This is a genomic window from Spirochaetota bacterium (assembly GCA_035477215.1).
GTDB lineage: Bacteria > Spirochaetota > UBA4802 > UBA4802 > UBA5368 > MVZN01.
In genome coordinates, this window is sequence record DATIKU010000048.1 from 1 (window position 1) to 115,343 (window position 115,343).

A 115,343-nucleotide genomic window follows, 5' to 3' on the forward strand; every position below is an offset into this window, starting at 1 on the left:
ATACCAGGAATTCATCGACCGGTACGGCGAATCGGAGTTCGCGAACATGGCCTATTACCGCAGGGGCCACATACTGCAGTTTTATCTCAAACAGCACGATGAGGCCGTCGCCTGCTTCGAAACGCTGATCGGACGGTACCCAGACGCCATGACGCGCGCCGAGGCATACCTGGGCCTCGCGCGGACCTATCGCGCGATGGGCAGGGAAGAAAGGGCGCTAACGATCGTCCGCACTCTGGTCGAAAAATTCCCAGATTCGCTTTCCACGGAGGAAGCGAAGATTGAATTCAAGCTCTGAACCGACAACGCCTCACGAGGACCGGAAGAATGAAGAGAACGACAGCGCTGATACTCTCCGCTTTAACACTGTGCGCCGTTGCCGTGTTTACGGGTGACGGGCTTTTAGGCCAGGCCGCGCCGGTCGCCCGCGTCCACAAAATCCAGGGGAATGAAGTCATAATCTCCGGGAAAATCGGCGAGAACCTCACCATGGGAGTGCCGGTATACGTGGAGACCGAACAGGGAATCGTCGTACTCCAGGTATACTACCCGATGCAGACCATGGGCAAGTGCCGTGTAACGAAAGGCGCAATCGGATCGATCAGGCCCGGCATGGCGGTCTATCCTGGCAGAGGGCCTCAGAGGGCCGAGGCGGCGATGGGCCAGGGGGAAGTCCGGGTGATCGGCGGGATGTCGTTCGTATTCGTTCGCGGCGGCGAATTCCTTATGGGTTCGCCCGAGAGCGAGGGTAACGATCACGAACGCCCGCAGCGGCGCGTGAGCGTGGACGGCTTCGCCATCGGTCTGCACGAAGTATCGCAGGAACAGTACAAGGCGATCATGGACGAGAGCCCCAGCTACTTCATCGGCGAAATTCTTCCAGTTGAAAAAGTCACCTGGGACGAGGCGATGGAATTCTGCCGGCGCTTTGGGACCCGTTACGGGGTTAAGGCCCGGCTGCCGTACGAGGTGGAGTGGGAGTACGCCTGCCGCGCCGGCTCCAGGACGAGGTATTACTGGGGGGACGATCTGGATCTCGGCTACTGCTGGTACGAGCAGAACTCGACCGGCGAGACCCAGTCCTGCGCACGCAAGGACCCGAATGCCCTCGGCCTGTACGACATGATCGGCAACGTGTATGAATGGTGTATGGACTGGTACTCCTCGGATTATTACGCCACCGCCCCGGCGAAAAATCCCCGGGGGCCGGCCGAGGGCACGGAGCGCGTGATACGGGGCGGCGCCTGGTCGAGCGGCGCCGACGACCTGCGCTCGGCGATGCGCACCGGCGAGGCCCCGGGCAACCGGTTCAGCAACATCGGTTTCCGCGTGGTCATCGAGCAGCGCAGATAGCCGGCATCCCGGTCGTCATGCACCGCTCCACGCGCGAATTGCTCGCCGAACTCCGCGCCATCCATCGGGCGATTCGTCCCGATATAGAGCGGCAGCTCGCACGCTTCAAGGCCGTGTGGAGGGACGGCAGCGACGAGGACATCTTCTGCGAGCTGGTTTTCTGCCTTTTCACTCCGCAGTCATCCGCCCACCGCTGCTGGAACGCCGTTGAAATACTGAAGGCGAACGACCTGGTATTGCGCGGCCGGTGCGAGGAGATCAGCGAACGCATCAACATGGTGCGCTTCAGAAACAACAAGGCTATATATCTGGTAAAAGCCCGCGAACAATTCAGCAACAACGGAGAAATGAGGATCAAAAGCATCCTCGACTCACGGTCCGACGTCTTCGAGCGCAGGAATTTTCTTGCCTCAAATGTCAAGGGGATGGGCTGGAAGGAAGCGAGTCATTTCCTGCGCAACACGGGTTTCGGGGCAAATCTCGCCATCCTCGACCGTCATGTTTTGAAAAATCTTGTTTTGCTGGGCGTCATTCCCGATATCCCCGCATCGCTCACGCTCCGGCGCTACCTCTATATCGAGGAGCGGATGCGCGCCTTCGCGAAGAAAATCCGCATCCCGCTCGCACACCTCGACTTCGTATTATGGTTCAGAGAGGCGGGGGACGTGTTTAAATGAGCCGGAATGTCCGCTTTATAGAACCACATCACGCCATTCCTTTATTTTTTACACCCGTTCGCAATATTTTTGTTTACACTCGAAGCGGCGAAAGTATAATTTGGTCTGCTTTCAAAGCACGGGGCGTAGCGCAGTCCGGTTAGCGCACATGACTGGGGGTCATGGGGTCGGAGGTTCAAATCCTCTCGCCCCGAAGCTTGGGGTTCAATTTTCGTATCGCAAGGGAGAGCGCCTCTCTGATGGAGAGTGACTGTCGTATACCACAGCCGTCGTTGACCGGAAGAGAGAAATCCCGCCATGCCAGCGCCGTGCCGCGGCCTTCGAGCAGATCGTCCGACATTGTTGCGAACACAACCGCGCCATCATCTCAACGTGTCGCATTTAAGGAAACCCCCGAAGCCGGAATCCGCCCTCATGTCCGGAAATGACGGTCCGGCGGGCCTTGCCCGGCGGAAGCCCGGTCGCCGATTATTTCGGCTTGGAATGAGTATATTTTTCTTTTTGTGATAGACTGAGCTCATCGAGGGAGGCAATCGGACAAATGATTCTGGAAAACTATCTTGATAAAACGCAGGTCTTCTTTCTGAAGAACACCGAAAAGCAGATGGTCATAAAGGAGATGCTTCAGCGCCTTGAAAAGCTGGGGCGCATCGAACATTCGGACCGCTATTACGCGCAGGTGATCCACCGCGAGTCGCTCGAGAACACCGGCATCGGAGCGGGGCTCGCCATCCCGCACGCAAGGACCGATTCGGTGCACAACTTCATCTCCATACTCGGCGTTTCGACCGGGGGGATCGATTACCAGTCGTTCGACAACGCCCCGGTACGGTACGTTCTGCTCAGCATTTTCCCCACCGACATGAGCACCAAGTACCTCTACCTGGTTGGAATGATGTCACGGATATTCTCGAACGATGAAAAACGAAAGGAGCTTGACGAGGCGACGACCCCGGCCAAGGTCTACTCGAAACTCACGAAGAACTCCAGACAGTATTTCGAGAGCATTTCGCAGAAGGAGGAACCGGGCTCCGAAAGCGCCGTGAACCTCTCCAACGTTCCATCTTTCGACCTCGACCTACTCATCCGCCTCGACAGCCTTTACCGCCTCTACGACGAAGATAAAAGCATCGATTCGACCGGCAAAAAAATCGAAGGCCTGCGCAAGCTCATCGACAACCGTTCGCTCACCTATTACGAGCGCATGCGCAAGAAGTGCCAGAACCCCTTCGCCATCATCGACAAGAGCAGCTGCAGCGGTTGTCATCTCGAGATCCCGCCCATTTATCTCAAGCAGATCCGTGAATCCATGGGCATTTCGGTGTGCACGCACTGCGGAAGGTTTCTGATCATACTCTGAAGACGCGCGGCGCCCGGTAGTCCGGGCGCCTTTTATCAAGTCCTACAACAGGTTTCTGAAGCGGTAAAAAAACCACTCGAGCAGGAAGTTCCACACCGATCGCTTTCTCCAGTTTTCGAGCCGCATCTCCACGCTCTTCTTTAGGTCCGCGAAGAACACCCGCTCCATTTCGTCGCCGAACGGCTGGTCGAGGATTATGGCGTTGAGCTCGAGATTGCGCGAAAAACTCCTGCGGTCGATGTTCGACGAGCCCACGGTCGACCAGATACCGTCAATCACCGCCGTCTTGGCGTGCAGCACCGAGCGCGCATATTCGTACACACGGATGCCATGCCGCAAGTACCGCTTGAAAAGGTAGCGGCTGGCATGCTGGACGATTGCCATGTCGCTCTTCCCCGGCAAAAGCAGCCGTACGTCGACGCCGCGTTTAACCGCACGCACCAGCGCCCGGTAGATCCTCGCATCGGGGATGAAGTACGCGTTGGTGATATAAATGGACTGCTTGGCGAAATTTATGGCGGAGATATACGACTCCTGTATCGGCTTCACCTGCCTTCGCGACTTGCTGCAGAGCACCATGAGGAGCTTTTTGCCCGGTTCGTTCATATTGGGAAAATGCCGCGAGATGTCGACGACGGCACCGCCGTAGCGATACCAGTTCTCGAAGAAGAAAAACTGGACATCGCGGACCGCCGGCCCTTCTATTCTCAGATGGGTGTCGCGCCAGTTGCCTCCCTTGTACCTGCGCCCCGCGTATTCGTTGCCGATGTTCATCCCGCCCACGAACGCCGTCCGTCCGTCAACCACCAGGAGCTTGCGATGGTCGCGCATGTCGAGGTTGAAGTATTTCCTCCAGGGAATGATCGGATGAAACTCGATGACCTCGACGCCGCCCGTGCGCATGAAAGCGAACAGGGCCAAAGATGTGCCGATACAACCGACCGCGTCGTAGATTACGTTGACCTCGACGCCCTTTTTCGCCTTCTTTACGAGGAGCTCGGCGATCATCCAGCCGACCGCGTCGCTGTTGAAGATATAGGTCTCGAGATTGACGCTCCACCGTGCGGAGTTGATTGCATTCACGAATTCATCGAAGCAGGCGTCGCCCGAGGTCAGCAGCCTCACGCGGTTTCCGCCCGAAAGCCCGCCTATCCGCAGGCGCCTCATCTCGCTTAAAAAGCCAGGAAGAAAGAACCTGTTTTTAAAACGGGCGAGCGCCTCCTTCGCCTGCCTGCCGGCCTTAAGCGCCCGCGGCAGGGGGCCGTCAAGCCCGCGTTTTTCTTCCCGGGGCCGGTTGTTTCGGTTTTTATTTCGCATGGCATGGGGTTAGACGTGATCGCATGGTGCGCGGTGTGTACGCTTCAGGAGACACCGGCCGGCTCTCTGGCGGGTTTTTCGGGTTTTGACGGGCCGTCCTCAATGGGCTTGAAACTGATCGAACGGGCTTTTACCGACACCCGTATCCTCGTGCTGTCGCCAAGGCTTCCCCTCAAGAGCTCCATGGCCAGCGCGTCCTCAACCTCGCCCTGCACCACCCTGCGCAGGTAGCGGGCGCCGAATTTTTCATTGAAGCCTTTTTCGGCGAGATGGCGTTTTGCCGCGGGCGAAAAGACGAGCTCGAGGCCCCGTTCCCTGAGACGATCGTTAAGCTCGCGGAGCATGAGGTCCACTATTTTACGTATGTGCTTCTGGTCGAGCCGGTGGAAATATACGACTTCGTCGATACGGTTAAGAAACTCCGGACTGAAGAGATGCTTAAGCTCGTCGTACACCTTTTCGCGCCCGTCCTCCGCGGCCGTCCGCTCCCCGGAGAAACCCATTTTACCCATTCTCTGGAATTCGCGGTTGCCCACGTTCGAGGTCATGATTATGACCGCGTCCCTGAAGCTGATTGACGAGCCGAAACTGTCCGTAAGTTCTCCCTCTTCGAGTACTTGGAGCAGGATGTTGAACACGTCCGGGTGGGCCTTTTCGATTTCGTCGAACAGCACCACCGAATACGGTTTGCGCTTGATCTTTTCGGTAAGCTGGCCGCCGTCGTCATAGCCCACGTATCCGGGAGGCGCTCCGATGATGCGCGATACCGAATGCTTTTCCATGTATTCGGACATGTCGAGCCTGATGAGGGCGTTCTCGTCTTCGAAGAGGAACTCGGCGAGCGCCCTGGCGAGTTCCGACTTCCCAACGCCCGTGGGCCCAAGGAATATGAACGAGCCGATAGGCCTCCTTCCGCTTCGAAGCCCCGTGCGCGAGCGCCGTATGGCCTTGCTTATCACCTTTATCGGCGCGTCCTGGCCGATTATCCGCCGGTGAAGCTCCTCCTCCATTCGCAGGAGGCGCCGCGTTTCGGTCTCCTCGAGCCGTTCCACGGGAATGCCCGTCCACTGCATGACGATGTCCGCTATCTGTTCCGAATCGACAACTATCGCGTACTCGTTCGCCTTGCGCTGCCAGTCGCCGGTTTTCGCCGTCAGGACGTTCTTCTTCTCACGAATAACGTCGCGAAGCCCAGCCGCCGCCTCGTACTCCTGGGACTTCACGAGATCGTTCTTCCTGTCGTTGAGAGCGTTGATCTCGTCTTCGAGCTCCTTTATATTGGAGGGCTTGTCGCAGTTCTCGAGTCGAGCCTTGGAGCCCGCCTCGTCGATGAGGTCGATCGCCTTGTCCGGGAGGAAGCGGTCGTGAATGTACCGGCTGGCAAGGTGCACGGCCTTGCGAAGCGACTCGTCGGTAAACCTGACCATATGGTGGGTCTCGTACCGCGCCCGGAGCCCCTTTAGTATCTCGATCGTTTCGTCGACCGTCGGCTCCTTTACGATTACGGTCTGGAACCGGCGCTCGAGGGCGGCGTCTTTTTCGATATGCATTTTATACTCGTTGAGCGTCGTCGCCCCCACGCACTGGAGCTCGCCGCGCGCGAGCGCGGGCTTCAGTATGTTGGCCGCGTCGACCGCTCCCTCGGCCGCGCCGGCGCCGATGATGGTGTGCAGTTCGTCGATGAAGATGATGACGTTTTCGGCAGCGCGGATCTCCTTCATGATGCGCTTGAGGCGCTCCTCGAACTCGCCGCGGTACTTGGTGCCCGCCACCACCGCCGCGATATCGAGCGCCAGCACCCGTTTGTTCTGAAGCGGCTCGGGCACCTGCCGGGTGACGATGCGCTGGGCAAGCCCCTCCACGATGGCGGTCTTGCCGACGCCCGCCTCGCCGATGAGCACCGGGTTGTTCTTCGTCTTGCGTGAGAGTATGCGGATTACCCGGTCGACCTCCTTTGCTCGACCCACAACGGGATCGAGCCTGTCCTCCGAGGCGAGCGCGGTGAGATTCTGGGCGAACTCGTCGAGGGTCGGGGTCTTGGTTTTTTCCGGTATCTTCTCTCCGGAGACCGAAACGGACTGAATGCCGAGAATCTTTAGTATCTCGGCCCGCAGCACGCCGTATTCGATCCCCGATTTAACCAGGTCGTCGATCCCGGCGCAGGTACCGTCCTTGAAGATCGCCATCAGCAGGTGTTCGGTGCCGATGTAATTATTTTTAAGCCTGCGGGCCTCATCGCGCGCCGTTTCGATGATCTTGTTATAGCGGGAGCTTACTGGAACGTTCCCGAGAATGATGGTGGTGCCCGATTTGCGTATCGACTGTTCTATGTTTTTCCTGAGCACGTCGAAATTGACGCCGAGGCTTTTAAGTATCCGGGCGGCCACCGAATCGTCGTCTTTTAGAAGCGCAAGAAAGATGTGCTCCGGCCCCAGGGAATCGGAGTTCAGGCGCCGCCCTTCGGACTGGGCGTACACCTCGAGTACCTTCTTCGACCGTTTGGTAAAATCGTACATTCCCATTTACTCCGCCTATTTGAACCGATCGCGCAGAAAGTCGGCCCGGTAACTGTCGCAATCGAAAGCGCTTCCGAACAGCCTCCGGGCGCTCTTCTGCAGATGCGACCACTGCACGGTAACCATTAAATCATTTATCCTGTGTAAATCAATATTTTTTATGATCGATAATATCACGCCGAGCCTGATGTTTGAAAGGTGCTCCATGGCGTCGGGATAGCTCAGGATACGGGAATGCTGCAGCACGCCGTAAGAACGCCAGATCCTGTCCTCCATCTGGCGGGAATGCTGCATGAGATAGTCGTCCCGCGCCTCGTTCTCCATATCGATAACCATGGCGACAACCTCGTCCAGCTCCTCCAGGATGTCCACCTCCGATTTGCCAAGCGAAACACGGTTGGATATCTGGTACATGCAGGCGACGGTCTTGCCTCCGTCCCCCGCCGAGCCGCGCATTTCGGCCCCGTAATCGCGGACCACCCGCGTGACGTCCGCGATGGAGCGCATAAAGGTGAGCGTGGGAAGGTGCATCATGGCCGATATTCGAAGTCCCGTGCCCAGGTTGGAGGGGCACGCGGTCAGATAGCCGTAATCGTCCGAATACGCGTAGGCGGCGAGTTGATTGAGCGCGTCATCAAGCCTGTCGGCGAGCCTGAAGGTCTCCATCACCTGAAAACCCGGATTGATGACCTGAATACGGAAATGGTCCTCCTCGTTGACCATTATCACGAAATTCCTTTTTTCTCCGAGGACCACCGAACAGTTGGGGGCCGTTTCCATTTCGCCGGTGATGATGTTTCTCTCGCGCAGAAAGCGCTTTTCGTCGGGGTCCAGGCCCTCGAGCCTGAGGAGTCGTGCGCCATCATGGAGGGACATATCGGCCGCGAACCGCTCGATAACGGAGTTGATTAACCGGAGGTCGCCGTCGTCCTGCCGCCGGGGGAAGCTCACCGCGGCGAGGTTTCTCGCAAGGCGCACCCTGGTCGACAATACGACATCGCCGCTGGGCCCCTGTCCCGTCCAGAAGCCCGGTTTCTCAAAAATATCCTCGAACATCGCCGGGCCCCGCTACTGGGCGGTCTCACTGTCGCGTATCTTGTCCCGCAGCACGGCCGCCTCCTCGTACCGCTCCTCCTCGACCGCTTTGTCCAGCTTCTTCATTAAATCCGAGAGGACGTCCGTCTTTTCGGCGACATTTACGCTTTTATCGAACAGGACCCTGACGGGCGTCTTCATCTCGATATAGTTAAGCGGCATCTTTCCGACGTGGCGTTTCTCGCCGTGGTAATTAACGACAACCGGATCGAGAGTGGACCGCAGGTAACGGTAGCACTCCGGACAGCCGAGCTTGCCGGTTTTCTTGTAGTCAAGGAATGTAAAACCGCATCCGCGACAGCGATTGGGATCGACCATGCCTCCCGCCTCTTCGACATCGAGGAAGGAGAGCATATCGGGAACCGTAAGATTGAAATTGGCGAGTTTGGAGTTGAGCCCGATCTCGCGCGCGCACGATTCGCACAGGTGCACCTCGGATTTTACGTTCTTGATGATTTCCGTAAGATGCACCGTGGCTTCGTTATGTTTGCATTTTTCACAGAACATACGACCTCTTCAGCGGAAGGTTCATCCATCCGAATCACTCCGCTCTGATTAAGTGTATAATAGATCGAGTATCTTGTCTACCAAAATTATCACCTTATTTCGGGCCCCTTAACAGCCGGCCTCCCCGGATTCGTTATCAAAACAACCCGATATCCCGATTTTTATACCACCGCCATAATGGTGGTAATCCATACTTGCAGTGAATATTAAGCGGGGGGATAACCGTCGCGCATCTCAATTACGCAACAACTTTATTGACATTTTGCCATACTTTCGGCATGGTTTGCCGATACATGAACCGGTTGCATGACCCGATACGCCGGAGCCGCGCCCGGCGCAGGCCGGGGGAGGCGCCCGATATTTTTGGATTTATACCGGTTCTCGATCTCGAAAGGGGACCGGGAAGGCCGCGAAAAGGAGACGACGACATGGCAAACCTTCTTATGCGATGGTGCGTAATTACCGCGGGAATCTGTGTTGCATCGCACCTGCTCCCCGGATTTACCGTTTCCTCGGTCTCCATGATGATCATCGGGGCAGCGGTCCTCGGGCTTCTCAATGTTACGCTCAGGCCCCTGCTTCTTCTGCTTACCCTGCCGCTCAACCTGCTGACGCTCGGGCTCTTCACCCTGGTGATCAACGGTCTCATTATATACATCACCGGCGGACTGATAAAAGGATGGCATATCGGCTCTTTCTGGACGGCCCTGGGCGCTTCGCTTATTATAAGCGTCATATCGCTCGTCGCCAACGCGGTTCTGCGGTTCGACCGATAGCCCATGTTGTTTAAAAAGCGAAATACCGCCGCGCAGGCGCATTTCGTTTCGATAGGGGCCGGAGAAAACCAGGTCCCCCTTATCGCGGAGGCGGCCAGGCTCGGCTACCGGATCATCGCAGTCGACCGCAACCCCATCGCCCCGGGCGCGTCCCTGTGCAATTTGAAAATAATCGAATCCGTGGAGAACCACATCGAGATATTCCGCCACCTTCAGGAGCCGCTCATCTGCGGGGAAATCGCGGGCGTCCTCACAAAATCCTACGGCAATGCCGTCAAAACGGCATGTTACATCGCCGAACGCATCAACAAACCGCTCATACCCTTTCAGCGGATAGACGACTTCATCAATAAGAAGAAGATGAAGGCGGTGCTGGTTCGGGCCGGCATATCCACTCCGGAATTACTGGCGGTTGAACAGGGAACCTCCCGGAGGAAAATCGCCCGGCTCGGCTTTCCCCTCGTCGTCAAGCCGGTCACGGGGCACGCCAAAAAGGACGTTCGCCTGGTTGCGAACCAGCGCGAGCTCGAAGCGGCGCTGAAGGGGCGGAAATCGAAGGGAAACCGGTTTATCGTGGAACGCTTTTCTGAAGGGAGCGAGATCATCGCCGCCGGGATCGTGTTCCGCGGCACCTACCACCTGGCGTCCCTTTCGGATAAAACGCTCTCGCCCGCGCCCTACTTCGTCGACGTCATGCACTCGTCCCCCTCGCGCTTCGGGCATCTCCGCGACAGGATCACGGCTCTGGGACAGCGCATAACGGAAGAATTCGAGATTGCCGTTTCTCCGCTCATCATGGAAATCATCGTGGGCGCCGACGGCGAGCTCGGCCTGATCGAGGCGGTCCCCGAGTTCGGCGGCGAGTTCATTCCCGAGCTTCTCATCCCGGAAAGCACCGGGTACCGGTTCATACGGGAAACCATAAAAGCGGCCACAAATACCGGTTTCACGCCGCCCGCATGGCGGGCGGAAAAGGCCGTCGTGGTCCGGTACATAACCGGCAACTCCGGCAGGCTTGTTTCATTCGACCACAGGCCGCGAAGGGTGCCCGGACTGGTGGCATGGAAGATGTTCAAGCGCGAAGGGGCCGAGATCCGCGGCCTCGCCGCCACCAACCACGACCGCGTCGGGGTCGTCATTACGCGCGGGCGCACTCACCAGGCCGCGCTTGACGCCGCCGGGCGCGCCGTCGCTGCACTCAAAATCACCATAGAGGGGTGACGGACCATATGGATTCCGAACGGGCATGGGAGCGGCATTACACCAGGGACAGGTCGGTGCTCCGCTACCCGGACGAAAACCTCGTACGCATGCTCGTCCCGTTCATTAAAGACCGCAAGTCCCGTGCGCCCCGCGCACTCGATCTTGGCTGCGGTACGGGCCGGCACGTTGGCCTGCTTCTCGAGATGGGACTCGAGCGGCCGGTGGGGCTCGACACCAGCTTCAACGCGCTTTCCCTGTGCGCGGGGCTCTACGACGCCCCGTTCGTGCAGGCCGACGCGCGGGCGCTTCCGGTGAGGTCCGATTCGCTCGACATCGTGGTGGCGTGGGGTTCGCTGCACTACACCGTCAAGGGGGATCTCGCCCCGATGCTCGCCGGGGTGCTTCGCGTACTCAGAAAGGGCGGCCGGCTCTTCGGCACGCTGCGCAACACGCGCGATACTTTTTTGAAAAAAGGCCTCCATCTCGGCGGCGACGTCTGGAAAACCGGCCTCGACGATATAGAAAGCTCCACCGTTGCCTTCTACTCCGAGGATGAGCTCCGCGCGGCCCTGTCGCCGTTTTCATCCTTCCAATACGGTTTCATGGAGCGCAGTCCGCTCGGAAAACCGGATTCGGTCATATCGCACTGGTACTTCCAGGCGGAGAAATGAGCGCCCCGTTTCACGATCCATCTATATACGAGCCGCCCCTGTCGGTCTGCGCGCTGTGCGGAAGCGGCCGGATCGCGCCGCTCTATGAGATTCGGCGCTACACGCCGCCTTTCCGGATCGACCGCTGCGGCGCGTGCGGCTTCATCTTCATGAATCCTCGATTTACGGACAACATAATACGGGGTTTCTACGGCGAGGACTATTACCGGGGCTCCGCCGAGTACGCATATTACGACGAACGGGAGGCGGAGCGCTTTGCCCGCCACGTCTGGAAGGCGCGCCTGCGCGTGATCGCCCGTTACGCCCGCGGCGGCAGGTTTCTCGATGTGGGAGCCGCATTCGGCGGACTCCTAAAAGCGGCCTCGGCGCGATACGACGTCTACGGCATCGAGCCGTCGGAATATTCCGGCCATGAAGCCCGGAAGGTCTTCGGCGAACGCGTGCACATCGGCACGCTTGAGGATCATCCCTTTAAAAGCGGTTTCTTTTCGGCCATCACCATGATCGAGGTGATCGAGCACCTCGCCGACCCGACGCGCGCCCTGCGCGAGTGCCATCGCCTGCTACGGGACGGCGGCGTGCTCGTGGTGCAGACGGCCAACATGGCAGGGATACAATCCCGCCTGCAGGGCGAACGATATGCCTATTTCATGCCGGGACATCTTTCGTATTTCACCAGAAGAAACCTCACCGACCTGCTCCGGAAATCGGGGTTCGCGCGCGTCGTCGCCTATCATCCGGTTGAATTCGGGCTTCTTCCTAAATTGCTGAAGTCTCGTTTCACCTTCGAATCGGTATGGGACTACCGGCGATGGTTCCGGATCGCCTGGTACCACCTCGCCAGCAGGCTCCACTACGGCGATTTCGCCCTTACCAGTTCGATGGTGCTCTACGCTATCAAACAGCCGAAATAGTGTTGACTTTTGTAACTGAATGGCGTTCAGTTTGTCCGGCGGCCGGAGAGTATTCCGACAGGCAGTGCGGCTCCGGTCGTCATCGGGTTGTTTTTACGGGAATTGCCGCGGCCCTCACGTTATCGTCGCAGGCATTGGATGCGCGGTGGTTTACGGGTTTTTCGGCAATTCATCATCATTCGCCAAGAGGAGATACAGGTATGAAAAAATGTCTGGTTGTTTGTCTGGCGCTTTTCATGGCGCTGGCGTTCCTTCCGCTCGGCGCACAGGCCGCGAGGCTGAGCGAGGACACGCTGGCAAAAAAGAAGGAGGGCTGGTACCCGACGGGACTTCCGCTGGTAAACTTTTCCAGCGATGACGGGTTCGGCTACGGCGTGCGCGGGTATATGTATTACAATGGCTCGAAGGGCGACCCCTATTTCGACAGCACCCCGTATTTCATGCAGCTCTATGCGCAGTTCTTCGCGACGACGGGCGGCGTCTATTACCACGAACTGAACCTCGACATGCCCTACTTCATGGGGACCAAGTTCCGCATACTCTCGGCGGCCGTGCTGAACAAGGACAAGAACGCCAACTTCTTCGGCCTGGGCGCGGACAACGCCAAGCGGAACCTGTATGACGACCTTGGTAATGAATACGATAAGTATTCGGATTTCAAGGAAGATTTCCTGGACGTTGCCGGCAACGAAAAATGGCACAAATACTCCATAAGCAAGCCCAAGTTCTACTTTTATCTTTTCCGCGACATCACTGAGGAACTGAAGCTCATGGTTGGCGCCGAGTTCAAGAAGATCGAGATAAGCCCCTGGGGCGGAAAGGAATTCGATAATAATCTCCAGAACACCACCCTTCTCGAAATCTGGCAGCCGGAAGGCTACGATGGTGGCTGGACGAACTTTGGCCGTGCCGGCATCGGCTATGACACGCGCGATTTCGAACCCGATCCTAAAAAAGGTTACTATGCCGAATACTGCTTCGAAGCGGCGACGGGGATCATCGGTTCCGATTACGATTTCACCAAGCACAACGTGCAGCTCATGTATTTCCTGACGCCGTTTAATCCCCTCACCTTCGGTTTGCGGGCCGGATACACCACCTCCGCGAACGACATCCCGTTCTACGAGATGGATTACTTCGGCTTCGCGCTCAACCGCCGGCAGGGCCTCGGCGGCAACCGCACGCTGCTCGGTTACAAAAAGAGCCGCTTTGTGGGCAAGACGATGACCGTGGCCAACGCCGATGCGCGGTTCCAGTTCTGGGAAATCACCGGCGGCGGGCAGCGTTTCGCGTTCAAGCTTATCGGATTTTACGACACCGGAAACGTGTACGACGAGGCGGGCAATCCCTTCGACAGCCCGCGCTGGGCCGATTACCATCATTCCTACGGCGGCGGGCTCGCCATCGCCTGGAACCTCTCGACGATCGTCCATTTCCTCTATGGTATGAGCGAGGAAGACTCGTCCATCTCGATCGACTTCAACTACAAGTTCTAAGAGGGCTCACTGCCGATAAAAAAGAGGCGCCTTCGGGGCGCCTCTTTTTTTGCGTTCGCGATTGCCATCAAAGCTCCGCCATCGCCTTTCTGAGATACTCCACCGTATCGGTCGCCTTAAGCACCATAACGCCCGAGGCCTCGACCGCCAGATCCGCCGCGCGCCCGTGAAGATACGCGCCGATCCCCGCCGCCTCAAGCGGCCCGATTCCGCGCAACAGAAGCGATCCGACAACCCCCGCAAGCACGTCGCCGCTTCCCGCGGTGGCGAGCGCCCGGTTGCCGGTTGTGTTGATGAGCGAGCGCTTTCCGTCCGAAACGATCGTCGCGGGCCCCTTGAGGAGGGCGACCGCACCGGTGCGCGATCCAAGATGAAGCGCCGCGGCGAAGCGGTTCTTTTTAATCGAGTCGACCGGTTGGCCGAGGAGCCGCGAGGCCTCGCCGAAGTGGGGCGTTATGACGAAGGAAACGCCCTCCGGCAGGGACGTCTCTTCGAGGTAACGCGCGAGATGATAAAGCCCGTCGCCATCCACGAGCGCGAATCCGATGCCACTCTTCGGAAGCGAACCCATGACCGTCGCAAAGACGGCCTGCGACTCGTCAGTGCGCCCCATTCCCGGACCGATGACGAGCGCGTCGTAGCGCCGCTCCCCGTCAAGAAAGGCCCGAACTCCTGCTTCGGCCGCCCCGGGGCCCCCCGAAACGGGGAATGACCGTGTCATAAGCTCGGGGATCTTTCCCGCTATGACCGCGCGCGCCGTTTCGGTGGTGAGGAGCGTCGCGAGTCCGACGCCCGCCTCGAAGGCCGCCATCGCGCTCATCATGATGGCGCCTTCCATGCAGTCGAAACCGCCGACAAGCAGCAGGTGGCCCGCGTCGCCCTTATACGAATCGGCGTAATGTTCAACGGCGAGCCGCGCACGCGCATAGTCCGCGTCGAGCAGGTCGGTGGTAAGATCGTCGCTCTCAAGGAGACTGCGGGGAAATCCGATATCGGCCACATGGACCTCGCCCGTGTATTCGCGGCCGGGCCATGTTACAAGCGAGATCTTGGGCAGGCCGATCGTGACGGTATACGCGGCGCGAACGACGGGCCCCTCCGGGCCGCCGCCGCCCGATGGCAGGCCGCTTGGCATGTCCACGGAGAGTACCGTTCTCTCCGAGGCGTTGACGGCGTCGATGATCTCCGCCGTCGCCGCGCGCACCGGGCCTTCAAAGCCCGTTCCGAGCAGGGCGTCGATTATGAGGTCGTACCGGCCGAAATCGATGCGCCCAACGGTGTCCGGCCCGGCAATCTCGGTTATCGGAAGGCCGCCGTTCACGCACGCGTGCAGAAACACCGCCGACAGCGGCGTCACTCCCTCCTTCGCTCCCGCGAGAAAGATCTCGACCGGGATGCCGCGCCCGGCGAGATGAAAAGCGGCGACGAAACCGTCTCCGCCGTTATTGCCGCTTCCGCAAAAAACGGCGACGGCGCCTTCCCCGCGGTAAACCGATTCGGCGAACTCCGCGACCGCCTTCCCCGCCCCGGCCATAAGCGTCTCGCCGGGGATCCCCATCACGTCGATCGTCTCGGCGTCGATTCGGCGCATTTCTTCGGCGGTCACCGCTTTCATCTATTTCCACTCCATCACTTCGACGTCTTTCCTGCTTACGTGAGCGCTGTAGAGCTGGCCGTTCTCGTCGGCGAAGATGTCCTCATAGAATTTATTGTCTTTCATCTGGACCAGCACGTTGTTGATGACGTTGCCGTCGAGGTTCAGGATGGCGAACTTAATTTTAGCGCCCTCGACGTTCCATAAAAGCAGGTGCTTGTCATCGACGAGGTTGAAGAGCTCATTTTTAGGGTCCGGAATGGTGATTGTGCTGCGTTCTTCCTTTCGACCCCTTTCGACCGAATAATTGTAGATCTTTCTGTATTTGAAACGCGACCCGTGGTAATAGGCGACCGAAACGAGGAAGTCCTCGCCGCTCGAGAACGTCTTGATGCCCTCGATCCGACCCGTGTACGTTTCGCCCTTCTCGGTTTCCCTGAAGTCCTGGGCCCCGAGGTTTATATAGAAGTTCCTCTTGCGGTTGTCGAAGCGGTACACGCTCCAGGTATCGAACGATCTCGACACGACGAAAAGCCTGTCGTGCCGGTCGATCTGAATATCCTCTATGTAATAAAACGGAATATCCGGGCTCCCCTTCTGGCCGATGGTATGCATTAGGCCGCCCGATTTGTCGAATACGAGTATATAGCTTGGCGAAAAGTCGATTTCTTCGCCGCGCTCCGATCGCATGGCGCCGCCCGAGGGCATGAGGCGGTTCTGCACGTAGATTGACCCGCGCGAATCGACCGCCATCACGCCGATGACGCTGAAGTTGAACGACGACTGCTTTACGTCGCCGGCGTCCTCGCGCGACACCCTGGGGCCGATCACCAGGAGCGGGTCCCCGCCGCGGTCGAGCACCTGCAGCCGTTTGAGCATGTTGTCGGCGGTATAGATTTTGCCGTCGAACACGCGCACGGTGAAGGACTGGTTGAACACCCCGCTTTCGTTGAAATCCATCATAACGCCGCCCGGGGCGCCGGCATTCGGTATCGAACAGAGTTTTTTGCCCTTGAGGGCGCTCACCTTCCACTGCCCGCAGGAAACAGGGCCGATTAAAAGGGCCGTGACGATCGCCATGGATATCGCTTTTTTCATAAAACCTCGCAGTACACGGGACGGCTGTCCATCTGTACACTGCATAGTAAAGGCCCGGCTATAATTCAAGAGAAAAACTCCCGCATGCCCGGTCCCATCCTCCCCCGATGCCATACCGCGCAATCCGGGAGAGGAAGGCACCCGCGGCGGACCGTGCGGGGCGAATAAAAAATATTTTGCGTTGCAAAATAATTGAATTTTGATTGCATTGATATGGACAAAGCCCAATCTGCGTTCATATACACGACAGAGTTGATTCGGACCCTGAAACGTCACGCCCGCCCGGTTGCGATCGGTAGGGGCGGACGACGCCTTTCCCGGTTGCGAAACCGGCCTATTATCGAATGCGAGGAGAATCAAATGGATTTCATGCTATCAGACGAGCAGCAGATGGTTAAAGACATGTGCCGCAAGTTCGCCGATAACGAGCTTGCGCCCAAAGCGGCCGAGTATGACAGGACGCACGAGTTCCCGTGGGAGCCGGTTAAAAAACTCGGCGAGATGGGAATGCTCGGCGTGGTCTACCCCGAGGAATACAACGGCGCGGGCATGGATTACGTCTGTTACGCAATCGCCGTCGAGGAGATCTCGCGGGGATGCGCCTCCAACGGAGTAATCGTTTCCGCGCACAACTCCCTGTGCCTTTCGCCCATATACTATTACGGCACCGAAGAGCAGAAGAAAAAATACCTTCCAAAACTCACCACCGGCGAATGGATCGGATGTTTCGGCATAACCGAACCCGCCGCGGGTTCCGACGCCGCCGGCACCAAGACCACTGCCGAGCTTAAAAACGGCAAATGGGTGCTCAACGGCACCAAGAACTTCATAACCAACGGCGGCGTCGCGCATATCGCGGTCGTGATGGCCATCACCGAGAAGGGAGTGGGCCACAAGGGCCTCTCGATGTTCATCATAGAGAAGGGAACGCCCGGCTTCTCGGTCGGCAAGGTGGAGGACAAGCTGGGCATCTGCGCGTCGTCCACGACCGAGCTCGTCTTCGATAACTGTGAGATCCCCGAGGCGAACATCCTCGGCAAAAAGGGAGAGGGCTTCGCCGTCGCGATGCATACGCTCGACGGTGGCCGGGTCGGCATCGCCGCCCAGGCCGTCGGTATCGCCCAGGCGGCGCTCGACGCGGCCGCGAAGTACGCCAAGGAGCGCGTGCAGTTCAACCAGCCGATCGCCAAGCTCCAGGCGATCCAGTGGATGATCGCCGACATGGCCACCGATATCGACGCGTCGCGGCTGCTCACCTATCGGGCGGCGCAGCTCATCGGCACCGGAGACCGCAGAAAGTATTCCCGTTACGCGGCGATGGCGAAGCTCTTCGCCTCCGAGGCTTCGCACCGCGTCACCCACAAGGCCATACAGGTGTTCGGCGGCTACGGCTATATAAAGGAATATCCCGTCGAGCGCCATTACCGCGACGCGCGCATCACCGAACTGTACGAGGGCACCTCGGAGATCCAGCGCCTCGTCATTTCATCGAACGTACTGAACGATTACTGAGACACGCGGTCTCCCCGCCCTGCGGCGGGGAGACCGCTTTAAAATTTTATTGATTTTATCGCATCCCGCCCCATTCATCGATCACATCGCGTGTGCGGCGCGTCTGACGTGTTGCATAATCGGATTTTCGGGCGCCCCCGCCGAAGGCGATGGGACTTTACGACAATCCATGGATGTGCTAAAGATCTATCAATTACCATACTGTGGAGAACAAAATGGAAATCCTCACAGGCGGACTCGAAAACGTTCCCGGCTACGTTTTTTCAGCGGTTGAGTGCGGCATCAAGTACCCGAACAGGCTCGATCTCTCGCTGATCGCCGCCCTGAACCCGTGCCATGCCGCCGGAGTATTCACTACCAACCGCGTGTTCGCCGCCCCGGTGCGGCTATGCCGCGAGCGGACCGGCCTGCCCGTACGCGGGATACTGATCAACGCAACCAACGCCAACGCCTGTACGGGCGATGAAGGATACGCCAACGCCCGCAATCTTGCACGGGAGACGGCGCGCCTGCTCGGCGCGCCCGAAGATTCGATCCTGATGGCGTCCACCGGCGTCATCGGCGTGCAGCTTCCGGCCGAAAAAATGCATATGAACCTGCCCAAACTTGTGGAGTCCGCGTCGCCTTCGAAGGGAGGGATGGTCGCGAAAGCGATCATGACTACCGACACCTTCGCCAAGGAATATGCCGTGCGCTTCGACTGCGAGGGGGCCGTGTACACCATTGCCGGCACGGCGAAGGGCGTGGGAATGATGGCCCCCAACATGGCCACCCTGCTCGCCTTTCTGCTCACCGACATGCCGCTGGCAAAAACCGATCTCGACGCGGCATTCCGACGCTGTATCGCGAAAAGCCTTAACGCCATCACCATCGACGGGGACATGTCCACCAACGATACCGCCATACTACTCTGCCCGGTCTCAGATTCGCCCCGCACATCCACGACCGGCGTCGCGTCGTTCGAGGAGGCGCTTCTATCCGTGTTGAAAAAGCTTGCCGAGCTCCTGGTACGCGACGGCGAGGGGGCGACCAAGTTCGTGCGGGTAATCGTAAAGCGCGCCGCCGACGATGCCGACGCCCGTCTGGCCGCCAGGGCGGTCGCCCAGTCGCTCCTGGTGAAGACAGCGCTTTTCGGCAACGACCCCAACTGGGGGCGTATCGCCTGCGCGGCCGGCTACTCGGGCGCGCAGATCGACGAGTCGAGGCTTTCGATTCTGATCGACGACGCCATGCTGCTCTGCAATGGAACGCCGGTCAACTTCGTGCGCGCCGAGCTCCAAACGCGGCTCGCGAAGAAGGACCTCGTCATAACGGTCGACCTCGGCATGGGCGATGCCACGGCGGAATACCTGACCACTGACCTGTCGTACGATTATGTGAAGATAAACGCCGAATACACGACATGAACCGTATTTCATTCTTGACGAAATGAGCTTTCTGGACGACAATAACGGCATACAGGAGTCGGGAAACAGGCCATGGCTATCACATCGCGATTCAGGCGCGGGATTCTACGCCCGCCAGGCGGCGTTGCGGTTATCGCCGCCATTGCGCTCTGTTTCATCTCCGTCCTGACGGCAATGCCGGCGGCGGCCGAGACCAAGGCCCCGGCATATCCCGAGGGGAAGGTAATACTGTATAATTTCCAGAATACAGGCAAGGCCGGCGAGTACGGTTATTACTCGTATATCATCCCCGATTCGATCACGACCGAGCTCAAGCGGTCGAAGAAGTACGAGGTGCGGTCCTTCCCCGTTATTTTCGAATATGTGGAACCTTCAGCGCCCGAGGAGGTGAGAACAAACCGTATCCGCCTCCTCGCCGACCGGGGAAAGGAATTCAACGTGGACTTCGTCGTGACCGGCTCCTACTATGTGGAAAACCGGACGATCTTCATAAAGACGCAGATCTTCGACGTCCATGAGCAGAAGATCATGGATATCCACGAGACGAGCGAGGAATTGGGCGCGATGCTCCTTGTGATCATCGACCGGCTGTCGGAGAAGATCAACACCGAGCTTCAGAAGGGTGTGGCGGTCAAGGCGGCCAGGACGGCCTCCTCTCCGTACGCTCCCTTCTACAACGCCTTCAACGGGTTCAGCTTCGGCGCCTCAACCGGGATTGTCAACATACACGGCCCGTGGGGTGACATTTACGACAAGACCACGTCGGCCTCCCTCTACATCGGCTATGATCTGGCCACATCCGGTTCGGCCAAGAGCGTTCCCGTGCTTCGCGATATGGCGGTCTCGCTGCAATACGATTACATGTCGGCCGACACCCGGGACAGCAACGAACCGACACGATCGATTTTCACCCTTCGGTCCTTTTACCTTAACGGAACGTACCTGTACCGCATGGAAAGCTTTTTCGCCCTCACCGCGGGAGCGGGAGCGGGCCTGGCCATCTCGCTTGTTGAAATCCCCGGCGCGGATGTAAACGGCCCGGCGGAAATACTCGACTCGCGCAGGTCTTACGACCCCTGCCTTAACCTTTCGGTGGGTGCGCGGTTCATTTTCTCGCGAATCGAGTTTGGCGCGGGACTGGCCTACCATCGCATTTTCTTCGCCGACCGGGGCATGGATTACACGCTGATTTATTTCAGCTTCGGCTACCTGCTGTAGCCGTCACCTGCCTGTTTTTTAATTGACATTAAGAAAGAATGTCCGACTCTGATATACACGATCGGGGTTTTGTCCCCGACGTTTTTATTTTATGCCGTCTCAGGATAACATTATGACTTCGAAAAGGCTCAGGGAAATAATGGAGAGCGACCACAAGCACCTCTTTCAGAATTACGGTGAACGTCTTCCGGTCTGTTTTACGGAAGGAGAAGGCTCGCTCCTCTTCGACCAGGACGGCAGGCGCTATATCGATTTTTTCGCCGGCATAGCGGTAAGCACCCTCGGCCACGCGCACCCGGGGTTCGTAAAAAGGCTGCAGGCCCAGCTCGAACGGCCGATTCACTCGTCCAACTGGTTTTTCAACAGGGAACAGGCCGCCGCGGGCAAACTGGTGGGAGAGCTCTCCTTCCCGGGAAAGACCCTCTTCGTCAACAGCGGGACCGAGGCGAACGAGGCCGCGCTCAAGCTCGCGCGCGCCCACGGACAGTCGATCTCGCCCGAAAGGTACGAGATCCTTTCCTTCGAGGGCTCGTTTCATGGCCGCACCTTCGGCGGAATGTCCGCCACGGCGCAGGAAAAAATACGCAAGGGATTCGGCCCCCTGGTTCCGGGCTTCACCTATCTGCCCTTTAACGACCTTTCGGCCGCCGAGCGCGAGATCGAGCGCAACGGTCGCGTGTGCGCGGTCATCACCGAACTCATCCAGGGCGAGGGCGGCATTCGTATAGCGGACAGGGATTTCATCAAAAATCTCGCCGCGATGTGCGCAAAGCGCAATATCCTCGTCATCATCGACGAGGTGCAGACCGGTGTCGGGCGGACCGGTCGCGCCTTCGCGTACCAGCACTACGGCATCGAGCCCGATATCATCACCCTGGCCAAGGGCCTGGGCGGCGGCGTGCCGGTCGGAGCGCTCCACGCGCGCAAAGAGCTGGCCCCGCTTTTCGGCAAGGGCGTCCACGGCACCACGTTCGGAGGCAACCACCTGGCGTGCGCCGCGGTCGAATTCGTATTGAAAGAGATTAAAAAGCCGGCGCTCGCCAAAAACGTCTCCACCGTCTCGATCTTCATATTTGAGCGGTTGCGAGCCATGAAGGCGAAGTATCCCCAGATCAACGAAGTACGGGGCATGGGCCTGCATATCGGCATCGAGCTTTCCGTACCGGGGATGAACATCGTCAAAAAAGCGCTCTCGTCGGGCCTCATCATCAACTGCACGGCGGACAAGGTGATCCGGATAATGCCCCCGCTCACCATTTCCATGAAGACCGTTAGGGAAGGCATGAAAATCCTCGAAACAATTTTAGCGCGCGAGGCCAAAGCGTGAAAATCCCGAAACTCGCATCAAAGGACCTGGTCTGCCTCACCGATCTCTCTGTACGTGAAATGCTGAGCATCTTCGATCTTTCGTCACGACTGAAAAAGGACCTCGCGGCGGGAAAACGCACGCCGGTGCTTGAAGGAAAGACCCTGGCGATGATCTTTGAAAAGAATTCCACCCGCACGCGCGTCTCGTTCGAGGCCGGGATGTTTCAGCTCGGCGGCTGTGCCCTTTTCCTGAGCAAGGACGACATTCAGCTCGGCCGCGGCGAGACCGTCGCGGACACGGCGCGTGTTCTGTCGCGCTATGTCGACGGCATCATGATACGGACCGACCTGCATTCCAAGGTTATGGAACTCGCTAAAACCGCGACCGTTCCGGTCATAAACGGCCTGAGCGACCTCTTCCACCCGTGTCAGGCGCTGGCGGATTTCTTTACCATTTACGAACGCGAAAAGAAACTGGAAAAGGTCAGGCTCGCCTACGTCGGAGACGGAAACAATATGGTCCATTCGCTCCTCATCGGCGCGGCCATGCTTGGCATGGACATCGCGGTCGCGTGCCCTAAAGGGTATCAGCCCGACAGCCATGTAAGCGCCCTGGCCTTCCAGATTTCGTCGCGGACCGGCTCCAAGGTAACGGTGACGACCGACATCAATCTCGCCGTGGAAGGGGCCCACTACCTCTACACGGACGTGTGGACCAGCATGGGAATGGAAAAGGAGGCGAATCGGCGCAGAAAGGCCTTCGCTGATTTTAAAATCACCCGGAAGGTCTTGCGGAAGTGCGCCGACCGGTGCGCGGTGATGCACTGCCTGCCCGCCCATCGCGGGGAGGAGATCGATGACGACGTCATCGATTCCGACTGCTCGATCGTCTTCGACCAGGCCGAGAACAGGCTCCACGTGCAGAAGGCGCTGCTCTGCGCGTTGATGCAGTGACAACACCGCATAACCGGACAAGAAAACGGCGGGAGCGCCCGCGGGCGGCCCGGGCCATATACGGAGGGAGAACGCCATGAACGTCAGAAAAGTAGTGCTTGCATACTCGGGGGGACTCGACACCTCCGTAATCGTGCGCTGGCTCATTGAAACCTACGGCTGCGAGGTGGTCTGTTTCGCCGCGGACGTTGGGCAGGAGGAAGAACTCGACGGCCTTGAGGAAAAGGCCGTCAAAACCGGCGCCAGCAAATGCTACATAGAGGACCTGCGCGAGGAATTCGTGCGCGATTACGTCTTCCGCGCCATCCGCGCGAACGCAATATACGAAAACCGATACCTGCTGGGCACCTCGCTCGCGCGGCCCATAATCGCGCAGAAGCAGGTAGAGATCGCCCTTAAAGAGGGAGCCGACGCCATCTGCCACGGCGCCACCGGCAAGGGCAACGACCAGGTGCGCTTCGAGCTGACCTTCAAAGCGCTGGCACCCGAGCTTTCCATCATCGCTCCGTGGAGAATATGGGACCTGCATTCACGCTCCCTGCTTTTCGACTACGCCGAGAAGCACGGCATTCCCGTTCCGGTGAGCAAGGACAAACCATACAGCATGGACCGCAACATCATGCACATCTCGTACGAGGGCGGCATTCTGGAAGATCCCTACAGGGAGCCCGATGAAAGCATGTTCATCCTGACGAAATCGCCCGAGAAGGCCCCGGACAAGCCGACCTACCTGGAAATTGACTTCGAGCGCGGGATACCGGTCGCGATCAACGGCGAGCGGCCCGGCGCGGTTGAGCTCATGCGCCGGCTCAATAAGATCGCGGGCGAAAACGGCGTGGGCCGCATTGACATCGTCGAAAACCGGCTCGTCGGCATAAAATCTCGCGGTGTCTACGAGACCCCGGCCGGCACGGTGCTGCACATGGCGCACCGCGACCTTGAATCGATCACGCTCGACCGCGACACCCAGCACCTGAAAGATGAGCTGTCGCTGGAATACGCCCGTTTGATTTATTACGGACTCTGGTTCGCCCGCAAGCGCGAATCGCTCGACGCGTTCATCGAGGAGACGCAGAAAAACGTAACCGGCACGGTGCGCCTCAAGCTCTACAAGGGAAGCTGCATGGCCGTCGGCAGGAAGTCAGCCGTAACGCTCTACGAACCCGACATCGCCAGCTTCGACCACAGCGCGCTCTACGACCAGCGCGACGCGACCGGCTTTCTAAATATCTACGGACTGCCGCTTAAAGTTGAAGCGCTGCTTTCGAAAAAGCAGGGCCGTGGAAGATGATTTTTTAAGACGGCTCGAAGCGGGCTACTTCGCGCGTTGCGGCGACAGCGCACTGCGCGCGGCGGCCTGGAGCGGGCTTTGCCGACGCTACCCTCCATCCATCGAGGACTGCGCCTTCACCGAAAAAACTCCGCCCTCCACCATTTTCGCGCGCGACGCGGGCGACCTGGGTATCGCCATCCTCTGGATCGTCCAGGCCGCGCTGGTGCGCCCCATCGCCGCCGAAACCGGTTTAACCGAAAACCATGCACCTGCCCCGGCGTCGATTGGTGCGCTCGCCCATTCCGAGAACCCGGCACACCCCATGCGCGCGCTGATCGAAGGGCGTTCGCTCCGCCTTTCGGGTGAGAAAAAATACATTACCGGGGGGCTGGACGCTGATTTTCTCCTCGTCACCGCGCTCGACGAAAGCGGTGAGACACGGCGCATCTTTCACCTGCCGGCGGGCCTTCTGCCGGCCGGCGCGCTCGTGGAGCTCGAACTGGGGATGCTGCGAACCACGAGTCACGCGCGGCTTTCACTAACGGATTTCACCCTTGATGAGGCCTTCCCGCTTCCGGCCGACGGCCGTGCGGTGAATCGGGCGATCAAGCGCTGGGGGATGGTGGAGCGCGCCCTCATCCTCGAGGCGTATATCGGGCTGTGCATATACCTGGTACGGCGGCCTGATATCTCAGGCATCATGGGACCGGCCACCGCGGAACGCCTCGGGAGGCTCCTCGATGAGCAGGCCAAGTCGCGCCGCGCCCAGGTCGATGCCGCCATGAGCGGTGAACGGATAGACCCCCGTGGCGTCGACATCGTCGAAGTCGCCAGGGCGGCGAAGCACGCAGCCGAAAGGGCCGGGGCCGCCAACCTCCCGGCCACGGAGCTTGCGCGTATTGACGACCTGAAACTGGCCCGACTGTTCGCGCCCCGTCCTGAAGACCGATAAATATGGCTCCTTCTCCGGTAAATTACTTGCATTTGAAACCCCGTTTCACCTACTGGAAACGACGCGTTTTAAAATTCACTGTTTGACACCGGACGACTGGCCATGTTCAAGGACGTTGAATCGACAATAAAGGCGCTCGAAAGCCAGCAGTACATCTGCTCGAAAGAGATCGCAACCACAGTTTTTCTCGCAATGAAGATGGAAAAGCCCGTACTGGTCGAGGGGCCCGCCGGCGTGGGTAAAACCGAGCTTGGCAAATGCGTGGCATTGGCGCTCGGCATGGACCTCCTCCGGCTCCAGTGCTACGAGGGACTTGACGAGGCAAAGGCGCTCTACGAGTGGGAATACGCGAAACAGCTCCTCTACACCCAGATACTCAAGGACAAACTCTCGGCGCTCCTGGAGGGGGAAAAGACGCTTTCGGACGCGGTCGAGAGGCTCACCACGGAAGAGGACGTATTCTTTTCCGAGAAGTTTCTCATCCCCCGCCCCATACTGAAATCGATCACCGCGAAAAGGCCCACACTGCTGCTCATCGACGAGATCGACAAGTCCGATTCGGAATTCGAGGCGTTTTTGCTCGAGGTGCTTTCCGACTTTCAGGTGTCCATTCCCGAAATCGGCACAATCAGGGCCGAGCGCAAACCCTTCGTGCTTCTCACGTCCAACAACGCGCGCGAGATGTCCGACGCGCTCAAGCGCCGCTGCCTGCACCTGTATATCAATTTCCCGTCACAGAAGCAGGAGGAAAGGATCGTCACGATAAAGGTGCCGGAGTGCGGCGAAAGCCTGATAGGCGAGCTCGTTGCCGCCGTGCACCGGATAAGGGAGCTGCCACTCAAAAAAGAGCCCAGTATCAGCGAGACCCTGGACTGGGCCAAAGCTCTGACTCTCCTCGGCTGCGACGTGTTGCGCCGCGACCTCGCCGTCGATACGCTCAACTTCCTTTTAAAATACGAAAAAGACATCGAGCTGGTAAAAAAGCACTCAGGCGAGGTGTTCGTGCAGTAAGCGACTTCCGCGGGCGAGGCGGGAAGTCATGGTACGACGATCAAGCGTTATGCCCTATGCCACCGAAGAACAGCGACGCGGAACGCAAAAGATCCTCGAGTTCGTCAGGATACTTAAAGATGCGGACGTGCGGGTCTCTCCGTCTGAGGCGATCGACGCGTTCGGCGCACTCGGCCACGTCGACTTCACCGACAGGGCCCTTTTTAAACAGGCACTCGCGACCACCCTCGTCAAGGACTACACCGATATTCCAATTTTCGAACGCTGTTTCAGCGAATTCTTCGACAGGCGGCCGGCTGACGAGATGGACAGTCCGCCGAAAGTCCTCCGAGACACCGGTGCGGACGAAAACGGCCCCTCCTCCGAAAACCTCCGCGAGGCTGAGGACGCGATAGACGCTTTTCTCGAAAGCCTGCCCGAGGAAACCCTGGCAACGCGCTCCATGCGTGACATTGTGAACATCATTCTTGACGATGAATCGCTCGCGTCCTCGTCCGGAGCGCTCGGCATGATGATCATGAACGCGCGCACGCGCCGGGGGCGGTCCGAAAGCGCCGGGGATGAGGAGGAAGACGATGCCACGACCAGGTTCATCATCGGCCGCGTTCGCCGAAGGATAAGGGAAAGGTACATCGGAAAGTCCATACGCAGGCGCGAGGAATATCTTCTCAATAAATATATTTATCAGTTGAAGCCCGCCGAGGTCCAGGAGATGAGGGAACTCGTCAAACGATTCGGCCAGAAACTTAAAAACAGGATATCCCTGCGCAAGAAACGCGTAAAGCACGGCGGGCTCGACGTCAAGCGGACGTTCCGAAGCAACCTGGCCCATGGCGGAATCCCCTTCAGGCTTTTTTACCGCGACAAGAAGATCGACCGGCCCCAACTCGTGGTGCTGTGCGATATCTCGAGCTCGGTAAACCAGTACTCACGCTTCATGCTGCTCCTCACCTACACGCTGCAGGGGCTGTTCTCGAAAGTCCGAACTTTCGCCTTTATCAGCAACATGGTGGAAATAACGCCGCTCTTCATGGAAATGGACCCCGAGCGCGCGCTCAACTCGATCTTCACCGACACCGACTTCACCTACGGCTTCGGAAGCAACTATGGCAGGTGTTTCGACCAGTTCGTCGAAGGCTACAGCGAATCGCTGGGGAGAAAGACCACGGTGCTGGTGCTCGGCGACGCGCGGAACAATAACCAGGACCCGGGGATCGACTCGTTCATGCGAATAAAGGAGTCCTCGCGCAACATCTTCTGGCTCAACCCGGACAGGCGCCACCTCTGGGACTGGAGCGACAGTATCGCGGGCCTTTACGCCGCGCACTGTGCCGAGATGAAAGAAGTGAATAATTTTCTGGACTTATCTGAATTCATCGATAAGCTCTTCAAGTGATATGAAACCCAGGATACAGGCGAGCCTTAGCATAAAACTGATCTTCAGCCTCGTTTCGGTGGTGCTCATCATCGGCTCCGCCTCCATTACCATCGGCCTGCGAATCATCAACAACAACATCGTGGGACAGGCCTACGAGCAGGTCCAGAACGACCTCAAGACCGCGCATTACATTTACGAAGACAAGATTCAAATAATCAATCTCTTCATGCGCCACCTTTCGCTGCTCGCCTACCTCCACGACGCCGTAGAGTATAACGACAGGAGGCTTCTCGTCAACAAGCTCCAGGAGGTCAAGCGGGAGCTCGGTCTCGACATCCTTAACATAGTCGATCCCGCCGGCAGGGTGATCGTCAGGGCGGGCAATCCGGCCAGGACGGGCGACAGTGTTTCGGACGACAAGTATGTCAGTTACGTCCGGACCAACCTCAAATCCTGTTATGGTTCGGACATCATTTCCCGCGAACACCTGGTCCGGGAAGGCGGGGACCTCGCCAACAGGGCGTTCATCGAATTCATTCCCACGCCCATGGCTCGAAAAACCGATGCCACCTATGAGGACAGGGGGCTCGTCCTCAAGGCCGCCTCGCCCATGATCCGCGACGGCAGGCTTATCGGAATCATCTACGGAGCGCGCCTGATCAACCGTAACTACGACATGGTCGACCAGATCAAGAGCCTCGTTTTTAAGGAAAAGAAATACCATGGGTTTGAATACGGCACGGCGACGATTTTCCTCGATGACCTCCGCATTTCGACAAATGTCCTCAGGGAGGACGGGGTGCGCGCCATCGGCACGCGCATTTCCGAGGAAGTCTACAAGAAGGTGTTCGAGCGCGGGAATCTGTGGCTCGACAAGGCCTTCGTGGTCAACACCTGGTATATTTCCGCCTACAGCCCCATTTACGACCTGCACCGCAAGGTGATCGGCATACTCTACGTCGGCATCATAGAAAAAAAGTTCAACGACATCAAGAGGGAAACCACCGTTCTTTTCCTTGCCATCATCATCGTGACCCTCATAATCGCCGTCGGGCTTTCGATCTATCTCATCCAGAATTTCCTGCACCCCGTCAACAATCTGGTCAACGCGTCGAAGGAGATCGCCGATGGCAACTACAATATTCAGATCCCTGTCGACTCCAGGGACGAGTTGGGCTATCTCTGCAAGACCTTCAATTCCATGGTCTCCGCCATCGTCGAGCGGGACAATCTCCTCAAGGAGGATACGCAGAACCAGATAGTACAGTCGGAAAAGCTGGCCTCGCTGGGGAAGCTCGCCGCGGGCATCGCCCACGAGATCAACAATCCCCTTACCGGAGTGCTCACCTACAGCTCCATCCTGCTCGAGGATCTCAAGGACACCGAGCATAAAGACGACCTCGAGGTGATCGTCAACGAGACTCTGCGCTGCCGCAAGATCGTCCGCGAGATCCTCAACTTCGCCAGGGAAACGCGAATCGAGAAGGAGCGCTCGAACATAAACAAGGTCATCAACGAAACGCTTTCGCTGCTCGAAAAGCACGTCAACTTCCAGAACATCAGCATCGTCAAGGACTTCGACTCCGCCGTGCCCGACATGGAGGTCGATATCAACCAGATTAAATCGGTCGTCAACAATCTGTCCCTCAACGCCTCGGATGCGATGCCGGAGGGCGGCACGCTTACCATCCGAACAGGCTTCGATTCCATACAGAACGCCGTGATCGTCGAGTTCATCGACACGGGGCATGGCATCAGCGAGGAGAACATAGGCAGGATATTCGATCCCTTTTTTACGACCAAGCAGACCGGAAAGGGCACCGGACTGGGTCTTGCCGTCACCTATAGCGTCATCAAACGACATAACGGCTCCATCACCGTAAAAAGCTCGACGGGAGAGGGGACTACATTTACCATTGTTTTACCCGTGGCGCAGGGCGGGTCCCAGTGAGACCAGGCGCGTAACCGCCGATGGCGGGCATTTCCACAATAAGTGCTTGAAATTCATCGCACCGTGTCGCAGTTTATTCCCGGACTCGGTGTGCCGTCTTCCCCGGCGGCGGGGAACCATAAAACGGCTGCCTGAGGCGGGCGTTCGGGCGCGATGATTCCGTATCCGGAAAAGGGCATAAAATGGCCATGATAAAGATTCTTATCATTGATGATGAAGAAGTGGTTCTCAAGAGTTCTTTGCGAATTCTCAAGAACGAAGACTACGAGATCGACACGGCCCCGGCCGGCATCGAGGGTCTCGAGATGGCGAAGAGCAAAAAATACGATATCGTCATCACCGACCTCATGATGCCCAAACTCGGCGGAATGGAAATACTCAAAACCCTCCAGAAGGAACAGCCCGATGTTACCGTCATCATCTTCACCGGATACGCCACGGTGGAAACGGCCCGCGAGGCCCTGAAAAACGGCGCCTTCGACTATATTCCGAAGCCCTTTACTCCCGACGAATTGAGGGAAATCGTTAAAAACGCGATCGCCTCGCGTCAGGACAGCTCGCATACGCGGATGCTTGACCTCATGTCCATCGTGTCGCACGAATTGAAAAGCCCCATAAGCGTGGTGCACACCACCGCCGAGACGCTCTACAAGGGCTACTTCGGCAAGCTTGACCCCAGCCAGGAAAAGACGATCGAGACCATCTTGCGCAACTGCCAGTACCTCGAAGACATCATCCGCAACTACCTCGACCTTTCAAAGATGGAACTTAACAACATAGAGGCCTTCACCCAGCCGATCGACCTGGCGGAGGAGGTCGTGAAGCCGGTTGTGGAACTGCCCGAACACGTCGCAAACATGAAAAAGATGCCCATTACCACCGACCTCAAGGTAAGGCCCGTAATCAACGGCGATCCGAATTTACTGAAGATACTGGTCACCAATCTTGTCAACAACGCCATTAAATACGGCAAACCCGAAACCGAGATCAAGCTGACGCTCGAGGAGAAAGGTGGCGCCATAGCGCTTTCCGTCTTCAACGAGGGCGTTGGAATATCCCGAGAAGACATAGAGGCAAGGCTGTTTCAGCGCTTCTCCCGACTCAAACAAAAGGGAACCGAAGGTGTAAAGGGAACGGGCCTGGGGCTTTATATATGCAAAACCATAGCGGAAAAGCACAATGGCACCATAGCCGTTGAATCGGAACAGGGGAGCTGGGCGAAATTCACCGTGACCCTTCCCGTCTTTAAAAAAGAATAGCCGGTGGATTTTTGTTCTTTACATGACCCCGCACGGGTCTGATACATTGTTCGGGGGCCGGTTTGACCGGGCCAGTGACCGCGGTTGAGCCGCGATTTCAACGAAAATATTTTTTTGCGTTGACATGTTCACTCCGGAAAAAGTAGTCTTTCTGCTTATGCCGGAATGCGGCCTTACCGTAAAATAAAGGGAATCATCTTTTGATGGGGCGATTTGGAGGGGCTGATGGAAATAGAATTCAAGGACCTGGGGGAACATAAAATAGTGGAGGTAAGCGGCGAAGTGGACCTCTATAACGTCAGCGAGTTGAAGAAGGCGCTTTTCAGCATAACTGACGGCAAGCATTCCAGCGTAATAGTCGACCTCAAGAACGTCAATTACATGGACTCGTCGGGGATCGGCGCCCTGGTGGCCGGCCAGAAAAAGATGAAAGCCCACAGCGGGAAATTCGCTCTTGTCAACATACACGACGACGTTTTGAACATTCTCAAGCTCGCCACGCTCGACAAGTTTTTCAAGATATTCGAAAGCGAGGATGAGCTGCTGTAGCCGCCGTCAGGAGACCCTCTTCATAACCAGCATCGTCATGTCGTCATGTTGCGGTGCCGCCCCCTGGAAGGTCGAAACGTCTTCGACTATCCTTTCGACTATTCCCTGAGCGTTAAGATCGCTGCTGGCCATGAGCAGCTTCTGCAGGCGGGGGCTGCCGTATTCCTCTCTTTTTTCGTTACGCATCTCGGAAACACCATCCGTATATAACACTACGATATCACCCGGATCGAGCCGCACCTTCGCTTGCGCGTATTCAACGTCCTCGGTTATTCCAATGGGAATGCCTTCCAGGTTCGTCACCGTGCACCTGCCCAGCGATGCCCGATAGCAAAACAGCGGTCCGTGCCCGGCGTTCGAGAAAGACAGCTCTCCCGTTTCGCGGTTGTAAATCATGAAGAAAAGCGTGGCGAACTTGTCCACGGCGAAGTCGGCGCTGAGGGCGTCGTTGATCGAACGGACGATGGTCGCGCAGTCCACACGTTTATTGTTCTTGACCGAGTTGGTGAACACGGTGCGTATCATGACCATCACGAGGGATGCGGGAACCCCCTTGCCCGAAACGTCGCTGATAAGGGCCCCCACCCTTGTGTCGCTGATATCACTGTAATCAAAATAATCGCCTCCCACTCCCTTCGCCGCGCGAGTGAAACCCTTTATCTGGATGCCCGTCTTCTCGTAAAATCCCATGGGATTGAGCCCCTCCTGGATTTCCTTCGCCAGTTCGAGCTGCTCCTCCATGATCCTTGATTCGATCTCCAATTCCTTGGCTTTTTTCAGTTTCTCCGTCATCATGTTAAAATCCTTGGCGAGAAGCCCCAGCTCATCGGACCTGTTGATGTCGATTTTATATTCCAGGTCGCCCGTTGAAATTATCGCGGCCCCCTCGGAGAGTTTTCTGATCGGCTTGATCGTCACGCTGGCAAGAATAAACGATCCTGCGATCGCCGCGGCGAGAAAAAAGACGGCGATTACCATGATGTTCCGGGTGACCTCGGCGATCTGATCACGGATGATCCGGTCGGAAAACCCCATTCGGACCGAGGCGATCCTGTTTTTAAACAGGGTATGGAGCACCGGACTGGAAAAATCATATATGATGCCTCCCTTTTCGACCGGGTCCGGAAAGTCGAGCATGAGAGGGCGCTCGGTCTCGGCGTATTCCTTCGCTTTCCGCGTTATTTCATCATCCTCCATATCGCTTCCGTTTTTCTCTGGATCGAAGTTCTGTATGATCCTTCCGTTCGGATCGAAGATATAGACGTAGCGGATCGACGGGATCTTCTGAACGTTACGAACGGCGGCTATCAGCGCGAGTTCGTCCTTCGCGCTGATCGATTCCTGGGCCGTATTGGTGAGGTGCTCGATCTCGCGCTCGGCGAATTTAATGATTTCGGCCTTGAGAAGCGCGCTTTCCGTGCGGATAAAATAGAGCGTCATGATGATGATGACAACTGATACGAGCGTGATGATCGCCAGGGAGAACTTCATCCTCAGACCGAACCCCACCTTCGGTCCCTCCCGGCGCGCGGCCGCGTCTTTCCCGGCCCCACCTTTTCCTTCCCGTTTTTTCGCGCCGGGACCATCCTTGACCGCCTCGGGACGAGTGTCGCCGGTTTTTTTCTTTCTGTCCTCTGCGCCCATCATCACCTTCCTAACAATACCAGACTTTTACGTATGTTGTTCCTCGCCTTTTCGTGGGTCGGATCGATCACCAGCACCTTGCGCCATTCCTCAATGGCCTTGTCGAAATTATTGTTTGTATAATAATTGATTCCGTTATAATAATAGGTTCGCACGAGCGTTTTCTGCTTATCGGTAAGACCACCCCTTTCCGGGGAGACCTCCCCGCCGCCGAAGCGAAGCTGGGACTCGATCCGGTTCATCGCAATCAGTGATCTGGTATGGTTCGGGTCCCGCGCGGCTACCCAGCGAAAATGGCCAAGGGCCGCCTCGATATTCCCCTGGCCCCCGCGCTGGTAGAGCTCCATGCCCTGCGCGTAGCGCGCCTCGGTCTCCTGCGGATTAACGCCCGCCGGCGCGGTCCGCTCCGCCCCCCGTTTCGCCGCGCCGATAAGGTCGTTGATCTCGGGATAGTCGGCGGATATTGACCGTATCAACTCGAATTTTGTCAACGCCTGCGCGAACTTCCGTCCCTCGAGGAGCTCCTTGCCCTCATCGACGATCTTCTGCGCGAAATCCTGAAAGGCGGCGGGATTCAACGCCAGTTCGCATTTCAAAAGGTGTTCGAGGGCAATGCGGTTTTTAGGGAATAACCGGAGGATATCATCCCACCGCTTTCTCGACTCGATGTAATTGCCCCTGTCATAGAGCTGCCTGCCGGATACAATCAGAGGGTTTATTATATTATAATAGGGTGAGTCAACATCGACCACCTCTTCCTCTATATCGCGGATGGCTTCCTTGACCATGACGATGTACTTTTTTGCCAGTTCATTGCCGGCGTCAAGGACCAGGGTTTTTTCCAGATGGGAAAGCGCTTCCTTATACCGGCCTTCCGAATATGCCAGAAGTCCGTTCTGGAACTCGCGGTCGATGTTCCGAAGCCGGAGCATGCGCTGCTCCTCGGCGTATTCCTTCCGGAGCCGGCCCAGGCCATCCAGCCGCGCGCGGGTGTCTTTATAGTTACTGACCATCGAAAGGGCGTTTTCAAAATCATCCGCCGCCTGGTCGAAGTTCTTTTTGCGTATGTTTTCGATGCCCGACAGATAAAACTGCTCGGCCTGGATGCGCGCGAGCTCAAGGTTTCTGCTTGATTCGAGGATTTCGTCGATCCGGTCTATGTATCTCTTCGCCTCGCGGTTTTTGATATCGAGTGAAAGTATCTCCTCAAAATCGTTCCGCGCGTCCTTATATTTCTTCTCCCCGAAAAGGGCAACCCCGGCGGCCAGGAGGAGCTGAATCTTCTCGTATTTGAGCCGGTTCGAAATCGCCAGCTCCGCGTTTCGCAGGCCCTCGAGTGCAACCGTGTCGTTGGGGACGAAATCGAGCACTTCCTTGTAGTTTGAAAGCGCCTGTTCAAATTTCATGGACTTCATGTTTTCGGCGGCGTCCTGCATGAGGGCGATGTAGCGCTGTTTAAGCTCTTCCGACAGGCGCTTTTTGGCAAGCTCGATCCGGAGCTCTTCCTGAAGCCTGCGCATGTCCTCGCGCATTATCTGCAAATCCGGATCCGCCGGGTCGATCCTGTACGCGACTATGAAATTCGCTATCGCCACGTCCGAGTCGTCCTTGGCCTTCTGAACGTCCACCGGAAGCTCCTGACGGGCCAGCCGGTAATGAAACCGGGCCTTCTGATAGGCGAGGTCCTTGCGGTGCTTCTCCTCGTAGAGCATCTCGATCTTTTTCTGGATGTTTTCGTTGTCGGGCTCGATTTCGAGGATGCGCAGCCATTCTCCAAGCGCCCGGGTGAATTCCTTGTTCATGTAAAATTCGCTTGCGCGGCGGTCGAGCTCCTCAATGCTTTGAGGCCGCGCCACGGACGACATCATCATGATCGCGATGAGCACAAAAACCGGTGTTTTTTTTCTGATTCCGTATCTCATTGTAATCTGCGGCCGGTACGGCCGCGTGCTCCATGAATATCCCCGATCACCCGCGCGTTGCGGATTGCCCCACCGCCGCGCATTCAATATTAATTATACTGATTTTCCCCTACAACAGCAACAGAGATTGCGCATACGCTTATTCCGGCGTACGCTTACCGGCTTATCGTGACAAACGTCCGATTGGACATAAGCCACCCCTGCGCCGCCATTTTGCCCTCGGTAAACCTGATAAAAACGGCATCTCCGCGCACGATCTGATACGGCCGGCCGCTCGTCCTCTTTACGGCGCTCGCCTCGAAGGAGAGCGATCGATGTACGAAGGGATTGCCGTCCTGGTCTTTGCGGATATCCTTCTCGTTCGCGTCCTCCACCGATGTGACCATCAGATCGGTCAGGTAATAGTCGCGGTACATGTCCCTGAACACGGCTTCGCTTTTTGGATACGCCTCACACCGTGCATAGTTCTGATAATTCAAGTCCTGGATCGCCCTCGCCCATTTCGTGATTACATAGGCGGGCTCAGGCGTTTTTTCCGACTTCTTACAGCCCGCCGCCACAAGGGCAATGACGATGAAAACAAAGATGGTTCTTTTCATACTGTACCTCCTCGACCGGTGCCGTACATTTAATTATCGTGCGCCGCGGAGCCGCGCTTTACGGAAAGTTACTTAAGGCCGTGCGCCTTTTCGCCGAAAACCTGGGCGGAGAACTTTTCTATTTTTGTACCCTTCGCCCGCCAGGCGTCCCCGGGCAGGCCCGCCTTGTAACACGTATGCTCGAGGAAAGTATTCCCGTCCCAGCCACATTCGGTGGCCACCTGGGGAAGGAGCAGCCCGGTTCGGTACCCGGCGCTGATAATAAGCCCGTCGCGACCGATGACGATCTCGGATACGTCCCGCACCTCCTCGATCGGGGACATGATGGATATCTCTATATCGATGATGTCGTATTCCCGTTTCCCGAGCGGGGGAAAGCGCGGATCCTTGAACGCCGAAGCGTTCGCCATGTCGATGATCGTCTCAGGGATTGTCTTTATTCCCTTGATATAGCCTATGCACCCCCGCAGTGCGCGGCCGGCATGCAGGGTCACGAATGCCCCGCATTTTTCGGCGAAAATCCGGTCGCTGAAATCATCTACCATATCGATTTCGGGCAGGCCCTTTCCGTCGAGCACGTTCCGGATGGTCCGTCGCGCCAGTCCGAGCAGCCTGACCTGCTGTTCCCCGCTCAGTTCTATCATCTTTCGTATCCTGTGGTTCCGTCCATGTCCCGGCCCTTTCGTTACGGCAGCGACCATTGCTCTTTCATTTATTTAACGATCGCTGCCGCCAGGTAACCGACCACCTGGTCCCTGCCGCCGGCGGTATCGCCCGAATTGGCGTACTTGAGCACTTCCACGCGGGACGCTCCCATAAGGCTCCCCAGCTCCATGCCCGTCAGTACCGGCCCCTCTCCACACGCCTGGGACCTGTCGGCGCGGAGGGAACCGGACAGTTCGCCCGTGTTATAGCGCCTGAGCGTTTCGATGAAGACCCCGTCGATCCTCCTGGCCTCCTCGTACGGATGGTAATGCGAAAGGTCCGTGGAGATAACGACCACGAAACGTCTTTTTTCTCCCGCCAGGACTTCGGCCATCTCCGCGGCCAGCGAGCGGCAGACCGCAAGGTCCGTCGTCCCGACGACGATCGGAACCAGGGTGAATTCGCCGAGCACGCGCTGGAGGAAAGGCACCTGCACCTCGAGCGAGTGCTCGCTGTCGTGCGCCTCGCGGATGAACGTAATGCGGGACTTCTTTACCAGTTCACCGCCTATCGCCTCGTCGATGGTCGCATCGCCGAGCGGGGTGGCATACAGGCCGGAGGGGATGACCGACGCGCCGTCGAAACGGGCGCGATGACAGGGCGCCAGCACCACCGCCACCTGCACGCCCAGGCCCTTCAGCAGATTATACGAATACGCCGCGACCGGCCCCGAATAAACGTACCCGGCGTGCGGAACGATAAGCCCGAAAAGTTCACCCCCGATACCGACTTTGCCCGCATTTTTAAGATAGGTGTCTATATCGGTCGCGAGTTTCCCGGGGTTTGAAGGATAAAACGAACCTGCGACCGCCGGCTTCCTGTGCCACATATCAACCTCCCGGTTCGCGGAAAACGCCCTCAGGCCTGCGCAATCCCACGGGCCTCCGCGCGGGCGCATCCCCTTTACTGTCTTCGCGCGGCAAGTTCGAGCTCGACTTTCTCAAGAATTCCGGCAGCCAGCTCCTTCTTCGGCATGAGCGGAAAATCGATCCGTCCGCCGCCGCGCGTGAAAATGACGACGATATTGGTGTCCGCCGAAAAACCGGCCCCTTCCTTTGCGACATCGTTGAGGCAGATCATGTCCAGGTCCTTTTCCTTCAGCTTTGAGAGGGCATAGGCCTCCGCATTGTGCGTTTCAGCCGCGAACCCGACCACGAAGAGCCCCGCGAGCAACGGGTCGGCGGCCTTCCTCGACGCGACGGTTTTCAGTATATCGGGATTTTTGATTAGGTCTATCCTTAGCTCTTCCGATTGCTTCTTGATCTTGAGGGTCGCGCGCCCGGCGGGACGATAGTCGGCGGGCGCGGCCGCCATGATGAGCACCGCGCCGCCCGTAAGCTCGTTCATCACCGCGGCGAGGAGCTCTTCGGTGGACTCCACCCCTACGGTACGATACGGCCTGCCGGCCAGAAGTGACCGGTCCATGGGACCGTGGATGAACACCGTATCGCCCGACAGTGAATGTGCCGCGTCCGCGAGGGCCACTCCCATCTTGCCCGACGAGGCGTTCGATATATACCGCACCGGGTCGATCCACTCGCGCGTGGGACCGCCGGTAACGATGATCTTTCTATTCCTCAAGAACATCCATGGCAGCCCTGTAAATGGTCTCGACCTCGGCCAGCTTTCCGTATCCGAAATCGCCGCAGGCCACCGGACCCTCCGCGGGCTCGACGAAGCGCACGCCCCACGATTTGAGCTTCTCCATGTTCGCCTGTACGGCACGGTGTCCCCACATATTGGGATTCATCGCCGGCGCGATCACGACCGGGCAGAGCACCGACAGGAAGGTGGTGCTGAGAAGATCGTCGGCAATGCCGTTTGCGAATTTCCCCAGGATGCTGGCCGTAGCCGGCGCAACCACCATGAGCGCGGCATCGTCCTTGAGCTCGATATGGCCCATGGCGCGGCGCTCGCGGGCGAACGTTTCGGTATAGACCGGGTTTCCCGAGAGCGTCTCGAGCGTGAGCGGCGTGACCAGGTGGACGGCGTTTTCGGTAAGAACGCAGTGCACCGAATATCCCGCCTTGACGAAGAGGCGCGTGAGATCGCATGCCTTGTATGCGGCGATGGATGACGAGATTCCGAGTATTATCTTCTTCATGATCGTTTGAACAATTTCTCCATATCGGATCTGCCGAGCCTGTAGACGAACGGCCTTCCGTGCGGACAGCGTAGTTCATACGCGCCGGAGAAGGTCTTCTGTATGATCAGATCAATCTCCTGCGCCAGGAGGCCGTCACCCGCCCTCCGCGCCGAATGGCAGGCGAGCCGCCGCGCAACACGCTCCCTCACGCCCATCGTTTTACCTTCATCGCCCGTCAGCGACTCGACCAGGTCCGCGAAAAAACCGTCGATGTCGATCCCCGCGGCGAGCACCGGCACGGAGCGGACTATGACAGCATTTTCCGAAAATTCGTCCATGTCAAATCCTATTTCGGCGAGGAAGGAGGCATGTTCGCCGATGACGCCAAATTCCTCCAGCGAAAGCTCTATAACCTTCGGAAAGACCAGCGCCTGCGATTCGAACGATGATTCCTTTTTCATGAGCTCATCGTAGATGAAACGCTCGTGCGCGGCGTGAAAATCGACGATGCAGAGCGATTCGGCGTCCTCGCAGAGAATGTAGGTGTCGAAGACCACGCCGAGCGCGCGTACCGCGGTTTGCCCGCGAAGATCACGGTAGAGCGCAGCTCCCTCGTTTACGATGCTTCGCGCCGTCTCATTGTCCGCGCCCTCCGCCGGCCGGTCCGCTCCGAGGCGGCACGCATCAGCCGCTGTTTGGGACGTCCCGCCCTCCCGGAACTCGTCCGCGCCGAAGGGAAGGACCTCATCCCGTCCATACTCCGTTTCGCCGCCCGGGGCGGATTCGGTCCTCAACGCTCCCTCTCCGATCGCATGGGGCCGCTCTCCGAGCGCCTTGCGGCAGAGTGCCGTAATAAGGTTGTCGAAATACTTCTGGTCGAAAAACTTGATCTCACGCTTCGCCGGATGGATATTGACATCGATGAGTCCGGGGTCCACGTCGATGAACAGTATCGCCGCGGGAAGGCGCCCCTGCGCGGCGATGCCCTCGTAGGCGCGCGACAGGAGAAATCCCAGGTAGCGATACTCCACCGCTCGCCTGTTTACATAGAGCATTTGCATGGAGCGTGTCGATTTGAGAAACTCCGGCGTCGAAAGGAATCCTTCTATCGATACGCTGATATCGGACAGGCGGGCCGGCTGGAGCCGCTTCATCGTTTCGCTTCCATAAACCTGCGCAGCGCGCTCGGCGATGGAGGACGTTCGCTCCAGCCTGATGCCCGGCTTCCCTTCAGAAAGCAGGGCGAAGCGTATTTCGGGATGGGCGAGCGCCATTCGCAAAAAAATTGCGCGAATGTTCCGCATCTCGGTTGTCTTCGATTTCAGGAACTTTTTACGCGCCGGTGTATTGTAAAAAAGGTTTTCGACGATGATGGTGGTCCCCACCGGACCCGCATAGTCGCGCATTTCGAGCGATCCCTCGCGATACGCCAGGCGGGCACCCTCTTCCCCGCCGGATGTCCTGGTATACATGGTTATGCGCGATATTTCCGCTATGCTCGAAAGCGCCTCGCCGCGAAAACCGAAGGTGGCGATCCGCTCGATATCGCCGATCTCACGGATTTTACTGGTCGCGTGTTCCATGAGCGCGAGCGCCACGTCGTCGCGGTGTATCCCCGAGCCGTTGTCGCGTACCACGATCTTTTTAAGTCCGCTGTCGTAAATCTCCACCTCGATCTCCGTGGAGGCTGCGTCGATGGAGTTCTCCACGAGCTCCTTGACGACCGAAAAGGGCCCCTCCACCACTTCGCCGGCGGCGATCTTCTTTTTTACCGATTCTGGCAGTATCTGTATGCGGTTCATGGCCTGATTCGTTATTAAACGATTACTCCCGCGGCCACGCCGGCGTTCATGTTCGCCGCGGCGCGTCCCGCTCTACAGGCGCGCGGCGAGCCCGGGGAGCGTGGTGCCGACCGGTCCCTGGATGAAGACGTCGGTAATCGAATGAGTGAGGCCGGTCGATTCGAGGTTCATCTCGATGACCCGGCCGCCGTTGGATTTAACGATATACGGTATGCTGCTTGCGGGGTAAACGACCGCCGAGGTGCCGATGACCAGTATTACGTCGGCCAGATTGGAAAGCCGTTCGGACTCGGCGAGCGCCCGCACGGGGATCGCCTCGCCGAAAAAAACGACACTCGGCTTGAGCACGGCCGAACAGTCGCAACAGGGCGGCACCCTGTCTTTAAGCTCGAATTCGCCCGCGCCGTAGCTCCGGCCGCAGTTGAGGCAGTCGAGCCGGCCGGCGTTGCCGTGAAACTCTATGACGCTCTTGCTTCCCGCCGCCTGATGGAGGTTGTCGATGTTCTGAGTGATGACCGACCGGAGGATGTTCATCCTTTCGAGATCGGCAAGCGCCCTGTGCGCCGGGTTCGGTGAGGCGCTCGATGTGAGCTCGATGAGCTCGAATACCATCTTCCATATCTTCTCCGGATTTCGCCGGAACGCGTCTATATGCGCATATTCCAGGGGATCGTACTTCTCCCACAGTCCGCAGGCGCCGCGGAAATCCGGGATCCCGCTTTCCACCGATATCCCGGCCCCGGTGAGGCATATCACCGTCTTCGCGCCTCCTATGATCTCCGCCGCCTGCCGATATTGTTCTTCCATGCCCAACCCCGTTTACGATAAACGTGATGAAAATCCAGGGAATACCCGTTTCCCTCCGCCACAGGCGGGGGAAACCCGCCCTGCCTATCCATCCAAAAACAACTCTGACTGCGTAGCATAGTAAACGGAGCGAAAGGGACCTTCGTCAAGAGAAAAATGTTTGCGTATTTTGGCGGGATGGTGAGTTTTGAAAGCCCCCGGATGCCGACATAAACGCATCGGGAAACGATTCAATTAAGGATGGCCGGGGCGTATGGGAACTGGAGCTGAAGAGATTCGGGAAAAAACCGACGAACTTGCGGAGCTCATCCGCCGCCATCCCCTTGCGGTCCGCCACGACCGGCTGCGCTCGGAAGTGAACGCCGAAGCGCCCTCTCGCGAACTTTTCGTGCGATTGATTCGGCTGGGCGCCATGATCGACCGTACGGCGAGAACGGGAAGCGCGGCCGAGATCCCGGCGGAGGAGAAGAAGGAGCTGGAAAAATCGCTCGAAGCGAACGGACTGGTCAGGTCGTATATCGAGGTACGCAGGGAGCTTGTCGCTTTGATCGTTGAGGTGATGGAAAAAATCCGCAATCCCGATGCGACGACCTGAACCGAACCGCGCCCCGGACCATGCGACTGCGGCCCGACCCCACTTATTCAGCGCGCCTTTTCTTCGTCGCAATCGGGCGAATCGTCAACTCCCCGCCCGGCACAATCGGCCACGGGACAGCGGTCACACTCGCACTCGCGGCTGCCGGCAATCATCCTGCGCACCCGGATGATACCGTAGACGGCTGCGGCCAGGGTGATTATCAGAACCAGCGCCTCCTGCATCGCCAACCTCCGTAATCAAGCTACCATATTTCAGGGCCTGAAGCAAGGAATTCGATCTACCATTTTTTTATTTCCCGCCGAAAAAGTTTTAACTTTTCACCTCCGCCATTCGTTTTCACAGTAATACGTCATACAATTCGAAGGAGAACGACCATGTTCAACTACACCGCCGCGACAATCGAGGGTAACGTCACCCACGATCCGGTCATGCGAACAACCAAGACCGGCAAGGCCATCTGCACGTTTTCGATCGCCATAAACCACTTCACCTCGCCCGACACGCCGCCGAAGGTTTCGTACATCGACATCGAGACATGGGAGAAGGTCGCCGAAATGTGCGGCAAAAACATCTCCAAGGGTAAAAAGATTATGGTGATCGGCACGCTCAAGCAGGACCGCTGGGAGGGCAAGGACGGTAAAACCCAGTCCAAAATCAAACTGGTGGGAAAGGAGATACGCTTCCTCGACGTCAAGAAAAAGGAGGGCGGAGTCGCCGAGCGGGCGGTTTAACGCTCCCCGGGACAGTGCACCATGTGACGTCCAGCCGAATTGTGTTTGCAAAGGGCGCCGCTATTGCCATACCTGCGATATAAATTAGCAATTCGCCGGGAGGTCCCTTGGTGTACGACGGTCCCATCTACGCGGTCAACCTGTTCGATATAGCCGACAGGGAGGAGTACATGGCGAACTCGCGCCGCTCGGCGCGCAAGGTGGCGGCCCGCGCCCGTTGTTGAAACAGGGTTAAGCGACGGGGAAATAGTCCGCGGCGACTTTTTTGAGCAGGGAGGGATGATCGGACATGACGGCGTCCGCACCGGTGTCGTAGAGACGGCGCATGGCCTCTTCTTCATTGATGGTCCATACGTGGACGCGCAGGCCCTTTTTATGCGCCTGCTCAACGAAGGCATTGCTTACGACCCTGGAGGGACCGAAGAATTCCGGTATCTGGAGGGCGTCGGCCGGAAAACTTTTTTTTAAATAAAGAAAGCCCGACCTGAACAGAAAATAATAGAACAGCGCCTCGGAAAGCGAAAACGATGTGGCCATTTCGGGAAATCTCTCCCTTACGGGTCTGATGTTTGCGGCGTGCTCCGAGGCTGTCAGCACCCGGTGTTGGGCGGCGCATTTCTCTATGATCTTGCAGTAATACGGCACCTGGGCCGGGTTTTTGGCCTTGAGGTCGATATTGAACCGCTGTCCCGGAAATTCCTCGAGCAGCTCCTCGAGAGAGATCAGCGACAGCCCCTTGGCGCGAAAGGGAAAGCTTTTCCCCCCGTCGACAGAGAAGCCGTACCCCGCGTCGAATTTTTTAAGGTCCGCCAGCGTATAGTCCGCCACAAGGCCGCTGCCATCGCAGATCCGACCCAGCTCGCCGTCGTGAGCCACCACGAAACGGTTGTCTTTCGTAAAGTGCACGTCGGTCTCGACTGCGTCCACACCGATCTTTACCGCCTCCCTGAACGAGAGAAGCGTGTTCTCGGGATACCCTCCCGATGCGCCGCGATGGGCGAAAACCCTGGGTTCGGGAATGAAAAATTTCTTGCTCATGGCCTGCCAACTCTCCGGCTACGGAATCGGACGACAGCCGCGGCAATCCGGAAGCCGCTACACAACCCTGACGCGCCGGCCGTACCCGGCCGCTGAAGGATTTAAACCCGCATTTCCAGGGTATCGAACAAACTTATTGTAAAGCGGCTCAAAATCCCAATAGTCAAGAAAAATAAAATTTTATTGATTTTAATTGCAGGACCGGTTATACTTAAGGTTGAATTTTGACGGCTGTCCGCATATCTTCAGCGTGAAGGAAGCCCATTATGGCAAAAGCAACCTCCCTTCTTAAGGCGTACCTCGGCAATACCATACCGGCCAATGGCGGTTTTATCATCTCTTCGTTTTTTGACAACGATTCGGCATATACCATTTACGAGATCACCTCGTACGTAAACGTAAAGGATATATACAAAAGCCCGGATGGGCTGGTATTCAAAACCGACGGCAACAGAACGCACATCCTCGTCGAACCGGCCTCGTTTACCCAGCGATTCTCCGAACCGGTACACCGCGAGAAGGGCAAGTCCATACCCTACCGTTTCTCCGAGATGGAAGTGATAACCGGCAAGAAACAGGAAAAGATCATGGTTCCCATAGAACCGATCATGCTCTATTCTTCGTTCACCATTCTGGACACCGTGGGCGAGAATTTTTCGTTCGTGTTCCACCCGACCGAAGACGTCTACATGGCGATGAGGAAGTTCATAGCTGACACCATGTACAATGACTGCAACCTCACCAAGGACGAATGCAAGCGCGCATCAGAGCTGGCGCTTTCCACCATCAAGAAGTTCACAATCTGGAAATGACCGCCCGCCGGGGCGCCGATTATTTGATTGACAGGGGCGGACCTCCGGATTGAATACTACCGGTGTGCCACGTAACACTCCTTTACAGGATGAACGATTGACAATGACATCGGATAATTCGGATTTACCAAATTCACCCGGACGGTTTATACTGCGTGACCTCTTATTGAAAATCAGGAACCGTCTCACTGGTTCCCCGCGCGAAACCGCAACCGGGGAATCCCAACCCGGGGAAGGTCCCTACCTTGAAACCGCCGAGCAGGAGATGATACGCGGCGTTATGGGACTCGCGAGCAAAAATGTCCGCGAGATCATGATACCGCGCATCGACGTTGTGGCGGTCTCCTCTGCCATTTCGCTCAACGCGCTGGTGAAGGTCATCGACGACGCCGGCCATTCCCGCATTCCGGTCTACAACGAAACAATCGACAACATCGCCGGGATCCTCTATGTAAAGGAACTCCTTCCCTTTATCGCGCACAAACCGCGCAAATTCGAGCTAAAGAAGATGCTGCACAGGCCCTACTTCGTCTCGGAGACCATGCCGCTGGACAATCTGCTGGTTGAGTTTAAAAGACGGAGGCTGCATCTCTCCTGCGTAGTTGATGAATACGGCGGTTTCGGCGGGATTATCACGCTCGAGGACATCATCGAGGAGATCGTCGGCGACATCAAGGACGAGTTCGACGACGACGAGGCCCCCGAAATACGCAAGATCGGCCGCAACTCCTACGAGGTCGATTCGCGCATGACGCTTTCTGATTTCAACGAGGAAGCGGGAATGAACCTGCCGGCCGACGAGTTCGACACGATCGGCGGGTTTGTCTTCGATCTGTTCGGCAAGATACCGAAGATAAAAGAAACGGCCCGTTTCGAGAACGTTTCGTTCAAAATAAAGGAAATAAAAGGCACCCGCCTTACGCGCGTGATCATCACGATATCGCCCCCCAGACAATAAAATGGAAATAAGGAAGGCCACCGGTCTCGTCCTGCATTCGCGGCAGTCGGGAGAGGCCGACGTTCTTGCGCGCATACTGACCGGCGAGTTCGGTAAAACGAATTTTGTGTTCAAGGGGCTTAAAAAAAGCAAAAAGCGCCCGCTCGCGGCCGGGGAGCCTGGCACCATTCTTCAGCTCATGTACCACCGGCACGACAACCGGGACTTCCAGGTGGTGAACGAGTTCAGGGTAGTCAGGCACCGACTCGACCTCAGGAGCGACCTCGGATGTATTCTTCACCTTTACTTCATACTCGAGGTGGTCGACAAGACGACCGGCCACGATGATCCGCAGTCCCGCGTCTATTCGCTCGCCACGGCGGCGATCGACGCGCTTGCCGAAAGCGTACACCACGTCCACCTTTCGGCGTTTTTTTTGATTCACCTGCTGCGCTTCCACGGCGTCCTGCCCGATCTCAACCGCTGCAGAATGTGTGGAACGACGAATTTAAGGTCATTTACGCTGGATACCACGGATTTTATGCCGGTCTGCGATCGCTGTCTCACTTCGCGAACGGGCGGCAGGACGGCACTCGACGTCACTGCGCGGGAATTCGTCACGGCCGCGCTCGGCGTCAGGTTCTCGTCCCTCGAGTGCGAACGTTTCGCCGCCGGGGCGATCTCCAGCCTGCTTTTCCATCTTGCACTGTTCGTCGAAAGCTATTTCCGCTGCGAGATTAAATCAAAGGGAATGCTGTTTTCCGGGTTGTAGCCGTGCAAATCCAAGGGGACCGGAAAAATTGCTTGATTTTACGTATACGCCCGCGGGAAACTCTCAATTCAGCCTACCATCACGTCAGAGGTTGTCATGATCGATCGCTATTCGCGCGGGGAAATCGCCAATATCTGGACGCTTGAGAACAAGTTCAGGATATGGCTCGACATCGAAATCGCCGCCTGCGAGGCCAACGCCCGACTCGGCCTCGTCCCCGACGAGGACCTCGCGATCATCCGCGACAAGGCCGACTTCAACGTCGAGCGTATCCTTGAAATTGAAACCCAGGTGCACCACGACGTCATCGCCTTTCTCACCTGCGTGGGCGAGTACGTCGGTCCTTCGAGCAGGTTCATTCACTACGGCCTCACCTCGAGCGATATCGTCGATACGGCGCTCTCCATACAGATGAAGCAGTCCGGCGGGATCATTGTAAAGGGGATCGAAACGCTTATCGAAAAACTGCGCGGCCTGGCGCTGAAGCACAAGAAAACACCCTGCATGGGCCGTTCGCACGGCGTACACGCCGAGCCTACCACCTTCGGCATGAAGATGGCGCTCTATTTTAAGGAATTCCAGCGAAACCGCGACCGCCTCGCCTGTGCAATCGAAAACGCGTCCTACGGCAAGCTCTCGGGCGCGGTGGGAACCTACAGCAACATCGATCCCGAGGTCGAGCGCTACGTCTGCGATAAGATGGGCCTTAAGGCCGAACCCGTCGCCACACAGATCATCCAGCGCGACCGCCACGCCGAGTTCATGGCGGCGCTCGCCATCACCGCCGGAAGCCTCGACAAACTCGCCACGGAGATCCGACACCTCCAGCGCACCGAGGTGCGCGAGGTGGAGGAGCCTTTCCAGAAAGGCCAGAAGGGATCGTCGGCGATGCCTCACAAGCGCAATCCCATCCTTGCCGAGCGCGTATCCGGACTCTCGCGCGTCATCAAGGCGAATATGAACGTGGCGCTCGACGACATGACCCTCTGGCACGAGCGTGACATTTCGCACTCGTCGGCCGAGCGCGTAATCCTCCCCGACTCGACCGTGGCGCTCGATTACATCATCCACCGCATGATCTTCATCCTCGACGGGCTCGTCGTCTACACCGACTCCATGAGGGAAAACCTGGAGCGCACGGGCGGCCTTTTCTATTCGCAGTCATTGCTGCTGAAACTCGTCGAAAAGGGCCTATCGCGCGAGGACTCCTACGCCCTGGTCCAGGACATCGCCATGCGGGTGTGGAAGAAGGAGGGAACGCTCAGGGAGCTCGCGGAGCGCGATCCGAAAATCGGCGCATTGCTCGACAAGCACGAGCTCGACGCCTTATTCGACATGTCCGGCTATCTTAAAAATATCGATTATGTTTTCAAAAACGCGGGTCTGGAATAGGAAGGCCGACCTGATGGCGGCGCCATTTTCGCCGATCCCGCACCGAGGATAACAATGAACAAGAAAACCCACCAGCCCCTCGGGGGAATGAAGGTGCTCGATTTCACCTACCTGCTGCCCGGGCCCTACGGGAGCATGATGCTCGCGGACCTTGGCGCCGACATCGTCAAGATCGAGAATTTCAACAACCCAGACCTCATGCGCATCTCGGCACCGTTTATAGACGGCGTCTCCGCCGCCTACGCGCATATCAACCGCGGAAAGAAATCGCTTGGGCTCGACCTCAAGCGCGCCGAATCGAAGGAGATAGTCGCGCGGCTTCTCGCCGACTATGATATCGTACTCGAACAGTTCAGGCCCGGCGTGATGGGCAGGCTCGGCCTGGGCTATGACGACGTGAAAAAGATCAGTCCCCCGGTTATTTACTGTTCGCTCACCGGCTACGGCCATACCGGCCGTTACGCCGACCGCGCGGGGCACGACATCAACTACCTTGCGCTCTCCGGCATAGACTCGTACTCGGGCCGCGCGGAGACCGGCCCGACGCTTTCCGGCATCCAGATCGCCGATGTCTGCGGCGGCGGCAAGAACCTTGCGATCGCGGTGATGGCCGCTTTTATCCGCAGGCTCTCCAGCGGCGAAGGCTGCTTCATAGACCTTTCCATTACCGACAGCACCTTCGCGCTCTCGGCCTTCCAGGCGGCCGGATACCTTGCCGGCGGCGGCGAGGTCGCGCGCGAGGGGGAAATCCTCAATGGCGGCGCTGTCTACGATTACTACCGGACGGCCGACGACCGCCACCTTTCGGTCGGTTCGCTTGAACCCAAGTTCGCGGAGAGCTTCTATCGCGCGATCGGCATGAGCGAGATGGCGTCTCCGGGGCTGTTGTCGCACGAGGAGCTCGCGGCCTCGAAGCGGCGGGTCGCGGAGATAATCGCAGGGCGCACGCTTCTGCACTGGCGGGGCGTGTTCGCGCATCTGGACGCATGCGTGGAGCCGGTGCTCACGATCGGCGAGGCGGTCCAGTCGCCTCCGCTCGCGGACAGGGGGATGGTGGCCGAAGTAACCAGTCACACCGGAAAGCCGCTGCGCCAGGTGGCCGGTCCAATAAAGATCGGCCCCGGCGAATGCACGGCGCGCGAGGCGGGCACGCCGCTCGGATACCATAACGAGGCCATTCTCTCCGCGCTGGGTTATTCGAAAGACGAAGTCGACGAATTCAGAAAAAACGGCGTCATCAACTGATGAAAAAGCGTTATTACATCGAGACCTTCGGCTGCCAGATGAACAAGGGCGACTCGGACCTGATGGCCCTTTCGCTCGAGACCGCCGGCTACGAGCGCACCGAAAGCGAGGACAGCGCGGACGTCCTCGTCTTCAATACCTGCTCGGTCCGCAGCCACGCCGAGGCGCGGGCGATTGCGCGCATCCGCTCCGCGCGGCGAAACAAAAATTCGCTGGTTGTCATCGCCGGCTGTATGGCCCAGCGCCTCGGCGAATCGCTCATTACCGACGCTACGGCCGACCTGGTGGTGGGCCCGTACCAGTCTCCGAAGATAGGCGATATCATAGCCGGGCGCCTCGAGGGCCGCGGCGCCCGGGCGTTTCTCTCGCAGGCGGCGGAGGACTTCGCAGGACGTATGCATCCGTCGGCGGCCCTTGGGCGGGACAAGCGGAGCTTCCATAAATGGGTCACCATCACACACGGCTGCGAGAATTTCTGCTCCTACTGCATCGTCCCGTATGTCCGTGGCAGGCTCATTTCCTTCCCTTCGGAAGCGATCGTCCGCCACGCCCAGCGGTGCGTCGCGGGCGGCGCGACCGAGATCACCCTGCTGGGACAGAACGTCAACCAGTACGGGATGGACAGCGGAGACATCCCCTTCCACCGCCTGCTCGAGCGGGTGGCCGGTGTTCCGGGCGTCCTCCGGGTGAACTTCCTTACCTCGCACCCCATGGATTTCCACGACGACATCGTGCGCGTCGTCGCCGATCACGGCAACATCACACGCTCGATACACCTCCCCCTCCAGAGCGGCTCGGACAGGATTCTCGTGCTCATGAACCGAAGATATACCATGACCCGGTACAACGATATAATCGAGCACCTCCATAAAACGCTTCCCGACCATGCCGTTTCGACCGACCTCATCGTTGGCTTTCCCGGCGAAACAGAAAAAGACTACGAACTTACGCTCGACGCCGTGCGGCGAATCCGCTTTGACGAGGCCTTCATGTACGCATACTCCCCGCGCGAGGGGACCCCGTCATTCGCCCTGAAAGAGGAGTTGGGGCGCGCGCAGAAGATCGAGCGCCTCAAGCGGCTTATCGAAATCCAGCGCGCAATATCGCGCGAAAAACTTCTCGCCCGTATCAACCGCTCGGAGGAGCTCATCGTCGAGGGCCGAAGCAGAAGATCTCCCGGCGAGTACCGCGGAAGGACCTACCTTAACCATCCCGCCGTTCTGCCGGGCGGCCCCGGCGACGTGGGTCGCAAAATACGCATCGTCATCAAGGACGTGCGGGGCTCGACCCTCTATGGGGAACGAAGTGCGTAAGGCGGCCCTCGCCTGCGCGCTCCTCGTCTCGCTGTGCGGGGCCGCGCTGTCGGCCCCGCCCTCCGAAAAGGAGTACCTGGCCAGGATCAGAGCCCTCGCCGAAAAGAGGGAGGCGGACAAGCTTCGCGAGCTCGCCGCGGAATTCTACCGGACCTGGCCGCAAAGCGACGCGGTCGCCGACGTGCGGCTCTTCGTTGCCGACGTCGAGGAGTCCCCGGACGAGGCCATACGACAGTACCGCATACTCCTCGACAAGTACCGCTATTTCAAAAAAAGGGACCTCGCGGCGCTTCGAATCTGCGAAACGCTCTACCTCTGCGCGCGCTGGGAGGAGCTTGCCGCAGAATCGGCGAGGGCGGAGGCGACATTTCCGAAGAGCATGCATCTTTCGCGTTATATGCTGTACAGGGCCAAGGCGCTCATTCATCTGGAGCGTTATGATGAGGCGCGCGCGGCCTGCCGGCGGGCGACCGAGACCAACCGCAACTACAACGCGCTGGCAGACGTGCTTTTGGTCCTGGCGTACGTGGAAAGAAAATCGACGGGCTATTCGCGCGCCTATCTCCATTCGCTCAGGGAGCTCATTACGGGCTTCCCCGATGCGCCGGCGGCGCCGGCGGCGCTGTATCTTCTGGGGCGCTTCTATGAAAACAGGGCTGATTACGGAAGGGCGTACAGCGCCTATGACGATCTCATGCGACGCCATCCCCGTGCCGTGGAGAGCGGGTTCGCCGCGGGAAGGATGGTAGAGGTTAAGGCGCATAACCCGAGGCCCCTGCCCTACCTTCCGGAGGATGCCGCCATCAGGGGCGCCGAGGAGCTCGACATACGCCCCGAGATGGAAACTGGACAAATCGACGACGACGCCGACATAACGTACGCGATCGCTCTCGGGCCGTTCCATTCCAGGGCCGATGCGAAACGCGTACTAAAAATCATATCCGGCGAGTTCGCCCCGATCCAGGAGGTGTCCGTTGCGGGACGCCACCTTGTATATGTAGGCCGCGCACGGGACACCGACTCCGCGATATCGCTCAAGATCCGGCTGGCCGAGGAGTTCGCCATAAACGGCAATATAGTCAGGATTCGCAAGGACGAAAACCGACGGTACATCTACGGAGATTGAGAATGGACGCCAGGCTCACACCCATGCTGAAACAGTACCTCGAGATAAAGAAAAAATACCCCGGTGAAATACTCTTCTTCCGCATGGGCGACTTTTATGAGATGTTCTTCGAGGACGCACACACCGCATCCAGGGTTCTCAACATCGCGCTCACCGCGCGCCAGAACGACGTGCCCATGTGCGGCGTTCCCCACCATGCCGCCGAGAGCTACATCGCCCGCCTGATCAAAGCGGGCCACCGGGTCGCCATCTGCGAGCAGATGGAATCCGTCCCCTCGTCCGGGACCGTGGTGCGCCGCGAGGTGACGCGGGTCATAACACCCGGAACCCTCGTTGAACAAAACCTCCTGCAGTCCGATGCCAACAACTTCCTTGCCTCGGTCGTGGAGAATGAGGAAAAGATCGCCTTCGCGTTCGTCGACATCTCGACCGGCGACTTTTTTCTCTCGTCGATGGCACGCTCAAGCGACATGTTCCGCGGCGAGCTCGCCCGCTTCTCTCCGCGCGAGGCCATCCATCACTGCTTTGCCGGCGCCGATGACGGCGTGCTCAGGTACCTTAAAAGCCAGGGTATACCGGTCAACAAAATCAACGACTGGCTGTATGATGGGGACTATCTCGCCTCCAGCATCGCCGAGGCGTTCCAGCTGGCCGGCATCAAGGGTCTGGGAATAGACGACGAAATCGAAATACTGGCCGCGGGTTCGATCCTCGAATATCTCAAGGACACGCACAAGAAGGCCTTCGGCCATCTGAAGCCCCCCAGGCGGATCGTCTCGTCCGACTACATGGCGCTCGATGAGGCGACAATCGCGAACCTCGAGCTTATACGCAACCAGCAGGAAGGCACGCGCGAGCGCACCCTCTATGCCGTGCTCAACCGTACGAAGACGGCCATGGGAAGACGTCTTCTCGAGCGCAACATCCTCCAGCCGCTCCTTCTCCGCAATGAAATCGAAAAGCGCCTGGACACGGTGCGCCTTTTTTACGAATCGGCCGAGCTTACGGGCGGCGTGCAGGGGCGGCTTGACGGCGTCTACGACATCGAGCGCCTGCTTGCGCGCTTCGTCATCGGCCGCTCGACGCCGCGCGATTATCTCGCTCTTTCCTCCTCAATACATGCCGCCGCGGATGTCGCCCGTATTATGGAGGGCCTTTCACACGAGCTGTGCGCCCGCGTAAGGACCGCCGCCGGCGACGGCGGGCCACTCGCCGCGGATATCGGCGCCGTCATCGACGAAAACCCGGCGCTTTCTCCCGAACAGGGCCGGGTTGTGCGGCCGGGCCACAGCGCCGAGCTCGACCGGCTCTACGATCTGAAAAAGGACGCCAAAGGCTGGATCGTCGAGTACCAGGAGGATGAAAAACAGAGGCTCGGCATACCCACCCTGAAGGTCAAATACAACAGGGTGCTGGGATATTACATCGAGGTGAGCAAGGGCCAGTCGCCCAGGGTGCCGCCGGACTACTTCCGCAGGCAAACGCTGGTGGGGGCCGAGCGCTTCACCACCGAGCGCCTGCAGAATTTCGAGTCGGACATACTGGGCGCCTCGCAGAAGATCGTCGCACTCGAAACAGCCGAGCTTGCGAAGCTCCATGCCAGGGTGCAGGCGCACAGGCCAATGCTCCAGGAACTCGCGGGAGCGCTCGGGGAGGTCGACTACTTCTGCTCGCTCGCCGTCGCCGCGCTCGAGAACAGGTTCGTCCGGCCCCTGTTCAACGACGGGGGCGTGATGAACATATCGGGCGGCAGGCATCCCATCGTCGAGAAGTATTACACGAGGGAGGTCTTCATACCCAACGACGTGCGCATGGACGATGCCGGCGATTTCATCAAGATCATCACCGGTCCAAACATGTCGGGCAAGTCCACCTATATCCGCATGGCGGCGATAATCCAGCTCATGGCGCAGACGGGCTCCTACGTGCCCGCCGCTTCGGCCGATCTTCCCATAGCCGACCGCATCTTTACGCGCATCGGCGCATCGGACAACATCTCCCGCGGCGAATCCACTTTCCTCGTCGAGATGAACGAGACCGCCCTCATCCTCAATAACGCGACCGCGAAAAGCCTTATCGTGATGGACGAGGTCGGCCGCGGCACCAGCACCTTCGACGGACTCTCCATCGCCTGGGCCGTGGTCGAGTACATATTGCGCTATATCCGCGCCAAGACGCTCTTCGCCACCCACTACCACGAGCTCACGCGCCTGGGCGGCAGGCAGGGTATCGTTAACTACAACGTGCTGGTGAAGGAGCACCTGGGCGGGGTGGATTTTCTCCACCGGGTGGTGCCCGGCGCCGCCGACAAGTCGTACGGCATACACGTGGCGCGCCTGGCGGGCATACCCAGGGAAATCACAGCGCGCGCCCGAAAGATTCTGGAGCGCATGGAAAAATCAAACCGCGCGGGAAGCGCCGCCGGCGCCGGCGAAGAGAATGAACCGACCGAACAGCTCGAGATGTTCAATGCCACCAATCACCTCGTTGTCCAGGCCATCCGCGCCGTCAACATCGACACGCTCACGCCGCTGGAAGCGATCAACGAGCTCAACCGGCTGAAAAAGCTCGTAGAGTGAGCTCACGCCCGGCGGTATGCGCCTGAAAGCGCAGTACACGCGCGAAAGCCCTCGTCACATATGAAAGCGCGATTGGCCAATCGCGCTTTCAACGAGTACACGCCGATCCGGCGCCCGATGTACCGCGAAACCTACTTCTTCATGAAATGCGACATGATATCAATCGGTATGGGAAAGAGCGTGGTCGAGTTGTTCTCGGCGGCCACTTCCCTGAGCGTCTGCAAATAGCGAAGCTGCAGCGCTATCGGGTGCGCCTCCATGAGCGTGGCCGCCTCGATGAGCTTTGCCGCCGCCTGGGCCTCGGCCTGGGCGTTGATGATCTTCGCGCGCCGCTCGCGCTCGGCCTCGGCCTGCTTGGCCATTGCCCGCTGCATCTCCTGCGGCAGGTCGACGTGCTTAACTTCTACGGCGGTCACCTTGATGCCCCACGGGTCGGTGTGCGTGTCCAGGACGTTCTGGAGCTCGGTGTTGATGCGCTCGCGGTCGCTTAAAAGATCGTCGAGCTCGTTCATGCCGAGGATGCTGCGAAGGGTCGTCTGCGCGAGCTGAGAGGTGGCGTACATGAAGTCCTCCACCTCGGTCACCGCCTTGTTCGGGTCGACGACCCTGAAATACAGCACCGCGTTCACCTTGACCGAAACATTGTCCTTGGTGATGACGTCCTGCGGCGGCACGTCCATCGCCACGAGGCGCAGGCTCACCCGCACCCATTTATCGATGAACGGTATGACGATGATGACTCCGGGCCCTTTATGGCTTTTTAAAAGCCTTCCAAGGCGGAACACCACGGCTCGCTCGTACTCCTTGATAATCTTAACCGAAGCGATGACGAAGAGCACCGCAAGGATCATCAGTGTGGGAAACAACTCAAACATAGTACACCTCCTCTGTGTTGTGGGATAGTATCACTCCTGCGCCCGGAGCCGGAAGCCCCGCTCCGCGTGCCTTTTACTCTCGAAAAACGATCGTTCTCAGGATTTTTTCACGAAGAGCGTCATCCCCTTCGAACCAGCCACAATGATCCTGTCGTCCCGCTTAATTTCGTCTTCCGAGGTCGCGTTCCATATCTCCCCGTGGACGAACACCTTGCCGTTACCGTCGAAATCCCTGATCGCCACGCCGGCCTCGCCGACAAGCCCCTGCATGCCCGTGGTGACCTGGCTTTTATGCGCCAGGACGACCGACCGTACCACTACGAAGAAGAAAGCCAGCATAAAGACGACAACTGCGATTATCGAACGCATTGGAATCTGTCCTCCCGGAAGCGGGGAATCGAAGAGGATCATCGAACCGAATATAAACGATGCGATCCCCCCAACGGTCAAAAGACCGTAGCTCGCGATTTTAAGCTCGAGTACGAAAAGCACAACGGCGAGGATGATGAGCACAAGCCCCGCCAGGTTGATCGGCAGCACCCGCACCGCCATGAGAAAGATAAACAGGGCCACCGCCCCGATCACCCCGGGCACGATAAGCCCCGGGCTTTTGAACTCCATACCGATGCCCGCCACGGCGATGATGAAAAGCAGAAACACCATTTGAGGATCGGCGAAGAAATTGAGCAGCCGTTCTTTCCAGTCCATTTCGAACGACAGCACCGACAGATTCGCCGTCGAAATCGTCACCATGGTGCCGTTAACGTCCACCCTCCGGCCGTTGAGTTTCACCAGCAGGTCGTCCACGTCCTCGGCGATTATGTCCACCACGCCGAGCCTGTAGGCCTCGAGGTAGGTGCTTGAAACCGCGTCGCGGATGGCGCGCACGGTCCAGTCGACGTTTCGTTTCCGTTTCTGGGCAAGGCTCATGCCGTAGGCTATGGTGTCGTTGAGCACCTTTTTTTCCATAATGCCCCCGGCCGATTTTCCCTGCTCGTCCTTCTGGCCGAAGTTCAGAAACGGGCTTACCGGGTGCATGGCGCCGATCCCCGTTCCGGGCGCCATCGCGGCGATATGCGAGGCGAGCATGATGTATCCGCCCGCCGAGGCCGCCTGCGCACCCTTGGGAGCGGCGAACACCACGATCGGGGCATCGGACGATAGAATGGACTTGATGATCTCGCGCATGGAGCCCATGAGGCCGCCGGGTGTGTCCATCTGAAGAATGATGAAGTGCACCTTTTCCTTGTTGGCCTTGTCGATCGATTTTATCACATGCTCGCTGATGATCGGATTCACCGATCCATCGAGCTTAATTAGCGCGTAACGGTCCGCCGCGAACGAGGGTGCGGCGAACGCCGAGGCGATGAAAAACAGCGCAATCCTTACAATGGTCTTTCTCATGGCATGTATCCCTGTTATATCGGCAATACCCGCCACGCGTCTACGACCGCAACCAAAAGGGATGCGGGGCTTTTCACCTGCCGCCGGCGCGGGCACGATCGGGCTGTTCGTCGTTGCTTGTCTCCCTGTCTAAAAAATGGTACGTATAAAAATCGACGGTGTCAAGTAATAATTCTCCGGCACGCCGCCCCCCTGCCGGCCGAACAGATCGCAAAACTCCGTATAATCGGACTCCGCCGCGGGTACAAATTACCGATAATGGTACTGGAAGCCGGAAGGACTTACGTCGATGGCCCAGCATTACCTCCCGTATGAAAGCTTTGTGTCCCGGGAAGGCGTTTTGTTACACCGCTCGGCCTTGGTCGAAGGACGCCCTTGAATGTGCTTGCACTTCAGCGGGATTTCGATGTACGGTTCGCCTGAGCAGAGAGGAATCTATGAAAACCTATATCAAATTAATATGTATAGCCGCGACGGTGTTCAGCATGACCGCCTTCTCCGACCGCCTTTTTGCACAGGCGAAAAACTCGAAAACACCCGCCACCGTAAAAAAGGCGGAGAAACCCGTCGAAACGGCCGAACAGAAGGAGCGCAAACAGAAGGAGAGGCAGGCCGAGAACGAGCGGAAGCGGGCGGAGTGGATCGAAAAAACCATACTGTACGGCATAAACAAGGACCGCCGCGAGGCTATCAACATGATACTCGGCATCAGGGACGAGGCCCTGAAGCGCCGCCTCGGCGATGGGCTCGCCGACGTAATCAGGAACGAGACCGATCCCGAAGTGAGGGCAAAAGCGATCACTGTCGCGGGCGATCTGAAAAACAACACGACCGCGCCGGCCATGATGGAGGCGCTCGACAGCGACTCCGAGGACGTGCAGATCGCCGCCATAAATTCGCTCAAAAACCTGAAATACGCCCCCGCCCGAAGCGTCCTCGCGGAGAAGCTGAAGGCGCGCAACCTGTCGAAAGACTCCAACCTCACCGAAAGCCTTATAAACGCGATGGGCGAATTCGAGGCGGGGGAGCTCGCCGAATTCGCGAAGACAGCTATCAAGGATACAAAGACGACCCGTAGCATACGCGGCTCCCTTACCCTGTTTATGGGGAAACTGGGATCGGCGGCGCCGAAAGACTTCCTCGTCGAACTTCTTAAAGATGAGGACGAGGACAGGGACGTACGCGGCTACGCCGCCAACGCCCTGGCCCGGCTCAACGCGAAGGACAAGACCAAAGACATTGACGCGGTGATCGCGACAATAGAGTCGTATCCATTTCAAAAGCGCAAAGAACACTACACCCTGTATATCTACTGCGTTGCCGCGCTTGCGAAGCTCGGCGACGAGAAGGCCTATCCCCGCCTCGTCGAAGCGCTGAAAAGCGACAACTCGATGGTGCGCCTTCGCGCCGTCCGGCTCCTCAGGGACATGAAAGACCAAAGAACAATTGACATTTTGAAATATAAACGCGATTATGACCCGAGTAGGGCGGTGCAGAAGGCGGCCCGCGAAGCGCTGGCGGAGATGGGCGTCAAATCCGAAGGCGGAGAAAAAGCCCCGGATGCGACGAGGAAAGACGGACGCGATGAGCCCGCTTTGGACGAATCCTCCGAAAAATAGAACCCGGTTACTGGTTATGCACGGTAAAACTTCTTTTGAGAAAGGCCGCATTGTTGACAGGCTGAGGGCGGTGGGGACGCTGTGTCTCTTTATCCTCGCCTCGGCATTCGCTTCGGCAATCCTGATGGACATTATCGTATACCCGGTCGCACTGCTCGCGGTGAGGGACAGGTCCGTATTCAACATTATCGTCGCCTGGTCCATATGGCTCGGTCTTGCCGCGGCGCTCGTCTATCTTTTCGCCAGAAGGATCCATTCGCTCCGAAGGGACGGGTATACGCGCGGCGAGATAGCGAAACACATGAGCCTGCGGCCGCTCAAGGCGGCCGGAGCGCTCCTTTCCCTGCTCCTCGTGTCGACCGCGGTTATAGCGGCTATCTACGTACTGTTCGGCTATAACTACTACTTTATGTATAAACTCTCGAACTGATCGAGCGTTAGGCGATGCCCGTAACCGGCGATTTCGACCGTTTTTTCCTGCACCTTCCCCCCCTCGACCGCGAGGAGGATTTCGATACCTTCTGGAAAAACTCGCTTTCGGAACTCAAAAAAATCCCAATAGAGCCCTCGTTCACGCCCGTCAACACCGCCCGTTCACCCTTTAACAAGTTCGAGGTGACGTTCAGTGGGATGTTCCGCTCGTCGGTCTCCGGCAGCCTTCTTGTTCCCTCGAACGCCCGCAAGCCCAGGGCCGTCATCATCATCCACGACTATAACCGCCCCGATCCATATGCCGGTTATCCGCTCGACGGATCCATCGCCTATTTTTTCCTGCGCCTTCGGGGACATGGCGATATGCGCGCCGTCGAACCGGAGAAAAGCCCGGGCTATATGGCGGACTCGATCGGGGACGCGGCCGGCTACTATATGCGGGGGGTATACCTCGACGCCTACCGGGCGATAGACGTCCTCAGGCTCAACGACCGGCTTGATTGCAGCGCCATCGGCTTTATGGGAAAGGGCCTCGGCGGCGCGGCCGCCGTGTTCGCCGCGGCCAACTCGAGCCGCCCGACTGCGCTTGTGCTCGACACGCCCTCGTTCGCGTATCTGCCCGAAAGCCAGAACGTATCGACTGGCGAGGCCGCCGTCGAAATAAACGAATACCTGTCGCTTCAGAGGACGAAGAAGAAGCTTATAAAGAAGAACCTGTCGTACTTCGACGCCATCAATTTCACCGACCGCGTTGCCGGCCCGGCGCTCTTCACCGTGGGTTTCAAGGACACCATCTCGCCCCCGCAATGCGTCTTCGCGCTCTTCAACCACCTGAGGTGCGAAAAGACGATCGAGGTCTATCCGGACGACGGCAACGACGCGGGGGGTGCGGCGCAGTTTGAAAAATCCATCCGGTGGCTTATTGAATTTTTCGACGGCCTGTAGCGGTCAGGACGTTTCGCGGCGGCCGCGGTTCAGCCATACGCCCACCGCGGCGGTCACCGGAACGGAAACCAGCATCCCCATGCATCCCACGAACGACCGCAGCACCTCCACAAGGATCTCGTTGTGCGAAAAGATCATCGACATCGGCATCCGGGAATCATAGCGCAGGTAGATAATCAGTATAAGTGACAGCGCCCCGCCGACGTACGCCATGACGAGCGTGTTCACCATGGACCCCAGGTTGTCGCGCCCGACCTCGAGCGCGGAGCGGAATGCCGTGCGCGAATCGACGCCGGGATGCACCACGTAGAACTCGTTGACCGCCGAGGAAATCGAAATCGAGACGTCCATCACCGCACCCAGCGCGGAAAGGATCATCCCCGAAAGCGCGATATCGCGCAGGTTTATGTTCGTGCTGGTGGTGTAGAAAAGCGTGAGCAGCTCGTCGGTGACGATTCCGGAAAGATGCATCGTCCATCCGAACGCGACGCTGAAGGCCATCGAAACGAGCACCCCCGCCGAAGCGCCGGCGATCGCCGTGAGCGTTTTTTTGCCCAGGCCCGTTATGAGCGGAATGGTGACGCCGATGGCCGCGATCGATACCAGCAGCACCGAAAGAAGCGGCGGGTGGCCCTTAAGCGTAAGCGGTATAAAAACGAAGAAGACGAGCAGCACCGTAAATGAAAGCCCGAACAGCGATAGTATCCCCCTGCCCCGTCCTACCAGAAACAGTGAAACAAGGAAGATCGCCGCGAGCGTAATGAGACCGGAGGTGTTATCGATATCGTGCATGGTGAGATATTCGTCGTTACCATCGTCCGACAATATCGTGTTCTGCCCGATGAAAATCGTGTCGCCCTGTCGGTACTTCACATAGTCTGGTACGTTTTCGTCTCCCTTGAAGGTAACTGTTTTAAGATCACCTTTATGAGGCCCCGAGAGCAAGCGGAACGAAAAAACCGTTTCCAGGTAGGGCTGTCCCTGTGCGGTTTTGCGGGTCTTCTCTATTTTCTCGATTTTCGCGCGGAAGTAATCCACATCCTTCTGGTATGGACCGGCGCCGGAGGCGATCGGGAAAAGCATAATCGCCAGGAATAAAAGTCGTATTAATGATTTCATTGTGCATTGACCGCCATTTGTGCAATTGTTTGGCCATTGCCGCCGAAAAATCGCGCGAAATGTACCGGATAGTACGACCGAACCGGGCTCAGGGAACGAAATAACCGCCCCACTCGGTGCCCTTCTGCTTGCGGTAGTTGACCTCGATACGAATGTCCGACCACCAGCCCTTCAGCGTCGGCGACTTGAAGGTGGAATAGACGAGGATGTAGCGGTACTCCTCACCGTTTCGTATGCGATCGTATATGCCTCGCAGCCCGTCCATCTCGCGGGCGGTGAAGAGTGCGCCGCCAGTTGCAATGGCGATGCGCTCGAGCACCGGGTTCTTTTCCTTGAGGCATACGATGTAAATGGGAACATGATGGCTCTTCGCGTAATCTATGATGATTTTCTCCGAGTACCGGACGAACGAATCCTCGGCCACGATGCCGTCGGTGAGCAGAATGACCCCGCGACGGTTTATCCTCGGCACCACATCGGCAAGCGCGTTATACAGCGCCTTTCCAATGTTCTTACCCTCGCCGTAGGTACGCGTCTTCAACGCCTTCAGCGCCCTCCTGCGGCTCCAGTCGAAATCGCTCTCCGTGCGGTAGTCGTCGTTGAACCCGGCGACCTTGAGCGAATCGTCCCTGCGCATTTTCTTTAAAACGAACTCGGCGACCCAGGGGATGTCGTTGTGATATCCGCCCATTGAACGGGAGCGGTCCACGCACAGCACCATTGAAGCGGAGGGCGATTTGCCCTTCAGGTAGTCGATATAGATGCCCGACGGGCGCGCACCATCCTCGGTGACGGAGAAATTGTCGCGCGTGAGCCCGTACAGGGGTTTGCCGCCGCGGTCGCGCACATTGAGGTACAGCGCCACCGCCGGGAACTTCTTCACGTCGATCGACGCGATCTCTATGTCGTAGTTGGAATAGCGCCGCTCGAGCGGGGAAAAGATAAAAAGCCGTTCCTGCAGATAATCAAGGCAGTAGAGAAAGCCGTCCCGGTCCACGAGCCCGGCGTAGGGTCGCCTGAAACTCCTTTTCCCGCCATCCCACGAGGCGAATTTCGTCGCGTTTTTATTCGCCGGATCGAAAAATATAAGTCCCTGTTTCTCGTCGGCCACCAGAAGCGACGCGTTGTGCAGTGTTATCCCCCGCGGCTTTTCCGAACCCTCTATTGCAAGATTGTCCAGAAAATTCCCCGAATCGTCGAAAACGGCCACGCGGTTGTTGCCGGTATCGGCGACGTACACCCGCTCCCTTTCCGCCGCGCAGTCTGAGGGCTTTTCGAGCTGGCCTTCGTACGAACCCTGTTTGGCGAAGGTGAGGATGAAGGTCCCGCTCTCATCGAACTTCTGCACGCGATGATTGCCCGAATCGACCACGTAGATGTTTCCCCGCGGATCGAAGCACACTCCCTGGGGTCCGTGGAACAGTCCCTCTGCGTTGCCGCTCGAGCCGAAGGTCTTGAGTATCTTCATGTCCTCGTTCATGAGATATACGCAGTCGCGCCCGAAATCGGTGACGGCGAGCCGCCCCCTGTAATAATCGATTCCATAGAGTTTACTGTCCAGGGCCGGCGCAAACACGTCGATCCCCTGCTTGTTGGGGTCGATCTTCACGAGCTTGCCCGAGGAAAACGAGGTGATGTAGGCGTTTCTCGCGGTGTCCACGGCCACGTCCACCGGATTTGGAAAGCGGAATCGTTTGAGGTCCGCGGAGGCGTATTCGTCGGCGAGCACGAATTCACCGGTGCGGCCGGGCGCAAAAAGCCCGCCCTCGCGGAAGCGGATCGCGTCGATCCTGGCGCGGACGAGCGCGTTGTCGGGCGCCTCGTCGGAGAGTATCTCCCACTCGCCCAGCGCCTCGTCGGTAAAGCCCGCCAGCCGGTACGAGCGGGCGAGGTACTCGCGCGCGGTATAGTAGTCGGGATGGATAACGAGCGCCTTGCGAAAAAACTCCACCGAGGCCAGGTAGCGCATGTTGTTGAAGTGGACCATGCCCTGGCGGAACTGTTCCTTGGCCCGTTCGAATTTGATCAGGTCGCCGGATTGCGCCCGGGCGGGCGTAACCGAAACGAGTATCAGGACGGCGATGAACGCGGCGGCAATGCACGCCCATACGCCGGGGGCGGAAGGCTTTCTCATGATTCGAAGTCCGGAAAGATATTCATGGCTGCATCCCTCCTTCCCATTATCGTCTTATGTCACTTTTTTTTCAAGACAGATTTAAGGTATTTCCCGGTATACGAGCCCTTTGCCGCGGCGATCTCCTCCGGGGTGCCGCTGGCCACGATGAAGCCCCCGGCGTCGCCCCCCTCGGGCCCCAGGTCGATGACCCAGTCGGCGTTCTTGACCACGTCGAGATTGTGCTCTATAACAATCACCGTATTGCCCCGCTCCACAAGCGATGAGAGCACGTCGAGGAGCTTGCGGATGTCGTCGAAATGGAGGCCCGTGGTCGGCTCGTCGAGGATGTAGACGGTCTGACCGGTCGCGCGGCGCGAGAGCTCGGTGGAGAGCTTTACGCGCTGGGCCTCCCCGCCCGAAAGGGTCGTGGCGGGCTGTCCCAGCCTGATATAGCCAAGCCCCACCCTGTTGAGCGTTTCGAGCTTCGAGCGGACGGCCGGGATGTTCTCGAAGAACGAAAGGGCCTCCTCCACCGTCATGTCGAGCACCTCGAAGATGTTTTTTCCCTTGTAGCGCACCTCGAGCGTTTCGTGGTTGTAACGCTTGCCCTTGCAGACCTCGCACGTAACGTAAACGTCGGGAAGGAAGTGCATTTCGATGCGCTTGATGCCGTCGCCCTCGCAGGCCTCACAGCGGCCACCCGGAACATTGAATGAAAATCGGCCCGGGCGGTAGCCACGCACCTTCGACTCGGTAAGTTGGGTGAAGAGGTCGCGGACCGGCGTGAAGAGCCCCGTGTAGGTCGCCGGATTGGACCTCGGCGTGCGCCCGATGGGCGACTGGTCGATATCGATGACCTTGTCGATCCTTTCAACGCCCGTTATTTTATCGAAGGCGCCCGGGTGCTCCTTCGATTTCATCACCAGCGACGACAGGGCCCGGTACAAAATCTGGATCACCAGCGTGGATTTGCCCGAGCCCGATACCCCGGTTACGCAGGAGAACACGCCCAGCGGAAATGCGACGTCGATCTTTTGGAGATTGTTCTCGCGCGCGCCCTTTATCTCGATGAAGCCGATAGGTTCACGCCTCGCCGGCGGAATCGGGATGCGCTCCTTCCCGGAAAGATAGCGCCCGGTAAGGGACTTTTCGTTCGCCTCTATCTCGGCCGGGGTGCCCTCGGCCACCACGTACCCGCCTTCCAGTCCCGCGCCCGGCCCCAGGTCCACCACGTGGTCGGCCTCGCGGATGGTTTCCTCGTCGTGCTCCACGACGATCACCGTGTTCCCGATGTCGCGCAGATATTTCAGGGTTGCAAGCAGCCGCCGGTTGTCGCGCTGGTGCAGCCCTATGCTCGGCTCGTCCAGGATGTAGAGCACGCCCATGAGGCTCGACCCGATCTGCGTGGCGAGCCTGATGCGCTGCGCCTCGCCCCCCGAAAGCGTGCCCGCCGCGCGGTCGAGCGTGAGATAGTCGATGCCCACGTCGTTTAGAAAACCCAGCCGCTTGCGGATTTCCTGGAGCACCTGCGCGGCGATTTTGGCCTCCGTTTCGCCGAGCTCGATATTCTCGAAGAATCCGTGCGCCGAACGTATCGACATGGACGCAATCTCATTGATCGGCCTGCCGGCCACCCGAACGAAGAGGCTTTCGACCCGTAAACGCTTCCCGCCGCACTCGTCGCACACGCGGTTGGACATGAACTTTTCCATCCACTCGCGCATCTCCTCGGACTTGGTCTCGCGATAGCGACGCTCGAGGTTGGGAATCACTCCCTCGAACGAGCGTGAAAACTTGTACTCCGCATCGTAACGCTTGATGTCGTAATCTATTTTGACCGGGCCCGAGCCGAAGAGTATGACGTCCCTGATCTTCTTCGGGAGCTTCTTCCACGGCGTGCGCGCGTCGAACTTTAAATTCTTCTCGAGCGTCTCGATCTGCTCGCGATACCAGTAGCTGGTGGTTTTGCCCCACACCTCCAGAACGCCGTCGTAGAGCGATTTATCGGGATCGGAAACAATTAACTCCGGGTCGAACTGCATGATGAATCCCAGCCCGCTGCACTTCGGGCAGGCCCCGTATGGACTGTTGAATGAAAACATGCGCGGCGAGAGTTCCGGGATGGAAACGCCGCATTCGGGACACGAGAGGCTCGTTGAGTAAAGGCGCTCGTCGCCGTTAACGTCCGCGATAACCAGTCCCCCGGCGAGACCTATCGCCGTTTCTACCGAGTCGGCCACGCGCGAGCGCACCCCTTCCTTGATCACTATGCGGTCGACGACGATCTCGATATTGTGCTTTTTATTCTTCTCGGGCTTTATCTCCTCGTCGAGCGCTTTCGTCTCGCCGTTCACCCGAACGCGCGCGAAACCGTTCTTGCGCGCCGCGGCGAACCGGTCCTCGTGCTCGCCCTTGCGCCCGCGCACCACCGGGGCGAGAATTTGAAGTTTCGTCCCCACGGCGAGCGTCATGAGCGATTCGACGATCTGGTCGACCGACTGCGAGGCGATTCGTTTCCCGCATTTGTGGCAGTGGGGAACGCCCACTCGCGCGTAGAGAAGCCGAAGGTAATCGTAAATTTCGGTGACGGTGCCGACGGTCGAGCGGGGGTTTCGGTGGGTCGTTTTCTGTTCGATCGAGATGGCCGGCGACAGGCCGTCGATAAAATCGACGTCGGGCTTTTCCATCACGCCTAAAAACTGGCGCGCATACGCGGAAAGCGACTCGACGTAACGCCGCCTGCCCTCGGCGTAGATGGTATCGAAGGCCAGCGATGATTTACCCGATCCCGAAAGCCCGGTGATGACGACCAGGGCGTCCCTCGGGATGTCTATTGAGACGTTCTTGAGATTGTGCTCGCGAGCTCCCCGTATTCGTATAACCCGACGGCTCATATCTGGGTGATGGTGGTGGAGCCGCACATGGGGCAGACGACATCCAGTTCCTCGTCGTCTTCGAGACGGTTCTTCTTCTTATAGATAACGTCATCCCACCGGTAATCGCAATCCTCGCAGGCGTAACTTACATCCACCTTGCGGGTGTTTTTTTTGTCCTCCCATTCCCCGCCCTCGCCGGATTCAACGCCCTCCTCGCGCTCGTTTTCCTCGTCGTCGTCCGTTGCCACGGTATCGACTACTTCGTCTTCTCCGATGAGTTCTTCCTCCTCGAAATGCTCCTCGTAATACTCGTCCTCGTATACCTCATCGTCAAAGTCCTTTTCCAGATCCTTGCCCATGACACCACCCGTTTTTATAGAATCATAAAAACCTTTGGAAGATTCAACCGCTGAGAAACCGTCTGTGGACGGCGGTGCGACATAAAACACGGCGCCGGTGACAACTCTAATTAAGGGTCCATTTTTTTGTCAAATTAATTCGCCCGGACCGGAAAAAATCGAAACCGGACAATGGGGCGGTCGCGCCACCGTATTCGGAGAGCAATTCGGCCGGCCGGCTGTCGAGGATGCCGAGTTTCGATCGTCGTCATATCGGTTTTTATGACCGCGCGAGATTGGTGGCATCCCGAAAGCGCCCGCGTTTTAATTTATTTCGGCTGTTGCGGCGCGGCCGGTCCCTTCGGCGCCATGGGATCCTTTACGGAGGGAGTTTTCTTTATCTCGGGCGCAACCGGGTCCGTGCGCATTTTTTCAGGGGTCTTTCCGCCATCGGGCGGCGCGATGGTCTCATCGGTCTTCTTTCCGTCAGGCGTTTTGGCCGGCTTCTCCACCGGTCCCTTCCCTTCCGCGGGCTTTTCGTTCGCGGGGACTTCCTTCTTCTGTTCCTGCCGAATTCTCGCCGGCCGCTTCTTGACCGCGGGCCGGGCTTCCAGGGGCGCGTCTTTAACCTGCATGCTCTTCGGCGCCGCGCGCTCCCTCTTCGGCTCGTCGAACGTTGCCGGAAGCGCGTACTGGTCGGTGAGCACCGCGTCCCACAGGCCGAAAAAGCCGCCGGTGCGGCTGTGCTCGCGGAACAGCACTTCGACGGTACCGTCCATAGCCAACTGGTAAGGGATGTCCAGCACGACCGGATTGAGGTACGGGCTCATCTCCCCGAAGGACAGACGCTTTACAAGCAGGCCGTCCGTGTATATCTCGAGCGCGGCGGGTATATTGAGCCGCGAAGGATCGTCGAAGGTAACGAAATCCAGGTACAGACGGTACTTCGAGTTGCGGTCGAGACCGTCGAGCTTCAGCGTGGAGCCGTACCGCTGCGCGAAACGCGCCCTGTTGCCGACGAGCGGCGGCGCGTCGTTGGCGAGGACAAGGCCCTGCGATTTCGCCCAGTTGCGAAGCTCGGCATCGGTTCGAAGCGCCGACCAGTCGGCAAAGACCGCGTCGTCGACATCGGCGCGAATAATCCGATAATACGGTTTCGGCGGTTCGGGTTCGATCGCGGGAAGCGCCTCCTTTGCGGCCTGCTCTTTAATACCAGTGACGGCCCCTTTTTCAGTCTCGGTCGATTTACCAACGGGCTTCTTCCCCGCGGTTTTTTTCTCGACCCGTTTCTCTTCCGCGGGAGCCTTCGGTGCCGGTTTTTTCTCGTCCGGTTTTTTTTCGGGCACGGCCGCGCTTTTCGCCGGCACCTTTTGGGGCGGGGCCTTCTTCACGGCCGGCTTCCTGCCGGCGTCCTTCGCCGCCGGCGCTTTTCCCGCGGGCTTTTCCTTTACAGCGGGAGAGGGTTGTTTGACCGACGGAGACTCGGCCTTCTTCTCCGCGGGGGGCGCGGGCGGTGTGGCGGGAGCGTCATTGGCGGACAGCGCGCCGATCCACGCAAGCGCGAGGAAAACGGTAAAAAGCATGCAGGCGTAGCGTGTATAGGTATTCATTGCGGTTACGTCACACATACTGCATACAAGGCGCGGTATTTCAATCATTATTTGAATCCCCTCAGCCGCTAACGGTCTCAGAACAGACCTGCAGCCTTCCCTAACCTTCGGGGAATGATATTGATGAAGCCGGTCAGTTGTTCCACCGCCTGTACAAATCCCCCCGCCTCCGGCGCGCCCCCTTTATTAAAGTGGGCTCCTGTGGAAAATTCTTTTCCCTGAGCAAGGAATACCATATGCCGTTTGAACGTTAATCAGTTTCATGAATCATGCTCCCCTTTATCAAAGGGGAGCTGCCGGAGGCTGAGGGGATTTGCCGGAGGCTGAGGGGAGCTGCTTCAAAACGGTTGACACCCGTTGGAATTTTCGGTATGTTACCGTCGGGGGGCGACGATTCGAATCGTCGCCCATTCCCGGCAGCACACAATGGCATCCATCAAACGGAGGGATCGACGAGATGAAAAAGCTTATGGTTTGTATGATGATGGCCGCTATGGCGGGGGTGGTGGCGTGTGGGTCGGGTACGACGGAGCTGCAGTTTACCAACAGCAATGATTCTATAGGAACGATCAACGATATTATATGGGCCGGCGGCGATCAAACCTGGAACAGCGGAACAGGTTATGCGGTAGGAACGGATACCGAATCGAAAGAAGTTGATGCAAGAAACGGCGAAGTTGAATGCTCAGTTGATCCAGGAACCGGATATGTTGCCGCTGACGTATTTTTTCCGGAAACCATCTCTGCGGCCCTTTCTCTGAAAGAAGGCTCATCGAACAAATATACCTTGAAAGCTACCCCGCTCTGAGAAGTGTGTATTCGAAATATGTATTGTACAATATGCATTATTAAAATATAATTACAGGATTCAAACTTGAAAAATATTATTCATCATTCATTTATACTTGCTGCAATTGTCATATCAATCGCTTTTAAATCCGTATCGCCTCTTGCCGAAACATTACCAACCTATAAATGGTCACAGGTTTCCGGGAGCTGGATTGTCAAGCGTGACAATTACTCCAGTTATCTCATTGAACAAAAATCGAAGACTCGCGAATGGGGATACAGTGAAGTGATCAACATGAATTCCCTCATTGCGAACGATTCATTAGAAAAAATCAGTTCATTTCAAATCTCTTTTGAAATATTTAACCCTGACCCGCAATCAGAACATAGCCTTTTATTCGCACTCAGTGATTACCGTGTTTTTTACGCCTTTCGCTTTTCCGGAGACGGAACCAGACTCAACAAGCTGCAATTCATCAACTCCACCATCAAAGACACAACCCTCCGCCCCGCCGTCAAATGGAACTACACCATCGCCGAGATCGCCTCCAGAGACATCGAGCTGGAATACAACCGCGAATACCGCGCCGAAATCCGCGTGAAGAAAAACCGCGCCGCGCTCTACATTGACGGCAAAAAGCTCATGGAGGCCGAGGCGCCCGAGGACCTTGCGAGCGGAAAAATCGGCTTTTCGAACCGGAACGCCATTCTGAAGATCGCCGACGTGAAGGTCTATAGCGGCAGAAAGCTCGTCTTCGAGGACGACTTCTCGAAGGACAGCATAAAGCGCTTCCGGGTGCAGGCCACCACCATGCCAAAAGAGGAGCACGAGAAGCGGCAGAAGGTGAAGTAGCATCCCGGAAGGCGCTGATTCGAATCCGCGCCTTCCGGGATGCTACTCCTGTGGTTACATTTCCGTTTCTACCGCGGCGCCACTATATAATCGGAAACGACACCGTCGCGCATACATAACAAATTAGAGAACTCATTCAGGCACAGTAGCATCAAAGATATACTATCGTCGCTTACAAAACACCCCCCTCTTGCCATTTTGTCAACGCCCATACCGTTCACATCCCCTACCACGCAAAAAGACGCGGTCACCCGCGTCTTTCGTATGCTCGAAATAACTTTTTTCGTCACCGAACCAGGCGCGTAACCGCCTCCTCTTTAAGGCTTGAGATGCTGCCGAGCGAGGCGGCGTCTTTGCCGGACAGCGCGCCCTCGATCGAGCCCACCAGCGCGCCGATCTTCTCGCCACCGATCACGTTGCTCGCCGCGATGTTTTCCACTTCAATCTGAAGACGCGTGAGTTTCGCCACGTCGCCCGCTATGAGGCCGGCTATGCTTTCGCGCCTGGCGGAAAGCACCGAAGGAGAATCGGCCGACCCCACAAATTCGCGGAGCACCGGCGCCCCTTCGAATCGTACGTTTTCGAAAATTGCCGCGGCGCCGAAGCCGCCTTTGGCCATGTCGTTTTGAAGCTGCAAAATTCCGTCGCGGACGATCTGGCTTCTGGTAAGCGAGGTCTGAATTTCGCGCAGCTCTTTCTGGATGTTGTCGATTCGCGACGCCACCCTGTTCTCGATCTCTACCCTGTCGGTGCGGAGGCCGTCTTTTCGTTTGCCGTCGGCCGACTCCTCCTCCACCTGTCGCTGATTGCTTATCTTCCGTGCCGAACCCAGAATGGCGTCGATGGAAACCTTCATTCTTTCACCCTCCCTTGTGAGCGATACGGCAATATCATAGTGCCCGGAACCTCCCGATCATGCCGCGCGCAGTATAAAAAGGCGACATGTATTTGTCAAATACTAATCACAATGTGACATAATTTTTTCACCGGGGGAATGAACTGTTTTTCGGAGAACAAGGGGCTGCAACCGCCTGCTTTGAGTGAGGGCGCTCAAAAGATCGCGGCTTTGTACCGTGGGAGATCGCCGCGTCGCCGCGCTCCTCGCGACAATTTTCCCCAGGGGCGACATCACTCGTCTTTTAAGAAAGCCCGGAGATGCGCTTAAGCGACCCCACCCCCCGGGGAAGCAAACGAACGGCGATGCAATTATGCCCGCAGTTTCATATAACGGCGCGCCCTCTCCCGCGGGAGGGGGCGCGCCGGCGGCGGGGTGAGGTCGCAAAGCTCCTGGTTTCCGGCTACTCCCCGCGACGCACCGAAAAATATTACGCGCTGAGATTATTTGCGCTGACCCCAATTACAGGCATATTTCCCAATCATTTACTCCGACCACATAACACCCCCGAACCCCCTAAAAAAACCTCCTGAACTCCGAGAGCTCGCCCTTGCCATCCATCACGCGCTGTGCGGCCTTTACCGCGTCGCGATCACCAAGCGCGATCGCCCCGACGGCCAGTCCGGCATTGAGGAGCAGCTTCTTGTAACCGGTATCGCTCGATGCTACGAGGACGTCGCAGCCGGCGGCATTGAAATCTCCCGCCGAATATAGGTCGATGCCGGTAATTTTGAGCGTGGCGGCCATAAGCGTCGGATTGTATGCGGTGGGGACGCCGGCCATATTGAGTCCAGCGATCCGTCCCTGTTCCTTCGCCGCGGGCCAGATACCGAAGAGCTTTCCGCGGTATTCGATCGGATCGCCCGCCGCGAACACATCCTCCGCCGAGGTCCTCAGGTGGTCATCGACCACGATGCCCGAATCGACGGCGATGCCCGCTTCGCGCGCGAGGTCGCACCGCCCGCGTATACCCGCAGAAACCAGCACAAGGTCCGCCTCGATCGTGCGGCCGGATTTCAGTAGTACCCTTTTCACCGAGCCGTTCCCCTCGATTGCTCTGACCCCATCCTCCAGCGCAAAGGAAAGCCCCTTCTCCTCAAGCAGCCGTTGAAGGGTACGCGCGCCATCGGCGTCGAGCTGGCGGGGAAGGAGCCTGCCGCACGCCTCGACCACGCTTACGGCGAGACCGAGCTTCGCGAGGCTGTGCGCCGACTCAAGGCCGAGAAGCCCGCCGCCCACCACGACCGCTCGATTCGCCGCACCGGCGAAGGCACGCAGGCGATCTGCATCCTCGATTCCACGCAGCGTGAAAACGCCGTTCAGATCGGCGCCCTCGATCGGCGGCAATACCGGATCAGCCCCGGTGGCCAGGAGCAGCCGGTCGTAGGAATAAAGCCTGCCCTGAATGTCGAGCACGGCCTTTTCATCCGGCATCAACTTCGCGACCGTTGTACCAAGCAGCATCCGGATGCGGTTCTTCTCGTAAAAATCAGGTTTGTAGATGATCAACCTGTCGCGGGCGATCCCGTCGGCGAGATACTCAATAACGCTGGGGCGGTAATAATAAAGGTAGGGGGATGATGTAAGAATGGCGACGGCCCCCTCCGGGTCCGATTTACGGATGGCGAGTGCGGCCTCGGTGCCCGCGACTCCGTTGCCGATGATTAGATAGTTCACGCGTCCCCTCCCGGGCGGCAAATCGTTGAATCTTAATCACCGTAATAAACCGGGCCTGCGGGAATTCAATCGATTTTTGCAGAACAAAGGTAAAAGACCGCGGGTGATGGATACATTCGGGGGGAGCGTGTGGAGCGCGGGCGGTCCGGGTACTGCGACGGGGGCCGCTCAAACGGTCCCCGTCCGAAAGCGTTTAGTCTGCCTTAACCCAGAACTGCGAGCGGCCGGCGAGCGAAATGCCGATGAAGCCGCGCACCTCGAGGCGCTTGCCGCCGTCGATGACCTTGATTTTGCAGCTGTAGGTCTTGCCGTTGTCGGGATCCATGATCTTTCCGCCGGTATATGCGTCTCCATCCTTGGAGAGGCCCCACATGATGTTCATGCCGATGATCGGCTTGTCCTTGTTCGCGCCCGTGCACTTGGTGCAGAGGGGATTGGGATCTTCGCCGGGTTTTTTGACGAGCTTGACGATTTTTCCGTACAGCTTTCCGTCTTTCTCGGTGATTTCAAGGAAGGATTTCGCTTCCTTGGTGACGTCGTCGATGGTCTTCCACGTTCCTACCGGTGATTGCTCCGCGTACAGCCCGGCCGCGACGAAAGCGAATGCCGCAAGCATGATGAGTGTGAAAACGGTTCTTCTGGCGCCTGTCATATCCGTGAATCCTCCATGATGGATAAATGATATACCGTGAACAAATCGCACAGGCCCGCAGCGGTTGTTTCTCCGACGAAAACGGAGAATTAAAAACCGAACGGCATAATCGCCCACGAATTATTCAGAGTATTATGTACTGCCCATGCAAATGAACATATACTTATCATAATGCTTAGGTCAAGCACATTTAACCGACAGGAGTGAGCGGAACATTGGCTTCCGACAGATTGACTGCGGTCGATGCCCGGGCCAACGGCCGTTGGCCCGGGCGGTTGCACTTCCGTCCGGCAATTCGGGGCGTGATAACGAAAATTATATTGTGTTGACAATCGTGATAAGAGGAGATAGTCTGCGAACCAGTCTACGGAACATCATGTCCGTACTGGCTTAACATTATTCAAGGGGGTTTCATCTATGAAAAAGGTCGCGGTTTTAGGTCTTATACTGTCCCTGGCGATTTTCAGCGGACAGGTCGATGCCGCCAACGTCGGCGACACGGTATCGAACGTAACGGTTCGCGATGCGAGCAATAATCCGGCACAGATTCCGGATCTTGGTGTAAAAGTATTAACTATTTTCTATAGCGATGCGGATGCGGCTGATATCGCAGACCCGGTGTCAGATGCTCTTAAAGCCAGGAAGTTTCCAGAGGTCCAGTACCGTGGACAGGGGATTGCGAACCTGAAAGACTCCAAGGCTCCCAATTTCATCATTCGCAGGGTCATCAAGGGTAAAGAGCAGAAATACAATACCAAGATTCTGACCGACCCTGAACATTCCCTGAAAAATGCATGGGGCCTTGCCAGTTGCAATGATGCCTCCGCAGTCATCGTAATAGGGAAAGACCGGAAGATAAAATATATCAATTACCTGAGGAAGACCAACCCGGCCAATGAAGCTGAAGTCGCAAAGATAGTAGGTCTGGTCGAATCGCTTATCGCCGGTAAATAATCTCCCGCGACCGCAAGGAAAGGACCGAAACGGGCGGCGCGCCATGAGAATGGGTGCCGCCCGCGTATTTTTTATTGACAAAATATGCATGGATCGCTACTGTCGGCTAAAATTACACTTGAAAGGATGTGAGAAAGTAATGCCCAGCCCTATCGAAGTGGAAGTGAACGGCGACATCGAAAAGGCCTTTAAAAATCTGAAAAAGAAGATGGCGTTCGAAGGCATATTCAAGGAGCTCAAGCGCCGCAGGTACTACGAGAAGCCCAGCGAAGAAAAGAAGCGCAAGAAGGAAGAGGCCGAAAGGCGGCGGATCAAGAAGATCAGGCGTTTCTCGGCGCAGAGCAAGGGGCGTCGTTTCGTCAGTGTACGGGTCGTGACGAAAGAACGCGCCGAAGAGGAATAGCCCAGGGCTGCACTACCAAGAAAAGATCCGGTTATGCCGGATTTTTTTATTTATAGCTGATATAAATAGAGTTGTTCTGTTATCAGAAGATGAGCCGGTTCCCCGCGTTTCACTCCGGCATTCACATCATAATCAATAACAAATGAAAGCAGAGCGCGACATCCGACCACTTGCAGAGCGCCGCCGCCCGCAGACGCTGATGGCCTTTGTCGGCCAGGAACATCTCCTGGGCCCTGGAAGAATGCTCCATTCGGTCATCGGGAGGAAAACCGTGTTCTCGATGATCCTGTGGGGCGAGCCGGGTTGCGGTAAAACAACGCTCGCCCGTCTTATCGCCGATCATTGCGGCATGGAGGCCCATTTCTTAAGCGCCGTCTCATCCGGGGTGCCCGAGGTGCGCAAGGTGATCGAGCGCGGGAAGGAGAACCGGAAAAACGGCGTACAGACGCTCCTCTTTCTCGACGAGATCCATCGTTTTAACAAGGCCCAGCAGGACGCGGTCCTGGGCGCGGTCGAATCGGGTGACATCGTGCTCATCGGCGCGACGACCGAAAACCCGTCCTTCCAGGTGATCGCGCCGCTCCTTTCCCGAAGCAGGGTGGTGAGGTTGCATCCGCTTACTGAAAAGGACCTCATGGTCATTCTCGGAGCGGCGCTCGAAAACGACCGGATGCTGCTGGATTCGGGTGTACGAATCGACGCCGCCGGGAAAGCGAAGCTGGTCGCCCTGGCGCAGGGGGACGCGCGCCGCATGCTCAACGTGCTGGAGCAGGCTTCACTTCTGGCAACGGACGGAACCATCACCGCTGAGGTGATCGCCGAGGCGCTGCGAGGAGTTGTGGTGTATTATGACCGCGCCGGCGACCGTCATTACGACACCATCTCGGCCTTTATCAAGTCCATGCGGGGTTCGGACCCCGACGCGGCGGTCTACTACCTTGCCCGGATGCTGGTTGCCGGCGAGGATCCCGTGTTCATCGCCCGCCGCATGGTGATTTTCGCCTCCGAGGACGTGGGCAACGCCTCCCCGCAGGCGCTGCCGATAGCGGTCGCCGCAATGACCGCCGCGCAGAACATCGGCCCTCCCGAGGCGGAGATCGTTCTCGCCCAGTGCGCGACCTTCCTGGCGTCCTCGCCCAAGAGCAACGCCTCGTACATGGCGCTTCGAAAAGCGAAGGAGCGCGCCGGCGATTTCTCGATCGAGATACCAATGCACCTGCGCAATGCGCCGACGAAGCTGATGAGCGAAATGGGATACGGCAGGGGATATCGCTATCCGCACGATTCCGAGGGACACTTCGTAAATGAGCACTACCTCCCCGAAAAGCTCGCCGGTGAGACCTACTACCGGCCATCGAATGAAGGGAGTGAAAAAGCCATTGCCGAGCGCCTGGCGCGCCTCTGGCCGGAACGGTTCGGAAAATAGCATGAAACGGGGCCAAATGGGGCCAGAGCGGAGTATCAACCCTCCTGTCGGTTCCGTGGCGGGGTCAGAGCCCTTTGCGGTAATGCGCCTTGCGAAATACCGGGAGCCCTGTTGCACCTGGTCCCGTCGACAGCCGTGTACGAGGCGCCGCAGACGCATACCATTACCTGAAAATTAAAAGGAGAACCGCAATGCATCACACCGAACGCGACAGGTTGTTTGAAATCCTTTATACAAAGTCGTTTATCTACCGCGACAACCCGCCGTTTACGCTGGTGTCCGGGCGCCAGAGCCCGTATTACTTCGACTGCAAGGCGGCCACGCTCGATCCCGAGGGGCTCTCGCTGGTGGGCGCGCTGATGTTTCAGGCCATACGGAACCTGAAGCCCGATGCCGCCGGCGGACTCACCCTTGGCGCCGACCCGATCGCGCTGTCCACCAGTCTCGAGGCCTACCGCCAGGGCGTGGAGCTGAAACCGATCATAGTGCGAAAGGAGCCCAAGAAGCACGGCACGGCCAAGTGGATCGAGGGCATCCTCGACGGCGTTAAGCGGGTGGTGGCGATCGACGATGTCATCACGACGGGCGGCTCCACCATTACGGCGATCGAGCGCTTGCGCGAGGCGGGCCTGGAGGTGATCGCCGCGGCGGTTGTCATCGACCGCGAGGAGGGCGGCCGCGAGGCGATCGAGGCGACGGGGGTGAGCGTCATATCGCTATTCAAACGCGAGGACTTCGACCGGCGCCGGTTGGGTTGATTGTAACATCAACAAAACAAAAAAGCGCGGAATAGTTCCGCGCTTTTTTGTTGGCCGTAAATATACGTCTTAGAAGCTGTACTGAACGGCGACGCCCAGTTTGGCCATGTTCGTGCCGCGATCGGCGATATCGTGCACCACATAGCGCGCCTCGAGCATCAACGCAAGCGGTCCCGACAGGTCGAACTGTATACCGACGAAACCCTCTAATCCGGCATCGGAGTCTTCATCTGACCTGTTATCGTCATCATCATAAATATTGAGCGCGGGGCCGAAACCGAGGTACGGCTGAATGGCCGCCTTGCCGAGGAAATACCAGTACCAGTCGAGGTGAATGCCCCATACGTCGAAATCGCCACCCAGATCCGATTTCATGGAAATGTAGTCAAGACCCGGTTTGAAGCGCAGGCTGTCGAAAAGGAACGTACCCATGTCGAAGAAAACACCGAAAAAGGGCTGATCGTCGTATTCGGCGTCTTCATAGTCGTCCTGCATGATCGCGTATCCGCCCTTGACGATGATTCCGCGCGCGAACGAGTCGCTCGCCACCGCGAAGAGCAGTCCAAGCACGGCAAGAAACACTAAGAGTTTCTTCATTGAACCTGTCCTCCAGATATATAATCGTACTGCCTGTTGAATGCGCTTTGTTTATGTCGCAGGACGCTTAATCCGCGGCTCTTTTTATACAGCCCGTTTCGCCCTGTCAGATGACTGACTGAACGATACTCCGGTCCTCTCATGGTTCGGATGACGACAATAAGGATAATCATAAAAACGAATATCGTCAATCAAAAAACGAACGCGGGTGATGTATACGCCCGATAACGCCCGCGGCGTCTCAGCCGATGACCCCGGCCGCCCGCCGATACAGCTCCTCGTCCGGAGCGGACTCGCGCGCAATCCGTATGTGCCTGCGCGCGAGCTGCCTGTTGTTCATTTTAAAAGCGCACCTGGCTATGAGGTAGTGCAGCCGGTGAAATGACGGGTCTTCCCTCAACGCGCGCTTGAGCGCGCCGACGGCGTCGGAGAAACGCCCGCGTCGGGCGTGGATATCGGCCAGGGTGATGTAGGCGTAGACGAAGTGCGGGTTGAGCGCGATCGCCTTTTTCAGATACGTCTCGGCCTTGTCCGCATCGCCCCGGGCGATCCACTCCATCGCCATCTCGTACGAGTCCTCGGATTCGAGATAGTCGTACTCGTGCTCTTTCACGGCGCGTCTCCGGAGGCCGGCGCCGAAACGATCGCCTGCGCCGCGTTCGAGGCGATGGAGATCGAGAAGCTGAAATCGCGCGCCTCGAACGCGGTAATGCGGATCCGGTATAGTCCGGGCGTGAGTTTCCCGAGGGGGGCGTCCTTCACCGTACAGATCACGGTTTCGCGCTCGCTCTTCCAGTTGATATCATAGTTGCGCCCAATCTCCACATAAATGGTATTGCCGGCGCGGAGAGTGAAGGCCGATACGTCGAGCGCCTTCTCAACGACGAAGCAAACGCGCACCGAAGGATCAATATAGGCGCTTTGAATCGCCGTGTTTTTCGCGCTGACCGTAATTCGAATGCATTCCTCGGGTTTTTCGAGCGTAAAAAAGGCCTCATATGTGGGATGGTTATCGATCCTGTCTTTCGCAAGGAACTCCTTCGACGAGCTTCCCCTGTAGTAATTTTTAAAGGCGTACTCCCCGACCTGCGTCCTGGTCGTTGTCCCGCATGCCGACAACAAAAGGAACATGCCCAAAGCGGCGGCCATCGGGCTTCTCGGCGTATGCCAACCGGCGTCCTCTTGTAGTGCCATTAAACAGACTCCCCGCGCAACGTTACCCTTCACCGGGGCGGGCGCGTACGTACGCGCTTCCGCGTCCGAAACCGGTCCCCTCCCGGACACAAACAGTATGCAGAATTTATTACAAGCTGTCAAGCGGGTGACGGGTCATTTATTCAATCCGGTAATGGGCCTAACCAACTCATCCCCCCGTCCTCCCTCTCCTCGGAGAAGAAAAGTGAGAGTCAACGGCGGGTATCTTCCGGTTACATTTCGGCACGATTTATGCGTCCTGAAAAATTATACCGGGCCGAAAAATCTTCTTGCCTTATCGGCCATTTCTCCTCTGTAATACCATCCTGTTAAAAAGAGCGGTATCTTTGGCTTTCCGCACCCCGGCCTGCGCCCTGCACTGGCGTTGTGGGGCGTTCCGAAATAAAAAACGACACGACTACTGGCATATTACATGTTTCTTAAATCGATGGAAATATTCGGGTTCAAGTCTTTTGCTGAAAAGACCCCGATCGTCTTTGAGCCGGGAATCACGGTAATAGTGGGTCCCAACGGCTGCGGCAAGTCAAATGTGGTTGACTCCATAAAGTGGGTGCTGGGCGAGAAGCAGGCCAGGAACATCCGCGGCGAGAGGATGGAAGACATCATCTTCACCGGCACCGAATCACGAAAGCCGGTGTCGCTCGCGGAGGTGTCCATAACCATCGACAACACCAACCGCGTCCTCTCGCTCGACTCGGACGCGGTTACGGTGACCAGGCGCGTATTCCGCGACGGCGAATCCGAGTACCTCATCAACAAGTCTCCCGTGCGTCTTAAAGATATCGAGCAGCTCTTCATGGACACCGGCATCGGCAAATCGTCGTATTCGGTGATGGAGCAGGGCAAGATCGACATGATCCTCTCCAGCCGGGCCGAGGACCGCCGCTACATCTTCGAGGAGGCGGCCGGCATCTCCAGGTTCAAGTACCAGAAGAAGGAGTCGCTGCGCAGGCTCGAGGATACCGGCGCCAACCTGGAACGAATCAACGACATCATCCGCGAGATCGAGCGCGAGAAGGACCACAAGGCCAGGCAGGCCGAACGCACGAAGATATATCTCGGCCTCATGGCCGAACTCAAGGAGCATGACGTTCGGCAGAGCCTGCTGCGCTTCGGCGAATTCTCACGGCGCCGCGCGAAGGTCGACGCCGAGATAGAGAAGCTCACGCGCGAGCGCGAGGAGATCTCCTCGCGCGTCTCGGCCATCTCGGCCGAGAACGAAAAGGACGAAAAGTACAAGAACGACATACAGATACACCTCTTCGAGCTGGACAAAAAACTCCACACCTATAAACTCAAAGTCGAGGACATCGACTCGCGCACCGAGAAGAACCGCAGGCTCATCGAAGATCAGCACGAGCGGCGCGGCGCGGTCGAGAAAAACATAAAGGAGCGCACCGCCTCGCTCGAGCGCCTGCAGCAGGAAACGCTCAAGAACCAGGAAGACGGCGTGCGCATTAAGGGCAAGATAGAGGAGGACCGCGAAAGGTTGCAGGGCCTTTTCGATTCGCGGAAGCGGAAGATCGACTCGATCCACGCCTCGCGCGACAAAATCGAGGACAACCGCCGGCGAATCAAGTCAAACGACGAGAAGCTCAAGGGGCTGCGCGCGAGCCTCGAGGTGGTCATAAAGAAGCTCGTGGACGCCATCGAGAAGCGCAAGGCCGAGCTCGCGGGCTCGGAGGAGGAGCGCCTTAAAGTCCGCGCGCGGATCGACGAGAAGCTTTCCGGGCTCGAAGACTCGCTTCGCAGGGCTCTCGCGGCGCTGCGCCTGGGCGAGGCCGGCGACGCGGAGAAGGCCATCGCAGGTATCGACGTGGCGGCCCTGCGCGGAGACATCGCGACCTTCGAGGGCTTCGAGGACGGCTTTCGCTCCATCCTCTTCGACAAAACGGGCATCCACGCCGAGAAGGAGGGACTCGACCGCCGCATCCGCGAGATGATGGACGACAGCGAATCCGCCAACAACGACATCGCCGCGCTCGAGGAGCACATCAAAAACGAGCAGGCCGGGCTTGAAGACATTAACGCGATGATCGTGCGCATTGAGAAAGACCTCTCGAAGAACGAGAACGAGCGCGCGTGGATCGAGAAAAATTTACAGTCGCTCGCGCACCAGATGAAGGACATCGAACGGCAGATTGAAAACTATCGCGAGGACCAGGAGCGCTCGTCGAAGATCATCGAGAACCTCCAGAAAGAGATAAAGGAGTGGGAGGAGCGTCTCATCGAGTTCAACGACCGCAGCGAGGCGCTTAAAAAGACCATAGCCGAGTTTGCGGCCAAGCGCGACGAGGTCGAGAAGCGCGTCGCCGGCCGCCGCGACGTCTCGAAGAAGGACGCGGAGAGCCTGAAAAAGGCGGCGGAGCGCATCGGCGAGCAGGAGAAGGTGCAGGTCGAGATGGTCTTCAAGATCAACGGTATCGAGGAGCATCTCTGGACCGAATACGAAAAGCGCATTTCCGACCTTAAGGGCGTGCGGGTCGAGGAATCGCAGTTACCCGATATCCAGCGCGGCATACAGGAATTAAAGAAAAAGATACAGGACCTTGGCCCCATCAACAACCTCGCCATCGAGGAGTTCCGGGACTTGAAGAAGCGCTTCGAGTATTATATTGGCCAGAAAAAGGACATCGAGAAGGCGCGCGAGGACATCCTCTCGGTGATTCAGGACATAAACCGCACCTCGGTGGAGCTTTTCATCTCGACCTTTGCCGACATCCAGAGGAACTTTTCGGAGATATTCAAACAGCTTTTCGACGGCGGCGACGCGAGCCTCGAGCTCACCGACACGGAGAACGTGCTCGAGAGCGGTATCGAGATCTTCGTGAGGCCCCCCGGCAAAAAGCTCAAGAACATCAACCTGCTGTCGGGCGGGGAGCGTGCGCTCACGGCGATAGCGCTTCTTTTCGCCACCTACATGGTCAAGCCCTCGCCCTTCTGCTTCCTCGACGAGATCGACGCGCCGCTGGACGAGGAGAATATCGGACGCTTCGTCCGAATGCTGCAGCAGTTCGCCAGGGGTACGCAGTTCATGATCGTCACCCACAACAAGAAGACCATGAGCATCGGCGAGTCGATCTACGGCATCACCATGGAAGAGCCCGGCGTTTCGAAGCTCGTGTCGCTCAAGATGGAAAAGGTCGAGAAGAAGCCGGCGGAGCCGCAGGCGCAGGCCTGAAGAGCTTGATCGCGGCGACGCGGCGATCGCAACATTGCCGGTACCGGGAAACGATCCATCATATCACCATGCCGCAGACACGCGCCGCCGGGAAATGATGACCGATACAATGCAACAGTCATGATGAAGATCGTCGACCTCACGCACCCTGCCGAACCATCCCTCACTCATCAAACCCCTCCAATAACTCATCAATCCGCTCCTTAAGCCCCATAAGCGCCGAAATGGTCTTGTCCCCGCTGTCCTTCAGCATCTCGTCGTCTATATTTATTGTGGTACCGGCCGGGACCGTTTTGTCCCAATCCCTCCATGGACCCCTAACCGCCAGCATAAAGCACGCCGCCTGGAGGTCCGAACTCATCGACGCGAGCTCGCCCAGAATGCACCCCGGCGCCGCCCGGTACGATTCGCGTTCCTTCCACGACTCGCGCCTGAAATCGTCGAGCCTCGGAACGCCGCCCGCATCGTCCCCGCGGCCACCGTCCGCCTCGACCGCAGAGCCGCCCTCACCCTCGCCCGGAAAAATCTCCTCCGACCCGTCATCAAACAGCGGGCCGCACGACCGAACACCCACATTCTGTTTTTTCATATTCCCTCCAGAAAAATTGCCTGATCAATGCCACCCGCACCGTACGACACGCACGGCAAGCCCATTGAATGCAACCGGCAGGTTCCTCGCGAAAAAGCGCAATGCACCCATTACGCCCACAACCAGAAAACCAGAAAAACAACCCCGTAAACAAACCACTGCCGAACCCACATTCCCTCCGAATACGGCCTGGGCCATTCGATCAGAAACCAAAGGGCGCTCAACCACCACCCGGCATTCTCCATACCACACCTCCAGCAAACGATACGATACCCGACCGACAACCCGCCTCCCCGCCGCACTGCGACGCGTAAAACAAGCGGAAAAAGACGACGGCGCCCCGGAATATTCCGGAAGGTGACCGGGGCGCCGCAAACGGCGGTCCAATCGCACAACTGTCTGTATACGCACAATATAGGATATACAGCCCCGGCAATCTCTACCTTCGCGGTCTACCTTGAAATTTTTAAAAAAACCGACCAGCCTCGTCCCTCAGGCTCCCCTTTACCAAAGGGGAGCTGCCAGCGGCTGAGAGGATTTCGTTCATCCCGTTACAAATAGTATTGCAACCCCTCTATGTACATACTATCATTCAACAAAAAAAGGAGCCGCAATGGACCCTACCCCCATCCCCAATCCCGAAACGCGCCTCGGCGTCATCAAGCGCTGTCTGCACGTACTCGCCCTGCTGCAGAACCCGGCCGACCCGGTGCAGTGGAACGCCGGAAGCCTCGCCGACCTCCTCTCCATGGACGAGCCGCGCGACCCGATAACCGACAAGGCCGTCCGCGACTATATCCAAAAATACCTGGTAAACGAGTTCGGCATCGAGGTCACCACCGTAAAGGGCGGCCGCCACACCGGGCTGGGCATACCGCTGGACGAGGCCCTCCAGGCCCGCATGGCCGCGGTCTATTCGGGCTTCGTGACGAAGGACACGGGGCGCGATATTGTTTTACGAAAGCTCATGGCCCGCCACCCGCACGACGGCCTGTGGATGCTCGCGCGCGTATACTTCGCGGCGCTGTTAAAGAAAAAGATAGAGTTCGATTACACCCCCGCCACGGCCACCGGGCCGCGGCACTACCGCGTGCACCCGTACCACCTGGTGTTCCGCAACAACAACCTTTACCTGGTATGCCATAGTCTCTCGCATAACGTAACGGCGCTCTTTATCTTCAACCGCCTGTGCAACCTCGCCGTGCTCGACGATGAGTACCCCGAGGACGCCCCGCCGGTCGCGGAGATATTCCGCGACTCGCTGGGCTCGTTCATCGGCCGCAAGTACGCCGTGGTGCTCCGCTTCCATAAAACGCTCCTCCCGACAATGGAAGAAAACCTCTCCATCCTCGAACCCGACATCGGCCCCGACGGCGAAAACCACTACCGCGCATCCTTTACGGTCTCCGACGACCGCTTTCTCTGCAAACAGCTCTTTATGCATGGAAGAAGCGTGGAGATAGTCGAACCGCCCGACTTGCGAAAGACGATGATACGGATGCTGAAGGAGAGCATGGCGGTGTACCGCGCCATACGGAAAGGACGCACGGGGATTGCCCGTCGCGAACCGGGGTAACAGCCGGTCACCCATTCCCATGCTGTTCGATGACAATAAACCCCAAATTGACCGACTATTTTATTGCTTTCCACCCGGAGAGTGATTAAACTGATGGCAGATAAAACCACATTAAGAAATCAGCAACCCTCACTCTCTTCGTTTAAATGGTCGCCGGATTTATTGAAGCCCGGTCCACACGGAGGATTCCTTGCACTGTTCGTAAACGCATTGAAAACTGGAGGACGATATGGCTTTAACAGCACCGAAACTGCCGTTTCCGAACGATGCGCTCGAACCGCATATATCGGCAAAGACGCTCGAGATCCATTACGGAAAGCACCATAACGCCTATTTCACGAACCTCGGCAATCTCATCAGGGGAACGGAGCTTGAAAACGAGACTCTGGAAACCATCATAAAAAAAACATCCGGCGACGCGGCGAATCTGAAATAACGGCATCAGGGTGATGGTATAATGCGATAACCCCGGGGAAAAACCTTGATGAAAATAAACAGCGAAACCGTTTCCAGGCCTCTGCGGCGTCTGAGGTCCCGTCTTCTCGGCGCAGGTTTGTACGACGGCGCCGAGTCGCCCCTGCGTTCCGAGTTGTACAGCGCCCGTCAGATGGAGCGGCACGGAAAGATACTCGCCCGTTCCCACACCATCCACCCGGGGCGCACGCCCGATCAGAACCTTATCAGGCGCCTGGCCGAGAATGAGGCCGTACTGATCGATGTCTGCGTACTGCTGAGCGAGGCGGTCAGGGATAACCGCCGGATAACGCCGGCCGGGGAATGGCTGCTCGACAACTTATACCTCATCGAGGAGCACATTCACACCGGAAGAAAGCATCTGCCGAAGGGATACAGCCGCGAACTGCCCCGCCTACTCGACGGGGCTTCGGCCGGCCTTCCCCGGGTGTACGATATCGCCCTCGAGACGATATCGCACGGCGACGGCCGTGTGGACCCGGAGAACCTCGGCAGCTTCATCGCCGCCTACCAGACCGTCAGCGTTCTGAGGCTCGGGGAATTGTGGGCGATTCCGATCATGCTGCGCCTGGCGCTGATCGAGAACCTCCGCCGCGTCGCGGCGCGTATCGCCGCGGACATGATAAAGCAGAACCGCGCCGAATACTGGGCCGACCGGATGATCGAGATTGCGGAGAAGGACCCGAAAAGCCTTATCCTGGTGATCGCGGACATGGCGCGCTCGAACCCCCCGATGGTGAGCGCGTTCGTCGCGGAGCTCTCGCGCCGCCTTCAGGGCCAGAGTTCCGCCCTTGCCCTACCCCTTACCTGGATCGAACAGCGTCTTTCAGAAACGGGCCAGACCATCAAACAGCTTGTGCAGGCCGAGATACAGCAGCAGGCCGCGGACCAGGTCTCCATGAGCAACAGCATCGGAAGCCTTCGTTTTTTAGGCGCCATGGACTGGCACGAATTCGTCGAGACGATGAGCCACGTGGAGCAGACCCTGCGCGAGGACCCGAACGGGTCCTACCCTGGCATGGATTTCGCCACGCGCGACCGGTACCGGCACGTGATCGAAATGCTGTCCCGCCTCGGCGTTCTCTCCGAGCTCGACGTGGCGCGCTCGGCGATCGATCTGGCGGCTGAAGGCGCCTCGAAACACGGGAAGGAGGACCGCGCCGCGCATGTCGGCTTTTACCTTCTGGACGGCGGCCTGGGCCGGCTCGAACGCATGGCAAAGACGCGGATGTCCCCCGCCCGTGCGATTAAAAAAGTATCGCGACGGTTCGCCCTGTTCCTCTTCCTGGCCTCGATCGCGCTCTCGACGGCCTTCCTCGCATGGGGGGTGTTCGCATTGTCGCATACCGACGGACTCAATGGATGGACGCAGGCGCTCTTCGGCGTTCTGCTGGCGGTGTGCGCCGCACACCCGGCGGTTTCGCTCGTAAACTGGCTGGCCACGCTCCTGGCCCATCCCGACCTTCTTCCGCGGATGGACTTCAGCAGGGGCATCCCGCCTGAATATCGCACGCTCGTCGTTATCCCGACCATGATTACGAGCCCCGGCGCCGTCGAGGACCTGGCCGAGGCCCTCGAAGTCCGCTTCCTGGCGAACCGCGACGACAGCCTGCACTTCGCGCTGCTCACCGATTTCCGGGACGCCGAACGGGAAACCCTTCCGGAAGACGAGGCCCTGGTCGGCCTGGCCCGGGACAAAATAGCGGCGCTCAACCGGAAATACCGGGGCGAAACGAACGATACATTTTTCCTTTTTCACCGGCCGCGCCTCTGGAACCCGCGGGAACGGCTGTGGATGGGCTACGAACGGAAGCGGGGAAAGCTCGCGGACTTGAATTCGTTTCTGCGCGGCGGGCCGGCCGACCGCTTCTCGCATATCGTCGGGAACACCGGGGTTTTAACGAACGTCAGGTATGTCATCACCCTCGACACCGACACGCAGCTCCCCCGCGATTCTGCGCGGCAGTTCGCGGGGGCCATGGCCCACCCCCTCAACCGCGCCCGGTTCGATCCTTCCAGGCGGCGTATCGTCGAGGGATACGGCATCCTCCAGCCGCGTGTCGCGGCGATCCTCCCGGGCACAAACCGTTCGCGCTATGCGGAGCTGTGCGGGAGCGAGCCGGGGATCGATCCGTATACGCGCGTGGTCTCCGACGTCTACCAGGATCTGTTTAGTGAGGGGTCGTTTATCGGCAAGGGGATCTACGACATAGACGCGTTCGATCTGGCCCTCAAGGAACGCCTTCCAGAAAACCTGATCCTGAGCCACGACCTTTTGGAGGGGTGCTACGCGCGGGCCGGGCTTTTAAGCGATGTTCAACTGTACGAGGAGTATCCGTCAAGCTACGGCGCCGACGTAAACCGCCGGCGCCGCTGGATCCGGGGGGACTGGCAGATCATGCCGTGGATACTGCCGTTCGTTCCGGGACCGGATGGCGCGCCGGTGAAAAATCCGATCACCCTCCTGTCGCGATGGAAAATTTTCGACAACCTTCGCCGCAGCGTCACCGCTGTGGCCCTCACGCTCATCGCCCTTGCGGGGTGGACGCTGCTCTCCCCCGCCTGGCTCTGGACCATGGCCGTAATTGGAATCATCATGGTTCCTTCTCTGTTGATATCGATACTCGACCTGTTTAAAAAATCGAAAGACATGTTATTAAGACAGCACTTCACTGCCATGCTCGGGTCCGCCGGCTCGCGCCTGGCCCAGGGGCTCTTCGCGCTCGCGTGTCTTCCCCACGAGGCCTGGTACAGCACGGGCGCGATCGCGCTTTCCGCCTGGCGTTTGATTGTCACACGCAGGAGACTCCTCGAGTGGAACACGTCGGGCAATGCCGGCCACCGGGGCCTGGCGGGTTCGTTTCTGTCCATGGCGGTCGCGCCGATTACAGCGGTTTCGGCGGCGGCGTATCTGGCGATGTCGGACCCGGCCGTCCTTGCGGTCGCTGGGCCCGTGCTGGCCCTGTGGTTCGCCTCCCCCGCTCTTGCGTGGTGGCTCGGCCGGCCGCTGGCCCGGCCCGAGACGGGACTTTCCACCGATCAGACCCTCTTTCTCAGGAATATTTCACGAAAGACCTGGTCGTACTTCGAGCGCTTTGTCGGTCCGGATGACAACTGGCTCCCGCCCGACAACTTCCAGGAAAATCCCGTCCCTGTTGTGGCCCACCGCACCTCGCCCACCAACATGGGGATGGCGGTCCTCGCCGACCTGGGGGCCTACGACTTTGGCTACCTTACCGCGGGCCAGCTCATCGAGCGCCTGTCGAACACCTTTCATACGATGGGAACCATGGAAAAATACCGGGGGCATTTTTACAACTGGTACGACACCCGGACACTGAGGCCGCTGTATCCGCTGTACATATCCACGGTGGACAGCGGCAACCTCGCCGGGCACCTGCTGACGCTTCGCTTTGGCCTGCTTGCGCTACCCGATCATGCCTTCCCGTGGGCGGGAATGCTTGTGGGTATCGGGGACACGCTCGGGGTCCTCGAGGACGTCGCGGGAGACGCCGCACCGGCCGGACTCGCGCGGCTCCGTAAAGAAATCGAATCCGCCGCCCCCGGCGCCGCACCCCGGGCGGCCCGCGCGTTTTTCGAACAGCTTGCCGCGTATGCCGATGAAGTCGCCGCGCTCACGGACGCCGATCCCGGAAGCGAGACGGCCTGGTGGGCGAGCTCACTCGCCCGTCACTGCCGGGCCGCCCTCGACGAGCTGACGTTTCTCGCACCGTGGACATCGCTTCGCGTTCCCCCGGACACGCTCGACAGCCTCCCCGGTATCGATACAATTCCGACACTGCGCGAGCTGGCCGCGCTCGAAGCGAAACTATCACCCCGGATCGAACGCCGTTTCGGGGCCGGCGCGACGCCGGCGGAACGCGAATGGCTCACCGAATTGCAACGGGTTCTGATGGAATCGGGCGAGAAAGCCGGCAGGCGTATCGCCGCAATCGAGCGGCTCGCGCTTCAATCGAACGAACTGGCGACGATGGAATACGACTTCCTCTACGACAGGGGCCGCCACCTCCTCGCCATCGGCTACAACGTCAATGAGCGGCGGCGCGAAGAGGGCTTCTACGATCTCCTGGCCTCAGAGGCCAGGTTCGGCAGTTTCGTGGCGATCGCGCAGGGGCATATCCCCCAGGACAACTGGTTCGCCCTCGGCCGTCAGCTCACCGTCGCCGACGGCCGGCCCATCCTGATGTCGTGGAGCGGATCGATGTTCGAGTATCTCATGCCGCTTTTGACGATGCCGTTGTACGACGACACGCTCATCGACCAGACCTGCAGGGCGGCGGTGAAGCGGCAGATCGAGTACGGGAGACAGCGCGGCGTCGCATGGGGGATTTCCGAATCCGGTTACAACATGGTCGATGTCAGCCTCAACTACCAGTACCGTGCGTTCGGCGTTCCGGGACTCGGGTTCAAACGCGGACTCGCCGACGACCTGGTAATCGCCCCCTATGCCTCGATGCTTGCACTCCTGGTGGCGCCCGCCGAAGCGTGTCTGAATCTGCAGAAGCTCGCGGACGAGGGCTTTACCGGCAGGCACGGGTTTTACGAGGCGATCGACTACACTCCGTCCCGTCTCAAGTACGGGAGGCCGTATGCCGTGGTCCGGTCGTTCATGGCGCACCATGCAGGGATGAGCTTTCTTTCCCTGGCCGGTGTGCTCCTGGACCGTCCGATGCAGAAACGATTCCAGGCCGATCCGCTCTTCCAGGCGACCATGCTGCTGCTTCAAGAGAGGATACCCAGGGCCACGGCGGTGTACTCGCATACCGCCGTGCTCTCGGAGATAAAGACGAGTTCTGCCGGGCCGGAGATGCCGGTACGCATAATACCCCTGCCCGACACCCCGATCCCGGAAGTCCAGCTTCTTTCAAACGGCAATTATCACGTGATGGTTTCGAGCGCGGGGGGCGGATACAGCCGGTGGAGGGACCTCGCCGTAACGCGCTGGCGCGAAGACGGCACCCGCGACAACTGGGGGACCTTCTGTTATATCCGCGACACGGCAGGCGGCGAGTACTGGTCGAACACCTGTCAGCCCACCCTGAAAGAGCCCTCCCATTACGAGGCGGTTTTCTCCGAGGGACGCGCCGAGTTTCGCCGTCGCGACAACGACATCGATACGCTTACCCTTATCGTCGTATCGCCCGAGGACGACATCGAATTGCGCCGGATCCGGTTGACCAACATGTCCCGTAAAAAAAGGACCATCGAAATAACGAGCTACGCGGAGGTTGTACTTTCTCCCCCCGCCGCGGACTCCCTGCATCCGGCATTCGGCAATCTCTTCGTCCAGACCGAGATCGTCGGCCGGAGGCATGCGATCCTCTGCAATCGACGTCCCCGCTCCACAGGCGAAAAACCGCCGTACATGTTTCATCTTGTGACCCCACGCGGCGCCGGCACGGAGGAAGTATCCTACGAAACCGACCGCATGCGCTTCATCGGCCGTGGGAACAGCATCGCCGATCCGCAGGCGATGGACACGGGCGCAGTGCTCTCGGGAAGCGACGGTTCGGTGCTGGATCCGATCGTCTCGATACGGCATCGGATAGCCCTCGGCCCCGAAGAAAATCGTACGATCGATATCGTGACCGGCATCGGCCAGACGCGCGAAGACGCCCTCGGGCTTGTCGACAAATACCAGGACCGCCACCTCGCCGACCGCGTCTTCGACCTGGCGTGGACGCACAGCCAGGTGATGCTCCTGCACCTCAACGCCACCGAGGCCGACGCGCAGCTTTTCGGGCACCTTGCCGGCTCGATCATCTATGCCAACGCGAACCTTCGCGCCGACCCGAACATCATCATCAACAACCGTCGTGGACAGCCGGGCCTGTGGGGGTACTCGATCTCGGGCGACCTGCCGATCGTCCTGCTGCGGATCGAGGACGCGACCAACATCAACCTGGTGCGTCAGCTCGTGGGCGCGCACGCGTACTGGCGGGTTAAAGGACTTCCGGTGGACCTCGTTATATGGAACGAAGAGCACGCCGGCTACCGGCAGCTTCTCCACGACCAGATCATGGGACTCATAGCCTCCGGCGCGGAAGGCGACCTGACCGATCGCTCGGGCGGCATCTTCCTGCGGCACGCGGACCAGATATCGGCCGAGGACCGCATCCTCATCCAGACGGTCGCCCGCGCTATCATTACCGACAGACGGGGCGCGCTGGCCGACCAGATCAACCGCAAGGGCGCCGCGCGAATCCCCGTACCGCAGATCGCGCCGTCGCGGACCCACCGGGCCGAGCAGGCGGCGGGCACGACGCTCCCGCGCACCGACCTTATTTTTTATAACGGTTGCGGCGGGTTCACCCCCGACGGCCGGGAGTACATAATCACGACCGCGCCCGGCCAGCGTACGCCCGCTCCATGGGTGAACGTGCTCGCGAACCCGGACTTCGGGACCATCATCTCCGAGAGCGGCATGGGCTACACATGGGCCGGGAACGCACACGAGTTCCGCCTCACCCCATGGCACAACGATCCGGTAGGCGATTCGGGAGGGGAGGCCTTTTACCTGCGCGACGAGGAGCGCGGACACTTCTGGTCTCCCATGCCGCTGCCCGGCCGCGGGGCAACGCCCTATGCGACCCGCCACGGGTTCGGGTACAGCGTCTTCGAACACACGGAGCGGGGTATCCGATCGGAGGCATGGGTGTACGTCGGCCTGGACTCCAGCGTGAAGTTTACGGTACTGAAGGTGCATAACGAATCGGGACGGCCGCGCAGGCTCTCGGCCACGGGCTACATGGAATGGGTGCTGGGAGATCTGCGCCCGAAAACGGCCATGCACATAACCACCGAAATCGACCCGGATACCGGCGCGCTCCTCGCACGGAACCCATATAACACGGATTTCGCCGATCGGGTCGCCTTCTTCGACGTGGACGACGTTACCAGAAGCGTAAGCGGTGACCGTGCCGATTTTCTCGGACGAAACGGCACGCTCCGGAACCCGGCCGCAATGGGCAGGGTGAGGCTCTCCGGCCGGGTGGGGTCGGCGCTGGACCCCTGCGCGGCCATCCAGGTGCCGTTCGAGCTCGCCGACGGGCAGGGGCGCGAGATAACCTTCAGGCTCGGCGTGGGGCGGGATGCTGATGACGCCGAAAACCTGATACGCCGTTTCCGGGGACCGGCCGCCGCGCACGAAGCCCTGGAAGCGGTCTGGCAGTACTGGAGCCACACCCTGGGCGCGGTGCAGGTTGAAACACCGGACCAATCGTTGAACGTGCTGGCGAACGGCTGGCTCATCTACCAGACGCTCGCATGCCGAATGTGGGCGCGAAGCGGATACTACCAGTCGGGCGGCGCCTTCGGCTTCCGCGATCAGCTGCAGGACGTTATGGCGCTCATCCATACCGAACCGCGCCTTGTTCGCAGGCACCTGCTGCTCTGTGCGTCACGCCAGTTCGACGAGGGGGATGTCCAGCACTGGTGGCATCCCCCGTCGGGCAGGGGCGTTCGCACGCACTGTTCGGACGATTTCCTCTGGCTCCCGCTGGCCACGGCACGCTACGTGCTCGCCACCGGGGACACGGGAGTGCTTGATGAGCCCGTCCAGTACATCAGGGGCCGTCAGCTGAACGCGCAAGAGGAATCGTATTACGATCTCCCCGCCCGTTCCGAACATTCGGCCACCCTGTACGATCACTGTGTCCGGGCCCTTCAGAAGGGCGAAAATTACGGCGAGCACGGCCTCCCCCTCATCGGCTCGGGGGACTGGAACGACGGAATGAACACGGTGGGAGAGAATGGCAGAGGGGAAAGCGTGTGGCTGGGATTCTTCTATCATTATGTGCTCACGCGCTTCGCCGCGATCGCCGAGGCGCGCGGCGACCAGGCGTTCGCCCAGCACAGCAGGGAGGAGGCCGTCCGGCTGGGTGAAGACATCGAGCGGCACGGCTGGGACGGCGAATGGTACCGGCGCGCGTATTTCGACGATGGCACTCCCCTCGGATCGGCGGCCAGTCCCGAATGCCGGATCGATTTCATAGCGCAAAGCTGGGCTGTTCTCTCCGGGGCGGGGGACCCCGCCCGCGCGCGCATGGCGATGGAAGCGGCCGATCAACATCTCGTCCGCAGAGAGCATGGCCTGGTCCAGCTCCTCTATCCGCCGTTCGATACATCGGATTTGAACCCCGGCTACATAAAGGGATATGTTCCCGGCGTGAGGGAGAACGGGGGACAGTACACGCACGCCGCGGTATGGGCGGCCATGGCGTTCGCCGCGATGGGCGATAAAAAACGCGCCTGGGAGCTGCAGAAAATGATCAACCCGGTCAACCACGCACACTCGCCCGAGGGGAGCGCGACCTACAAGGTGGAACCGTACGTGATGGCCGCCGACGTCTACTCCCTCTCCCCGCATACGGGACGCGGGGGGTGGACATGGTACACCGGATCGGCGGGCTGGATGTACCGGCTCATCATGGAATCACTTCTTGGGCTGGGGCTCGAAAAAGACCGGCTGACGCTTTGGCCCTGCATACCGGCCGACTGGGACTCGTTTAAAATACATTACCGGTACCGGGAAACGATCTATCATATCACCATACTGCAGACACGCGGCGCCGTCCCCGGCACGAGCGTGACCGTCGACGGTGCACCACCGCCCGATATGGCGATACCGCTCGTCAACGACCACCGGGAGCATTCGGTCGAGGTGAGGATCAACATCGTTGAAGAGTGAGGGTGCGGGGCGAGGCCTTCCGCTTCGAAATCGGTTGGCACAAACTCGAAGACGACGATTCGAGTCATCGTCTTCGCTGCACATTCCAGCCCCATCCTGCCCCCGTGAAGCCCCGCGCACGACGCGCGCGAGGCGAGGATGATACAGGACGTATCTTCCGCAGCCGAACAAAAAGCCCTGGGAACAACCTTTCGCAAAACACACAGCTCCATCTCCGCAAAAAACCTAAAACCATCACGGTCGCGGCCGGGAAAATATTTTTCTGGTTAATTGTGCGCCGTAATGATACAACGGGCACGGGCTGTTATGCAGGGACGAAAGATTAACGAGGTCGATTATGCGCAAACAATCAACCGGTCGCGCGACAAGCGCGCTGACGCTCGCACTGATATTCACGGGAGGTATGATGATGGGATGCTCCGGAAAAAGGCCCGGCTCCATCGGAGTTAAGGATGGAAGGCTCGCCCCCTGCCCCTCCACCCCCAACTGCGTCTCGACCAGGAGCGAAGACCCCCGGCACGCCATCGCTCCGCTGAGGTTCTCCGGCCCGACCGCGGAGGCCAGGGTGCGCCCGCTCGGAGCGCTCGGCGGGATGAAGCGCTGCAGGATGGTTACCGTCGGAGACTCCTGCATCCATGCCGAATTCACTTCGGCGCTCTTCCGCTTCGTCGATGACGTGGAGTTCCAGATCGATGCAGAAAGCGGCCTCATCCACTTCCGCTCGGCCTCGCGCCTGGGGCATTCGGACCTCGGCGTCAACAGAAAACGCATGGAGTCCATCCGCATGGCCTTCGAGAAGAGCGCCGGATCAAAACTACCGTGAAAGTGATCGACCTCACGCACCCCATCACATCCGCCATGCCGGTATATCCCGGCACCGCGCAGCCGTCGATTGAGCGCACGAACACGCTCGAGCCTGACGGCTTTCTCGAGCACCGTCTTGGCATGCACACCCATACGGGCACGCACATGGACGCACCCGCTCACATTCTGCCGGGCGGCGCGACGCTCGATTCGTACCCGGCCGAACGCTTCATGGGGCCGGCCTTCATGATAGAAGCCTTTGACGGACCTTGCGACATCGCGACGCTTCGGGCGTACGAGGACGAAATCCGGAAGTCGGACTTTCTGATCATGCGTACCGGCTGGGGGGAGAAGTGGGGCACCGACGGGTATTTCCGCGGCTTTCCCGTGCTCGGCACCGACGCTGCGGACTGGCTGTGCGGAATGGACCTCAAGGGCTTCGGCGTGGACGCCATTTCGGTGGACCCGGTCGAAGACGCGTCACTTCCGGTGCATCACGTCCTGCTCGAAAGCGGCATCCTCATCATAGAGAACCTGGCCAATCTCGGCATGCTCGCATCGCCGCGCCTGGTGTTCGTGTGCCTGCCGCTCCGTATTTCGGGGTCCGACGGCGCGCCCGCGCGCGCCGTGGCTATTGTATGAATGGGGCCGACCGACTGAAAGCCGGCCGTATTCGTCATCGGAAGATTATTCGACGTCCGACGTCCCCGTGCTGAAGTGCCACACGGCCGACAGGGTCACTCCATAAAATTTATGCTTCGTGTCTCCGTCCGCCGCCCTGGTCTCGAAGTTCTGATAGCGGACGCCTGCAGTTATCGTCGTGGCGATGGGCGTGATATAGCAGGCCAGTCCCAGCGCGGTGTTATATCCAACCTCGACCCAGTCAGCCCAGGGGTCCCTCTGCAATCCAAAGAGATACATGACCGAGACGTTCGCGATGGCGAAGAGCGAATCGGAGAGCGGAAGGGTGAGGCCCGCACCGATGCCGGGTCCATAGGAGATCTGTTTGACGTCGAGACCCTGCTGATCGCATGTAGTGTCGTAGCGCATGTATTTGAACCCGGCGAATACCTTGAAATACCTGTTCAGTGAATAGTTCAGCGCGCTGTCGGAATCGTAGCGTCGGTAGGTATATTCGTCGGGGTTGGAATCGCTTTCCGCGTGATAGGTTCCGATAAGCAGCACGCTGGTAAGCGACCAGCGCTCGGCGAAATCCACGCCGAACACCGGGCCCAATAGGGGCTTCGGATCGGTTGAATAGCCGCCGGCCGGCGAAACATCCCACCAGGCATACCAGCTCGACAGGCCAAGGCTCACGCCCGCGTCGGCCCTCGCGGGAGCGACGATCGCCGCCGCCAGCAGGGCGAGGAGAGTAAATGTGCACCATGTTCATTTCTTCATGCGTCCTCCAGAGGCATCTCGCCGTGGGCGAGTCATCGAGCCGTTCAGACCCCAGTCGTACCGCCTTCCTTCCCTTCCCCGTACTCCTCTATCGTTCTTTTCAGTCCGTTGACCATGTCAACAAGCTGGTTCGAGTCGTAGGCCATCTTCACCGCGTAGGCGGTGCTGTTCTGAGACCGGTCGCTCATGTCGGACAGGCTCTTCACTATTTCGGCCACCGCGCTTCGCTGCTCCACCGTGGCGCCGCTTATCTCCTCGGAGCGTCCGCGCACCAAAAGCGCGCTCTCGTTCACCTGCCGGTTGGTCTCCATCTGTCGTCGTTTGAACTCTTCGAGCCCGGCGATGGTAGCGCCGACCCGGCCGATCCCCTCTATTATTTCCTTGATAACGCCCACGGCGAGAGAGGAGCCCGACAGACCGCGCGATATCTCCGCCTCGTTGTTGCGGATGAGCTCCTCGATCGACTTGATGCTCGACGCCGTGCGATCGGCGAGCTTGGAGATCTCGTCGGCGACCACGGCGAAGCCGCGGCCGGCATCGCCCGCGCGCGCCGCCTCGATGGCCGCGTTAAGCGAAAGCAGGTTGATCTTGTCTGAGATGTCATTGATGATGCCGATGATGCCCGTCATCTCGTGAGAGCTCTCGTTGATCTTGCGGATGCCATCCTCCATGGTGCGCAGGTGGTTCTCGCCGTTCTGCGCGCGGCCCGTGATCTCGCGCGTCGCCGCGAGCGACTCGGTGATGGCGCCGTCCAGTCCGTCGATGACGCCCGACAGCTCGTCCAGCGCGCCGATGAGACCGCGCAGGCTTTCAAGCTGGTCCTTCGCGTTCTTGGCGATGCGGTCGATACCGCCCGAGATCTCTCCCGCCGTGCCGGTGATGCTCGCGATCGACGAGGCCTGGTCGTGCGCCCCCTCGGAGAACTCGTCGCTCTGGCGCGACATGCTCTCCATGGCCTCTACCACCTTCCGCGAGCTCTCCATGAGGACGTGGCGTATGAACACGTTCGTCTCGGCGTTCTTCCTGGACTCGTTGTTGGCGAGCTCGACGCTCCGCTCGAAAACCTTGAGCAGGAGATACGACATGAGATAGAGAAAGCCTATGGCGAAGAGCGTGTTAATGAAGGCGATCGTGACGAGCTTGTCCGAAAACTGGTGCGGAAGTGACCGCATGATGATGAAGAGCGCGGTGTTCGTGGCGGCCATTACCGCCGAAATCACCGTGAGAAAAAAAATGTTGCTGAAGACCGCGCACATGACGATGCAGGGAAAAATGAAATAGATGTACGACGTGAGCGAAAGCTCAATCTCCATGTAAGGCTGGCGTATGAGCCCCGCCACCACGGCCACCGCGCCGAACGCGATGAAGATGTTTGCCGCGGCCATATAGCTCCCCTTTCGCAGGAACACCAGTCCGGTAGAGAGCCCTCCGAGCAGTATCGCCGTCATGGGGATGGTGACGAGGAAATCCCTCCAGCCGGCGAAGAGCATGCTGAACTGCATCGTGAAGGAAAAAAACACGAAGGCGGTGAGGAAATACAACAGCAGCCTGGCGCGGGTGCGCAGCAGGTAGTTTTCGTTCTCGTAGGCTGACAGAAAGTAATTCCGGTATCGCGCAAGCATAACGTCCTCCCGGCGGCGTCCGTCGCCCGGGTGTCCGGGCCCGGCCGCGCGCCTAATTTTTATCTCTCAGGCCGACAAGGATGATGATAAACGCGACGGCCGACATGGCGCCCCCGAACATAAAGGGCCAGGCCGTGCCCGCGTACGCGTACAGGAGCCCCGCGATGACGCTTGCGGGCAGAAGCGCCACGCCGACGATCGTGGCGAAAAGCCCCATCACCGTGCCGCGCCGCTCGGCGGGCGCGAGGTCGGCAACCAGCGCCTTCTCGACGCCTTCGGTCAGCGCGTAATAGACCCCGTAGAGCGCCCAGAACGCCCAGAGGTAGCCCTTCGTTTCACCGCCGATAAAACCGAACGCGAGGTAAATGGCCGAATAGAGCGCATAGCCCGCCAGGATGATTTTCGTGCGGCCGGCGCGGTCCGAAAGGCTGCCCAGCGGCGTGGAGAGCACGGAGGTCGTCAGGTTGAAGACCATGTACATGAGAAGCATGTCGGGAAGACCGACCCCCGCGTCCATGGTTTTGAGGAGCAAAAACTGGTTGCTCGAGTTTCCCAGCGTGAAGATGAACACCGCGAGGAAAAATATCTTCAGACGGTGGTCCATTCCCGCAAGCGAAAAGCTGACCGTCGGCCGCTCGCCGGACTGATGGTCGGCGCGCTTTTCGCGGACGAGAAAGAGCATGACCACCCCGATAAACGCGGGAACGAGCGAGATGAGGAACAACATATAGAAGGCATCCAGATCAGTGATGGTCTTTGTTACCGGATCGAGGTAGGCAAGACTCAGAAAATAGCACACGGCCACGCCGATGAGCGCGCCCGAATAGTCCATGGCGCGGTGGAAGCCGTAGGCCCTGCCCTTTATTGACGGGTCGACCGAATCGGCGATCAGCGCGTCACGCGGAGCGGTGCGCACGCCCTTTCCGACCCGGTCGGCGAAGCGGGCGAGCAGGATAAAGCTCCAGCCGAGACCCGCCGCCAGGTATAGGAGCTTGGAGAGCGCCGAGAGCGAATAGCCGGCGATTGTTAGCGGCTTCCTGCTCTGGAAGCGGTCGGATATATAGCCCGAATACACTTTAAGAAGGCTCGCCGTGGCCTCGGCGATCCCCTCGATGACGCCGAGCACCGGCCCCACCATGGTCTTCGACGACGCCATCACCGCCGACACGAAGGCCTGGATGAGCGGATAGATCATCTCCGAGGAGATGTCCGTGAAAAACGAGGTGAGGCCCATCAATGTAACGTTGCGACCGATCGGCTTCTTTCCGGTTTGTTGTTCGTTCATGTCCGGGCCCTGACAGTATCTCTTTGCGTGTCCGTTCGCGCGGGGGATACGCCGCGGCACGGGACACCCGCACCATAAAGGCGCTCCCCGGCAAAAAACAAGCAGTTTTTCACCAGTTTGATGCCGGCCCGATTCATCGCCCGGAGGGAGAAGCGGGAAGCGTCGGGCCAAAAGCCGCTACGTATTCTTCATTATGCGAGTTGTGCTTGTTGCCACCGGAACGACAGAACGAGCGATGGACACTCTATCTGTCCGGATTTCCCCGCCCCGATAAAAAATGCTTGCCTTGTGCGCGCGGGCCCGCGAAGTATCTTTTTGTATAGATGAAGGCCGCTCGAACGGCGGGCGGAATCCGATTCCCGCCCGCACACCACTACCGGGAACCCAGCGAACATATGGACTTAAGTCACATTAGAAATTTCTCAATCATAGCACACATCGACCACGGCAAGTCGACCCTGGCCGATCGCATTATCGAAAAATGCGAGCTGGTCGAGCGGCGCAACCACGTGGAGCAGATGCTCGACACCATGGACATCGAGCGCGAGCGCGGGATCACTATCAAGTCGAACACCATTACGCTTAACTACCGCTCGAAAAGCGGCCAGGCCTGCATCTTTAACCTCATCGACACGCCGGGGCACGTGGACTTCACCTACGAGGTGTCCAGGGCGCTCGCCGCCTGCGACGGCGTACTCCTGGTTGTGGACGCCTCTCAGGGTGTCGAGGCGCAGACGATCGCCAATCTCTACCTGGCCCTCGAAAGCGACCTGGCGATACTGCCCGTCATCAACAAGATCGACATGCCCAGCGCCGACGTGGAGCGCACGAAGGAAGGCATCCGTAAATCGCTGGGGCTCAATCCGGACCACGCCGTCCTGGTCTCCGCCAGAGAAGGCATCGGCATCGAAGAGCTGCTGGAGCGGATAGTGGAGGTGATCCCTCCCCCGCAGGGCGAGATCGACCGGCCGCTTTCGGCGCTGGTCTTCGACTCCTACTTCGACAAGTATGTCGGGGCCGTCGTCAAGGTGCGTATATTCAACGGCAAGGTCCGCCGCGGCGATCTGGTAAAGTTCATGTCGACCGACAAACAGTACGAAGTGACCGAGGTCGGCATATTCAGGCTGGTCCGCGAGAAGGCCGACGCGCTCACGCCCGGCGACGTAGGCTACATCATCGCCGGCATTAAAACCGTAAGCGACACCAAGATCGGCGACACTATAACGCACGTCCATAACCCGGCCGCCGAGCAGCTCAAGGGCTTCAGGGAGGTAAAGCCCATGGTGTTCTCCGGGCTCTACCCGATGTACAGCGACGACTACGAGGCTCTTAAAGATGCGCTGTCCAAACTGCGCCTTAACGACGCCTCGCTCATCTTCGAGCCGGACAACTCGTACGCGCTTGGCTTCGGCTTCCGCTGCGGCTACCTGGGACTCCTTCATATGGAGATCGTGCAGGAGCGCCTCGAACGCGAGTTCGACCTGGCGCTGGTCACCACCGCGCCGAGCGTGGAATACCGCATCACCGGGCAGCGGGGGGATATCTTCACCATCGACAACCCGGTCAAGATGCCCGATCCCGGCCTCATCGAAAAGATCGAGGAACCCTATGTCGTGGCGACCATCATTACCCCGGCGGAGTTCGTCGGCAACATCATGTCGCTCGTCCAGGACTGCCGCGGCATCCACAAGGACATGCAGTACATCGACGCCACGCGCATGCAGCTCCACTACGACCTTCCGCTCTCGGAGATCGTGTTCAACTTCTACGACAAGCTGAAGTCCTATTCGAAGGGCTATGCCTCTTTCGACTACGAGTTCAGGGACTTCAGACCGTCCGAGATGGTCAAGGTCGACATCCTGGTGAACGCCGAGCCCGTGGACGCCCTCTCGTTCATCGTCCACAAGGACAAGGCCTACTACCGCGGCAAGGAAATCATCGAGAAGCTGAAAGACATCATCCCGCGCCACCAGTTCAAGATCCCCCTGCAGGCGGCCATAGGCGCGAAGATCATCGCGCGCGAGAACATCTCGGCGATGGGCAAGAACGTCACCGCCAAGTGCTACGGCGGCGACATCACCCGCAAGCGCAAGCTCCTCGAAAAGCAGAAGGAGGGCAAGAAGCGCATGAAGCAGATCGGCTCGGTGGACATCCCGCAGGAGGCCTTCATGACCATCCTGAGGATCGACTGACCGCACCGCGAATCAGCGCGTCCCGACCGGCAGGCCATGGACGGAAATGAAATAATCGGAAAGGCCCTGGAGTACGCCAGGGAGCGTATGGCCGCGGTCAAACCCAGCCACGGCTGGGACCACGTTGAGCGCGTTACGGAACTCGCCGTGCGGCTGGCCGGCGCCGAGGGCGCCGACGCCTTCATCGTGCGCCTGGCCGCCATTCTCCACGACATCGCGCGCGCCGAAGAGGACGCCGCGCCCGGAACGATCTGCCACGCCGAGGCGGGCAGCCGCGAGGCCTATGATTTTCTTTTCGGCGCCGGCCTGGACGGGGAGCGCGCCCGGCACGTTGCCGACTGCATCCTGACGCACCGCTTCCGGAAGGCCCGCGCGCCCGTTACCCTCGAGGCCGCCGTGCTCCACGACGCCGACAAGCTTGACGCGATCGGCGCGATCGGCATCGGCAGGGCCTTTCTTTTCGCCGGAGAGGTCGGCGCAAAGGCGCATAACGGAAATATAGATGTCGGGAGGACGGAGCCCTACTCCGAGGAGGATACGGCCTACAGGGAATACAGCGTGAAGCTCCGGCACCTGAAGGAGCGCATGCGAACGGCGGGGGGAAGGCGCATCGCCGAAGAGCGGCACGAGTTCATGGTGGGATTTTTCGAGAGGCTGGACCTGGAGCACCGGGGAGAGGCCTGACCCTGGGAGGGACGTCCGTTCAATCGACTACGAACCGGTATCCCACCGCGGGTTCCGTGACTATGATCGCCGGCCGCGAAGGGTCCTTCTCCAGCTTCTTTCTCAGCGCCGCGATATACACGCGCAGATAATTCGTCTCGCTCTCCATCCCCGGCCCCCATATCTCCCTCATTATCTGGCGTTGCGTCAGCACCTTCCCCGGGTTCCTGGCGAAAAGCGTGAGGAGCTCGTATTCGAGCGGGGTGAATTTAACGACAAGCCCGTCCACCGTTACTGTTCTCCTGGAGAAATCGACGGCGATGCCGTTATGGGTGAAGACCGGTTCATCGGTTTCCTGCTTTATTCTACGAAGGATGGCCCTGATGCGCGCCAGCAGCTCCCCCATGTTGAAGGGTTTGGTAATGTAATCATCGGCGCCGTTGTCCAGCAGCTCGATCTTGTCGTGTTCCGATTCGCGGACCGTAAGCACGATCACCGGCGCGTGGTACCATTCCCGCAGTTTTTTGAGCACCTGGATTCCGCTCATGTCCGGAAGGTTCAGGTCGAGCAGAATGATATCCGGTTTTTTCATGACCGTGAGGGTTATGCCGTCCTCGCCTCTTTCGGCCTCGAACACGCGGTATCCCCGGCTCTCGAGCCCCACCCTGAGAAAGCGACGGATCTGTATCTCGTCATCGATGACGAGTATGGTTTCAGTTTCCATGATCAGGGACTCATTCCGCTTTTTCCTTCATCTCGACCGGAAGGAAAATGACAAACCTCGCCCCGCCGGTCGCTTTATTCTCCGCGCGGACGCTCCCCCCGTGAAGCTCCACGATCCCTCTGCTGATGGACAACCCGAGGCCGAGTCCTCCCTGTGATTGAGTCCGCTCCATCCGGTAGAATTTGTCAAAAAGCTTTTGTATATCCTCCTCCGGCAGACCCTTCCCCTCGTCCTCTACGGTGATCGTAACGCCGTCCCCGGCCCCGGATACCGAAACGCACACCGGAGTGCCCTCTTCGGTATGCACCATGGCGTTATGGATGATGCAATAAATCGCCTGCTCCATGAGGTTGTAATCGACCCGTATGAGCGGAATGTCATCCGGGCAATTCACCGTCAGCGGGTGTTTCTCCAGATGAGGCCCCAGCCTTCCCATGGTGATGCCTAAAATATCGGAAATATCGTTCCAGTCCAGGTTGAGCCTGAGCCTGCCGGATTCGATCCGGCTCATGTCGAGAAGATTGTCCACAAGGCGTATCAGCCGCTCGGAGGCCCCCTGTGTTTCACTCAGCAAACTGTTCCTGATACGGGTATCATTCCCGACCGACGGATCCATCATCGTGCTGATCAGGCCCTTGATCGCGGTAAGCGGGGTCCTGAGCTCGTGGGTTATCGAATTCAGCAGTATACGGTAATGCCGCTCCGACTCTTCGGCCACCATGGCCTTCCTGCTCATGGTCGAAAGCCGCTCGCGCTCCAGACGAACCGCCAGCTGGTATGCGATATTCTGCAGAAATCCGAGCTGTTCCAGGGAAAAAACGATCCCGGAGTCCGGGCGAAGGCCCATCACTCCCGCCATCCTTCCGGGGGCCGCGAGCGGAATATAGTGCACACCCCCTCCCGACAGCGTATCGGTGAAGAGGCCCGCAGGTTTTTTATTCCTGAACGCCCATTCCGCGACAGCGCGCTCACCGTCTCCCACGGAAAGCCCGCCGCTTTTATGAGGCTCGCCCAGCGACGCCCCGGCTTCATCCGCCGGGAACACCGCCACCTTCGATTGAAAGCTGTTCTCGATATACGATACCGCGGTGTCGAGAACCTCGTCCATTCCAAACGCCGCCGAGAGCGCCCTCGAAAACTCGTACATGCCCGAGATCCGTTCCTCGCGCGCGCGCAGCGCAAGCTCCTTCAGCCGCAGCTTCGAGGTCAGGGCCCCCATGACGGTGGCGATGACGAAATACATACCGAACATCAGCGCGTCCTCCAGCCTCGCTATCCGAAAGGTCAGTATGGGCGGGATGAAGAGAAAGTTCCAGCTGAGCGAACTCAGAGCGGCTCCCAGAAGCACGGGGCCCCTGCCGACATAAAGAGAAAGCAGTACGATCGAAAGCAGGAAAACAAGCGCGATGGTCCAGTAACCGGTGACCATCGCCAGGAACAGATTGACGACGGTAATGCCGGCGATGACGGCCGCGGCGATGAGATATTCCCCGGGCGGCCCTTTCCGATTCGGCTCGCCGGGAAAACGGCCGAACAGCCGCGGCTTTGCCCCGCCCGGTTCAGGCCGCGTCACGATGTGGATTTCAATATCACCGCTGCGCCTGATGAGCCGATCGATGATGTTTCCCCCCGAAAAATAATCGGACAGGTACTTCCGCAGCGGCTTTCCCGCTACGATCTGGGTGATGTTCTTGCGCCGGGCCACGCGCAGAAGGCCGCTTACGATGTCCTCATCCGCGGTCGAGATCACCTCCGCTCCGAGTTCACGCGCCAGGCCCAGGTTTTTATTCAGCGTGATCCGCGCCGCCGGCGAAAGCGCCTTCTGCTTTTCGATGTACAGCGCGATCCACGGGGCCTTGAGGTTGAAGGCCATCCGCCGGGTCCAGCGGATAAGGTATTCTGAATAGGGGCTCGGGCTCACCGCCACGAGCAGGCGCTCCCCGGCCTTCCAGGGCCCCCTGATGCGCTTCTTCCGGGCATAGTCGCGAAGCTCGTACCCTACGAGGCCGGCCACGTACCGCAGGGACATCTCACGCAGCGCGGTCAGGTTGCCCTTCCGGAAAAACCGTTCGGCGGCGAGCTCGGCCTTTTCCGGAATATATACCTTTCCCTCGGCGAGGCGCTTCAGGAGCTCTTCCGGCGGAAGGTCGACAAGCTCTATCTCGTCGGCAAGGTCGAGGATCGAATCGGGAACGGTCTCGCGGATTTTGACACCGGTGATTTTCTCGACCACGTCGGCCTGGCTTTCGAGGTGCTGGACATTGAGGGTGCTGAAGACGTCAATGCCGTTGTCCAGGAGCTCGGTTACGTCCCGATAGCGTTTCGCGTGGCGCGAACCTTCGGCGTTGGTGTGCGCGAGCTCATCGACGAGGACGACGACGGGACGCCGCTTCAACACCGCGTCGATATCGAATTCTTCAACGACTATTCCCCGGTGACCGATTTTTTTCCGGGGCACCGCTTCGAGGCCCTTCAACAGTTCTTCAGTCTCATCACGACCGTGCGTCTCGACATATCCGATTATTATATCGACGCCCTCCCGGGCCATCCGTCCGGCGGCCTCGAGCATGGCGTAGGTTTTCCCGACCCCGGCGGCCATCCCGAAAAATATCCTGAGCCGGCCGCGCTTCCCCCTGTCCTTTTCCTCCTCCTGCAGGGTTTGGAGGAGAGCGTCGGGGTCGGGGCGTTGATACTCGCCGCTCATCCGCCCTCACTCATGGCGTCGAGGATCAGGTTTAATTCGAGAACATTGACGGATGAATCCCCGAAAACCCCGAAGTATCGCTTTTCAGCACATTTCCCGACCAGGCCGGTGATGACCGCTGTATCCATGCCCCGGGCCCGGGCCACGCGCGGCGCCTGCAGCAGGGCCGCCTGGAGGCCGATATGCGGATCGAGCCCGCTTGCGGAGGCCAGCACCAGGTCGGCGGGTATGCCCGCATCGGCCGGCAAAGAGTTCTCCTTTCTCACGACGGCCGCCCGCTCCACGACACGGTCGATGTGCTTTTTATTCGTCGGGCCGAAGTTTGATCCTCCGGAGCTCAGGCCGTCATAGTCGCATGCCGAGGGCCGTCCGTGAAAATATTCCGGCCTGGAAAATCCCTGTCCGATCAGGGCCGAGCCGACGATACGTCCGTCGACGATAACGAGACTGCCGTTCGCCTTTCCCGGGAAAACCAGCTGCGCGGCAAGTGTCATCACGAGCGGGTACAGGATTCCCAGAAACAATGACATCACCGCGAGGAAGATGATCGATATTTTCAATTGTTTCATGTTGTATTCTCCTACGCCAGTCCGGTGAGCGCAATAAATAAATCGATGATCTTGATTCCGATAAACGGCAGCGCCATCCCGCCGATGCCATAGATGAGAAAGTTCCTCCGCAGCAGGCGGGAAACGGAGATGAACCGGTACCGGACACCTCTAAGCGCCAGCGGGATGAGCGCCGGGATGACGAGCGCGTTGAAAACCACCGCCGAAAGAACGGCCGATGCCGGATTCGCAAGATGCATGATATTGAGGACGTTCAGTGCGGGGTAAGCGACCGCGAAGAGGGCCGGTAAGATGGCGAAGTATTTTGCCACGTCGTTGGCGATGCTGAAGGTGGTAAGCGCACCCCGGGTGATGAGTATCTCCTTTCCCGTCTCGACGATATCCAGGAGCTTGGTGGGGGACGAGTCCAGGTCGATCATGTTGGCGGCCTCGCGCGCGGCCTGCGTTCCGGCGTTCATGGCCACCGCAACGTCGGCCTGAGCCAGGGCCGGGGCGTCGTTGGTGCCGTCGCCGATCATCGCAAGCATGTGGCCTTCCCGCTGGTATTTCCTGATCACCTCGAGCTTGGTTTCGGGCTTCGCCTGCGACAGGAAATCGTCCACACCCGCCTCGGCCGCGATGGAGGCCGCGGTGAGCGGATTGTCGCCCGTTATCATGACCGACCGGATGCCCATGCGGCGCAAATCCGCGAGTCTCGCCGCGATACCCGGCTTCATTACGTCTTTCAGCCGTATAACGCCTATGGTCCGGTTGTCCTCGACCACAACCAGCGGCGTCTCGCCCGCCTTCCCGATCCGGTCGACGATTTGCCGTATCCGTCCGGGAATCGACGAGTTCCGCTTTTTCAGATATTCCTCAATGGATTCGCACGCGCCCTTCCGTATTATCATGCCGTTCATGTCGATCCCGCTCATCCCCGAGTCCGGTGTAAAGGGTATGAAAACCGAACCTTCCGGCGACCGGATATCGTGTCCGCGGATACCCATCTCTTTTTTCGCCAAAACCACGATGCTCCGACCCTCGGGGGTTTCATCCGCGATGGAGGCGAACAGGGCGGCCCGCGCCAGATCCGTCATCTTTATGCCGTCCGCCGGGATAAATTCCGCGGCCATGCGGTTGCCCAGCGTGATGGTGCCGGTTTTGTCGAGCAACACGACGCTGACATCGCCCGAGGCCTCGACGGCCCTGCCGCTCATCGCCACCACGTTGTGCGCGAGAAGCCGGTCCATGCCCGCGATGCCGATGGCGGGCAGCAATCCTCCGATGGTGGTGGGCATGAGGCATACGAGCAGCGATATCAGAACGGGCAGTGTGACGGTTATCCCCATGTAACGGGCGAAGGCCGGAAGCGTGAAGACCACCACGAGGAAAAGCACCGTGAGGCTGACGAGAAGTATCTCGAGCGCGATCTCGTTGGGTGTTTTCCGCCGCTTTGCGCTCTCGACCATTTTGATCATATGGTCCAGGAAAGTTTCGCCGGGGTTTACGGTGATCCTGACGATGATCCTCCCCGAGAGGATCATCGTCCCACCGGTTACTCCGCAGCGGTCGCCGCCGGACTCGCGTATCACCGGCGCCGATTCCCCGGTAATGGCCGATTCGTCCACCAGAGCGGTGCCTTCGATGATATCGCCGTCGCCGGGAACGGTCTCTTCTTCATTGACAATAATGACATCATTTTTTTTCAGGAGGCCGGCGGATACATTTTCGGTTTTGCCGTTTTCAAGGACCCTGACCGCGACAAGACTTCCTCGCGTGCTCCGCAGCGATTCCGCCCGCGCTTTTCCCTGTATCTCCGCCAGCGCCTCGGCGAAATTGGCGAAGAGAACGGTGGCCCACATCCAGATGCCGACCTGGAGGCCCAGGGAAAAATCCTCCCCGTTGAGAATATCGCGGACCGTCACCGCCACGGTGATGAAGGCGCCGATCTCAACGACGAACATGACCACGTTTCTCCAGAGGGTGAACGGGTTCAGTTTTTTAAAAGATTCCTTTAAAGCCAGTAACATGAATCCTGATTGCCATAGAGTCATGATATACCCTCGCTAAAAAAGATTTCCCTGATTGACGAACAGATGTTCCAGTATCGGCCCGAGGGAGTAGACCGGGAAGAAGCCGAGCGCTCCCATGATGAAGATCACGCTCATGAGAATGATGATGAACAGAAGACCGGTCGTCGGGAAGCTCGCACCGCTCTCGGGCACTGTTTTCTTTTTTGCGAGCGAACCGGCCACGGCGAGCGCCGGGATTACCGTCGCGAAACGGCCGATGAGCATCGCGATCGCGATCGTACCGTTATAAAAAACGGTGTTGGCCCCCAGGCCCGCGAAGGCGGAGCCGTTGTTGCCGCTGCCCGATGAATAGGCATAGAGTATCTCCGAGAGGCCGCGGGACGAGGGATTGTTCAACCCCGCAAGTCCCGCATCCGTGGAAACCGCTATCGCGGAGAATACGATCATCGATATCATCGGCACGAGCATCGATATCATCGCCATGATCATCTCGAAGGGACCGAGTTTCTTGCCCATGAACTCCGGGGTCCGCCCTATCATGAGGCCCGCGACGAACATCGCGAGGATTGCGTAGAAAAGCACGCCGATGAGGCCAACGCCCACGCCGCCGAAGATAACCTCGCCGATGCCGATGTTGAACATCTGTATCATTCCGCCCAGCGGCATATAGCTGTTGTGCATGCCGTTGACCGAACCGTTGGAGGTCGTGGTGGTTGACTCGCTCCAGACCCCGGACCAGAATACTCCGAAACGGGTTTCCTTGCCCTCCAGGTTCCCGCCGTAAATGCCGGCACCGGAAAGGGCGGGGTTCGGTTGGGATTCGGTATAGAGGATAACCCCCAGTCCCACAATGAAGAGGATCAGCATGGCGTAAAAAAGGGCCCGCCCCTGTTTTGTTTTTTTGATCATATAGCCGAACATGAAGACGAAGGCCATCGGGATGAGAAGAATGGCGAAATTCTCGACGAGGTTCGCCGCGAATGTCGGGTTTTCGAACGGGTGGGCGGAATTGGCGTTGAAAAAGCCCCCGCCGTTGGAACCGAGCTGCTTGATGGCGACCTGTGACGCGGCCGGACCCAGCGGAAGAAGCTGCCTGGAACCCTCCAGCGTTTCCGCCACGGCGTGGCGGCTGAAGGTCTGAACGACACCCTGCGACATGAGGATTATGCCCGTAATGATCGAAAGCGGCAGCAGCACGTACAGGATCGAGCGCGTGGTATCAACCCAGAAATTTCCGACGGTATCGGACTCCCTGCGCATGAACCCCCTGACGAAGGCCACGCCCGCGGCCATTCCGACGGCGGCCGAAATAAAATTCTGCACGGCAAGCCCGGCCATCTGCGTCAGGCTGCTCATTGTCGATTCACCCGCATAGGACTGCCAGTTCGTATTGGTAACGAAGGACACGGCCGTGTTGAACGCCGTATCCCAGCGCACGCCCGCCAGCTTTTGCGGGTTAAGCGGCAGCGGATACTGCCCCATCTGCAGGGCCATCAGCGCCGCTATGCCGATAATGTTGAAAACGACGAAGGCCATGGCATACGTCTTCCACGACATCTCCATCGATGCATCCACGCCGCAAACGCGGCAAACGGCATTTTCCAGCGGGCGGACGGCGCGACTTATTAAAGTCGGTTCGCCGGCGAACACCTTCGCCATGTAACGCCCCAGCGGGATGGAAGATACGATCAGCATGGCGAAGAAAAGCATCCCGGCCGGGAAATCGTAATGGTTCATATCTAACCCCGCATGATTGTTTTATCGTTTTCGGTCAGCGCTCTTCCGGGAACAGGATCGAGTACCAGAGGTACGCGACCAGGACCAGGCCGGAAACGGCACCGACAATCAGAAGTATATTCACGATGCAACCTCCTTGTCCCGATGGACTCTCTGAAATATCCGGATTTTTTCATCGACCGTCCATCTCGGGCATGTTAAGACCGCGGGAGTCTCCGTTAAAATAATGTAAAAAGGAAAGCGTGCGCAGAGACGCGCGACCCGGTCACACACCACTATCCTATAAATACGTTCTCCTCGGCGAAGCGATAGGGAAGCGGCTTCGCCCTTCCGATGATGAAATATCCGAAGGTGAGCGGTCCGACCCGGCCGATCAGCATGGTTATGGTAAGCACGATCCTGCCTGCGGTCGAGAGACCCGGCGTGATGCCGGTAGAGAGCCCCGTATTGCCGAGCGCCGATATCACCTCGAAGAGAATCCCCGAAAAAGGGGCGTCTTCGGTCATCGTCAACACCGCCATGTCGGCCAGGATGATGAGTATGAACCACGTGAATATGCCGAAGGCCTTGAACACCGAGGCCGCCGGGATCTCACGCTCGAAAAGGTTGACCGCCGACTCGCGCCCCATGAGCTGGGCTAACATGAAGCGGAGAATGACGCCCATGGTGGTCGTTTTGATGCCTCCCCCGGTACTTCCCGGCGAGGCGCCCACAAACATTAGGGCCATCAGCACCACCAGACCGGTCATGTTCAACGCGCCGATGTCCACGGTATTGAAACCGTCCGTGGTCGAGGCCGAGATCGCCTGGAACAGCGAGACGAGCATACGTTCGTACGCTTTCATCGAAGAATCCCAGCGGCCGGAAAAGAACAGCACCGTGGAAGAAAGTCCGATGATCATGACTGTCATCCCGAGCACCAGCCTGGTGTGCACCGACAGTTGAAGCCGGCGATTCTTCCCGCGCTTTCGCCTCAATGCGAGGAATAACTCGTGAAGCACGAAAAACCCCAGTCCGCCCGCCAGCGATATGATGCTGATTGTCACATTAATGACGGTATCGTCCCTGTACCGCATGAGACTGTCGGGAAACAGACCGAAACCGGCCGTGCAGAAGGCGCTGATCGAGTGAAAAACGCCGAGGTATATCGCCCGGCCGAATGCATATTCTTCCATCCAGCGCAGGCTGAGAACCACCGCACCCGCAAGCTCGAAGATAAGAGTGAATATGATCGTTGCGATAAAGAATCGTCCCAGCTCGCGCAATCCCGGTCCCGCCAGTGATTCGCTGGCGACCACCTGGGTAACGATCGAAGTGCGCATACCCAGCATCTGAGCCATAAACAGGATGATGCTCATATAGCCGATCCCGCCTATCTGAAACACGCACATAAGGACTATCTGGCCGAAGAGCGTATAAAAACCGCCGATATCCACCACCACGAGTCCCGTCGTGCTGATTCCTGAAGTCGCGGTGAACAGCGCGTCCACGAATGCCTGTCCCTTCCCGTCGACGGTCGAAACCGGCAGACCCAGGAGTATCGCACCCGCAAGCGTGACCGTTATATATCCGAACACGAGCAACCGAAACGGCGAGCCCGTCATGGAAAGCCTTCGCAGATTGTTCACTCTCACCACTTCCTCCACTTCATAAACAGCCCGATCCGTGATCGCATGGGAGAAAATATAGCGGCAGTGGTTATTCGCGTCCATATCGGGCATGTTAAGGGGAGGAGGGTTGGTATTAATAAAATGTAAAGAACCGAAATCAGATCAACGCGAAACGTTCACTTTCTCATCCCGGTTTAAACCTTCCGGAAAACGGCGTCAGCAGTATCCCCGGAAATCCCCGCCGGCGGTCCTCGCGCAGGATATTGAGCCCCAGGTCGATCGAGCGCGTGTCTTCGCGCATCCGGTAACTGCCGAGCAGGCGGTCCCGGAACGAAAACACCGACGAGTAGTTCGAATGGGTTTCCGCCACCACCCTGGAGTGGTGCGCGCGGTGGGCCATCCAGAGCGGCCGCAGGCGGTGATTGAGCCGGAGCCGGCAGCACATCCACAGGTCGAAAAGGACGAAGAGTATGAGCGTCTTGAGCGGCTCGTCGAAAAACGGAAAGGTGACGGAGCGGACGAGGCCGTTCACGAGCCCCATGCCGATGTTATTCGCCGGCCGTGAGGAACGACACCGGGACGGGGGTGCTCGCCCATCCCGGATTTTCGGGAAACCGTTTGGTCCTCTTGCGGTCGGTCACCCGCGTTCAATATCCCTCGATATATTTCGCGAGCGTCGTCCGCATCAGATACAGGTTGTCCGTGTTCACCCGGTCCATGCAGTCGGTGACGTCGTGGAAGCCGCCCTCGCCCAGGCCCGGAAGCCCCGTGTGCCCGACAGTGATCGCCGGAACGCCGGCCCGGAGAAAATGCAGGGCGTCGTCGGTGATGTGGCCGGCCGCGTCCATAGTTTTACCCGATACGCCCTTCCACGCCGCGTCCAGCCGCTCGCGCAGACCGGCATCGGTCGCGAGGAATGACAGGAAGATTCCGTTCTTCCTCCAGTAGAGCATGTTGCCGTTCTGGCCCACGAGCTCCAGGTTGACGAGCGAGGCCGGGACGGTGCGCTTCGCCGCGTCTTCACCGAAATATTTCTTAACGAAATGGCGCGAACCCTGCGGCCCGACCTCCTCCCCGGCGAAAAAGACGATGGTGACGGCGGACTTCCCCGTTTTGACCCTGCCCTCCTTTATGTCCTTCGCGAGCGCAAGCAGCGTCACAACGGAGCCCCCGTCGTCCACCGCGCCGCAGCTCTGGCCGGAGAGGAAAATATACCCGCCGAAACCGAGGGCCACCAGGCCCCAGTAGACCGAAAGCGCCCCCGCGAGAAAGACCGTGGCGATCGAGAGCGCCGGCTTCCCGAGCGACGCGAACTTTTTGCGAAGAAGCACCCACAACGACATCAGCATGCCGAGGACACCCGCGATCGGAATGAAGCGATAGAGCTTCGCGCGCTCGATATGGTCGAAGAAATCGGTCTTGGAGTCGTAGTGCGCGGCGAAGACCAGCTCGCGAACGGCATCGGCGGCCGGGAAGCTTACGATAATGTTCTGTCCAGTTTTGGTGATGAGCGGGCTGACCAGTGGAATAAAATATTCGAATTCCATAAAGAGCAGGGCCCCAATGCCGATCGCGGCGATGAGGATGGGCAACGGCTTTCGCCTGACTACGAACAGGATGACGAGAAGCGAAAGGAAGAAACACGCATAGCCCACCAGCAGCTGCTGGTAGGGCCTCAAAACGAACTCCTGTACCGTAAAGGGAATGTCCCACGATGCGAGCAGCCCCTGGATGTACGCCGAGGTTTTTTCAAGGGCATCGCTGTGATTGGGACGGGGTACGGCGATCGTTTCGAGCACTTTGTACATATCCATTGCATGCGCCTCCTGCAGAACGATAGTGCGGCCGTATCGCGACCGGTGAGCGGATGAGGCCCTACTTAATCCTGAACTTCCCGCAGCTCCAGCCGATGGGAAAGAGCGTTTTGCGGGTATCCGGATCGATCACCTTTATGTCAGTACCGGTTTCCGGAAGCACGTACTCGACGTGCTCCTGATCCTTGCGGCCGATCCTCGACAGAGCCTCGTCGCCGGAAGGAAAGCCCGTGAAATCGCTCCATTTACCGCCCGCCGCCGGGACAAGCAGGCGGAACATATCGCACATGCATCCCTCGCCGCACGGCCGGTTCACCGCGACCACGGTGACGCCCGGCGCCGTGAAGAGCGCCACCTGCATGATGTAATTCTCGGAGCGCACCTCGATGTAGCCGGCGGGTACGTTGGCCTTCGTGATCTGCTTCCTTACTAACCGCCTTCGACAGGTCGGCCGGTGTGATCTCCCAGTAAAAACAGTCGTCGGGTGGTGCGAGATAATAGTCCATCACGCTCGTCTTCTTCGCCTGCGCGCGCACGCCGTCGGCGGCGAGGATGAGGAGGGCAAGGGCGATTGCGAGCTGCGACATGAGTTTCATCGTGGAGGTCGCTCCGGTGGTGATGATGTTCGCGGCCCCCGACGGGGCGCTTAACCCGTATACCCGGAACCATGAAATGTCAAAGCAATTCCGTGCGAGGCGCGACCCGTCCGCAACCCGCGCGTCGAAGCGCTCCGCAACGGATACGATTTGCCTGATTTATTAGTCCCTCATGATACTCGGATGGACAGGACGGCCCGAAGCGCACGACCTCGGACAATACAGAGACAGGCCACTGTCGGGTGAATACCATCACCGTACACATAATCCAGTTCTTTTACCCGCTCGATACTTGCAAAGTTACAGAAACCTTTTATATCTTCGTATTGTCCTTTTTCCTTACGCCGTTTATGGTAGGTTGAAGAAATCTTCCGGATATCTTCATGCGACAATTCCTTTGTTCGTCGGTTGATTAAATGACCTTCATTGCGGTCATCGATGAAAAGAATCTCATCAGTCCTGTTACGATAGCCGCCGTTGGCCTTATTCCGAGACAAAAACCAAAGCCAGGCCGCCCGGCGTGTGAGCGCAGCCACTCAGTGACGCACAGGAGGTGCCAATGTCGTCGAAGCGACAGGAGGTCGCGTCTTTCGCCGGCGCGGCGGCCGAGAGGATTCGTCGCGCTTCATGGAGCATTAAAGACCCATGCCCGGCCCACGGTTTCGGGTTGCCTCAAGAAACCAAAAGATTGACTCCACGCTCTCCATCCATTATATTTCCATATTGCAAATTAAAACCCCACCCGCGAGGCCCCCATGAACATAAAACGCTACCTTCTCGCAAGCGCCGCTGTATTCATCCTGTTCCAGATAACCGGCTACATCGTCCACGGCCTGCTGCTCATGAAAACCTATGAGTCGCTCTCCGCACTGTGGAGGCCGGACATGATGTCGCTGATGTGGATGATGCACATAACCGGCGCCGTGTATACGCTGACCTTCATGTACATCTATACCAGATGGCGCAGGACCGGCAACATTGCCGAGGCGCTGGCGTACGGTGCTGTTATCGCCCTCTTCATGAACCTGACGGGCGTGGTGAACCAGCACGTGGTTTTCCCCGTGCCGCTGGCGCTGACCGTGCAGTGGCTCGTTTACGGCAGCGTCGAGATTTTCCTTGGAGCGATTGTGGCGGCGCTGGTGTACAGGCCGAAGGCGTAGCGTCGGGCGGGGCCTTTCGCGCCTTTTTGACGACGGATTCCGCCGGCGGGCGGCGAAGGCCATCACTACCGCGATCATCGCGATTGCCAGACGTTTTGCTTTCTTCTCTGAGCCCGGTCATCGGAGGGTCATGTCGATACACACCTGTTCCCGACCCTTTTCGACAGGCTTGGGGCATCCCCGCAGCCGGGAATTCAGTCCGATATACGTATGCGTAAAGTATTTCATAAAAAATACTTGCTATTTGTTTGACGTCAAACTATTAATGGTCCCATGAGCAAGGACACCTTATTATTCCTGATAGGCAAGATCCACTTCAAGGCGGACAAGCTGCTCACCAGGGAGCTTAACCGGCACGGGATAACCGGGATCGCGCCGTCCCACGGCGAGATACTGGGGGTCCTTACCGTACGCGGCCCCCTGATGATGAAGGACATCGCGAAAATAATCGACAAGGACAAATCCACGGTCACGGCCCTCATCAACAAGCTCATCGAACGGGGATATGTGGCCAAGTCCAGGGATAACCACGACAGCCGCATCAGCATAATCGAACTTACGCAGAAAGGTAAATCGATAAGCGGCGAGATCCTGAAAATCTCCCAAGGCCTGCGTAAAAAAGCATACAACAGGATCAGCGACCAGGAGCGAGACGCCATCTACGAGCTTCTCTCGAAGATCCACCGGAATTTCGGAGGATGATGCGGTCAAACCATGCACCGGGGTTTTGCCGGGTCTAATAGTTTTATATCAAACTTTTATCGGGAGGCGAACTATGCCAGTATCGGAAGACGTATGGAAATTCATGAAAGACCATCTCGAGTACGATGATCAGGAAATGGAGAAGTTTCGAGGCAACCCGGCCAACGAGGACATTCTATCGAAGGGCCGGGAGTTGATGAACAAAACCCTGGTCTTCGAGGTTGTCGAGTCGAAGGGATGCAACAGCAAACACAAGGTCGGCGATAAATTCTATTTCGACGGGGCGGGCAATCTGCTGACCGGCAAAAGCCCCAAACGCTGCTGCATTTACGCCCTCCAGGTTATGGTGCCCGCGATCTTCGCGTCGAACGAGCTCATATACGCCGGCATTGATGCCAACAGCATGCGATTTAAAAGCGCAAGCTGTTTCGATGTCGGAGTAAAATGCTGCGGCTGGGGACAGATTACGGTACGCTTCTCGGCAGAAGAGAAAATGTAAGGCTTTTCTCAGCGTGGGAATCAAATCCCACGCTGAGCTGTAATTCCCTCCGCAAGGAACAACCCGAACCGCGTTAGGCCCCTCAAAAAGAAAACCCCCGCGGCCGCGAATTTCCCCTTGACGGCGCGCCATTTTTCCCGATTGTAGCATGCCATGGCAACGACCCGATCGAACGATACCGACAGACGCCTCGGCCTGAAAGACGGGCTCTTCGCCGCGTTTCCCGTCGTTATCGGCTATTTCCCGGTGGCCATGGCGTTCGGCCTGCTGGCGCGTAACACGCACGTTTCCCTTGCAGACACCGCCCCGTTCTCGCTGGTGGTCTTCGCCGGCGCCAGCCAGTTCATGGCACTGGAGCTCGTAAGCGCCGGCGTGTCGGCCGGGAGTGTGATACTGGCCACTTTTCTTCTCAATTCGCGGCACATGCTGATGAGCGCCTCGCTCTCTCCGCGGCTGAACGGCATAAAGCGGCGCTGGCTGGCCGTCCTCGCCTTCGGCGTTACCGACGAATCCTTCACCGTGGCCTCACTTACGGCGGGGAGGCTTTCGGTGCCGTTCATGCTGGCCCTGCAGCTTCTGCCGTACCTGGCCTGGAGCGCCGGCACCGTTACGGGCTTTCTGCTGGGCACAGTGCTCCCGGCGGCCCTGCAGAGCAGCCTGGGGATCGGCCTGTACGCGCTCTTTACGGCCCTCCTGGTTCCGGAGATACGTAAATCCCTCGACGCCCTGTTCCTCGCGGGCCTTGCGGGCATGCTGTACCTGGCCGTTCGGCGCTTCGAGCTCCTCCCGGCGGGATGTCATAGGCATGCGGCGGGCGTACAACGCGGTCGACGTAGCCCTTGAGTATGGCCGGCGGCTGACCCCACCAGTTGGGATGTATGAAGAACAACAGGTCCGACTCCACGAGCTCGAGCGCGCAGAGGTTGACGAGCGGGTCGCGCGACGTGTCCGAGCCGAGCTCTTCCACGGTGAGCACCGGATCGAAGCGCTCCGCGTACAGGTCGTGGCTGAGCACCTCCACGCCCTTCTCGCGGAGCACGCGGCACACGGTTTCGAAGATGGCGTGGTTGAAACTCTCCCGGTACGGGTGGGCCAGTATAACGCTCGCTTTCATGCGTGCTCCTTTTCCCCGCGGATAGTCTACTGAAACAGTATCGAAAGCCGCAGGTGTCCCCACAGGATGTGCCAGAGAAAATAGTACATCAATCTGAACAGATACATCATGATGAAGCCATATCGCCTGAAGAGCAGCAGGCCGATGATATTGATAACGAACACATGCACGCCCACATAGAGCGCAACCCAGAGAGAATATGTGCCCGTCGCGCGAATGCCATATGCCTGAAACACCGGCTCGATCAGCGCGACCGGTATCAGAACGTACAGCACTGTCTTTTCCGTAATTTTACGCCTGGCCGCATATTCGAGAACGGCAAGCAGCAGAAAAAGAGGCAGGACATGGAAGACGACTTCTACGATGAATCCGATCACCGGATAAAACAGCAGCGACTGCGGAAAAGGTACGTTCATGTCGCGCGGGAAACGTATCAACGAATCCGCCGCCGCGATCGTAATCCCGAGTACCAGAGCGCATGCCGATATCTTTACAGTATCGACTCCACCGATATTCCCTGCAATATGAAACCATCCCCTGGTTGACAGGAATGCCAGCGCCGCTGTTCCTGCGATCGCGACGATCACAAAAGCGAG

Annotated in this window: 97 protein-coding genes, 1 tRNA gene and 3 pseudogenes (1 of these 101 running past the window's edge); 53 read left to right on the forward strand and 48 right to left on the reverse strand. The window is 58.5% G+C overall.

Annotation, left to right across the window (positions count from 1 at the left end):
• The 4 genes from VLM75_11140 to VLM75_11155 form a co-directional block, all read left to right on the forward strand.
• The coding region (locus VLM75_11140) for a tetratricopeptide repeat protein (GenBank protein HSV97471.1) at positions 1-298 on the forward strand (298 nt) is incomplete at its 5' end.
• Between the two features lie 29 nt (positions 299-327).
• Positions 328-1,353 (forward strand): SUMF1/EgtB/PvdO family nonheme iron enzyme, encoded by a 1,026-nt coding sequence (locus VLM75_11145; protein ID HSV97472.1) that lies wholly within the window; start codon positions 328-330, stop codon positions 1,351-1,353.
• 17 nt (positions 1,354-1,370) lie between these two features.
• The gene (locus VLM75_11150) at positions 1,371-2,030 is read left to right on the forward strand and encodes an N-glycosylase/DNA lyase (GenBank protein ID HSV97473.1); all 660 of its coding nucleotides are present in this window, start codon (positions 1,371-1,373) and stop codon (positions 2,028-2,030) included.
• 119 nt (positions 2,031-2,149) lie between these two features.
• Positions 2,150-2,224, forward strand: a tRNA-Pro gene (locus tag VLM75_11155).
• Here the strand turns inward: VLM75_11155 and VLM75_11160 are convergent.
• Complete coding sequence (locus VLM75_11160) at positions 2,206-2,370, reverse strand: hypothetical protein (GenBank protein HSV97474.1); 165 nt, start codon at positions 2,368-2,370, stop codon at positions 2,206-2,208. The two genes, VLM75_11155 and VLM75_11160, sit on opposite strands and share 19 nt — an antisense overlap.
• Positions 2,371-2,571: 201 nt before the next feature.
• On the opposite strand from VLM75_11160, the gene VLM75_11165 reads away from it, so the two are divergent.
• Entirely contained in the window at positions 2,572-3,390 is an 819-nt protein-coding gene (locus VLM75_11165; protein ID HSV97475.1) for a PTS sugar transporter subunit IIA, read from the forward strand.
• A gap of 42 nt (positions 3,391-3,432) precedes the next feature.
• On the opposite strand, the gene cls is transcribed toward VLM75_11165, so the two are convergent.
• Genes cls through VLM75_11185 form a run of 4 tightly spaced genes read right to left on the reverse strand, consistent with a single transcriptional unit; the run spans position 3,433 to position 8,825 of the window.
• A complete protein-coding gene (cls, locus tag VLM75_11170; protein ID HSV97476.1) occupies positions 3,433-4,707 on the reverse strand; it encodes a cardiolipin synthase in 1,275 nt (424 codons plus the stop codon).
• 44 nt (positions 4,708-4,751) lie between these two features.
• Positions 4,752-7,229, reverse strand: coding sequence for an ATP-dependent Clp protease ATP-binding subunit (locus tag VLM75_11175; GenBank protein HSV97477.1), 2,478 nt, complete (start codon positions 7,227-7,229; stop codon positions 4,752-4,754).
• Positions 7,230-7,238: 9 nt separating this feature from the next.
• Positions 7,239-8,279, reverse strand: a complete 1,041-nt coding sequence (locus VLM75_11180; protein HSV97478.1) for an ATP--guanido phosphotransferase — start codon at positions 8,277-8,279, stop codon at positions 7,239-7,241.
• A gap of 12 nt (positions 8,280-8,291) precedes the next feature.
• Positions 8,292-8,825 (reverse strand): UvrB/UvrC motif-containing protein, encoded by a 534-nt coding sequence (locus tag VLM75_11185; protein ID HSV97479.1) that lies wholly within the window; start codon positions 8,823-8,825, stop codon positions 8,292-8,294.
• A 428-nt stretch (positions 8,826-9,253) separates the two neighbouring features.
• On the opposite strand from VLM75_11185, the gene VLM75_11190 reads away from it, so the two are divergent.
• The 5 genes from VLM75_11190 (at position 9,254) to VLM75_11210 (ending at position 13,885) form a co-directional block, all read left to right on the forward strand.
• Positions 9,254-9,601, forward strand: coding sequence for a phage holin family protein (locus VLM75_11190; protein ID HSV97480.1), 348 nt, complete (start codon positions 9,254-9,256; stop codon positions 9,599-9,601).
• A 3-nt stretch (positions 9,602-9,604) separates the two neighbouring features.
• Positions 9,605-10,822, forward strand: coding sequence for an ATP-grasp domain-containing protein (locus VLM75_11195; GenBank protein ID HSV97481.1), 1,218 nt, complete (start codon positions 9,605-9,607; stop codon positions 10,820-10,822).
• An 8-nt stretch (positions 10,823-10,830) separates the two neighbouring features.
• A complete protein-coding gene (locus tag VLM75_11200) occupies positions 10,831-11,475 on the forward strand; it encodes a class I SAM-dependent methyltransferase (protein ID HSV97482.1) in 645 nt (214 codons plus the stop codon).
• Positions 11,472-12,389: a class I SAM-dependent methyltransferase gene (locus VLM75_11205; GenBank protein ID HSV97483.1), complete on the forward strand. Its 918-nt coding sequence runs from the start codon at positions 11,472-11,474 to the stop codon at positions 12,387-12,389. The genes VLM75_11200 and VLM75_11205 overlap by 4 nt, the downstream gene beginning before the upstream one ends.
• 200 nt (positions 12,390-12,589) lie before the next feature.
• Positions 12,590-13,885, forward strand: coding sequence for a DUF5982 domain-containing protein (locus VLM75_11210; protein ID HSV97484.1), 1,296 nt, complete (start codon positions 12,590-12,592; stop codon positions 13,883-13,885).
• Positions 13,886-13,952: 67 nt separating this feature from the next.
• Here the strand turns inward: VLM75_11210 and VLM75_11215 are convergent, their stop codons facing one another.
• Positions 13,953-15,500, reverse strand: coding sequence for an NAD(P)H-hydrate dehydratase (locus VLM75_11215; GenBank protein ID HSV97485.1), 1,548 nt, complete (start codon positions 15,498-15,500; stop codon positions 13,953-13,955).
• The gene (locus tag VLM75_11220) at positions 15,501-16,577 is read right to left on the reverse strand and encodes a hypothetical protein (GenBank protein ID HSV97486.1); all 1,077 of its coding nucleotides are present in this window, start codon (positions 16,575-16,577) and stop codon (positions 15,501-15,503) included.
• Positions 16,578-16,937: 360 nt separating this feature from the next.
• On the opposite strand from VLM75_11220, the gene VLM75_11225 reads away from it, so the two are divergent.
• From VLM75_11225 to VLM75_11280, 12 genes are all read left to right on the forward strand, one after another.
• Positions 16,938-18,089 carry an acyl-CoA dehydrogenase gene (locus VLM75_11225; GenBank protein ID HSV97487.1) on the forward strand — a complete coding sequence of 384 codons (1,152 nt, stop codon included), beginning with the start codon at positions 16,938-16,940 and terminating at the stop codon, positions 18,087-18,089.
• Positions 18,090-18,304: 215 nt separating this feature from the next.
• The gene (gene argJ / locus VLM75_11230) at positions 18,305-19,495 is read left to right on the forward strand and encodes a bifunctional glutamate N-acetyltransferase/amino-acid acetyltransferase ArgJ (GenBank protein HSV97488.1); all 1,191 of its coding nucleotides are present in this window, start codon (positions 18,305-18,307) and stop codon (positions 19,493-19,495) included.
• A 72-nt stretch (positions 19,496-19,567) separates the two neighbouring features.
• The gene (locus VLM75_11235; protein ID HSV97489.1) at positions 19,568-20,713 is read left to right on the forward strand and encodes a hypothetical protein; all 1,146 of its coding nucleotides are present in this window, start codon (positions 19,568-19,570) and stop codon (positions 20,711-20,713) included.
• A 112-nt stretch (positions 20,714-20,825) separates the two neighbouring features.
• Positions 20,826-22,040 carry an aspartate aminotransferase family protein gene (locus tag VLM75_11240; protein ID HSV97490.1) on the forward strand — a complete coding sequence of 405 codons (1,215 nt, stop codon included), beginning with the start codon at positions 20,826-20,828 and terminating at the stop codon, positions 22,038-22,040.
• Positions 22,037-22,975: an ornithine carbamoyltransferase gene (gene argF / locus VLM75_11245; protein ID HSV97491.1), complete on the forward strand. Its 939-nt coding sequence runs from the start codon at positions 22,037-22,039 to the stop codon at positions 22,973-22,975. Before VLM75_11240 ends, argF begins: the two co-directional genes overlap by 4 nt.
• A gap of 76 nt (positions 22,976-23,051) precedes the next feature.
• Positions 23,052-24,266 carry an argininosuccinate synthase gene (locus VLM75_11250; GenBank protein HSV97492.1) on the forward strand — a complete coding sequence of 405 codons (1,215 nt, stop codon included), beginning with the start codon at positions 23,052-23,054 and terminating at the stop codon, positions 24,264-24,266.
• Complete coding sequence (locus VLM75_11255) at positions 24,256-25,200, forward strand: hypothetical protein (protein ID HSV97493.1); 945 nt, start codon at positions 24,256-24,258, stop codon at positions 25,198-25,200. The genes VLM75_11250 and VLM75_11255 overlap by 11 nt, the downstream gene beginning before the upstream one ends.
• Before the next feature lie 102 nt (positions 25,201-25,302).
• The gene (locus tag VLM75_11260) at positions 25,303-26,211 is read left to right on the forward strand and encodes a MoxR family ATPase (protein HSV97494.1); all 909 of its coding nucleotides are present in this window, start codon (positions 25,303-25,305) and stop codon (positions 26,209-26,211) included.
• 28 nt (positions 26,212-26,239) lie between these two features.
• On the forward strand, positions 26,240-27,607 hold the full coding sequence (locus tag VLM75_11265; GenBank protein ID HSV97495.1) for a VWA domain-containing protein: 1,368 nt from the start codon (positions 26,240-26,242) through the stop codon (positions 27,605-27,607).
• A 1-nt stretch (position 27,608) separates the two neighbouring features.
• The gene (locus VLM75_11270; protein ID HSV97496.1) at positions 27,609-29,540 is read left to right on the forward strand and encodes a cache domain-containing protein; all 1,932 of its coding nucleotides are present in this window, start codon (positions 27,609-27,611) and stop codon (positions 29,538-29,540) included.
• A 182-nt stretch (positions 29,541-29,722) separates the two neighbouring features.
• A complete protein-coding gene (locus VLM75_11275; protein ID HSV97497.1) occupies positions 29,723-30,799 on the forward strand; it encodes a response regulator in 1,077 nt (358 codons plus the stop codon).
• Positions 30,800-31,024: 225 nt separating this feature from the next.
• Positions 31,025-31,348 (forward strand): STAS domain-containing protein, encoded by a 324-nt coding sequence (locus VLM75_11280; GenBank protein ID HSV97498.1) that lies wholly within the window; start codon positions 31,025-31,027, stop codon positions 31,346-31,348.
• Between the two features lie 6 nt (positions 31,349-31,354).
• Here the strand turns inward: VLM75_11280 and VLM75_11285 are convergent, their stop codons facing one another.
• From VLM75_11285 to VLM75_11325, 9 genes are all read right to left on the reverse strand, one after another.
• On the reverse strand, positions 31,355-32,995 hold the full coding sequence (locus VLM75_11285) for a SpoIIE family protein phosphatase (GenBank protein HSV97499.1): 1,641 nt from the start codon (positions 32,993-32,995) through the stop codon (positions 31,355-31,357).
• Positions 32,995-34,914 (reverse strand): tetratricopeptide repeat protein, encoded by a 1,920-nt coding sequence (locus VLM75_11290; protein HSV97500.1) that lies wholly within the window; start codon positions 34,912-34,914, stop codon positions 32,995-32,997. Before VLM75_11290 ends, VLM75_11285 begins: the two co-directional genes overlap by 1 nt.
• A 155-nt stretch (positions 34,915-35,069) precedes the next feature.
• Positions 35,070-35,513, reverse strand: a complete 444-nt coding sequence (locus VLM75_11295) for a hypothetical protein (protein HSV97501.1) — start codon at positions 35,511-35,513, stop codon at positions 35,070-35,072.
• 68 nt (positions 35,514-35,581) lie between these two features.
• Complete coding sequence (gene amrA / locus VLM75_11300; protein HSV97502.1) at positions 35,582-36,157, reverse strand: AmmeMemoRadiSam system protein A; 576 nt, start codon at positions 36,155-36,157, stop codon at positions 35,582-35,584.
• Positions 36,158-36,225: 68 nt separating this feature from the next.
• The gene (amrB, locus tag VLM75_11305) at positions 36,226-37,047 is read right to left on the reverse strand and encodes an AmmeMemoRadiSam system protein B (GenBank protein ID HSV97503.1); all 822 of its coding nucleotides are present in this window, start codon (positions 37,045-37,047) and stop codon (positions 36,226-36,228) included.
• A 74-nt stretch (positions 37,048-37,121) separates the two neighbouring features.
• The gene (locus VLM75_11310) at positions 37,122-37,805 is read right to left on the reverse strand and encodes a phosphopantothenoylcysteine decarboxylase (GenBank protein ID HSV97504.1); all 684 of its coding nucleotides are present in this window, start codon (positions 37,803-37,805) and stop codon (positions 37,122-37,124) included.
• On the reverse strand, positions 37,789-38,322 hold the full coding sequence (locus tag VLM75_11315; protein ID HSV97505.1) for a flavoprotein: 534 nt from the start codon (positions 38,320-38,322) through the stop codon (positions 37,789-37,791). Before VLM75_11315 ends, VLM75_11310 begins: the two co-directional genes overlap by 17 nt.
• Positions 38,319-40,106, reverse strand: coding sequence for a DNA mismatch repair endonuclease MutL (mutL, locus tag VLM75_11320; protein HSV97506.1), 1,788 nt, complete (start codon positions 40,104-40,106; stop codon positions 38,319-38,321). The genes VLM75_11315 and mutL overlap by 4 nt, the downstream gene beginning before the upstream one ends.
• Before the next feature lie 72 nt (positions 40,107-40,178).
• Complete coding sequence (locus VLM75_11325) at positions 40,179-40,913, reverse strand: NAD-dependent deacylase (GenBank protein HSV97507.1); 735 nt, start codon at positions 40,911-40,913, stop codon at positions 40,179-40,181.
• 253 nt (positions 40,914-41,166) lie between these two features.
• On the opposite strand from VLM75_11325, the gene VLM75_11330 reads away from it, so the two are divergent.
• Complete coding sequence (locus VLM75_11330; GenBank protein HSV97508.1) at positions 41,167-41,508, forward strand: YlbF family regulator; 342 nt, start codon at positions 41,167-41,169, stop codon at positions 41,506-41,508.
• Between the two features lie 47 nt (positions 41,509-41,555).
• Here VLM75_11330 and VLM75_11335 read toward each other — a convergent pair whose 3' ends face one another.
• Positions 41,556-41,732, reverse strand: a complete 177-nt coding sequence (locus VLM75_11335) for a hypothetical protein (GenBank protein ID HSV97509.1) — start codon at positions 41,730-41,732, stop codon at positions 41,556-41,558.
• A 153-nt stretch (positions 41,733-41,885) separates the two neighbouring features.
• On the opposite strand from VLM75_11335, the gene VLM75_11340 reads away from it, so the two are divergent.
• The gene (locus tag VLM75_11340) at positions 41,886-42,242 is read left to right on the forward strand and encodes a single-stranded DNA-binding protein (protein ID HSV97510.1); all 357 of its coding nucleotides are present in this window, start codon (positions 41,886-41,888) and stop codon (positions 42,240-42,242) included.
• Between the two features lie 231 nt (positions 42,243-42,473).
• Here the strand turns inward: VLM75_11340 and VLM75_11345 are convergent, their stop codons facing one another.
• Complete coding sequence (locus VLM75_11345) at positions 42,474-43,280, reverse strand: glycerophosphodiester phosphodiesterase (protein ID HSV97511.1); 807 nt, start codon at positions 43,278-43,280, stop codon at positions 42,474-42,476.
• A gap of 266 nt (positions 43,281-43,546) precedes the next feature.
• On the opposite strand from VLM75_11345, the gene VLM75_11350 reads away from it, so the two are divergent.
• The 8 genes from VLM75_11350 (at position 43,547) to mutS (ending at position 53,456) form a co-directional block, all read left to right on the forward strand.
• The gene (locus VLM75_11350; GenBank protein ID HSV97512.1) at positions 43,547-44,092 is read left to right on the forward strand and encodes a hypothetical protein; all 546 of its coding nucleotides are present in this window, start codon (positions 43,547-43,549) and stop codon (positions 44,090-44,092) included.
• A gap of 265 nt (positions 44,093-44,357) precedes the next feature.
• Complete coding sequence (locus VLM75_11355) at positions 44,358-45,050, forward strand: hemolysin family protein (GenBank protein ID HSV97513.1); 693 nt, start codon at positions 44,358-44,360, stop codon at positions 45,048-45,050.
• Between the two features lies 1 nt (position 45,051).
• A complete protein-coding gene (gene recO / locus VLM75_11360) occupies positions 45,052-45,801 on the forward strand; it encodes a DNA repair protein RecO (protein ID HSV97514.1) in 750 nt (249 codons plus the stop codon).
• 96 nt (positions 45,802-45,897) lie between these two features.
• On the forward strand, positions 45,898-47,193 hold the full coding sequence (gene purB, locus VLM75_11365; protein HSV97515.1) for an adenylosuccinate lyase: 1,296 nt from the start codon (positions 45,898-45,900) through the stop codon (positions 47,191-47,193).
• 54 nt (positions 47,194-47,247) lie between these two features.
• Positions 47,248-48,438, forward strand: a complete 1,191-nt coding sequence (locus VLM75_11370; protein ID HSV97516.1) for a CaiB/BaiF CoA-transferase family protein — start codon at positions 47,248-47,250, stop codon at positions 48,436-48,438.
• A complete protein-coding gene (gene miaB, locus VLM75_11375) occupies positions 48,438-49,751 on the forward strand; it encodes a tRNA (N6-isopentenyl adenosine(37)-C2)-methylthiotransferase MiaB (GenBank protein ID HSV97517.1) in 1,314 nt (437 codons plus the stop codon). The genes VLM75_11370 and miaB overlap by 1 nt, the downstream gene beginning before the upstream one ends.
• The gene (locus VLM75_11380; GenBank protein ID HSV97518.1) at positions 49,744-50,877 is read left to right on the forward strand and encodes a hypothetical protein; all 1,134 of its coding nucleotides are present in this window, start codon (positions 49,744-49,746) and stop codon (positions 50,875-50,877) included. The genes miaB and VLM75_11380 overlap by 8 nt, the downstream gene beginning before the upstream one ends.
• Positions 50,878-50,879: 2 nt before the next feature.
• The gene (mutS, locus tag VLM75_11385) at positions 50,880-53,456 is read left to right on the forward strand and encodes a DNA mismatch repair protein MutS (protein ID HSV97519.1); all 2,577 of its coding nucleotides are present in this window, start codon (positions 50,880-50,882) and stop codon (positions 53,454-53,456) included.
• 131 nt (positions 53,457-53,587) lie between these two features.
• Here mutS and VLM75_11390 read toward each other — a convergent pair whose 3' ends face one another.
• Both VLM75_11390 and VLM75_11395 read right to left on the reverse strand, forming a co-directional pair.
• Positions 53,588-54,331: a slipin family protein gene (locus tag VLM75_11390; GenBank protein HSV97520.1), complete on the reverse strand. Its 744-nt coding sequence runs from the start codon at positions 54,329-54,331 to the stop codon at positions 53,588-53,590.
• 96 nt (positions 54,332-54,427) lie between these two features.
• Complete coding sequence (locus VLM75_11395; GenBank protein HSV97521.1) at positions 54,428-55,735, reverse strand: nodulation protein NfeD; 1,308 nt, start codon at positions 55,733-55,735, stop codon at positions 54,428-54,430.
• Between the two features lie 437 nt (positions 55,736-56,172).
• On the opposite strand from VLM75_11395, the gene VLM75_11400 reads away from it, so the two are divergent.
• Genes VLM75_11400 through VLM75_11410 form a run of 3 tightly spaced genes read left to right on the forward strand, consistent with a single transcriptional unit; the run spans position 56,173 to position 58,731 of the window.
• The gene (locus VLM75_11400) at positions 56,173-57,354 is read left to right on the forward strand and encodes a HEAT repeat domain-containing protein (protein ID HSV97522.1); all 1,182 of its coding nucleotides are present in this window, start codon (positions 56,173-56,175) and stop codon (positions 57,352-57,354) included.
• A 16-nt stretch (positions 57,355-57,370) separates the two neighbouring features.
• Positions 57,371-57,784: a hypothetical protein gene (locus tag VLM75_11405; GenBank protein HSV97523.1), complete on the forward strand. Its 414-nt coding sequence runs from the start codon at positions 57,371-57,373 to the stop codon at positions 57,782-57,784.
• Between the two features lie 14 nt (positions 57,785-57,798).
• Positions 57,799-58,731, forward strand: coding sequence for an acetylxylan esterase (locus tag VLM75_11410; protein ID HSV97524.1), 933 nt, complete (start codon positions 57,799-57,801; stop codon positions 58,729-58,731).
• Between the two features lie 3 nt (positions 58,732-58,734).
• Here the strand turns inward: VLM75_11410 and VLM75_11415 are convergent, their stop codons facing one another.
• The 5 genes from VLM75_11415 to VLM75_11435 form a co-directional block, all read right to left on the reverse strand.
• Entirely contained in the window at positions 58,735-59,850 is a 1,116-nt protein-coding gene (locus VLM75_11415; protein HSV97525.1) for a YibE/F family protein, read from the reverse strand.
• An 88-nt stretch (positions 59,851-59,938) separates the two neighbouring features.
• Positions 59,939-61,984, reverse strand: coding sequence for a VWA domain-containing protein (locus tag VLM75_11420; GenBank protein ID HSV97526.1), 2,046 nt, complete (start codon positions 61,982-61,984; stop codon positions 59,939-59,941).
• Between the two features lie 59 nt (positions 61,985-62,043).
• Positions 62,044-64,860, reverse strand: coding sequence for an excinuclease ABC subunit UvrA (gene uvrA / locus VLM75_11425; protein HSV97527.1), 2,817 nt, complete (start codon positions 64,858-64,860; stop codon positions 62,044-62,046).
• A complete protein-coding gene (locus VLM75_11430; protein HSV97528.1) occupies positions 64,857-65,201 on the reverse strand; it encodes a hypothetical protein in 345 nt (114 codons plus the stop codon). The genes uvrA and VLM75_11430 overlap by 4 nt, the downstream gene beginning before the upstream one ends.
• A gap of 308 nt (positions 65,202-65,509) precedes the next feature.
• On the reverse strand, positions 65,510-66,790 hold the full coding sequence (locus VLM75_11435; GenBank protein ID HSV97529.1) for a hypothetical protein: 1,281 nt from the start codon (positions 66,788-66,790) through the stop codon (positions 65,510-65,512).
• 457 nt (positions 66,791-67,247) lie between these two features.
• On the opposite strand from VLM75_11435, the gene VLM75_11440 reads away from it, so the two are divergent.
• Both VLM75_11440 and VLM75_11445 read left to right on the forward strand, forming a co-directional pair.
• The gene (locus VLM75_11440; GenBank protein ID HSV97530.1) at positions 67,248-67,598 is read left to right on the forward strand and encodes a hypothetical protein; all 351 of its coding nucleotides are present in this window, start codon (positions 67,248-67,250) and stop codon (positions 67,596-67,598) included.
• A 276-nt stretch (positions 67,599-67,874) separates the two neighbouring features.
• Positions 67,875-68,432: a hypothetical protein gene (locus VLM75_11445; GenBank protein HSV97531.1), complete on the forward strand. Its 558-nt coding sequence runs from the start codon at positions 67,875-67,877 to the stop codon at positions 68,430-68,432.
• 286 nt (positions 68,433-68,718) lie between these two features.
• Here the strand turns inward: VLM75_11445 and VLM75_11450 are convergent, their stop codons facing one another.
• The 3 genes from VLM75_11450 to VLM75_11460 all read right to left on the reverse strand — a co-directional run bounded on the left by VLM75_11450 (position 68,719) and on the right by VLM75_11460 (position 71,656).
• On the reverse strand, positions 68,719-69,288 hold the full coding sequence (locus tag VLM75_11450; GenBank protein ID HSV97532.1) for a hypothetical protein: 570 nt from the start codon (positions 69,286-69,288) through the stop codon (positions 68,719-68,721).
• A gap of 555 nt (positions 69,289-69,843) precedes the next feature.
• Positions 69,844-71,004 carry an FAD-dependent oxidoreductase gene (locus tag VLM75_11455; protein ID HSV97533.1) on the reverse strand — a complete coding sequence of 387 codons (1,161 nt, stop codon included), beginning with the start codon at positions 71,002-71,004 and terminating at the stop codon, positions 69,844-69,846.
• 193 nt (positions 71,005-71,197) lie between these two features.
• Positions 71,198-71,656: a DUF2147 domain-containing protein gene (locus tag VLM75_11460; GenBank protein HSV97534.1), complete on the reverse strand. Its 459-nt coding sequence runs from the start codon at positions 71,654-71,656 to the stop codon at positions 71,198-71,200.
• Positions 71,657-72,073: 417 nt separating this feature from the next.
• Here VLM75_11460 and VLM75_11465 point away from each other — a divergent pair, with 417 nt between their 5' ends.
• Both VLM75_11465 and rpsU read left to right on the forward strand, forming a co-directional pair.
• Positions 72,074-72,610 (forward strand): YtfJ family protein, encoded by a 537-nt coding sequence (locus tag VLM75_11465; protein ID HSV97535.1) that lies wholly within the window; start codon positions 72,074-72,076, stop codon positions 72,608-72,610.
• Between the two features lie 151 nt (positions 72,611-72,761).
• Entirely contained in the window at positions 72,762-73,013 is a 252-nt protein-coding gene (rpsU, locus tag VLM75_11470; protein ID HSV97536.1) for a 30S ribosomal protein S21, read from the forward strand.
• Positions 73,014-73,134: 121 nt separating this feature from the next.
• Here the strand turns inward: rpsU and VLM75_11475 are convergent, their stop codons facing one another.
• A complete protein-coding gene (locus VLM75_11475; GenBank protein HSV97537.1) occupies positions 73,135-73,263 on the reverse strand; it encodes a hypothetical protein in 129 nt (42 codons plus the stop codon).
• Here VLM75_11475 and VLM75_11480 point away from each other — a divergent pair.
• Both VLM75_11480 and pyrE read left to right on the forward strand, forming a co-directional pair.
• Positions 73,213-74,439, forward strand: coding sequence for a replication-associated recombination protein A (locus VLM75_11480; protein HSV97538.1), 1,227 nt, complete (start codon positions 73,213-73,215; stop codon positions 74,437-74,439). The two genes, VLM75_11475 and VLM75_11480, sit on opposite strands and share 51 nt — an antisense overlap.
• Before the next feature lie 191 nt (positions 74,440-74,630).
• Entirely contained in the window at positions 74,631-75,197 is a 567-nt protein-coding gene (pyrE, locus tag VLM75_11485; GenBank protein ID HSV97539.1) for an orotate phosphoribosyltransferase, read from the forward strand.
• A 69-nt stretch (positions 75,198-75,266) separates the two neighbouring features.
• Here the strand turns inward: pyrE and VLM75_11490 are convergent, their stop codons facing one another.
• From VLM75_11490 to VLM75_11500, 3 genes are all read right to left on the reverse strand, one after another.
• A complete protein-coding gene (locus tag VLM75_11490; GenBank protein ID HSV97540.1) occupies positions 75,267-75,794 on the reverse strand; it encodes an outer membrane beta-barrel protein in 528 nt (175 codons plus the stop codon).
• Positions 75,795-76,035: 241 nt separating this feature from the next.
• Complete coding sequence (locus VLM75_11495; GenBank protein ID HSV97541.1) at positions 76,036-76,407, reverse strand: tetratricopeptide repeat protein; 372 nt, start codon at positions 76,405-76,407, stop codon at positions 76,036-76,038.
• Positions 76,404-76,988, reverse strand: a complete 585-nt coding sequence (locus VLM75_11500; GenBank protein ID HSV97542.1) for a hypothetical protein — start codon at positions 76,986-76,988, stop codon at positions 76,404-76,406. The genes VLM75_11495 and VLM75_11500 overlap by 4 nt, the downstream gene beginning before the upstream one ends.
• Before the next feature lie 433 nt (positions 76,989-77,421).
• Here VLM75_11500 and VLM75_11505 point away from each other — a divergent pair, with 433 nt between their 5' ends.
• Positions 77,422-80,190 carry an AAA family ATPase gene (locus tag VLM75_11505; GenBank protein HSV97543.1) on the forward strand — a complete coding sequence of 923 codons (2,769 nt, stop codon included), beginning with the start codon at positions 77,422-77,424 and terminating at the stop codon, positions 80,188-80,190.
• A 163-nt stretch (positions 80,191-80,353) separates the two neighbouring features.
• On the opposite strand, the gene VLM75_11510 is transcribed toward VLM75_11505, so the two are convergent.
• Entirely contained in the window at positions 80,354-80,779 is a 426-nt protein-coding gene (locus tag VLM75_11510) for a hypothetical protein (protein HSV97544.1), read from the reverse strand.
• A gap of 613 nt (positions 80,780-81,392) precedes the next feature.
• Here VLM75_11510 and VLM75_11515 point away from each other — a divergent pair.
• From VLM75_11515 to VLM75_11535, 5 genes and pseudogenes are all read left to right on the forward strand, one after another.
• On the forward strand, positions 81,393-82,355 hold the full coding sequence (locus tag VLM75_11515; GenBank protein HSV97545.1) for a WYL domain-containing protein: 963 nt from the start codon (positions 81,393-81,395) through the stop codon (positions 82,353-82,355).
• Positions 82,356-82,584: 229 nt separating this feature from the next.
• A pseudogene (locus VLM75_11520) lies at positions 82,585-82,770 on the forward strand (superoxide dismutase [Fe]).
• Between the two features lie 69 nt (positions 82,771-82,839).
• Positions 82,840-91,539 (forward strand): glucoamylase family protein, encoded by an 8,700-nt coding sequence (locus VLM75_11525; GenBank protein ID HSV97546.1) that lies wholly within the window; start codon positions 82,840-82,842, stop codon positions 91,537-91,539.
• A gap of 337 nt (positions 91,540-91,876) precedes the next feature.
• The gene (locus tag VLM75_11530; protein ID HSV97547.1) at positions 91,877-92,362 is read left to right on the forward strand and encodes a DUF1499 domain-containing protein; all 486 of its coding nucleotides are present in this window, start codon (positions 91,877-91,879) and stop codon (positions 92,360-92,362) included.
• Positions 92,359-92,985, forward strand: a complete 627-nt coding sequence (locus VLM75_11535) for a cyclase family protein (GenBank protein HSV97548.1) — start codon at positions 92,359-92,361, stop codon at positions 92,983-92,985. Before VLM75_11530 ends, VLM75_11535 begins: the two co-directional genes overlap by 4 nt.
• Before the next feature lie 45 nt (positions 92,986-93,030).
• Here the strand turns inward: VLM75_11535 and VLM75_11540 are convergent, their stop codons facing one another.
• The 3 genes from VLM75_11540 to VLM75_11550 all read right to left on the reverse strand — a co-directional run bounded on the left by VLM75_11540 (position 93,031) and on the right by VLM75_11550 (position 96,651).
• Positions 93,031-93,705 carry a hypothetical protein gene (locus VLM75_11540; GenBank protein HSV97549.1) on the reverse strand — a complete coding sequence of 225 codons (675 nt, stop codon included), beginning with the start codon at positions 93,703-93,705 and terminating at the stop codon, positions 93,031-93,033.
• A gap of 83 nt (positions 93,706-93,788) precedes the next feature.
• Entirely contained in the window at positions 93,789-95,366 is a 1,578-nt protein-coding gene (locus VLM75_11545) for a methyl-accepting chemotaxis protein (protein ID HSV97550.1), read from the reverse strand.
• 52 nt (positions 95,367-95,418) lie between these two features.
• A complete protein-coding gene (locus VLM75_11550) occupies positions 95,419-96,651 on the reverse strand; it encodes an MFS transporter (protein ID HSV97551.1) in 1,233 nt (410 codons plus the stop codon).
• Between the two features lie 395 nt (positions 96,652-97,046).
• Between VLM75_11550 and lepA the strand changes: the two genes are divergently transcribed.
• On the forward strand, positions 97,047-98,843 hold the full coding sequence (lepA, locus tag VLM75_11555; protein HSV97552.1) for a translation elongation factor 4: 1,797 nt from the start codon (positions 97,047-97,049) through the stop codon (positions 98,841-98,843).
• A 36-nt stretch (positions 98,844-98,879) separates the two neighbouring features.
• Positions 98,880-99,527 carry an HD domain-containing protein gene (locus VLM75_11560; GenBank protein HSV97553.1) on the forward strand — a complete coding sequence of 216 codons (648 nt, stop codon included), beginning with the start codon at positions 98,880-98,882 and terminating at the stop codon, positions 99,525-99,527.
• Positions 99,528-99,546: 19 nt separating this feature from the next.
• Here the strand turns inward: VLM75_11560 and VLM75_11565 are convergent, their stop codons facing one another.
• The 10 genes and pseudogenes from VLM75_11565 to VLM75_11610 form a co-directional block, all read right to left on the reverse strand.
• Positions 99,547-100,230: a response regulator transcription factor gene (locus VLM75_11565; GenBank protein HSV97554.1), complete on the reverse strand. Its 684-nt coding sequence runs from the start codon at positions 100,228-100,230 to the stop codon at positions 99,547-99,549.
• Between the two features lie 10 nt (positions 100,231-100,240).
• Positions 100,241-102,934 carry a sensor histidine kinase KdpD gene (locus VLM75_11570; GenBank protein HSV97555.1) on the reverse strand — a complete coding sequence of 898 codons (2,694 nt, stop codon included), beginning with the start codon at positions 102,932-102,934 and terminating at the stop codon, positions 100,241-100,243.
• Positions 102,931-103,503, reverse strand: a complete 573-nt coding sequence (gene kdpC / locus VLM75_11575) for a potassium-transporting ATPase subunit KdpC (protein HSV97556.1) — start codon at positions 103,501-103,503, stop codon at positions 102,931-102,933. The genes VLM75_11570 and kdpC overlap by 4 nt, the downstream gene beginning before the upstream one ends.
• An 11-nt stretch (positions 103,504-103,514) precedes the next feature.
• Positions 103,515-105,536 (reverse strand): potassium-transporting ATPase subunit KdpB, encoded by a 2,022-nt coding sequence (kdpB, locus tag VLM75_11580; GenBank protein ID HSV97557.1) that lies wholly within the window; start codon positions 105,534-105,536, stop codon positions 103,515-103,517.
• Between the two features lie 12 nt (positions 105,537-105,548).
• A complete protein-coding gene (gene kdpA / locus VLM75_11585) occupies positions 105,549-107,252 on the reverse strand; it encodes a potassium-transporting ATPase subunit KdpA (protein ID HSV97558.1) in 1,704 nt (567 codons plus the stop codon).
• A gap of 275 nt (positions 107,253-107,527) precedes the next feature.
• Positions 107,528-108,886: a potassium transporter TrkG gene (locus tag VLM75_11590; protein ID HSV97559.1), complete on the reverse strand. Its 1,359-nt coding sequence runs from the start codon at positions 108,884-108,886 to the stop codon at positions 107,528-107,530.
• A gap of 160 nt (positions 108,887-109,046) precedes the next feature.
• Complete coding sequence (locus VLM75_11595; protein ID HSV97560.1) at positions 109,047-109,403, reverse strand: hypothetical protein; 357 nt, start codon at positions 109,401-109,403, stop codon at positions 109,047-109,049.
• Between the two features lie 106 nt (positions 109,404-109,509).
• Complete coding sequence (locus tag VLM75_11600) at positions 109,510-110,676, reverse strand: M20/M25/M40 family metallo-hydrolase (GenBank protein ID HSV97561.1); 1,167 nt, start codon at positions 110,674-110,676, stop codon at positions 109,510-109,512.
• A 61-nt stretch (positions 110,677-110,737) separates the two neighbouring features.
• Complete coding sequence (locus VLM75_11605) at positions 110,738-111,037, reverse strand: hypothetical protein (protein HSV97562.1); 300 nt, start codon at positions 111,035-111,037, stop codon at positions 110,738-110,740.
• 495 nt (positions 111,038-111,532) lie between these two features.
• Positions 111,533-111,796: pseudogene (locus tag VLM75_11610) on the reverse strand (N-6 DNA methylase).
• 231 nt (positions 111,797-112,027) lie between these two features.
• On the opposite strand from VLM75_11610, the gene VLM75_11615 reads away from it, so the two are divergent.
• The 4 genes from VLM75_11615 (at position 112,028) to VLM75_11630 (ending at position 114,476) form a co-directional block, all read left to right on the forward strand.
• Positions 112,028-112,432 (forward strand): hypothetical protein, encoded by a 405-nt coding sequence (locus VLM75_11615; protein HSV97563.1) that lies wholly within the window; start codon positions 112,028-112,030, stop codon positions 112,430-112,432.
• A gap of 273 nt (positions 112,433-112,705) precedes the next feature.
• On the forward strand, positions 112,706-113,134 hold the full coding sequence (locus tag VLM75_11620; GenBank protein ID HSV97564.1) for a MarR family transcriptional regulator: 429 nt from the start codon (positions 112,706-112,708) through the stop codon (positions 113,132-113,134).
• 73 nt (positions 113,135-113,207) lie between these two features.
• Positions 113,208-113,633: a hypothetical protein gene (locus tag VLM75_11625; protein ID HSV97565.1), complete on the forward strand. Its 426-nt coding sequence runs from the start codon at positions 113,208-113,210 to the stop codon at positions 113,631-113,633.
• A gap of 153 nt (positions 113,634-113,786) precedes the next feature.
• On the forward strand, positions 113,787-114,476 hold the full coding sequence (locus VLM75_11630) for an AzlC family ABC transporter permease (protein HSV97566.1): 690 nt from the start codon (positions 113,787-113,789) through the stop codon (positions 114,474-114,476).
• Between the two features lies 1 nt (position 114,477).
• Here the strand turns inward: VLM75_11630 and VLM75_11635 are convergent.
• A pseudogene (locus tag VLM75_11635) lies at positions 114,478-114,747 on the reverse strand (NAD(P)H-dependent oxidoreductase).
• 26 nt (positions 114,748-114,773) lie between these two features.
• Positions 114,774-115,343 carry the 3' portion of a hypothetical protein gene (locus VLM75_11640; GenBank protein ID HSV97567.1) on the reverse strand. Its footprint extends 132 nt past the window's final position, so 570 of the gene's 702 nt are visible here — the last part of the coding sequence; the start codon falls outside the window, past its right edge; the stop codon is at positions 114,774-114,776.

Excerpts from the sequence above, each read along its gene's own strand:
- VLM75_11145 (HSV97472.1), top strand. The coding sequence starts at position 328 with ATGAAGAGAACGACAGCGCTGATACTCTCCGCTTTAACACTGTGCGCC.
- VLM75_11150 (HSV97473.1), top strand. The coding sequence starts at position 1,371 with ATGCACCGCTCCACGCGCGAATTGCTCGCCGAACTCCGCGCCATCCAT.
- VLM75_11160 (HSV97474.1), bottom strand. The coding sequence starts at position 2,370 with ATGTCGGACGATCTGCTCGAAGGCCGCGGCACGGCGCTGGCATGGCGG.
- VLM75_11165 (HSV97475.1), top strand. The coding sequence starts at position 2,572 with ATGATTCTGGAAAACTATCTTGATAAAACGCAGGTCTTCTTTCTGAAG.
- cls (HSV97476.1), bottom strand. The coding sequence starts at position 4,707 with ATGCGAAATAAAAACCGAAACAACCGGCCCCGGGAAGAAAAACGCGGG.
- VLM75_11175 (HSV97477.1), bottom strand. The coding sequence starts at position 7,229 with ATGGGAATGTACGATTTTACCAAACGGTCGAAGAAGGTACTCGAGGTG.
- VLM75_11180 (HSV97478.1), bottom strand. The coding sequence starts at position 8,279 with ATGTTCGAGGATATTTTTGAGAAACCGGGCTTCTGGACGGGACAGGGG.
- VLM75_11185 (HSV97479.1), bottom strand. The coding sequence starts at position 8,825 with ATGTTCTGTGAAAAATGCAAACATAACGAAGCCACGGTGCATCTTACG.
- VLM75_11190 (HSV97480.1), top strand. The coding sequence starts at position 9,254 with ATGGCAAACCTTCTTATGCGATGGTGCGTAATTACCGCGGGAATCTGT.
- VLM75_11195 (HSV97481.1), top strand. The coding sequence starts at position 9,605 with ATGTTGTTTAAAAAGCGAAATACCGCCGCGCAGGCGCATTTCGTTTCG.
- VLM75_11200 (HSV97482.1), top strand. The coding sequence starts at position 10,831 with ATGGATTCCGAACGGGCATGGGAGCGGCATTACACCAGGGACAGGTCG.
- VLM75_11205 (HSV97483.1), top strand. The coding sequence starts at position 11,472 with ATGAGCGCCCCGTTTCACGATCCATCTATATACGAGCCGCCCCTGTCG.
- VLM75_11210 (HSV97484.1), top strand. The coding sequence starts at position 12,590 with ATGAAAAAATGTCTGGTTGTTTGTCTGGCGCTTTTCATGGCGCTGGCG.
- VLM75_11215 (HSV97485.1), bottom strand. The coding sequence starts at position 15,500 with ATGAAAGCGGTGACCGCCGAAGAAATGCGCCGAATCGACGCCGAGACG.
- VLM75_11220 (HSV97486.1), bottom strand. The coding sequence starts at position 16,577 with ATGAAAAAAGCGATATCCATGGCGATCGTCACGGCCCTTTTAATCGGC.
- VLM75_11225 (HSV97487.1), top strand. The coding sequence starts at position 16,938 with ATGGATTTCATGCTATCAGACGAGCAGCAGATGGTTAAAGACATGTGC.
- argJ (HSV97488.1), top strand. The coding sequence starts at position 18,305 with ATGGAAATCCTCACAGGCGGACTCGAAAACGTTCCCGGCTACGTTTTT.
- VLM75_11235 (HSV97489.1), top strand. The coding sequence starts at position 19,568 with ATGGCTATCACATCGCGATTCAGGCGCGGGATTCTACGCCCGCCAGGC.
- VLM75_11240 (HSV97490.1), top strand. The coding sequence starts at position 20,826 with ATGACTTCGAAAAGGCTCAGGGAAATAATGGAGAGCGACCACAAGCAC.
- VLM75_11250 (HSV97492.1), top strand. The coding sequence starts at position 23,052 with ATGAACGTCAGAAAAGTAGTGCTTGCATACTCGGGGGGACTCGACACC.
- VLM75_11260 (HSV97494.1), top strand. The coding sequence starts at position 25,303 with ATGTTCAAGGACGTTGAATCGACAATAAAGGCGCTCGAAAGCCAGCAG.
- VLM75_11265 (HSV97495.1), top strand. The coding sequence starts at position 26,240 with ATGGTACGACGATCAAGCGTTATGCCCTATGCCACCGAAGAACAGCGA.
- VLM75_11270 (HSV97496.1), top strand. The coding sequence starts at position 27,609 with ATGAAACCCAGGATACAGGCGAGCCTTAGCATAAAACTGATCTTCAGC.
- VLM75_11275 (HSV97497.1), top strand. The coding sequence starts at position 29,723 with ATGGCCATGATAAAGATTCTTATCATTGATGATGAAGAAGTGGTTCTC.
- VLM75_11280 (HSV97498.1), top strand. The coding sequence starts at position 31,025 with ATGGAAATAGAATTCAAGGACCTGGGGGAACATAAAATAGTGGAGGTA.
- VLM75_11285 (HSV97499.1), bottom strand. The coding sequence starts at position 32,995 with ATGATGGGCGCAGAGGACAGAAAGAAAAAAACCGGCGACACTCGTCCC.
- VLM75_11290 (HSV97500.1), bottom strand. The coding sequence starts at position 34,914 with ATGAGATACGGAATCAGAAAAAAAACACCGGTTTTTGTGCTCATCGCG.
- VLM75_11295 (HSV97501.1), bottom strand. The coding sequence starts at position 35,513 with ATGAAAAGAACCATCTTTGTTTTCATCGTCATTGCCCTTGTGGCGGCG.
- amrA (HSV97502.1), bottom strand. The coding sequence starts at position 36,157 with ATGATAGAACTGAGCGGGGAACAGCAGGTCAGGCTGCTCGGACTGGCG.
- amrB (HSV97503.1), bottom strand. The coding sequence starts at position 37,047 with ATGTGGCACAGGAAGCCGGCGGTCGCAGGTTCGTTTTATCCTTCAAAC.
- VLM75_11310 (HSV97504.1), bottom strand. The coding sequence starts at position 37,805 with ATGTTCTTGAGGAATAGAAAGATCATCGTTACCGGCGGTCCCACGCGC.
- VLM75_11315 (HSV97505.1), bottom strand. The coding sequence starts at position 38,322 with ATGAAGAAGATAATACTCGGAATCTCGTCATCCATCGCCGCATACAAG.
- mutL (HSV97506.1), bottom strand. The coding sequence starts at position 40,106 with ATGAACCGCATACAGATACTGCCAGAATCGGTAAAAAAGAAGATCGCC.
- VLM75_11325 (HSV97507.1), bottom strand. The coding sequence starts at position 40,913 with ATGGAAGAACAATATCGGCAGGCGGCGGAGATCATAGGAGGCGCGAAG.
- VLM75_11330 (HSV97508.1), top strand. The coding sequence starts at position 41,167 with ATGGGAACTGGAGCTGAAGAGATTCGGGAAAAAACCGACGAACTTGCG.
- VLM75_11335 (HSV97509.1), bottom strand. The coding sequence starts at position 41,732 with ATGCAGGAGGCGCTGGTTCTGATAATCACCCTGGCCGCAGCCGTCTAC.
- VLM75_11340 (HSV97510.1), top strand. The coding sequence starts at position 41,886 with ATGTTCAACTACACCGCCGCGACAATCGAGGGTAACGTCACCCACGAT.
- VLM75_11345 (HSV97511.1), bottom strand. The coding sequence starts at position 43,280 with ATGAGCAAGAAATTTTTCATTCCCGAACCCAGGGTTTTCGCCCATCGC.
- VLM75_11350 (HSV97512.1), top strand. The coding sequence starts at position 43,547 with ATGGCAAAAGCAACCTCCCTTCTTAAGGCGTACCTCGGCAATACCATA.
- VLM75_11355 (HSV97513.1), top strand. The coding sequence starts at position 44,358 with ATGATACGCGGCGTTATGGGACTCGCGAGCAAAAATGTCCGCGAGATC.
- recO (HSV97514.1), top strand. The coding sequence starts at position 45,052 with ATGGAAATAAGGAAGGCCACCGGTCTCGTCCTGCATTCGCGGCAGTCG.
- purB (HSV97515.1), top strand. The coding sequence starts at position 45,898 with ATGATCGATCGCTATTCGCGCGGGGAAATCGCCAATATCTGGACGCTT.
- VLM75_11370 (HSV97516.1), top strand. The coding sequence starts at position 47,248 with ATGAACAAGAAAACCCACCAGCCCCTCGGGGGAATGAAGGTGCTCGAT.
- miaB (HSV97517.1), top strand. The coding sequence starts at position 48,438 with ATGAAAAAGCGTTATTACATCGAGACCTTCGGCTGCCAGATGAACAAG.
- mutS (HSV97519.1), top strand. The coding sequence starts at position 50,880 with ATGGACGCCAGGCTCACACCCATGCTGAAACAGTACCTCGAGATAAAG.
- VLM75_11390 (HSV97520.1), bottom strand. The coding sequence starts at position 54,331 with ATGTTTGAGTTGTTTCCCACACTGATGATCCTTGCGGTGCTCTTCGTC.
- VLM75_11395 (HSV97521.1), bottom strand. The coding sequence starts at position 55,735 with ATGAGAAAGACCATTGTAAGGATTGCGCTGTTTTTCATCGCCTCGGCG.
- VLM75_11400 (HSV97522.1), top strand. The coding sequence starts at position 56,173 with ATGAAAACCTATATCAAATTAATATGTATAGCCGCGACGGTGTTCAGC.
- VLM75_11405 (HSV97523.1), top strand. The coding sequence starts at position 57,371 with ATGCACGGTAAAACTTCTTTTGAGAAAGGCCGCATTGTTGACAGGCTG.
- VLM75_11410 (HSV97524.1), top strand. The coding sequence starts at position 57,799 with ATGCCCGTAACCGGCGATTTCGACCGTTTTTTCCTGCACCTTCCCCCC.
- VLM75_11415 (HSV97525.1), bottom strand. The coding sequence starts at position 59,850 with ATGAAATCATTAATACGACTTTTATTCCTGGCGATTATGCTTTTCCCG.
- VLM75_11420 (HSV97526.1), bottom strand. The coding sequence starts at position 61,984 with ATGAGAAAGCCTTCCGCCCCCGGCGTATGGGCGTGCATTGCCGCCGCG.
- uvrA (HSV97527.1), bottom strand. The coding sequence starts at position 64,860 with ATGAGCCGTCGGGTTATACGAATACGGGGAGCTCGCGAGCACAATCTC.
- VLM75_11430 (HSV97528.1), bottom strand. The coding sequence starts at position 65,201 with ATGGGCAAGGATCTGGAAAAGGACTTTGACGATGAGGTATACGAGGAC.
- VLM75_11435 (HSV97529.1), bottom strand. The coding sequence starts at position 66,790 with ATGAATACCTATACACGCTACGCCTGCATGCTTTTTACCGTTTTCCTC.
- VLM75_11440 (HSV97530.1), top strand. The coding sequence starts at position 67,248 with ATGAAAAAGCTTATGGTTTGTATGATGATGGCCGCTATGGCGGGGGTG.
- VLM75_11445 (HSV97531.1), top strand. The coding sequence starts at position 67,875 with ATGAATTCCCTCATTGCGAACGATTCATTAGAAAAAATCAGTTCATTT.
- VLM75_11450 (HSV97532.1), bottom strand. The coding sequence starts at position 69,288 with ATGAAGGTTTCCATCGACGCCATTCTGGGTTCGGCACGGAAGATAAGC.
- VLM75_11460 (HSV97534.1), bottom strand. The coding sequence starts at position 71,656 with ATGACAGGCGCCAGAAGAACCGTTTTCACACTCATCATGCTTGCGGCA.
- VLM75_11465 (HSV97535.1), top strand. The coding sequence starts at position 72,074 with ATGAAAAAGGTCGCGGTTTTAGGTCTTATACTGTCCCTGGCGATTTTC.
- VLM75_11480 (HSV97538.1), top strand. The coding sequence starts at position 73,213 with ATGGCCTTTGTCGGCCAGGAACATCTCCTGGGCCCTGGAAGAATGCTC.
- VLM75_11475 (HSV97537.1), bottom strand. The coding sequence starts at position 73,263 with ATGGAGCATTCTTCCAGGGCCCAGGAGATGTTCCTGGCCGACAAAGGC.
- pyrE (HSV97539.1), top strand. The coding sequence starts at position 74,631 with ATGCATCACACCGAACGCGACAGGTTGTTTGAAATCCTTTATACAAAG.
- VLM75_11490 (HSV97540.1), bottom strand. The coding sequence starts at position 75,794 with ATGAAGAAACTCTTAGTGTTTCTTGCCGTGCTTGGACTGCTCTTCGCG.
- VLM75_11500 (HSV97542.1), bottom strand. The coding sequence starts at position 76,988 with ATGGCACTACAAGAGGACGCCGGTTGGCATACGCCGAGAAGCCCGATG.
- VLM75_11505 (HSV97543.1), top strand. The coding sequence starts at position 77,422 with ATGTTTCTTAAATCGATGGAAATATTCGGGTTCAAGTCTTTTGCTGAA.
- VLM75_11510 (HSV97544.1), bottom strand. The coding sequence starts at position 80,779 with ATGAAAAAACAGAATGTGGGTGTTCGGTCGTGCGGCCCGCTGTTTGAT.
- VLM75_11515 (HSV97545.1), top strand. The coding sequence starts at position 81,393 with ATGGACCCTACCCCCATCCCCAATCCCGAAACGCGCCTCGGCGTCATC.
- VLM75_11525 (HSV97546.1), top strand. The coding sequence starts at position 82,840 with ATGAAAATAAACAGCGAAACCGTTTCCAGGCCTCTGCGGCGTCTGAGG.
- VLM75_11530 (HSV97547.1), top strand. The coding sequence starts at position 91,877 with ATGCGCAAACAATCAACCGGTCGCGCGACAAGCGCGCTGACGCTCGCA.
- VLM75_11545 (HSV97550.1), bottom strand. The coding sequence starts at position 95,366 with ATGCTTGCGCGATACCGGAATTACTTTCTGTCAGCCTACGAGAACGAA.
- VLM75_11550 (HSV97551.1), bottom strand. The coding sequence starts at position 96,651 with ATGAACGAACAACAAACCGGAAAGAAGCCGATCGGTCGCAACGTTACA.
- lepA (HSV97552.1), top strand. The coding sequence starts at position 97,047 with ATGGACTTAAGTCACATTAGAAATTTCTCAATCATAGCACACATCGAC.
- VLM75_11560 (HSV97553.1), top strand. The coding sequence starts at position 98,880 with ATGGACGGAAATGAAATAATCGGAAAGGCCCTGGAGTACGCCAGGGAG.
- VLM75_11565 (HSV97554.1), bottom strand. The coding sequence starts at position 100,230 with ATGGAAACTGAAACCATACTCGTCATCGATGACGAGATACAGATCCGT.
- VLM75_11570 (HSV97555.1), bottom strand. The coding sequence starts at position 102,934 with ATGAGCGGCGAGTATCAACGCCCCGACCCCGACGCTCTCCTCCAAACC.
- kdpC (HSV97556.1), bottom strand. The coding sequence starts at position 103,503 with ATGAAACAATTGAAAATATCGATCATCTTCCTCGCGGTGATGTCATTG.
- kdpB (HSV97557.1), bottom strand. The coding sequence starts at position 105,536 with ATGACTCTATGGCAATCAGGATTCATGTTACTGGCTTTAAAGGAATCT.
- kdpA (HSV97558.1), bottom strand. The coding sequence starts at position 107,252 with ATGAACCATTACGATTTCCCGGCCGGGATGCTTTTCTTCGCCATGCTG.
- VLM75_11595 (HSV97560.1), bottom strand. The coding sequence starts at position 109,403 with ATGGGGCTCGTGAACGGCCTCGTCCGCTCCGTCACCTTTCCGTTTTTC.
- VLM75_11600 (HSV97561.1), bottom strand. The coding sequence starts at position 110,676 with ATGGATATGTACAAAGTGCTCGAAACGATCGCCGTACCCCGTCCCAAT.
- VLM75_11605 (HSV97562.1), bottom strand. The coding sequence starts at position 111,037 with ATGCAGGTGGCGCTCTTCACGGCGCCGGGCGTCACCGTGGTCGCGGTG.
- VLM75_11615 (HSV97563.1), top strand. The coding sequence starts at position 112,028 with ATGAACATAAAACGCTACCTTCTCGCAAGCGCCGCTGTATTCATCCTG.
- VLM75_11620 (HSV97564.1), top strand. The coding sequence starts at position 112,706 with ATGAGCAAGGACACCTTATTATTCCTGATAGGCAAGATCCACTTCAAG.
- VLM75_11625 (HSV97565.1), top strand. The coding sequence starts at position 113,208 with ATGCCAGTATCGGAAGACGTATGGAAATTCATGAAAGACCATCTCGAG.
- VLM75_11630 (HSV97566.1), top strand. The coding sequence starts at position 113,787 with ATGGCAACGACCCGATCGAACGATACCGACAGACGCCTCGGCCTGAAA.